The 81,373-nt window shown below is 58.4% G+C and carries 67 protein-coding genes, 1 tRNA gene and 1 pseudogene; 26 read left to right on the forward strand and 43 right to left on the reverse strand.

Annotation, left to right across the window (positions count from 1 at the left end; translation table 11 throughout):
* Positions 1–11 precede the first annotated feature (11 nt).
* The 3 genes from ACM6IR_RS11775 to ACM6IR_RS11785 form a co-directional block, all read right to left on the reverse strand.
* Complete coding sequence (locus ACM6IR_RS11775) at positions 12–1,313, reverse strand: MFS transporter (RefSeq protein ID WP_414907856.1); 1,302 nt, start codon at positions 1,311–1,313, stop codon at positions 12–14.
* Between the two features lie 371 nt (positions 1,314–1,684).
* Positions 1,685–2,392 (reverse strand): PolC-type DNA polymerase III, encoded by a 708-nt coding sequence (locus ACM6IR_RS11780; protein WP_414907857.1) that lies wholly within the window; start codon positions 2,390–2,392, stop codon positions 1,685–1,687.
* Complete coding sequence (locus ACM6IR_RS11785; RefSeq protein ID WP_414907858.1) at positions 2,389–4,329, reverse strand: putative nucleotidyltransferase substrate binding domain-containing protein; 1,941 nt, start codon at positions 4,327–4,329, stop codon at positions 2,389–2,391. The genes ACM6IR_RS11780 and ACM6IR_RS11785 overlap by 4 nt, the downstream gene beginning before the upstream one ends.
* Before the next feature lie 252 nt (positions 4,330–4,581).
* On the opposite strand from ACM6IR_RS11785, the gene ACM6IR_RS11790 reads away from it, so the two are divergent.
* Entirely contained in the window at positions 4,582–5,028 is a 447-nt protein-coding gene (locus tag ACM6IR_RS11790; RefSeq protein ID WP_414907859.1) for a response regulator, read from the forward strand.
* A gap of 192 nt (positions 5,029–5,220) precedes the next feature.
* Here the strand turns inward: ACM6IR_RS11790 and ACM6IR_RS11795 are convergent, their stop codons facing one another.
* Positions 5,221–7,398 (reverse strand): malate synthase G, encoded by a 2,178-nt coding sequence (locus ACM6IR_RS11795; RefSeq protein WP_414907860.1) that lies wholly within the window; start codon positions 7,396–7,398, stop codon positions 5,221–5,223.
* 538 nt (positions 7,399–7,936) lie between these two features.
* Here ACM6IR_RS11795 and ACM6IR_RS11800 point away from each other — a divergent pair.
* Entirely contained in the window at positions 7,937–8,455 is a 519-nt protein-coding gene (locus ACM6IR_RS11800) for a glycine cleavage system protein R (protein WP_046029919.1), read from the forward strand.
* Between the two features lie 215 nt (positions 8,456–8,670).
* Here ACM6IR_RS11800 and rarD read toward each other — a convergent pair whose 3' ends face one another.
* The 5 genes from rarD to ACM6IR_RS11825 form a co-directional block, all read right to left on the reverse strand.
* Complete coding sequence (gene rarD, locus ACM6IR_RS11805) at positions 8,671–9,558, reverse strand: EamA family transporter RarD (RefSeq protein WP_414907861.1); 888 nt, start codon at positions 9,556–9,558, stop codon at positions 8,671–8,673.
* A 201-nt stretch (positions 9,559–9,759) separates the two neighbouring features.
* Positions 9,760–10,734, reverse strand: coding sequence for a serine/threonine protein kinase (locus ACM6IR_RS11810; RefSeq protein WP_414907862.1), 975 nt, complete (start codon positions 10,732–10,734; stop codon positions 9,760–9,762).
* Between the two features lie 189 nt (positions 10,735–10,923).
* Positions 10,924–12,825, reverse strand: a complete 1,902-nt coding sequence (locus ACM6IR_RS11815; RefSeq protein ID WP_414907863.1) for a PhoX family protein — start codon at positions 12,823–12,825, stop codon at positions 10,924–10,926.
* A 137-nt stretch (positions 12,826–12,962) separates the two neighbouring features.
* Positions 12,963–13,727 carry a TOBE domain-containing protein gene (locus ACM6IR_RS11820; RefSeq protein ID WP_414907864.1) on the reverse strand — a complete coding sequence of 255 codons (765 nt, stop codon included), beginning with the start codon at positions 13,725–13,727 and terminating at the stop codon, positions 12,963–12,965.
* A gap of 182 nt (positions 13,728–13,909) precedes the next feature.
* Positions 13,910–14,650, reverse strand: a complete 741-nt coding sequence (locus tag ACM6IR_RS11825; RefSeq protein WP_414907865.1) for a ComF family protein — start codon at positions 14,648–14,650, stop codon at positions 13,910–13,912.
* A gap of 92 nt (positions 14,651–14,742) precedes the next feature.
* Here ACM6IR_RS11825 and bioB point away from each other — a divergent pair, with 92 nt between their 5' ends.
* The 10 genes from bioB to ACM6IR_RS11875 all read left to right on the forward strand — a co-directional run bounded on the left by bioB (position 14,743) and on the right by ACM6IR_RS11875 (position 27,189).
* Positions 14,743–15,798 carry a biotin synthase BioB gene (bioB, locus tag ACM6IR_RS11830; RefSeq protein ID WP_414907866.1) on the forward strand — a complete coding sequence of 352 codons (1,056 nt, stop codon included), beginning with the start codon at positions 14,743–14,745 and terminating at the stop codon, positions 15,796–15,798.
* Positions 15,799–15,966: 168 nt separating this feature from the next.
* Positions 15,967–17,145, forward strand: coding sequence for an 8-amino-7-oxononanoate synthase (gene bioF / locus ACM6IR_RS11835; RefSeq protein ID WP_414907867.1), 1,179 nt, complete (start codon positions 15,967–15,969; stop codon positions 17,143–17,145).
* On the forward strand, positions 17,138–17,869 hold the full coding sequence (locus ACM6IR_RS11840; RefSeq protein WP_414907868.1) for an alpha/beta fold hydrolase: 732 nt from the start codon (positions 17,138–17,140) through the stop codon (positions 17,867–17,869). The genes bioF and ACM6IR_RS11840 overlap by 8 nt, the downstream gene beginning before the upstream one ends.
* A complete protein-coding gene (gene bioC / locus ACM6IR_RS11845; RefSeq protein WP_414907869.1) occupies positions 17,862–18,674 on the forward strand; it encodes a malonyl-ACP O-methyltransferase BioC in 813 nt (270 codons plus the stop codon). The genes ACM6IR_RS11840 and bioC overlap by 8 nt, the downstream gene beginning before the upstream one ends.
* A complete protein-coding gene (gene bioD, locus ACM6IR_RS11850) occupies positions 18,671–19,351 on the forward strand; it encodes a dethiobiotin synthase (protein ID WP_414907870.1) in 681 nt (226 codons plus the stop codon). The genes bioC and bioD overlap by 4 nt, the downstream gene beginning before the upstream one ends.
* 108 nt (positions 19,352–19,459) lie before the next feature.
* The gene (locus ACM6IR_RS11855) at positions 19,460–19,756 is read left to right on the forward strand and encodes a pyrroloquinoline quinone biosynthesis protein PqqE (RefSeq protein ID WP_414907871.1); all 297 of its coding nucleotides are present in this window, start codon (positions 19,460–19,462) and stop codon (positions 19,754–19,756) included.
* A 278-nt stretch (positions 19,757–20,034) separates the two neighbouring features.
* A complete protein-coding gene (locus ACM6IR_RS11860; RefSeq protein WP_414907872.1) occupies positions 20,035–21,840 on the forward strand; it encodes a phenylacyl-CoA dehydrogenase in 1,806 nt (601 codons plus the stop codon).
* A gap of 205 nt (positions 21,841–22,045) precedes the next feature.
* Complete coding sequence (locus tag ACM6IR_RS11865; RefSeq protein WP_414907873.1) at positions 22,046–23,335, forward strand: GGDEF domain-containing protein; 1,290 nt, start codon at positions 22,046–22,048, stop codon at positions 23,333–23,335.
* Positions 23,336–23,425: 90 nt separating this feature from the next.
* Positions 23,426–25,222 (forward strand): acyl-CoA dehydrogenase C-terminal domain-containing protein, encoded by a 1,797-nt coding sequence (locus tag ACM6IR_RS11870; RefSeq protein WP_414907874.1) that lies wholly within the window; start codon positions 23,426–23,428, stop codon positions 25,220–25,222.
* 188 nt (positions 25,223–25,410) lie between these two features.
* Positions 25,411–27,189: an acyl-CoA dehydrogenase C-terminal domain-containing protein gene (locus ACM6IR_RS11875; RefSeq protein ID WP_414907875.1), complete on the forward strand. Its 1,779-nt coding sequence runs from the start codon at positions 25,411–25,413 to the stop codon at positions 27,187–27,189.
* A 250-nt stretch (positions 27,190–27,439) separates the two neighbouring features.
* On the opposite strand, the gene ACM6IR_RS11880 is transcribed toward ACM6IR_RS11875, so the two are convergent.
* Positions 27,440–28,336, reverse strand: a complete 897-nt coding sequence (locus tag ACM6IR_RS11880; protein ID WP_414907876.1) for a LysR family transcriptional regulator — start codon at positions 28,334–28,336, stop codon at positions 27,440–27,442.
* A 169-nt stretch (positions 28,337–28,505) separates the two neighbouring features.
* Here ACM6IR_RS11880 and ACM6IR_RS11885 point away from each other — a divergent pair, with 169 nt between their 5' ends.
* Positions 28,506–29,747 carry an aspartate aminotransferase family protein gene (locus tag ACM6IR_RS11885; protein WP_414907877.1) on the forward strand — a complete coding sequence of 414 codons (1,242 nt, stop codon included), beginning with the start codon at positions 28,506–28,508 and terminating at the stop codon, positions 29,745–29,747.
* A gap of 156 nt (positions 29,748–29,903) precedes the next feature.
* Here ACM6IR_RS11885 and ACM6IR_RS11890 read toward each other — a convergent pair whose 3' ends face one another.
* From ACM6IR_RS11890 to ACM6IR_RS11935, 10 genes are all read right to left on the reverse strand, one after another.
* Positions 29,904–31,730 (reverse strand): S9 family peptidase, encoded by a 1,827-nt coding sequence (locus ACM6IR_RS11890; protein WP_414907878.1) that lies wholly within the window; start codon positions 31,728–31,730, stop codon positions 29,904–29,906.
* Positions 31,696–32,838: a pyrroloquinoline quinone biosynthesis protein PqqE gene (gene pqqE / locus ACM6IR_RS11895; RefSeq protein WP_414907916.1), complete on the reverse strand. Its 1,143-nt coding sequence runs from the start codon at positions 32,836–32,838 to the stop codon at positions 31,696–31,698. Before pqqE ends, ACM6IR_RS11890 begins: the two co-directional genes overlap by 35 nt.
* Positions 32,839–32,842: 4 nt before the next feature.
* On the reverse strand, positions 32,843–33,118 hold the full coding sequence (gene pqqD / locus ACM6IR_RS11900; RefSeq protein WP_414907879.1) for a pyrroloquinoline quinone biosynthesis peptide chaperone PqqD: 276 nt from the start codon (positions 33,116–33,118) through the stop codon (positions 32,843–32,845).
* Positions 33,115–33,867, reverse strand: coding sequence for a pyrroloquinoline-quinone synthase PqqC (gene pqqC, locus ACM6IR_RS11905; RefSeq protein WP_414907880.1), 753 nt, complete (start codon positions 33,865–33,867; stop codon positions 33,115–33,117). The genes pqqD and pqqC overlap by 4 nt, the downstream gene beginning before the upstream one ends.
* Positions 33,868–33,975: 108 nt before the next feature.
* Positions 33,976–34,887 carry a pyrroloquinoline quinone biosynthesis protein PqqB gene (pqqB, locus tag ACM6IR_RS11910; protein WP_414907881.1) on the reverse strand — a complete coding sequence of 304 codons (912 nt, stop codon included), beginning with the start codon at positions 34,885–34,887 and terminating at the stop codon, positions 33,976–33,978.
* Between the two features lie 85 nt (positions 34,888–34,972).
* The gene (gene pqqA, locus ACM6IR_RS11915; RefSeq protein WP_009045898.1) at positions 34,973–35,047 is read right to left on the reverse strand and encodes a pyrroloquinoline quinone precursor peptide PqqA; all 75 of its coding nucleotides are present in this window, start codon (positions 35,045–35,047) and stop codon (positions 34,973–34,975) included.
* Positions 35,048–35,202: 155 nt separating this feature from the next.
* Positions 35,203–37,629, reverse strand: coding sequence for a pyrroloquinoline quinone biosynthesis protein PqqF (pqqF, locus tag ACM6IR_RS11920; protein ID WP_414907882.1), 2,427 nt, complete (start codon positions 37,627–37,629; stop codon positions 35,203–35,205).
* A 48-nt stretch (positions 37,630–37,677) separates the two neighbouring features.
* A complete protein-coding gene (locus tag ACM6IR_RS11925; RefSeq protein WP_414907883.1) occupies positions 37,678–38,472 on the reverse strand; it encodes a carbon-nitrogen hydrolase family protein in 795 nt (264 codons plus the stop codon).
* A gap of 12 nt (positions 38,473–38,484) precedes the next feature.
* The gene (locus ACM6IR_RS11930; RefSeq protein WP_414907884.1) at positions 38,485–40,167 is read right to left on the reverse strand and encodes a flavin monoamine oxidase family protein; all 1,683 of its coding nucleotides are present in this window, start codon (positions 40,165–40,167) and stop codon (positions 38,485–38,487) included.
* Positions 40,168–40,389: 222 nt separating this feature from the next.
* On the reverse strand, positions 40,390–40,851 hold the full coding sequence (locus ACM6IR_RS11935; protein ID WP_093229514.1) for an Lrp/AsnC family transcriptional regulator: 462 nt from the start codon (positions 40,849–40,851) through the stop codon (positions 40,390–40,392).
* A 175-nt stretch (positions 40,852–41,026) separates the two neighbouring features.
* Here ACM6IR_RS11935 and ACM6IR_RS11940 point away from each other — a divergent pair, with 175 nt between their 5' ends.
* Entirely contained in the window at positions 41,027–43,381 is a 2,355-nt protein-coding gene (locus ACM6IR_RS11940) for a glucose/quinate/shikimate family membrane-bound PQQ-dependent dehydrogenase (protein ID WP_414907885.1), read from the forward strand.
* Positions 43,382–43,629: 248 nt separating this feature from the next.
* Here the strand turns inward: ACM6IR_RS11940 and ACM6IR_RS11945 are convergent, their stop codons facing one another.
* The gene (locus ACM6IR_RS11945; protein WP_414907886.1) at positions 43,630–43,938 is read right to left on the reverse strand and encodes a DUF3077 domain-containing protein; all 309 of its coding nucleotides are present in this window, start codon (positions 43,936–43,938) and stop codon (positions 43,630–43,632) included.
* Positions 43,939–44,432: 494 nt separating this feature from the next.
* Between ACM6IR_RS11945 and ACM6IR_RS11950 the strand changes: the two genes are divergently transcribed.
* On the forward strand, positions 44,433–44,798 hold the full coding sequence (locus ACM6IR_RS11950; protein WP_414907887.1) for a type II toxin-antitoxin system RelE/ParE family toxin: 366 nt from the start codon (positions 44,433–44,435) through the stop codon (positions 44,796–44,798).
* The gene (locus tag ACM6IR_RS11955) at positions 44,791–45,096 is read left to right on the forward strand and encodes a helix-turn-helix domain-containing protein (RefSeq protein WP_414907888.1); all 306 of its coding nucleotides are present in this window, start codon (positions 44,791–44,793) and stop codon (positions 45,094–45,096) included. The genes ACM6IR_RS11950 and ACM6IR_RS11955 overlap by 8 nt, the downstream gene beginning before the upstream one ends.
* Before the next feature lie 672 nt (positions 45,097–45,768).
* Here the strand turns inward: ACM6IR_RS11955 and ACM6IR_RS11960 are convergent.
* Entirely contained in the window at positions 45,769–45,924 is a 156-nt protein-coding gene (locus ACM6IR_RS11960) for a DUF3313 family protein (protein ID WP_414907889.1), read from the reverse strand.
* Between the two features lie 73 nt (positions 45,925–45,997).
* A complete protein-coding gene (locus ACM6IR_RS11965; protein ID WP_414907890.1) occupies positions 45,998–47,656 on the reverse strand; it encodes an arylsulfatase in 1,659 nt (552 codons plus the stop codon).
* A gap of 423 nt (positions 47,657–48,079) precedes the next feature.
* Here ACM6IR_RS11965 and ACM6IR_RS11970 point away from each other — a divergent pair, with 423 nt between their 5' ends.
* Both ACM6IR_RS11970 and ACM6IR_RS11975 read left to right on the forward strand, forming a co-directional pair.
* Positions 48,080–48,487, forward strand: coding sequence for a hypothetical protein (locus ACM6IR_RS11970; RefSeq protein WP_414907891.1), 408 nt, complete (start codon positions 48,080–48,082; stop codon positions 48,485–48,487).
* Positions 48,488–48,746: 259 nt separating this feature from the next.
* The gene (locus ACM6IR_RS11975) at positions 48,747–49,124 is read left to right on the forward strand and encodes a c-type cytochrome (RefSeq protein ID WP_414907892.1); all 378 of its coding nucleotides are present in this window, start codon (positions 48,747–48,749) and stop codon (positions 49,122–49,124) included.
* Here ACM6IR_RS11975 and ACM6IR_RS11980 read toward each other — a convergent pair.
* Entirely contained in the window at positions 49,066–49,386 is a 321-nt protein-coding gene (locus tag ACM6IR_RS11980; protein ID WP_414907893.1) for a MerR family DNA-binding transcriptional regulator, read from the reverse strand. The two genes, ACM6IR_RS11975 and ACM6IR_RS11980, sit on opposite strands and share 59 nt — an antisense overlap.
* Positions 49,387–49,661: 275 nt before the next feature.
* On the opposite strand from ACM6IR_RS11980, the gene ACM6IR_RS11985 reads away from it, so the two are divergent.
* Both ACM6IR_RS11985 and ACM6IR_RS11990 read left to right on the forward strand, forming a co-directional pair.
* Positions 49,662–50,333: a tetratricopeptide repeat protein gene (locus ACM6IR_RS11985; RefSeq protein WP_414907894.1), complete on the forward strand. Its 672-nt coding sequence runs from the start codon at positions 49,662–49,664 to the stop codon at positions 50,331–50,333.
* A 527-nt stretch (positions 50,334–50,860) separates the two neighbouring features.
* Complete coding sequence (locus tag ACM6IR_RS11990) at positions 50,861–51,484, forward strand: recombinase family protein (RefSeq protein WP_414907895.1); 624 nt, start codon at positions 50,861–50,863, stop codon at positions 51,482–51,484.
* Positions 51,485–51,751: 267 nt separating this feature from the next.
* On the opposite strand, the gene ACM6IR_RS11995 is transcribed toward ACM6IR_RS11990, so the two are convergent.
* The 7 genes and pseudogenes from ACM6IR_RS11995 to rpsU all read right to left on the reverse strand — a co-directional run bounded on the left by ACM6IR_RS11995 (position 51,752) and on the right by rpsU (position 61,796).
* On the reverse strand, positions 51,752–52,774 hold the full coding sequence (locus ACM6IR_RS11995) for a hypothetical protein (protein WP_414907896.1): 1,023 nt from the start codon (positions 52,772–52,774) through the stop codon (positions 51,752–51,754).
* A 48-nt stretch (positions 52,775–52,822) separates the two neighbouring features.
* Positions 52,823–53,146 (reverse strand): annotated as a pseudogene (locus ACM6IR_RS12000) (site-specific integrase); the annotation flags it as partial.
* A gap of 105 nt (positions 53,147–53,251) precedes the next feature.
* Positions 53,252–53,328, reverse strand: a tRNA-Ile gene (locus tag ACM6IR_RS12005).
* 15 nt (positions 53,329–53,343) lie between these two features.
* The gene (locus ACM6IR_RS12010; protein WP_414907897.1) at positions 53,344–57,090 is read right to left on the reverse strand and encodes a bifunctional diguanylate cyclase/phosphodiesterase; all 3,747 of its coding nucleotides are present in this window, start codon (positions 57,088–57,090) and stop codon (positions 53,344–53,346) included.
* A 123-nt stretch (positions 57,091–57,213) separates the two neighbouring features.
* The gene (gene rpoD, locus ACM6IR_RS12015) at positions 57,214–59,064 is read right to left on the reverse strand and encodes an RNA polymerase sigma factor RpoD (RefSeq protein WP_414907898.1); all 1,851 of its coding nucleotides are present in this window, start codon (positions 59,062–59,064) and stop codon (positions 57,214–57,216) included.
* A 67-nt stretch (positions 59,065–59,131) separates the two neighbouring features.
* Positions 59,132–61,099: a DNA primase gene (dnaG, locus tag ACM6IR_RS12020; protein ID WP_414907899.1), complete on the reverse strand. Its 1,968-nt coding sequence runs from the start codon at positions 61,097–61,099 to the stop codon at positions 59,132–59,134.
* Between the two features lie 481 nt (positions 61,100–61,580).
* Positions 61,581–61,796 carry a 30S ribosomal protein S21 gene (gene rpsU / locus ACM6IR_RS12025; protein ID WP_002551877.1) on the reverse strand — a complete coding sequence of 72 codons (216 nt, stop codon included), beginning with the start codon at positions 61,794–61,796 and terminating at the stop codon, positions 61,581–61,583.
* A gap of 199 nt (positions 61,797–61,995) precedes the next feature.
* Between rpsU and tsaD the strand changes: the two genes are divergently transcribed.
* Positions 61,996–63,021, forward strand: a complete 1,026-nt coding sequence (gene tsaD, locus ACM6IR_RS12030; protein WP_414907900.1) for a tRNA (adenosine(37)-N6)-threonylcarbamoyltransferase complex transferase subunit TsaD — start codon at positions 61,996–61,998, stop codon at positions 63,019–63,021.
* A 22-nt stretch (positions 63,022–63,043) separates the two neighbouring features.
* Here the strand turns inward: tsaD and plsY are convergent, their stop codons facing one another.
* On the reverse strand, positions 63,044–63,613 hold the full coding sequence (gene plsY, locus ACM6IR_RS12035; RefSeq protein WP_414907901.1) for a glycerol-3-phosphate 1-O-acyltransferase PlsY: 570 nt from the start codon (positions 63,611–63,613) through the stop codon (positions 63,044–63,046).
* Positions 63,614–63,687: 74 nt separating this feature from the next.
* Here plsY and folB point away from each other — a divergent pair, with 74 nt between their 5' ends.
* Entirely contained in the window at positions 63,688–64,044 is a 357-nt protein-coding gene (folB, locus tag ACM6IR_RS12040) for a dihydroneopterin aldolase (protein WP_149416525.1), read from the forward strand.
* Entirely contained in the window at positions 64,035–64,553 is a 519-nt protein-coding gene (gene folK / locus ACM6IR_RS12045; RefSeq protein WP_414907902.1) for a 2-amino-4-hydroxy-6-hydroxymethyldihydropteridine diphosphokinase, read from the forward strand. Before folB ends, folK begins: the two co-directional genes overlap by 10 nt.
* 78 nt (positions 64,554–64,631) lie before the next feature.
* On the opposite strand, the gene ACM6IR_RS12050 is transcribed toward folK, so the two are convergent.
* From ACM6IR_RS12050 to ACM6IR_RS12100, 11 genes are all read right to left on the reverse strand, one after another.
* Positions 64,632–65,861, reverse strand: coding sequence for a multifunctional CCA addition/repair protein (locus ACM6IR_RS12050; RefSeq protein WP_414907903.1), 1,230 nt, complete (start codon positions 65,859–65,861; stop codon positions 64,632–64,634).
* Positions 65,862–65,924: 63 nt separating this feature from the next.
* Positions 65,925–67,487: a SpoVR family protein gene (locus ACM6IR_RS12055; RefSeq protein ID WP_414907904.1), complete on the reverse strand. Its 1,563-nt coding sequence runs from the start codon at positions 67,485–67,487 to the stop codon at positions 65,925–65,927.
* Positions 67,484–68,755 (reverse strand): YeaH/YhbH family protein, encoded by a 1,272-nt coding sequence (locus ACM6IR_RS12060; RefSeq protein WP_414907905.1) that lies wholly within the window; start codon positions 68,753–68,755, stop codon positions 67,484–67,486. The genes ACM6IR_RS12055 and ACM6IR_RS12060 overlap by 4 nt, the downstream gene beginning before the upstream one ends.
* Before the next feature lie 144 nt (positions 68,756–68,899).
* A complete protein-coding gene (locus ACM6IR_RS12065; protein ID WP_116265126.1) occupies positions 68,900–70,822 on the reverse strand; it encodes a PrkA family serine protein kinase in 1,923 nt (640 codons plus the stop codon).
* A gap of 296 nt (positions 70,823–71,118) precedes the next feature.
* The gene (gene glpE / locus ACM6IR_RS12070; protein WP_414907906.1) at positions 71,119–71,448 is read right to left on the reverse strand and encodes a thiosulfate sulfurtransferase GlpE; all 330 of its coding nucleotides are present in this window, start codon (positions 71,446–71,448) and stop codon (positions 71,119–71,121) included.
* Positions 71,449–71,481: 33 nt separating this feature from the next.
* On the reverse strand, positions 71,482–72,363 hold the full coding sequence (locus ACM6IR_RS12075; RefSeq protein WP_414907907.1) for a symmetrical bis(5'-nucleosyl)-tetraphosphatase: 882 nt from the start codon (positions 72,361–72,363) through the stop codon (positions 71,482–71,484).
* Positions 72,363–72,743: a Co2+/Mg2+ efflux protein ApaG gene (gene apaG, locus ACM6IR_RS12080; RefSeq protein WP_414907908.1), complete on the reverse strand. Its 381-nt coding sequence runs from the start codon at positions 72,741–72,743 to the stop codon at positions 72,363–72,365. The genes ACM6IR_RS12075 and apaG overlap by 1 nt, the downstream gene beginning before the upstream one ends.
* A gap of 123 nt (positions 72,744–72,866) precedes the next feature.
* Entirely contained in the window at positions 72,867–73,685 is an 819-nt protein-coding gene (rsmA, locus tag ACM6IR_RS12085; RefSeq protein ID WP_414907909.1) for a 16S rRNA (adenine(1518)-N(6)/adenine(1519)-N(6))-dimethyltransferase RsmA, read from the reverse strand.
* Complete coding sequence (gene pdxA, locus ACM6IR_RS12090) at positions 73,682–74,665, reverse strand: 4-hydroxythreonine-4-phosphate dehydrogenase PdxA (protein WP_414907910.1); 984 nt, start codon at positions 74,663–74,665, stop codon at positions 73,682–73,684. Before pdxA ends, rsmA begins: the two co-directional genes overlap by 4 nt.
* Complete coding sequence (surA, locus tag ACM6IR_RS12095; RefSeq protein ID WP_414907911.1) at positions 74,662–75,978, reverse strand: peptidylprolyl isomerase SurA; 1,317 nt, start codon at positions 75,976–75,978, stop codon at positions 74,662–74,664. The genes pdxA and surA overlap by 4 nt, the downstream gene beginning before the upstream one ends.
* Positions 75,959–78,754 (reverse strand): LPS-assembly protein LptD, encoded by a 2,796-nt coding sequence (locus ACM6IR_RS12100; RefSeq protein WP_414907912.1) that lies wholly within the window; start codon positions 78,752–78,754, stop codon positions 75,959–75,961. The genes surA and ACM6IR_RS12100 overlap by 20 nt, the downstream gene beginning before the upstream one ends.
* A gap of 130 nt (positions 78,755–78,884) precedes the next feature.
* Here ACM6IR_RS12100 and ACM6IR_RS12105 point away from each other — a divergent pair, with 130 nt between their 5' ends.
* From ACM6IR_RS12105 to ACM6IR_RS12115, 3 genes are read left to right on the forward strand one after another with little or no spacing between them, the layout of a single operon-like run.
* Positions 78,885–79,904, forward strand: coding sequence for an aminoglycoside phosphotransferase family protein (locus ACM6IR_RS12105; protein ID WP_414907913.1), 1,020 nt, complete (start codon positions 78,885–78,887; stop codon positions 79,902–79,904).
* On the forward strand, positions 79,901–80,572 hold the full coding sequence (murU, locus tag ACM6IR_RS12110; RefSeq protein ID WP_414907914.1) for an N-acetylmuramate alpha-1-phosphate uridylyltransferase MurU: 672 nt from the start codon (positions 79,901–79,903) through the stop codon (positions 80,570–80,572). Before ACM6IR_RS12105 ends, murU begins: the two co-directional genes overlap by 4 nt.
* Position 80,573: 1 nt before the next feature.
* The gene (locus tag ACM6IR_RS12115; RefSeq protein WP_414907915.1) at positions 80,574–81,341 is read left to right on the forward strand and encodes a TerB family tellurite resistance protein; all 768 of its coding nucleotides are present in this window, start codon (positions 80,574–80,576) and stop codon (positions 81,339–81,341) included.
* Positions 81,342–81,373: the final 32 nt, after the last annotated feature.

Raw genomic sequence — 81,373 nt, forward strand, 5'->3', positions numbered from 1 at the left:
GGATCTGTGTTTCAGCTGGCGGGTTGCAGCGTTTGTGATCCGGCTTGTGGGCCTGACGCTGCCTGAGACTTCAGTTCACGGGCAACGGTCCAGACGATGAACGCGGCCACGATGTCGAAAATCGCCAGCACCACGAACAACGGGCTATAACCGATCTGGGTCACCATCACACCGAACACCAAGGTGAAAGCGGCGGCGCCGAGGTAACCGAACATTCCTCCCATGCCCGTGGCGGTGGCCACTTCATTTTTGCCGAACGAGTCAGAGGTGATTGCATACAGCGCGCCGGACAATGTCTGGTGGGCGAAGCCACCGATGCACAACAGCGCGATGGCGGTGTACGGGCTGGCCACCAGGCCAATGCAGGCCGGGCCGATCATGCACGAGGCGCCGAACAGCAAGACCATTTTGCGCGAAGTGAACAACGATACTTTCAGGTGTTTGTGGAACAGTGGGCTCAAATAACCGCCAAGCACACAGCCAAGGTCGGCGGCGAGAAACGGTAGCCAGGCGAACATAGCGATCTCTTTGATGTTCATGTGCCGTTCTGTCATCAGGTACAGCGGAATCCACGCGTTGAATGTCTGCCAGGCGGGTTCGGAGAGCATCCGGGCGCTGGCGATGGCGTAGAAATTACGGCTGCCGATGATCTTTTTCCAGCTGCCTTTCTGGGCCGTTGGGTCTTTGAAGTGGTCTTCCTGGCCGCTGAGGATGTAATCCCGTTCTTCGTCGCTCAGGCGCTTTTGGTTGCGCGGATGCTTGTAGAGGATCACCCACAGGAAACTCCAGACCACGCCCAGGCCACCGACGATCAGGAACGCCAGTTGCCAGCCGCTGTGCAGAATCGCCCAGACCACCAGTGGCGGCGCCAGCAGTGCGCCAATCGAGGAACCGATGTTGAACCAGCCGATGGCGACCGAGCGCTCCTTGGCCGGAAACCATTCGGTAGAGGCTTTGACCGCCGCCGGCAGCCCTGCGGCTTCGGTCAAACCGAGCAGGCCGCGGACAAACGCCAGCCCTTGCCAGCCCGTCGCCAGCGCCGCGAGTGCGCAGGCAATCGACCAGGCGAAGGCGAAAATTGCGAAACCCATTTTCGTGCCAATGGCATCAATGATGTAACCGGCGACCGGTTGCATCAGTGCGTAGCACACCTGCCAGGCAACCACGATGTGCGAGTACTGCTCGGTGGAGATGTTCATTTCGCTCATCAGGGTCGGAGCGGCCACTGACAAGGTATTTCGAGCGAGGTAGTTAACCATCAGGCCAGCCGTCACGAGGCCGACCATCCACCAGCGGATACCTTTGACTTTCATCATTTCACCATGATTGTTTTTGGATTTTTGGTGTAAATCATTTGTTGTAGGTTGTCGTACAACATGCGCCTTTATAGGAGTTCGGAGGTGAAGCTGTCAACAAATATGTCAGGGATTTTGCAGGCTAAGGCGACGGGTGGGGGATGGCGTCATCGTATGACCTCGAGGAATCCCGTGATACTCGTGTAGGAGCGAAGCTTGCTCGCGAACGGAACACCTCGGTCTGACTCAATGACCGCAGCGATCCTTTCGCGAGCAAGCTTCGCTCCTACAGGGAATCAGGCGTTGTCAGTGGCGTTACAGCAGGTCGCGCAGGGCGGCGTCCCGCACGCCATCGCCCAGCCTCGCGGCGCCGTGCAGGAGAGGGGATGTCAAAAGGATGGGGCGTGCTGCCTGCGTTTCCACTGATTCAATCGCTGCTGCAGATTCAACGGGCTATGGATCTGTTGCTGCCGCGCCCGGCTGAACAAAATCAATGCGAGCTCCGCCGTGGCCAGGGCATCGGCACTGGCATTGTGGCGTTCGAACACTTCCAGCTTGAACCAGTCGATCCATTCATCCAGACCGGCTTCACGGATGTTCGCCTGGGGGCAAAGCATCGGCGCGATATCCGCCACATCCAGAAACGGATGCTGCAACTTGTAGCCCAGGTGATCTTTCAACGCGCGCCCGAGCATGTGTTGATCGAACGGCGCATGAAACGCCAGCAGCGGGCTGCTGCCCACAAACTCCATGAATTCGAGCAACGTCAGAGCCGGATCGCTGCCCGCAGCAATCGCGCTCGGGCCCAGGCCATGAATCAGCATGCTGGGGGCGAACTTCATATCGGCACATTGCAGCGTTCGTTCGAATTGCTGACTGAAATCGATGGCGCCGTCTTCAATCACCACTGCGCCGATGGACAGCACCCGATCTCGACTCAGGTTCAGCCCGGTGGTCTCCAGATCGAGCACCACCCAGCGTTGCTCGCGCAGGCTGTATTCGCTCAGCTCCGCAGCCGCCGACAAGCGTTCCAGACGTTGCTGCAGTTCGCCGGGAAGGACCGGGCCTGCCGGGCGCAGCCATGAAAACAGGCTCATAGTTGATACCGCAGGGTCAGGCTGCTTTGCAGGCGTTGCGCCTGGCGCAAGGATTCACGCAGGATCCGTCGGTCAAGGTGATTGAGGCTGTCAGGATCGACCCGGTTGGAGTAGGGCAAATTCTCGCGGGTCTGTAGTTGATGTTGCTGCATGCGGGTTTGCTGGATGAAGTGATACGCCTCTTCATACGCCGCGCCGTCCAGCCGTTCGATGACCTCTTTGGCCACCAATTGGCGAAAGCGCTCCAGCGTGTTGTTGGCTTCGATGCCATGGGCCAATGCCAACAGTCGGGCACCGTCGACAAAAGGGCTAAGGCCCTGGATTTTCAGGTCCAGCGTGGCTTTTTCGCCATTCTTGCGCGCCAGCACGAACTCACGGAAACGCCCCACCGGCGGACGATTACGCAGGGCGTTTTCGGCCATCATTCGCTGGAACAGCCGGTTGTCAGCCACTTGATCGAGAATCCCTCGACGCAGTTGCTCGCAGCCTTGCTCATCACCCCAGACCACCCGCAAGTCGAAATAAATGCTTGAACCCAGCAGGTTCTCCGGCGTTGCTTCGCGGATAAACGCCGCAAAACGCCGCGCCCATTCGGCCCGGGACAAACACAGCTCAGGGTTGCCGGCCATGATGTTGCCCTTGCACAGGGTGAAGCCGCAGAGCGCCAGGCTCTGATTGATCTGCTGGGCGATGGGCAACAGCTTGCCGCGAATTTCCGCGGCATGGGCTGCATCCCGCGCTTCGAACAAAATGCCGTTGTCCTGATCGGTGTGTAGCGTCTGCTCGCGACGTCCTTCACTGCCAAAGCACAGCCAACTGAACGGCACACCGGGGTCGCCTTTCTCGGCTAAAGTGAGTTCGATCACCCGGCAGACGGTATGGTCGTTGAGCAGGGTGATGATGTGCGTGATCTGGGTCGAAGACGCGCCGTGGGCCAGCATGCGTTCCACCAGTTGGCCGATTTCGCCGCGCATCGCCACCAGGTTTTCTACGCGCTGAGCGCTGCGAATCGTCCGCGCCAGGTGCACCAGATCGACCCTTTGCAGGGAAAACAGGTCGCGTTCCGAGACCACGCCACACAGGCGTTGATCCTTGACCAGGCAGACGTGGGCGATATGCCGTTCGGTCATGGCGATGGCCGCATCGAAGGCGCTGTGGTCCGGCGTCAGGTAAAACGGCGCCTGGATCATGTGCCGTTCGATGGCTTCGTTGAAGTCACCGGTGCCGTTGGCGACCACTTGGCGCAAGTCGCGCAGGGTGAAAATCCCCAGCGGCGCTTTGTGTTCATCGACCACCACAATGCTGCCGACCTGCTGCTCGTGCATCAGGGTCACGGCTTCACGCAGGGGCGTGGCCGGGCTGCAGGTCACCGGATGGCGCATGGCCAATTCACCCAGACGGGTATTGAGCGAGTACTGAGTGCCGAGGGTCTCCACGGCTTTTTGCTGGACTTGATGATTGACCTGATCCAGCAAGCTGCTGACACCGCGTAGGGCAAAGTCGCGAAACGCGTTGGACAGTGCGAACAGTTTGATGAAGGCCAGTTTGTTCAGCTGTAGGCAAAAGGTGTCTTCGGCGGCCAGGTGTTCGGTGCGGGTCGCACGCTCCCCCAGCAGCGCGGCGAGGGGGAAACACTCGCCCGTGGTGATTTCGAAGGTGGTTTCGGTCCCGCCTTTGGCTGAGTGGGGTCGTTCACCCACGACTCGGCCTTGTTTGACGATGTAGAAATGCTCAACCGGGCCGTCGGCGGGTTTGATGATGCTCTCGCCGGGGGCATAAAAGCGCAGCTGACATTGCTCGACCAGGTACGCCAGGTGAGCGTGTTCCATTTGATTGAAGGGCGGGAAGCGCTGCAGGAATTGCACAGTGCCCTGGATGTTTTGCAACACCGCGGTTTTTCCTGCCTGGGTGAAGGCGTCCGCTTTACTCATAACCATGACCGCAGTCTTTTATTGATTTGTTGTTGGATGTTTCGGCCATGGTCGGCCCCTACACGTAGCGTGCCCATTGGACGTAAGTCTAGGTAGGGCGTGTAGAGGATGAAATGTCGGAAAAACCTTACGCAACTGTCGGAAAAACTGCTGTGCGCCCCTCTTGGAAAAATATCCGACGAAGTGCACATTGGAGGTCTGCTTAGCAATGTCTCACCATTGTGCTAGGGAATTGAAATTGGAAACGTAGAGATAGCCATGTCCGACCACGATATTTTGAGTGACGCCGAGCGAAAAGCGCTCAGTGCCGTCATGCTGGAACCTGACCTGCCGCCGCAACGGGTGCTGATCGTCGATGACGATAAAGACGCGCGGGAGTTGCTTTCAGAGATTCTTGGCCTGGACGGTATTCACTGCTTGACCGCTGCCAGTGGTGAGACTGCGCTCAAGATGTTGGGCGAGAAGCCATCGATTGGCCTGGTCATTACCGATCTGCGGATGGGCCATATCGATGGTCTGGACTTGATCCGCCAGGTACGTGAGTCGGTCCGGGCGGCGATGCCGATCATCATCGTTTCCGGAGACGCCGACGTGGAAGATGCGATCGCTGCGATGCATTTACACGTGGTCGATTTCCTGCTCAAACCCATTGATTCCGGCAAGCTGTTGGAGCTGGTCAAGCATGAGCTTGGGATGGAGCCTTGACTCGGTTTCGTGTTGTCTGTTCGATCGCCTTCGCGGGCAAGCTCCGCTCCTACAGGATTGTGCATTATTCACGAACGACGTAAATCCTGTAGGAGCGAGGCTTGCCCGCGAAGGCAGCGCCACTTATTTCAAGCGAAAAAAAGGCCCTGATCGAAAGATCAGGGCCTTTTTTTGTCCGGCGTCAGCGATCAGTTACAGGCCATTGGCAGCCTTGAACTCGCGACGACGACGGTGCAGCACCGGCTCGGTGTAGCCGTTTGGCTGCTTCGTGCCTTCGACCACCAGTTCGACCGCCGCCTGGAAGGCGATGTTGCTGTCGAAGTTCGGAGCCAGTGGGCGATACAGCGGGTCGTTGGCGTTTTGACGGTCAACCACCGGCGCCATGCGCTTGAGGCTTTCCATCACTTGCTCTTCAGTGACGATACCGTGACGCAGCCAGTTGGCGATGTGCTGGCTGGAGATACGCAGCGTTGCACGGTCTTCCATCAGGCCGATGTCGTTGATGTCTGGCACTTTCGAACAGCCCACGCCTTGATCGATCCAGCGCACCACGTAGCCAAGAATGCCCTGGGCGTTGTTGTCCAGTTCGTTCTTGATCTGCTCTGCGGTCCAGCTCGGATTGACGGCCAGCGGGATGGTCAGGATGTCGTCCACCGAGGCGCGAGCACGTTTGGCCAGTTCGGCCTGACGGGCGAACACATCGACCTTGTGGTAATGCAACGCGTGCAGCGCAGCAGCGGTCGGCGACGGAACCCAGGCGGTGTTGGCACCGGCCAGTGGGTGAGCGATTTTCTGTTCGAGCATCGCGGCCATCAGGTCGGGCATGGCCCACATGCCTTTACCGATTTGGGCGCGGCCCTGCAGGCCGGTGCTCAAACCGATATCAACGTTCCAGTTCTCGTAGGCGCCGATCCACTTCTCGGCCTTCATGTCCGCCTTGCGCACCATCGGGCCGGCTTCCATGGAGGTGTGGATTTCGTCGCCCGTGCGGTCGAGGAAACCGGTGTTGATGAACACCACGCGCTCGCTGGCAGCCTTGATGCAGGCCTTGAGGTTGACCGTGGTACGGCGCTCCTCGTCCATGATCCCGACTTTCAGGGTGTTGCGCGGCAGGCCGAGCACGTCTTCGATGCGACCGAACAGTTCGTTGGTGAACGCGGCTTCTTCGGGGCCATGCATCTTCGGCTTCACGATGTAGACCGAGCCGGTGCGGCTGTTCTTGCGCGAGTTGTGGCCGTTGAGGCTGTGGATGGCCGCGAGGCAAGTCACCAGGCCGTCGAGAATGCCTTCCGGCACTTCGTTGCCATCTTTGTCGAGGATCGCATCGATGGTCATCAGGTGGCCGACGTTGCGCACGAACAACAACGAACGACCGTGCAGGCTCAGTTCTTTACCATCGACGCCGGTGTAGGTGCGGTCGGCGTTCATGGTGCGGGTAAAGGTCTGACCGCCCTTGGAGACTTCTTCCGACAGGTCGCCCTTCATCAGGCCGAGCCAGTTGCGGTAGATCACCACTTTGTCATCAGCATCGACGGCGGCGACAGAGTCTTCGCAGTCCATGATGGTGGTCAGCGCCGCTTCCATCAGAATGTCTTTGACGCCGGCCGCATCGGTCTGGCCGACCGGGGTGTTGGCATCGACCTGGATTTCGAAATGCAGGCCGTTGTTCTTCAGCAGGATCGCGGTTGGGGCGCTAGCGTCGCCGTGGAAGCCGATCAGCTGCGCATCGTTGCGCAGGCCGGAATTGCTGCCACCTTTAAGGGCGACCACCAGTTTGCCGTCAACGATCTTGTAGCCGGTGGAATCGACATGAGAGCCGGCCGCCAATGGCGCCGCTTCGTCGAGGAAAGCGCGGGCGAAGGCAATCACCTTGTCGCCACGAACCTTGTTGTAGCCTTTGCCTTTTTCCGCGCCGTCAGCCTCGCTGATCGCGTCGGTGCCGTAGAGCGCGTCGTACAGCGAACCCCAGCGGGCGTTCGAAGCATTGAGCGCGAAACGGGCGTTCATTACCGGCACAACAAGTTGTGGACCGGCCATGCGGGCGATTTCGTCATCGACGTTTTGCGTCGTTGCCTGGAAGTCGGCCGCTTCTGGCAGCAGATAGCCGATGTCTTGCAAGAAGGCTTTATAAGCCACGGCGTCGTGCGCCTGGCCGGCACGGGATTGGTGCCAGCCGTCGATACGAGTCTGGAAATCATCGCGTTTGGCGAGTAGGGCTTTGTTCTTCGGCGCCAGGTCATGAATGACCTTGTCGGCACCGGCCCAGAACTTATCGGCGGTGAGGCCGGTACCGGGAATGGCTTCGTTGTTCACGAAGTCGAACAGGACTTTGGCGACCTGCAGGCCACCGACTTGAACGTGTTCAGTCATTGCTTGCCTCACTCTGCTCAGCTATTTCGCTTTTCAGCTCTTCAAATTAACAATGAAGCCTCTGGCTATTTAAACCACAAACCCCTTCCACCGGTACATGCCATTCAGGGCGGCCGGGATGGAACCGATCAACGGCTTTGAGGCCTTGCTGATAGGGCGTTCAGGGCTGCGACTGCGCCTGTGGCAGACATCGATCCAACGTTATGTAGTGCGCGCTGCGGCATACTACATGATGAATTGCGGTTGTGAAAATTAGACTAATTACGTCGATCTGCGACCCCATGACGCATTGCAGTCATGTCGGGGAACGGGATGTTCTCAAAAAAGCATTAGATTGTTCCAGTTAAATATAAAAACTTGTACACGATTTGTTTTTTTCAGTCGGGTCGGTGGTGAGCCATTCGCGGGCAAGCCTCGCTCCTACAACGATTGCGCAAGCCCTGTAGGAGCGAGGCTTGCCCGCGAAGGCGCCAGGCGATTCAACACAGAATCACCCTTTGCCTATACTTCCCTTTCTATAACAAAAGAGGGCTGCGCCATGGACCACCTCGTACTCACTGTATTCGCACCGGACAAGCCTGGGCAGGTCGAGCGCATTGCCCAATGCATTGCCGAGCACGGCGGCAACTGGCTGGAAAGCCGCATGTCGCGCATGGCCGGGCAGTTCGCCGGCATTCTTCGGGTGGGCGTGCCGGCCGAGGCCTACGACGAATTGGTGGATGCCCTGCAGGCGTTGTCCGCCCAAGGCATTCGTGTGCTAATCGCCGAAAGCGGCATCGAACAATCCTGCACCTGGAAGCCGATTGCCATGGAGTTAGTCGGTAATGATCGTCCGGGCATCGTTCGTGACATTACGCGTTTGCTCAGTGAGCAAGGGGTGAACTTGGAACGACTGGTGACTGAAGTGCGGCCGGCGCCGATGAGCAGCGAGCCACTGTTTCACGCCGAAGCGATTCTCGCCGTGCCGCTGACCTTGTCACTCGACGTGCTGCAATCACGACTGGAAACCCTGGCGGACGACTTGATGGTGGAATTGGTGCTGCGTAGCGAACCCTGACAGGGTTATCCAAGTTATACGTGCACCTGCCTGTGGATAACCTGTAGAGACAGCCCGCCAGCCCACGCCGGCCGGGCTTCTTCAAGATCTGATCAAAAAACCATCAGTTTCAACAAGTTGCGCACAAACGCCGGGGATGACGTTGTGGATAACCTTGGGAAGGATGGTTGCAGGCCACGAGGGACGTGGCCTGTAGCGGTTTGTACGATTTTTGATCAGCGACGGCGGCGCAGACTTATCCACGCATCGACGCTGTAAACCGCGAGACCGGCCCAGATAAAGAAAAACGCGACCAAGGTGCTGGACGACAGGTGTTCGCCAAACAACAGCACGGCTTGCAACAGCACCAGCGTTGGCGCCAGGTACTGGAGGAATCCGAGGGTGGTGTAGGGCAAATGCCGTGCGGCGGCGTTGAAGCACACCAGCGGCACCAAAGTGACCGGGCCAGCGGCCACCAGCCACCAGGCTTCGGACGTGCTCCAGAACTCAGGTTGGGCGCTGGCTGCTGTCGGATTGAACAGCAACCAGGCGACCGCAATCGGCACCAACATCCAGGTTTCCACTACCAGGCCTGGCAACGCCTTGACCGGCGCCTGCTTGCGGATTAATCCGTAGAAACCAAAGGTCAACGCCAGTACCAGGGACACCCACGGCAGGTTGCCGACTTGCCACACTTGTTGCGCGACGCCAATCGCCGCCAGGGCAACCGCCAGCCATTGCATGCGCCGCAGTCGTTCGCCGAGGATCAACATGCCTAGCAGCACGTTCACCAGCGGGTTGATGTAGTAACCGAGGCTGGCTTCGACCATGCGCCCGTTGTTGACCGACCAGACGTAGGTCAGCCAGTTGGCGGCGATCAGCGTGCCGCTCAAGGCCAGGATCGCAAGGCGTTTCGGGTTGTCACGCAACTCGCGCCACCAGCCCGGATGCCTCCAGACCATCAGCAGCAAGGTGCCGAACAGCGCGGACCAGAGCACGCGATGGATGATGATCTCCACGGAGGGCACGTTGGCGATGGCTTTGAAGTAAAGCGGGAACAATCCCCAGATGATGTAGGCACTCAGGCCCAGAATGTACCCGCGACGCAGGTTGGCAGCTTGCATGCAGAATCCTTGCTTAGGCAGCTAACAAAGAGGGGGATTGTAAGGAGATTTGTCGGCGAATGTCGCACCTGAATAGGTTGATCAATTGTGAACACTTTGTGGGAGCGAGCCTGCTCGCGAAAGCGGTTTGTCAGTCACTGATGTGCTGAATGTGTTGCCGTCATCGCGAGCAGGCTCGCTCCCACAGGGTTTCACCGTGAGTCAGAAGAGCTTCAGGGGTTCTTCGTTTAGCGCAGCCAATTGCTCACGCAGTGCCAGCACCTGATCCCCCCAATACCGCTCCGTACCGAACCAGGGAAAACTGTGCGGGAACGCCGGGTCGTCCCAGCGGCGGGCAAGCCAGGCGCTGTAGTGCATCAGGCGCAACGCGCGCAGCGGCTCGATCAACGCCAGTTCCCGCGGGTCGAAGTCATGAAATTCGTTGTAGCCGTCCATCAATTCCGACAGCTGACCGAGACATTCCTGACGATCACCCGCGAGCATCATCCAGATGTCCTGCACCGCCGGGCCCATGCGGCAGTCGTCGAGGTCGACGATGTGGAACATCTCGTCGCGGCACATCATGTTGCCGGGGTGGCAATCACCGTGCATGCGGATGTTCCGGTGCGGCGTGGCCTTGTAGACCTCTTCCACACGTTTGAGCAGGTCGCGGGCCACGGACTCGTAGGCTGGCAGCAGACTTTTGGGTACGAAATTGCCCTCCAGCAAGGTTGTCAGCGAATCATGACCAAAATTCTTCACGCCCAGCGCTTCACGGTGTTCGAACGGCTTGGTAGCGCCGACCGCGTGCAGACGACCGAGCAACTGACCCAGGCGATACAGCTGATCGAGATTGCCAGGCTCCGGCGCACGGCCGCCTCGGCGGGGAAACAGGGTGAAACGGAAACCGTTGTGTTCGTGCAGGCTCGCGCCGTTGTGGATCATCGGCGCGACGACGGGTACATCGCATTCGGCGAGTTCGAAGGTGAATTGGTGCTCTTCGAGAATCGCTTCATTGGTCCAGCGCTGGGGGCGGTAGAACTTGGCGATCAGCGGCTCGGAGTCTTCGATGCCGACCTGGTAGACGCGGTTTTCGTAGCTGTTGAGCGCCAGAATGCGGGCATCGCTGAGAAAACCGATGCTTTCAACGGCATCGAGCACGAGGTCTGGGGTGAGGGTTGCAAACGGGTGGGCCATGCTGACTCCTGCGCGCAGCAGGCTGCCGCGTCCGGCCAAGCATGGTAGCGCAGACGGGGAGTGTTTAGGGCCTGGTCTTGAGATGAGTGGTGTCCGGGCAGACGTTTCGCGAGCAGGCTCGCTCCCACACTGGATCTGTGACACAGCGCAAATCCCTGTGGGAGCGAGCTTGCTCGCGAAGAGGGTCGATCAGGCGCCGACGATCCCGCCGTCCGCACGGGAAATCGCCATCACCGAAGACCGCGGTTTGCCATTCGGCAAATGCTCGGGGAACGTTGAACCACCGTTCTCCCCCGGGTGTTGAATCCCGACAAACAAGGTCTTCTGATCCGGCGAAAAACTGATCCCGGTGACTTCGCAGCCAGTCGGCCCGACCATGAAACGGCGGATCTCTCCGGTCACCGGATCGGCGCAGAGCATCTGGTTGTTGCCCATGCCTGCGAAGTCGCCGGCATTGTTCGCATCGCCATCGGTAAGAATCCACAACCGCCCGGCGTTGTCGAAACCCAGGCCATCCGGGCTGTTGAACATGTTCTGCGGGGTGATGTTCGATGAACCGCCCTTCGCTGTGCCGGCATGGACGCCCGGGTTGCCGGCGACCACAAACAGGTCCCAGGCAAAGCTATTCGAGCCGTGATCGTCACGGTCGGTGCGCCAGCGCAGGATCTGCCCGTAGACGTTTTTCTCGCGAGGGTTCGGCCCGCCCACCGGTTGACCGTCCTCTCCGCGTTTGGCGTTGTTGGTCAGCGTGCAATAGACCTGGCCATCCTTGGGGCTGACGACGATCCATTCCGGACGGTCCATGCGCGTGGCTTTCACCACGCTGGCCGCGAGGCGCGCGTGAATCAACACTTCGGCCTGATCGGCAAAACCGCTGCTGGCGTCGATGCCGTTTTTACCGTGGGTCAGTTCGATCCACTCACCTTGGCCTTTCGGATGATCGGCATTGCTGTCGCCCGCGTCGAAGCGCGCCACGTACAAGGTGCCGTGGTCCAGCAGGTCGCGGTTGGCCTTGGGGTTTTTGTGGTCGATCTTGTCGCGGCTGACGAACTTGTAGATGAATTCGCCGCGTTCATCGTCGCCCATGTACACCACGGCGTGACCGTCATGGGTCTCGGTGAGGGCGGCGTTTTCATGTTTGAAACGGCCCAGTGCGGTGCGTTTGACGGGCGTCGAGTGCGGGTCGAACGGATCGATTTCCACGACCCAGCCATGGCGGTTGAGCTCGTTCGGGTTTTTCGCCAGGTCGAAGCGCGGGTCGTGCGGGTGCCAGTTGATCTCCTTGCTGGCCGCCACCGCGCCGTAGCGTTTCTGCGCAGCATCGAATGTGTGCTCGGCGCTGCTGCTGCCGAAGCAGTCGGTGAAGTTCTCTTCGCACGTCAGGTAAGTGCCCCACGGTGTCTTACCGTTGGCGCAGTTCTGGAAGGTGCCGAGGACGTTTTTGCCGTGCGGGTCGGCGCTGGTTTTCAGCAACGCGTGGCCGGCAGCCGGGCCGCTGAGCTTGATCGGTGAATTGCCGTGAATCCGGCGGTTGTAACGCGAGCCCGGGACGAATTGCCACTGACCGTTCTTGCGCTGCACTTCGATCACCGACACGCCCTCACAGGCCAATGCCTTGCGCACTTCCTGGGCCGACTGCGGCATGCCGCCGTGAGGGTAGAGGTAACGGTAATTGGTGTATTCGTTGTTGATCGCCATCAGTGCCCGGTCGTTTTCGCCCGGAAACTCGAACAGGCTCATGCCGTCGTTGTTGTCGCCGAACTGGACTTCCTGGTGTTCGGCGGTGCCGTTGCCACTCGGGTCGAATGCCGGGCCGTTGTTCTGCAGAGGCTCGCCCCAACTGATCAATACCTGGGAGGTGTAACCCGGTGGCAGGCTGATGGCGTCGTTGGTGGCGGCGGGGATGCTGTCAAAGCCCAACAACTTACTGGTGCCTGCGCTGACACTGGCGGCCAGCACGCTGCGACTCAGCAGGTTGCCGCCGAGGAACATCGCTGCACCGCACAGGGCTCCAGCGCTGATGAAGCTTCGGCGGCTGAGGCCGACCATTTTCTCAAGGTCGGTGGATTGGTTGTCTTCTAATAAGCTCACATCAGGCTCCCTGCTGATTTTTGCAGTCACCTTAGTGATGGTCGATGAAGGTTTTGTTGCAGTTGCCGCACTCGATCCCTGTAGCAGCTGCCGAACGCAGCCTTCGGCAGCTGCTACAGGGTTGTTGAACGCCTGAGTTAGAGCGGCGTGCCGAGCAGAACGTTGGAGGGGGAGAACTGCACCAGCACCGCTTTATCCGCGGCAAGACCGAGGGCTCTCAAGTGCAACGGCTCGGCCAGGGCACAGAGCGTCTGGCCATTTGGCAGGCCGATGCGCACTTCACTGGGGCCGTCTTCGGCGTCGAGAATTTCTTCGATGATGCCCTTCAAGCAATTGTTACCGGATGTTGTGGGCTGATCGATGCTCAACAATTCCAGCCAGCCGGCCTTGATCAGTGCAACCACTTCGGTGCCGGTTTCCAGTTCCAGCCGTAGCGTGCTGTCATGGGTGATCTGCGCGTCGATGTTCAAGCTTTCCGCCAACTCAAGGCGGATCAGGTCGTTGCGCCCCTGGGTATCGATGGCCACGACCTTGCCGTGCAACTGATTGCGCGCGCTGGTTCTGAGCATTAGCCGCCCGAGCAGGTTGAGGTCACTCGCGTCTTCAGCCGCGTCCAGCACCTGAGCCTGCAAGACTTGCAGTTTTTGATACAGCCTCAATACACGCTCGCCCTCGCTGGAGAGTTTGGCGCCACCGCCGCCCTTGCCGCCGACACTGCGCTCCACCAGCGGTTTCTGCGCGAGGTTGTTCAGCTCGTCGATGGCGTCCCAGGCCGCTTTGTAACTGAGGCCCGCGCTTTTCGCGGCGCGGGTGATCGAGCCTTGTTCGGCGATGTGTTGCAGCAATGCGATGCGCTGCGGCCGACGGACAATGTGCTGGGACAACAAGGTAGGCAAGGACATGGCGAGACGCTTTGGGCTGTTGCGATGGAGAGGACGTTGGCTGCTGGAAGCCTGGGAGTCAAGTCAGACCCTATCCTTGTGGGAGCGAGCTTGCTCGCGAAGAGGCCATAACATTCAACTTCTACGTTGAATATTAAATCGCTTTCGCGAGCAGGCTCGCTCCCACCCGGAATACCAATAAGTCAGGTCGCATCGCCGGGTTTGGGCGTGCGCGCCAGGCAATACACGTCAACCCTGGCGGCGCCCGCGTCCATCAACAGTCGAGCCAGAGCCTGAGCCGTGGCGCCGGTGGTCAGCACGTCGTCGACCAGCGCCAGATGCCGACCTTTGATCGACGCATCGGCTGCCAGGGCGAAGGCGTTGCGCAGGTTCTTTTTGCGCGCGTCGGCGTTCAGTTCCTGTTGCGCGCTGGTGTCCTGAGTCCTCAGCAGCAACGCTTCATCGCAAGGAATGTCGAGGCCGGTGCTCAGCCATCGGGCCAGCATCGCCGCCTGGTTGAAGCCCCGTTGACGTAGACGCTTGGTGGCCAGCGGCACGGGAATCAGCAGGTCGGGGCGTTCAAGGTCTTCATCGAAGCGATGTTGCAGAAACTGGGCGAGCAGTTCGGCGAGCAGGCGACCCAATGGCCACTTCGCGCTGTGCTTGAAGCGGGTGATCAAACTGTCTATCGGAAAGCTGTAAAACCAGGGCGCGGCGACACGTTCGAAGGCCGGCGGTTGCTTCAGGCATTGACCACAGGTGAGCCCCGGCGCGGGCAGGGGCAGGGCACAGGTCTGGCAGTGGTGGCCTAGCCATGGCAAATCGGTTTCACAGGCCGTGCAAATCGGTAGGTCGCTGTCGGACGGTTCCGAACACAGCAAACAGAATTGATCATTGTTTAACCAGATGTAGACCGGTCCTACGCGTGGTGGTTGACAGTGCATCGCTCTTCCTTAAATATGCCGAACATCCGTGTAGCGCCTGTGGGTATTCCAGTCCCACAGCCGCAAGCCATGCATACAACTAGGAAACGCCCATGAGCGCCAGCACCACTGCAAACCTGCGTCATGACTGGTCTTTGGCCGAAGTCAAAGCACTCTTCGTTCAGCCGTTCAACGACTTGTTGTTCCAGGCGCAAACGGTGCACCGCGCGCATTTCGATGCCAACCGGGTCCAAGTGTCGACACTGCTGTCGATCAAAACCGGCGCTTGCCCGGAAGATTGCAAATATTGCCCACAGTCCGGTCACTACAACACCGGCCTGGAAAAAGAAAAACTGATGGAAGTGCAGAAGGTCCTCGAAGAGGCCGCTCGCGCCAAGGCCATCGGTTCGACCCGTTTCTGCATGGGCGCTGCCTGGAAGCACCCGTCGGCGAAAGACATGCCTTACGTGCTGGAAATGGTCAAAGGCGTGAAAGCCATGGGCCTGGAAACCTGCATGACCCTCGGCCGTCTCGACCAGGACCAGACCGCAGCGCTGGCCCAGGCGGGCCTTGACTACTACAACCACAACCTCGACACCTCGCCGGAGTTCTACGACAGCATCATCACCACCCGCACCTACAGCGAGCGCCTGCAAACCCTGGCTTACGTGCGTGATTCGGGGATGAAAATCTGCTCGGGTGGCATTCTGGGTATGGGTGAATCGCTGGACGACCGAGCCAACCTGCTGATCCAGCTGGCCAACCTGCCAGAGCATCCAGAGTCGGTGCCCATCAACATGCTGGTGAAAGTGGCCGGTACGCCGCTGGAAAACGCCGAGGATATCGACCCGTTCGACTTCATCCGCATGCTCGCGGTCGCCCGCATCCTGATGCCGCAATCCCACGTACGCCTGTCTGCTGGCCGTGAAGCCATGAACGATCAGATGCAAGCACTGGCCTTCTTCGCTGGCGCCAACTCGATTTTCTACGGCGACAAACTGCTGACCACCGCTAACCCGCAGGCCGACAAGGATATGCAACTGTTCGGGCGCTTGGGGATCCTGCCGGAAGCCCGCGAAGAGCACGCCGACGAAGTGCATCAAGCGGCCATCGAACAGGCGCTGATCGAGCAGAAGAGCAGCGAGCAGTTTTATAACGCAGCTGTTTGATTGGCCCACCGATTCCTCTGAAGGAATGCAAAACCCTGTGGGAGCGAGCCTGCTCGCGAAAGCAATTCGACATTCAACATAGAGGTTGAATGTGATGGCCTCTTCGCGAGCAGGCTCGCTCCCACAAGGTACTGCGATTGCTTGTGAATTCTGACACCCGAGGCCTGCATGTCTTTCGATCTCGCCGCACGCCTTGCTGCCCGTCGTGCCGAACATCTCTATCGTCAGCGCCCCCTGCTCGAAAGCCCTCAAGGCCCGGAAGTAGTGGTCGACGGGCAACCGTTGCTGGCGTTCTGTAACAATGACTACCTGGGCCTGGCCAATCACCCGCAAGTGATCGAAGCCTGGCGTGCCGGCGCAGCGCGTTGGGGCGTCGGTGGCGGCGCCTCGCACCTGGTCATCGGCCACAGCAGCCCGCATCACGCGCTGGAAGAAGCCCTGGCCGATCTGACCGGGCGCCCTCGTGCGCTATTGTTCACCACGGGGTACATGGCCAACCTCGGCGCGGTCACGGCGTTGGTCGGGCAGGGCGATACGGTGCTGGAAGACCGGCTCAATCACGCGTCGTTGCTCGATGCCGGTCTGCTGTCCGGTGCACGTTTCAATCGTTACTTGCACAACGACGCCGACAGTCTGGCCAAGCGCCTGGAGAAGGCCACCGGCAATACGCTGGTGGTTACCGACGGGGTGTTCAGCATGGACGGCGACCTCGCCGACCTGCCGGCGCTGGCGCGCGAAGCGAAAGCCAAAGGCGCGTGGCTGATGGTCGATGATGCTCACGGTTTCGGTCCGCTGGGCGCTCATGGCGGCGGAATTGTCGAGCATTTCGGTTTGAGTCAGGAGGATGTGCCGGTCCTGGTCGGTACCCTCGGCAAGGCGTTTGGCACCGCCGGTGCTTTCGTGGCCGGCAGCGAAGAGCTGATTGAAAGCCTGATCCAGTTCGCCCGCCCCTACATTTACACCACCAGCCAGCCGCCGGCGCTGGCCTGCGCGACGCTGAAAAGCCTTGAACTGTTGCGCAGCGAACATTGGCGACGTGAGCATCTGAAAACACTGATTCGCCAGTTCCGCCTTGGCGCCGAGCAGATCGGGCTGGAGTTGATGGACAGCTTCACGCCTATCCAGCCGATCATGATTGGCGATGCCGGACGTGCCGTTCGACTGTCACAGATGCTGCGCGAGCGCGGTCTGATGGTGACGGCGATCCGTCCGCCCACCGTGCCGGCCGGCAGCGCCCGTCTACGTGTGACCTTGACCGCCGCTCACAGCGAAGCGCAGGTGCAGCTATTGTTAAACGCACTGGCCGATTGTTTTGCACAACTGGGACCGGAGCCAAGCCATGCGTGATCGTCTGATTCTGCTACCCGGCTGGGGCCTCGGGATTTCGCCGCTGGAACCCTTGGCGGCAGCGTTGCAAGGGCTGGATGAGCACCTGCGCATCGAAATCGAGCCGTTGCCTGAATTGGCGTCGAGCGATCTTGAAGAATGGCTCGATGAACTCGATTCGACGGTGCCACAGGATGCCTGGCTCGGTGGCTGGTCCCTGGGTGGCATGCTCGCTTCCGAGTTGGCGGCCCGGCGCGGAGATCGTTGCTGCGGCTTGCTGACCCTGGCGAGCAATCCTTCTTTTGTCGCCCATGAACAATGGCCGAGCGCGATGCCCGGTGAGACCTTCGATGCGTTTCTGGCGGGCTGTAAGGCTGATCCGCGCATGACCTTGAAACGCTTCTCGCTGCTCTGCGCTCAAGGTGCCGAAGACCCGCGCGGGCTGTCGCGGCTGTTGCTCGGTGGCGCGCCTCACACGGCGACCGAGGTGTTGATGAGTGGCCTGGAGTTGCTCGCCCAACTGGATACCCGCGAGGCATTGCAAGCATTCCGCGGACCGCAACTGCACTTGTTCGCCGGCCTCGACGGACTGGTTCCGGCCGAAGCGGCGGCGGACCTGCTGACGTTGCTGCCGGATATCGAAATCGGTCTGATTGAACAGGCCAGTCACGCATTTCTTCTGGAAGACCCCCACGGTGTGGCGGGGGCGATTCAGGCCTTTTTGCACGAGTCCGGTGATGACTGATTTATCCTTTCCCAACCTGCCCGGCGGTTTGCCTGACAAACGCCAGGTGGCAGCATCCTTTTCCCGCGCGGCGGTAAGCTACGACAGCGTGGCCGAGCTGCAGCGTGATGTCGGCAGCCAATTGTCGAACCGTTTGCCGGAAGGATTTGTGCCGAGTCGTTGGCTGGACGTGGGCTGTGGCACCGGGTATTTCAGTCGCGCGCTGGGTGAGCGGTTTCCGACCGGTCATGGGGTGGCGCTGGACATTGCCGAAGGCATGCTCAATCACGCTCGTCCATTGGGCGGTGCCACGCATTTCATCGCCGGCGATGCCGAGCGTTTGCCATTGCAGGGCTCGACCTGCGACCTGATTTTCTCCAGCCTCGCCGTGCAGTGGTGCGCGGACTTTGCCTCGGTGCTCAGTGAGGCGCACAGGGTGCTGAAACCGGGCGGCATTTTCGCGTTTGCTAGTCTGTGTGCAGGCACTCTGTTTGAACTGCGTGACAGCTGGCGTCAGGTGGACGGCATGGTGCACGTCAACCGCTTCCGCGAGTTCGACGTTTATCAACAGCTTTGCGCGGCCAGCGGTTTAAACGTCGTCAGCCTGGAGAACCGTCCTCATGTGTTGCATTACCCGGATGTACGCAGCTTGACGCATGAGCTCAAAGCGTTAGGGGCCCATAACCTGAACCCCGGTCGGCCGGGTGGTTTGACCGGCAGGGCACGAATCCTCGGATTGATCGAGGCTTATGAGCAGTTCCGTCAGGCCAAGGGGCTGCCAGCGACTTATCAAGTGGTCTACGCCGTTTTGGAGAAACCCTTATGAGCGCAGCCTATTTCATCACCGGCACTGACACTGATGTCGGCAAAACGACGGTCGCCGCAGGCTTGCTGTATGCCGCGCGGTTGGCGGGCATGAGTACGGCGGCGGGCAAACCGGTCGCTTCTGGCTGCGAGGTGACGCCCAAGGGCTTGCGTAACGCTGATGCGTTGGCGTTGTTGGCAGAATGCTCGCTGCCGCTGACTTATGCACAGGTCAATCCAGTGGCGTTCGAACCTGCCATTGCTCCGCATCTGGCGGCACGGGAGGCGGGCGTGGCATTGACGGTGCAATCACTGTTGGCCCCGATGCTGCAACTTCTGGATCTGAAGGCCGACTTCACCTTGATCGAAGGCGCGGGTGGCTGGCGCGTACCGTTGGCGGATCAGGACAACCTGTCGGACCTGGCGATGGCGCTGGGTCTGCCGGTGATTTTGGTGGTCGGCGTGCGCTTGGGTTGCATCAACCATGCGTTGTTGACCGCCGAAGCGATTGCTCGGGACGGTTTGCAGTTGGCAGGTTGGGTGGCGAACATCATCGATCCAAAGACTTCGCGCCTGGAAGAGAACCTCGCGACTCTTGCCGAGCGAATTCCCGCACCGTGTCTGGGGCGCGTACCGAAACTCAAGCTGCTGACGGCTGAAGCGGTCGCCGAACATCTGCAACTGGATCTGCTGGACTAGGGTTTTAACTATGACGAGGCACTGTGCCATTAGTGTTTTTGTCGGGCCTTTTGCTGGTGTGTCTGGTTCAATGGCCGCTGTTGATCCTTCTTAAGGACGGGTTTTCCCATGGAAATCTCAGGAAACAGCGCTTTTTATGCCGGTCTGAGCACTATTCAAACAGGGCAGAACCGCGTCGATCAAGCCGCTGGCCAGATCGCCAACACTACGGTTGAACGTTCGATGACCAGCCAGTCTTCCGAGGCCCAGGTGGATCGCCTGCGTTCGGTTGATCGCAGCCAGCAGTCGGACCTGGCCAGCAATGTGGTCGAGATGTCCCAGGGCAAATTTCAAGTTGAGGCCGGCGTAAAAGTCGCCAAGGCTTCCGATGAAATACTCGGCACGTTGATAGATACCTTCGCTTGAACCCACGCTGAAACCGCCCCCCCAAAAGCCGCGAATATTCGCGGCATTTTTTTGCCTGAGTCCTTCTCCCGGCTCTAATCTTTCCTGCACCGTTTGTGACTCCGTCAACAACGGTGAGTGGCTGTGGGCGCTGTATTCCCATGACGTGATGACGAACGGCAAAAGATCGGCGCTTGACAAGGTTTAGGCGTAAACGTATGTTTCAAACAACTGTTTGATCGCGCAACAGATCATCGCGATCGTTCATTCCCGGTTTACATCAGCAGAGGTTTATCGCTATGCCTGACTACAAGGCCCCCTTGCGTGATATTCGCTTCGTTCGTGACGAACTGCTCGGCTACGAAGCGCACTATCAGAGCCTTCCGGCTTGCCAGGACGCAACTCCAGACATGGTTGACGCCATTCTCGAAGAAGGCGCCAAGTTTTGTGAGCAGGTGCTGGCTCCGCTGAACCGCGTGGGTGACATCGAAGGGTGCACCTGGAGCGAGTCCGGCGTTAAAACCCCGACTGGTTTCAAAGAGGCCTACAAACAGTTTGTTGAAGGCGGCTGGCCAAGCCTGGCTCACGACGTAGCGCACGGCGGCCAAGGCCTGCCGGAGTCTCTGGGTCTGGCCGTCAGCGAAATGGTTGGCGAAGCCAACTGGTCGTGGGGCATGTACCCCGGCCTGTCCCATGGCGCGATGAACACCATCTCCGAGCACGGCACGCCTGAGCAACAAGAGGCTTACCTGACCAAACTGGTTTCCGGCGAATGGACCGGCACCATGTGCCTGACCGAACCGCACTGCGGCACCGACCTGGGCATGCTGCGCACCAAGGCCGAACCTCAGGCTGATGGCTCCTACAAAGTCTCCGGGACCAAGATCTTCATCTCGGCCGGTGAACACGACATGGCCGACAACATCGTCCACATCGTGTTGGCGCGTCTGCCGGATGCACCGGCGGGCACCAAAGGCATTTCGCTGTTCATCGTTCCGAAGTTCATGCCAAACGCTGACGGTTCGATCGGCGCTCGCAACGCGGTGACCTGTGGTTCCCTGGAACACAAGATGGGCATCCACGGCAACGCCACCTGCGTGATGAACTTCGACGCGGCCACCGGTTTCCTGATCGGCCCGGCGAACAAAGGCCTGAACTGCATGTTCACCTTTATGAATACCGCGCGCCTGGGCACTGCGCTGCAAGGTCTGGCACACGCCGAGATCGGCTTCCAGGGCGGCCTGAAATACGCTCGCGATCGTCTGCAAATGCGTTCCCTGACAGGCCCGAAAGCGCCAGAAAAGGCCGCTGACCCGATCATCGTTCACCCTGACGTACGTCGCATGTTGTTGACCATGAAAGCGTTCGCCGAAGGCAACCGCGCGATGGTTTACTTCACTGCCAAGCAGGTCGATATCGTCAAATATGGCGTGGACGAAGAAGAGAAGAAGAAGGCTGACGCACTGCTGGCGTTCATGACGCCAATCGCCAAAGCGTTCATGACCGAAGTCGGCTTCGAGTCCGCCAACCACGGCGTGCAAATCTACGGTGGCCACGGCTTCATCGCCGAGTGGGGCATGGAGCAGAACGTTCGCGACAGCCGCATTTCGATGCTGTACGAAGGCACCACTGGCATTCAGGCACTCGACTTGCTGGGCCGTAAAGTGCTGATGACTCAAGGCGAAGCGCTGAAAGGCTTCACCAAGATCGTTCATAAGTTCTGCCAGACCAACGAAGGCAACGAAGCGGTCAAAGAGTTCGTCGAGCCTCTGGCTGCGCTGAACAAAGAGTGGGGCGAGCTGACCATGAAGGTCGGTATGGCCGCCATGAAAGACCGCGAAGAAGTTGGCGCGGCCTCGGTGGACTACCTGATGTACTCCGGTTACGCCTGTCTGGCCTACTTCTGGGCTGACATGGCACGCCTGGCGGCCGAGAAACTGGCTGCCGGCACGACCGAAGAGGCGTTCTACACCGCCAAGTTGCAGACAGCGCGCTTCTACTTCCAGCGCATCCTGCCGCGTACTCGCACTCACGTTGTCACCATGCTGTCAGGCGCTAACAACCTGATGGACATGAAAGAAGAGAACTTCGCGCTGGGCTACTAAACCTTAACGTGGTTCTTCAAAAAAACCGCTGCTCCTTCGGGAGTGGCGGTTTTTTTGTGCTTGAACAACAACTAATGAGGCGCCTAAGCACCGGGTTAAAGCGCTTGATAAAAAAACCTAGTAAATCATTCAGAAAATAAGCCAATCGGCCGCTAAAGTGAGGGCACAATGCCATCTATTGCTATGACGGTCGGAGCTCTACCCCTTGCCGCGTTCTTCTGCTGTACGCTTCAGTCATTTTTTGCCCTCATTACTGTTGTTGCTCGCGGGGCTTGCGGCTGCGTACGTGAAAGATCTCAACGTTTTCTTCACCTCGCTGTTCAACGTGCTGCCCACCCTGGTGCTGCTGCTCGGCGGTGCTTACTGCGCGGTTTACCGACGTCAACGTGAACTGTTTCTGATGGTGACGGTGTACATCGCCTACTTCCTGCTGGACACCCAGACCGACTACTACCGCGACAACGGCAAGGTGCGTGACGACGCCGCCGTGGTGTTTCATTTGTGTTGCCTGTTGCTGCCGCTACTGTTCGGCATATTCGCCGCCTGGCAGGAACGTACCCATCTGTTTCAGGACATGGTGGCGCGTTTTGCCGTGTTGCTGGCGATCGGCAGCGTGGCGTTGGGGCTGGAGCAAAGTTACCCACAGGCGCTGTTGATGTGGTTGTCAGAGATCCGTTGGCCCGCCTTGCATGGCGCCTGGATGAGCCTGATTCAGTTGTCCTACCCGGTATTCATTGCCTCGTTCATATTGTTGAGCTGGCAATACTGGCGTAACCCCAGGCCTCTGCACGCTGCGCAATGGGTGGGCCTGCTCGGTTTGTTCTGGATGTTACCGAAAACCTTCATCCTGCCGTTCACGCTAAACATCATGTGCAGCCAAGTGATGCTGATGATCGCCGCCGCCGTTGCCCATGAGGCTTATCAAATGGCCTTCCGCGATGAACTCACTGGCCTGCCTGGGCGCCGCGCCTTGAACGAGCGCATGCAACGGCTGGGGCGCAATTACGTGCTGGCCATGAGCGACGTCGACCACTTCAAGAAATTCAACGACACCCACGGTCACGATGTTGGCGACCAAGTGCTGCGACTGGTTGCCAGCAAGCTGTCGAAAATCGGTGGAGGCGGTAGGGCGTATCGCTACGGCGGAGAGGAATTTGCGCTGGTGTTTGCGGGCAAAACCCTCGAAGAGTGCATGCCGCACCTGGAAGTCATCCGTGAGTCCATCGCCACCTACAACATTCAACTGCGCAATCAGGACAACCGCCCTCAGGATGATCAGCAGGGGCGCCAGCGTCGCACCGGTTCAGGCGCCTCAAGCGTGTCGGTGACCGTCAGCATCGGTGTTGCCGAGCGCGTGGAACAGCGTACCCCCGAAAAAGTGCTCAAGTCCGCGGACGAGGCGCTCTATAGCGCGAAGGGCGCCGGGCGAAACTGCGTGGTGGCCTTCGGTCAGGCCCGTCGTGGCGCGGTGCGTATGGATGCCGCCGCGGGTTGAGTGATGATGGCGCATTCAGCGTCTGGACTGTGATTGTGGGGCACGGTCGGCGGCAGTAGGTTTGAGCAATCTGCTGCCGGAGAAATGACCATGCCCGAATACAAAGCCCCCCTGCGCGACATGCGCTTTCTGATCGACCATGTCTTCGATTTTCACAGCAACTACGCCACGCTGGGCGCCACTGACGCCAGTCCGGACATGGTCAATGCGATCCTCGAAGAGGGCGCGAAGTTCTGTGAGAACGTTCTCGCGCCGTTGAATCGCAGCGGCGACGAAGAAGGCTGCCATTTCGACAATGGCGTGGTCACGACGCCGACAGGTTTCAAGCAGGCATTCGCACACTACGTTGAAGGTGGCTGGCACGGTCTGGCGGCCGATCCGGCTTACGGCGGCCAGGGTTTGCCGAGTTCACTGGGGGTGGTCATCAGCGAGATGGTCGGTTCCAGCAACATCTCTTGGGGCATGTACCCCGGACTGACCCACGGTGCGATGTCGGCGATCCATGCCCACGGCACCGAGGCGCAAAAGCAGACTTACCTGAGCAAACTCACCGCCGGCCAATGGACCGGCACCATGTGCCTGACCGAGGCCCATTGCGGCACTGACCTGGGCATTATCAAGACTCGCGCCGTACCTGCGGCCGATGGCAGTTACGCAATCAGTGGCAGCAAGATTTTCATCTCGGCCGGCGAGCACGACATGAGCGACAACATCATTCACCTGGTGCTGGCGAAATTGCCCGACGCTCAGGCCGGCACCAAGGGTATTTCGTTGTTCATCGTTCCCAAATTCCTGCCTGATGCGAAGGGTGAAGCGGGCGAGCGTAATGGCGTTTCCTGTGGCGCCATCGAACACAAAATGGGCATCAAGGCATCGGCCACCTGTGTGCTGAACTTTGACGACGCCAAGGGTTTCTTGATCGGTGAGCCGAACAAGGGCCTGAACTGCATGTTCACCATGATGAACCACGCGCGGCTAGGCACCGGCATGCAGGGGTTGTGTCTGGGGGAGGCGAGTTTTCAGGGCGCGATCAAGTACGCCAATGACCGGCTGCAGATGCGTTCACTGACCGGCCCGAAAGCGCCGGAGAAAGTCGCCGATCCGATCATCGTCCACCCTGACGTGCGCCGGATGTTGTTGACCATGAAGGCCTTCAATGAAGGCAACCGCGCACTCACCTATTTCACTGCACAACTGTTGGACGTAGCACATCTGAGTGCGGATGAATCGGCGCGTCAGGCCGCTGAAGACCTGCTGGCGTTCCTGACACCGATTTGCAAAGCCTTCATGACCGACACGGGGCTGGAAGTGACCAACCACGGCATGCAAGTGTTCGGTGGTCACGGGTTCATTCGTGAATGGGGCATGGAGCAGTTGGTTCGCGACTGCCGGATCGCCCCGATCTACGAAGGCACCAACGGGGTTCAGGCACTGGATCTGCTGGGGCGAAAGGTGCTCGGCAGCCAGGGCAAACTGCTGCGCGGCTTTACCAAAATTGTCCACAGGTTCTGCGCGGCGAATGCCGGGCACCCGCAACTCGCCAGCTATGTGGTGCAACTCAATAGCCTGAATCAGCAGTGGGGCGAATTGACCACCCAGGTCGGCATGGCAGCGATGAAAAATCCGGACGAAGTCGGCGCTGCGTCTGTGGATTACCTGATGTACAGCGGTTACATCATCCTCGGCTATCTGTGGTTGCGCATGGCGCTGGTGGCTCAGGCGCAGCTCGATTCCGGAAGCGGTGATGCTGATTACTGCCGAGGCAAACTGGCGACCTGTGAGTTTTACTTCAAGCGCCTGTTGCCGCGCACCACCGCTCATCGGGCGGCTGCCCGGGCGGGAAGCGATTGCCTGATGAAGCTTCCAGCGGAGTTGTTTGCGCTTTAGTCTTTTAAAACCAGTCACAAGGAAGCCCGCCGGATTGCGGGCTTTTTTATGACTCAATAGTCAGTGACTAAAGTTAACAAAGTGGTCATGAGTTGACCCTATGTGTCGTAAAAGTTGTTGAGGTACACTCCGGAGCAACGAAAGCACCCTTCCTACGAATCACCTGTTTAGATCTTACGAGGTTTGCCATGGCTGACTACAAAGCGCCCCTGCGCGATATGCGCTTCGTCCTCAATGAAGTTTTCGAGGTCGCCAAACTCTGGGCCGAGCTGCCTGCGCTGGCCGAGACCGTCGATGCGGAAACCGTTGAAGCCATTCTCGAGGAAGCTGGCAAGGTCACCAGCAAAAGCATCGCGCCCCTGAGCCGTGCGGCTGATGAAGAAGGTTGCCATTGGGCGGACGGTGTTGTCACCACGCCAGCAGGTTTTCCACAGGCTTATCAGACGTACTCCGAAGGCGGTTGGGTCGGTGTCGGTGGCGATCCGACCTATGGCGGCATGGGCATGCCCAAGGCTGTTTCGGCCCAGGTCGAAGAAATGGTCAACTCCGCCAGCCTGTCGTTCGGTCTGTACCCGATGTTGACCGCTGGCGCTTGCCTGTCGATCAATGCCCACGCCAGCGAGGAGCTGAAGGCAGCGTACCTGCCGAACATGTACGCCGGTGTCTGGGCCGGCTCCATGTGCCTGACCGAGCCACATGCCGGTACGGACCTGGGGATCATTCGCACCAAGGCCGAACCTCAGGCCGATGGTTCTTACAAAGTCAGCGGCACCAAGATCTTCATCACCGGTGGCGAACACGACCTGACCGAGAACATCATCCACCTGGTACTGGCCAAATTGCCGGACGCTCCGGCGGGGCCCAAAGGCATTTCGCTGTTCCTGGTGCCGAAGTTCATGGTCAATGCCGATGGCAGCCTGGGCGCACGTAACCCGGCAAGCTGCGGTTCGATCGAACACAAGATGGGCATCCAGGCGTCCGCGACCTGCGTGATGAACTTCGACGAAGCCGTGGGTTATCTGGTCGGCGAGCCGAACAAAGGTTTGGCCGCGATGTTCACCATGATGAACTACGAGCGTCTGGGTGTCGGTATTCAAGGCCTGGCCAGTGGCGAGCGCTCGTACCAGAACGCCGTTGAATACGCCCGTGATCGTCTGCAAAGCCGTTCGCCGACCGGCGCGCAGAACAAAGACAAAGTGGCTGATCCGATCATCGTCCACCCGGACGTGCGTCGCATGCTGCTGACCATGAAAGCCTCGAACGAAGGCGGCCGTGCCTTCTCGACGTACGTGGCCATGCAACTCGACACGGCCAAATTCAGTGAAGACGCCACGATCCGCAAACGCGCGGAAGATCTGGTGGCCTTGCTGACCCCGGTGGCCAAGGCGTTCCTGACCGACCTGGGCCTGGAAACCACTATTCACGGCCAACAGGTTTTCGGCGGCCACGGCTACATCCGTGAGTGGGGCCAGGAGCAACTGGTTCGCGACGTGCGCATCACCCAGATCTACGAAGGCACCAACGGCATTCAGGCGCTGGACCTGGTAGGACGCAAGATCGTCGGCACGGGCGGGGCGTTCTATAACCTGTTTGCTGACGAGATTCGTCATTTCACTGCGACCGCCAGCGCGGACCTGGCCGAGTTCACCAAGCCGCTGAACGAGTCCGTGACCACGCTCGACGAATTGACCGCGTGGTTGCTGGACCGGGCGAAAAACAATCCGAACGAAATCGGTGCGGCCTCGGTCGAGTACCTGCAAACCTTCGGTTATGTGGCTTACGCCTACATGTGGGCTTTGATGGCTAAAGCGGCCTTGGGCAAAGAAGCACAGGACGATTTTTACGCGAGCAAGTTGGGCACGGCGCGGTTCTATTTCGCACGCCTGCTGCCGCGCATTCACTCGTTGAGCGCGTCGGTGAAGGCCGGTAGCGAATCGCTGTTCCTGCTGGACGCTGCACAGTTCTGACAATGTAACGTCATGTAAGCATTCTCTTACACAACGTACTGCTGTTCTCCCATAGAAGCAGATTGGATCCACCGCTAATCTACTGCTCATGGACGTCGCGCAGGAAGCGCAAAGCAACAACACGGACACGTAGGATTCTGCCAGGACGGCGGAGTGAAATGGATGTCAGGGAAACAGTCTGCAAAGCCCCGCTTCGGCGGGGTTTTCTTTTGCCTGCAGAAAAGTGGCCCGGCTCAGCCCATCAAGGGTTTCAAGCCTCTTCCGGTCCGTTTATCACTTCTTCCAACAGCGTGCGCAATAAGGCCAGCGAGGCTTGTTGTCGCTGCACATCGCGACACACCAACCCGACTTTGAGCGGTACCCGTGGTTCCGTCAGCGGTTTCCACAGCAGTTCGTGGGTGTCGAGAGTCTTTTGCGAGCGTCCGGGCAGCACCGTGGCAAGTCGAGTGTGGGGCAGACTGTCGAGAATCCCCGCCATGTTGTTCAGCTCCGCCTGAACGTGTGGACGTCTGCCAAGATTGGCCAGTTGAGCCTGCCAGATCTGCCGCACCTGAAACTCCTCACCCAGCAGCAACATCGGCAGCTCGGCGGCCTGGCTCATAGAGACTTTCTTGAATTCGCGTAACGGATGGTCTGCCGGGATGACCAGCGTCAGTTCATCTTCGTACAGCATCACGCCGTGCAACCCCGGCTGCCGCGGCGGCAGATAGCTGATGCCGATGTCGAGCGAGCCATTGAGCAAGCGCCGTTCGATTTCCAGCCCCGACAATTCGTAGATTTGCACCACCAGATGTGGCTGCGCCTTGCGCACCCGTTCGAGCATCTGCGGCACCAGGCTGCTGTGGACGGTCTGCAATACACCGATGGCTAACGTGCGCAGCGCCTGTCCCTTGAAGTTGCCAAGGGCTTCCCGTGCCCGTTGCAGGCCGTCGAGCAATGGCAGGGCATGGTTGTACAACGTGTGGGCCGCCAGTGTTGGCAGCAGGCGTTTGCTGCTGCGCTCGAACAGACTGACATCGAGGTTCTGTTCAAGGTGACGAATCTGTTGCGACAGCGCCGGTTGAGAGATCGAAAGTCGCTCGGCAGCCCGGCCGACGTGGCCTTCTTCGTAGACCGCGACGAAATAACGCAGTTGCTTGAAATCCATAAGTATTACTTATCGAAAATGCTGAGAAATCGAAATGGCTGAACGCCTTGCCTGAGCCTAGTCTAACCGCATTCACAAGGCTTACAGGGCCACAGAGCGCTATGAATACCGTTTACGTCGGTGGTGTTTACATAGGTAAGGCAAAAAACCTCGGACGAGGTGTTTTCAATTGAATCTGTTCAGTTTGCGCCGCAATCCACCGAGCCTTGATGATCTGTTCGTGGACCACACTCAGCTGTCCAGGGGCGACAACCTTTGCAGCGAGTGTCTGATGCCCAGTGTCGAGCGGCCGAAACACATTTTTGTACGAGGCCAAGGCTCCTGGTTGTGGGACAGTGACGATCGCGCTTATCTGGATTTCTCCCAGGGTGGTGGGGCTAATAGCCTTGGACACAGCCCCTCGGTACTGGTCAACGCCATCACGGCGCAGGCGCAGTCGCTGATCAATCCCGGTTTCGGCGTGCATAACCGCGGAATGCTCAACCTCGCCGACCGTCTGTGCGCAAGCACCGGCAGTGACCAGGCGTACCTGCTCAACAGCGGCAGTGAGGCCTGTGAGGCGGCGATCAAGCTGGCGCGTAAATGGGGTCAACGACATCGTGGCGGCGCTTCGCGGATTATCGTTGCCAGCAAGGGCTGTCATGGTCGTGGTCCGGGAATGATTTCGACGCCGGACTTCCACCACGTGCCGTTCAATGACCTTCGCGCATTGCATGCGGCCGTCGACGCTCAGACCGTCGCGATCATGCTCGAACCCATCCAGAGCGAAGCGGGTGTGATCCCCGCCACCGACCATTACCTCAAGGGCGTCGAACGCCTGTGTCGTGAGCTGGGCATCCTGCTGATCTTCGACGAAGTGCAAACCGGCATGGGCCGTTGTGGCACGTTGCTCGTCGAACAGTCCTACGGCGTTCGGGCAGACATTATTGCCCTCGGCAAAGGGCTCGGCGGGGGCGTGCCATTGGCCGCGTTGCTGGCGCGAGGCAAGGCCTGCTGTTTCGACGTCGGCGAAATGATGGGCACCCATCATGGCAATGCACTGATGACGGCGGCGGGACTTGCCGTGTTCGACAGCGTCCAGGACAAGAGTTTTCTCGACCATGTGAAGGACACCGGTCAGCACCTGCGCGAAGGCCTGGAGCGTTTGTCCCATCGATACGGTCACGGCGAATTACGCGGGCAGGGGCTGCTCTGGGGACTGACACTGTCTGACGATTCGGCTGACGCCGTCGTCAACTCGGCATTATACGAAGGCTTGCTGCTCAACACCCCGCAACCCGATTGCCTGCGCTTTACGCCAGCCCTCACCGTCAGCAAAGCCAACATCGACGAAATGCTCCTGCGCCTGGCCCGTGCCTTCTCCCGCGTACGCACCGCGCAACTGCAATGCCGTAAAGGGATTGCAGTCTGATCGGACCTTACCTACACACATTCCCGAACCGTCTCGCGGTATAACGCGTCGCCCCATGCCTGATTCTTTCGACGTGGGGCGTTTTTTTGTCGGCCGAATGTGTGAGCGAGCCTGCTCGCGAATGAGGCGCCGCCATTTCTGCACTGACCGCCGACTTTAATCCGCCAACTCCATCACCCGCCGATAAAACAACCACTCCTGCTCCAGCGCATGGGCCTGATTGCCAGCCTTGCGAAAGCCATGACGTTCGTCCGCGTAGTAATGCGCTTCAACCAGCAAGCCGTTATCTTCCAGCGCCGTGACCATGTCCCGCGTCTGTTGCGGCACAACCACCGCATCCAGTTCCCCCTGAAAGAAAATCACCGGCACCTTGATATTGCTCGCATGCAATAACGGCGTTCGCGCGGCGTAGCGTTCGGCATCCTGCACCGGATCGCCAATCAGCCAATCCAGGTAATCGCCTTCAAATTTGTGGGTCGCCCGGCCGAGTGCGACGGGGTCGCTGACGCCATAAAGACTGGCGCCAGCGCGGAAGACGTTGTGGAAGGCCAGCGCGCAAAGGGTGGTGTAGCCCCCGGCGCTGCCGCCGCGAATAAACGCTTTGTCGCCGTCGATCAATCCGCGTTCGGCGAGATGGGCGACGACCGAGCAGGCGTCTTCCACATCCACCTCGCCCCAACTCAAATGCAGCGCCTGGCGATAGGCCCGGCCATAGCCGCTGCTGCCACGGTAGTTGAGATCAGCGACGGCGAAGCCGCGTTGTGCCCAGTACTGGATGCGCGGATCGAGCATCGGGTAGCACGCTGATGTCGGACCACCGTGGATAAACACCACCAGTGGCGGTTTCGCGTTGCCGTTCATCGCCGGATAGAAGAACCCGTGAGCCTCGCCTGATCCGCTTGGGTAACGCAGGGTTTGCGCAACGCTGATCTGCTCGGCAGGTAACGGTGCAACCCCGCCGGCCAGTACCTTGACCTGTCGGGTATCGCGGTCAATGGCAATGACCGCCGCCGAACTGATCGGCGATGAGGCGATGCAGTAAATGAATTGCTCATCCAGTGCGAGATGGCGGAAGCGGCTGTAAGCACCGGTGAAATCTTCACCGATGTCACCGCAAAGGCCCAGTCGGCCAAACCCGCCTTCGGTCCAGCTTGCCAGATAGCTGCTTTCGCTCAGTGGTAACCAAGTGCTGCCACCCAGCTGCCAAGGCGCCGGTCCATGGTCCGCTTCGGCACTTGGCAAAGGGCTCAAGCCTTCTGAAGATTCCACCCAGGGCTGCCAGAAACCGCCGCGATCCGTCAGACAATACAGACGGCCGCGACCATCAAATCGCGGCTGTTGCAACGATTCCTGGAGACCGTTGCCGGCGACACAACGCGGTGCAGCAAAACCGCCATTGCTCTGGCGCTCGGCAACCATAAGGCGGGTCGCTGTCCATGGCTGATCCGGGCGGCTCCATTCGATCCACGCCAAGCGTTGCGCGTCCGGACTCAACGTCGGCGCGGCATAGAAGTCGGCGCCTTCGGCCAGCAGATGACGCCTGCCATCAGCCAGATCAATCGCTACCAAACGATGCCGATCACGGTTCTCTTCAACTGCGAGTACCTGACCATTGGCGAACTGCAGATCGCCGTAGCGGCAAACGCCTGAAGTCAGCACCTCAGGCGTCTCGCCCTTGAGCGATTGTCGATACAGTTGCTGGTCCGCCTCGTTGACGAACACTGTCCCGTCATCGGTCAGGCAAAACGCTCCGCCGCCATATTCGTACACCCGACTGCGCACACTGAAGCCCGCCGGTGTCAGGCAATGCGCCTGGCCATCACGCCAATGCCAGATACGGCAGGCAGCATCCTCGGGACGGTATTCGTTCCAGAACAGGCCATGGCGGCCCACCTGCAATTCGGCAAAGTCGATACCGGCGGCGACAGCCCGGATAGCGCTGAAGGGTTCAGCTTTTAGCGATGAGTCGTGAGTTTCGTTCATTGCGAAAGGCCAATTGTTCGATGGTCTGGGTCGCGTGCTCGGCTTCTTCGCGGGCCTTGAGGATCACGCCGTGATGTTCTGATTTGCTGCACACCGGGTCGGCGTTGCTCGCGTCCCCCGTGAGCATGAACGCCTGGCACCGACAGCCGCCGAAGTCTTTTTCTTTCTCATCGCAGGAGCGGCACGGCTCGGGCATCCAGTCGTAGCCGCGAAAGCGATTGAAGCCGAACGAGTCGTACCAGATGTGCTGCATGCTGTGGTCGCACACGTTGGGAAATTGCACCGGCAGCTGTCGGGCGCCATGGCAAGGCAAGGCAGTTCCGTCCGGCGTGACTGTCAGAAAAATACTCCCCCAGCCATTCATGCAGGCTTTCGGGCGTTCTTCGTAATAGTCCGGCGTGACGAAGATCAGCTTGCACGGATGCCCTTCGGCTTCCAGTTTGGCGCGGTATTGATTGGTGATGCGTTCGGCCCGGACCAGTTGCTCCCTGGTCGGCAACAGACCGACGCGATTGAGCTGCGCCCACCCGTAAAACTGGCAGGTGGCGAGTTCGACGAAGTCCGCCTCAAGGGCGATGCACAGTTCGATAATGCGGTCGATCTTGTCGATGTTGTGCCGATGGGTCACGAAGTTCAGCACCATCGGATAGCCGTGGGCTTTCACCGCACGAGCCATTTCGAGCTTCTGGGCAAAGGCCTTTTTTGAGCCGGCCAGCAGGTTGTTCACTTGCTCGTCGCTGGCCTGAAAACTGATCTGGATATGATCCAGGCCGGCCTTTTTGAAGTCGCTGATTTTCTGCTCGGTCAAGCCGATTCCGGAGGTGATCAGGTTGGTATAGAAACCCAGCTTGCGCGCCTCGGTGATCAGTTCAGCGAGGTCTTGGCGCACCAGCGGTTCACCACCGGAGAAACCCAACTGCGCCGCGCCCATCTCCCGAGCTTCGCGGAACACCTTGATCCACTGCTCGGTGCTCAGCTCTTTGCCTTGCTCGGCAAAGTCCAGCGGATTGGAGCAGTACGGGCATTGCAGCGGGCAGCGATAGGTCAGCTCGGCCAGCAGCCACAAGGGCAGGCCGATGTCCGGTTTGGGCGGTAACGTGTCTGACACGCAATCAGGCAAGTTCGATCCAGTGCTGAGCACGGGCGACCTCCATGAATTGCTCGATGTCCTCACCGAGCTCCGGTACGTTGGGGAACTGCGCGTCCAGTTCGGCCACGATCGCGGAGACGGTGCGTTGGCCGTCGATCAAACCGCCAATCAGCGCGGCACTTTCGTTCAGTTTGATCATGCCTTCCGGGTACAGCAGCACGTGGCCTTTCTGCGCCGGTTCGTACTGGAAACGGTAGCCAGGGCGCCAGGTCGGGGTCTTGCTGCGATCGAAACTCATAAGGTGATTCCTTTGTGCCAGACCCGCTGTTCGGTCACGCTGTGATACGGCGGGCGGTTTAGTTCGTAGGCCATGCTCATGGCGTCGAGCATGCTCCAAAGAATGTCCAGTTTGAACTGGAGAATTTCCAGCATGCGCTCCTGGCCTTCCCGCGTGGTGTAGTGCTGCAAGGTGATCGCCAGACCATGTTCCACGTCGCGTCGCGCCTGACCCAGACGTGTGCGGAAATACGCATAGCCGGTCGGATCGATCCACGGGTAATGCTGCGGCCAGCTGTCCAGTCGCGATTGGTGGATTTGTGGTGCAAACAGTTCGGTCAGCGAGCTGCTGGCGGCTTCCTGCCAACGGGCCCGGCGGGCGAAGTTGACGTAGGCATCCACGGCGAAACGCACACCGGGCAGCACCAGTTCCTGCGAGCGCAGCTGATCCGGGTCGAGGCCGACGGCCTGGCCCAGACGCAGCCAGGCTTCGATACCACCGTCTTCGCCGGGGGCTCCGTCGTGGTCCAGCAGACGCTGAATCCACTCGCGACGAACCTCCCGGTCCGGACAGTTGGCGAGAATGGCGGCGTCCTTCAGGGGAATGTTCACCTGATAGTAGAAGCGGTTGGCGACCCAACCCTGGATCTGTTCGCGGGTCGCCCGGCCTTCATACATCGCCACGTGGTAGGGGTGATGGATGTGGTAGTAGGCACCCTTCGCTCGCAGGGCGGCTTCGAATTCGGCAGGGGTCATTGCGGTGTCAGTCATTTCGGTTCTCCGGGAACAACCGGTGGATTCTGTGGTGCCTGGTCGGACGTCTTCGCGGGCAAGCCTCGCTCCTACAGGAGCGAGGCTTGCCCGCGCAGGGGCCATCCGCTAAAGCACAATACTCATGCCGTCATAAGCCACTTCAACATCCCGCCGAACCAGCTCGGCGCGCTCTGGCGAATCCTCATCGAGAATCGGGTTGGTGTTATTGATATGGATAAGCACTTTGCGCGGCAGAGGCAGTTGTTCCAGCACCTCCAGCATGCCGCCGGGGCCGTTTTGCGCCAGGTGGCCCATTTCCCGGCCAGTGCGGGTGCCGACACCACGGCGTTGCATTTCGTCGTCATCCCACATCGTTCCGTCGACCAACAGGCAATCGCTGCTGGCCATGATGTCCAGCAGTGGCGCGTCGACCTTGCCCAGGCCGGGTGCATAAAACAGTTTGCCACCGGTGTTCAGGTCTTCGACGATCAGGCCGATGTTGTCGCCCGGGTGCGGGTCGAAGCGGTGCGGCGAGTAGGGCGGTGCGGCGCTGCGCAGCGGCAGCGGGGTGAAGCGCAGGTTCGGGCAGGCGGGGATGGTGAAGCTGCAGTCGAGCTCGATGCGGTTCCAGGTCAACCCGCCGTTCCAGTGGGTCAGCATGGTGAACAGCGGGAAGCCGGTGCTCAGGTCTTCATGGACCATGTCGGTGCACCAGACCTGATGCGGGCAACCTTCACGCAGGCTGAGCAGGCCGGTGGTGTGGTCGATCTGGCTGTCCATCAGGATGATCGCGCTGATGCCGGTATCGCGCAGGGCGCGGCCCGGTTGCATCGGGGTAAAGCTCTGGAGCTGAGCGCGGATATCCGGGGAGGCATTGCACAGCACCCAGTTCACGCCGTCATCGGAAATCGCGATGGACGACTGGGTCCGCGCCTTGGCCCGCAGGGTCCCGCTGCGAAAACCTGCGCAGTTCACACAGTTGCAGTTCCACTGGGGGAAACCACCGCCGGCGGCGGAACCTAGAATCTGGACAAACATGGGTGCTCCATCATTTCAACGCTGAAAATAAAAACGCCTCGGCAAACCGAGGCGCTGAACCAAGCTCTCTACCTGACGGCAGAACTTAGCGGCTTGCGAAGTACATGGTGACTTCAAAGCCGATACGCAGGTCGGTGTAAGCAGGTTTGGACCAGGACATGGGAGCGCTCCTTCGGGTGACGGGACAGGGGATATCTATACGTATAGTCCATCTCCAGTCGGAGATGTTCAGATAGTTAGGTGGCTATGTTACTCAAAAACACAGCGTGCTTGCCCGTGAAACTTTGAGAAAGCTCATTGCAGCGTTGGTAATGATCATTTTGCCACTTGCCAGGACGTGTCCGGGCAAGGTCCGCTGGCCAGGCAGCGCCAGCCGCCCTCGGCATGATTCAGCCGGCGGGCCGCGGCCACGAGTGCCGGGCGATCGATGAGTCGAATCGCCTGGGGTATTTGCGACAAATAATCCGACGAGTGGCCGGCCAGTTTGCCCTGCCAGAGCAGCTCCGCGGCCTGTGCATCAGGCAGCGCCGCGCTATCGAATTGATTGGCGAGTGCCTGGCGCTGGCCGTTGAAAGTCACGTCATCGATGCTGTCGATCATCCCTTCCAGGCCGCGCAGGAAATGTTCGATGTGTTCCAGCAAGTCTGAAGGGGCGACGCCAGGTGATTGCACACCAAACACAATCCCGGTCTGGCCATGGATCTGGCGCAGGCCGCTGAACACGGCATAGCCCAGTTGCATCTCCACTCGCAGGCGCTGGTAGAACGGCGTCTGACACAGATGAGCGAGTAAACGCCAGGCGGCTTCATCGGCCATATCCAGGCTAGCGGTCGGACAGAAGAGCAGCAATGCATGTTCGCTGGAACCCACGTCGAGTTGGGTCCAGAGGCGTTGCGAGTTGATCGAGAGGGCGGGCAACGCTTGATTGCCCGCAGTGCCGGGCATGCGGCTCAACGCAAAAGCCATCGCCGCTTGAGTCTGTGCCGACAGCCCGGTCGCCAGACCCTCCCAGCGTGCACTCGACCATAGCTGCTGCAAATCATCAGCGACTGCCGTGGGCGCCAGACAATAATCGGGCAGGGCCTTCAGCAGTTGTTTAATGGGCAACAGCGCAGTGCTTTTCGGTGCTTCTGATGAGAAACCTGCATCAGCTTTTGTCAGTTCTTTCAGTACATGTTCGAGGACTGTCGGCATCGGCTCCTGCAGCCCGGTCATTTTGAGCAGCCACTCATTGCCCGATGAACTGAAGGAAAAATCCACGCCTGCCTGATGCGCCTCTTCACGCAATGGTTGCAGGCGGTTTTCCAGGTTCGACTGCAGGCGGGGGTGAGGTTTGGATTCGAGTCGCCAACGCAGGTAAATCGCACCGTCAGCCGTGTTATCCGACAAGGCCTGACTGAACTGCATCGAGGAGTTTTCGCGACGGCTGCGCGAGCGATCCTGGGCAAACGTGCGCAGACCCCGGTGTTTGCTGGTTTGGCCGCGAATCAACCCGGCGTTGGGCGCGGGTGTTTCGGTACGTAAAAACGGATTGGGTGTCGGCAATTGCCATTCGCTGCTGAAGTTATCCACAGCGCCGATTTTCTTCAGGATGTCCTTGAGTGCGACAACGCCCGTTTCGGATAGCCCGGCTTCAATCTGCTCCATGTCTTGTTGGGCCCGTTGCAACGCAGCGCTGACTTGCCGTTGGCGCTGGAGCACGGCGGCGTATTCTTCGCGCAGGTTTTCCCAATCTTGATGTGAGGCAAAAAAACCCAGCCAATCCAGAAGCCGTTCTCGGATCACCTTCGCGGGTTGAGTCGTTGCGAATTCGATGTGCAGCAAGGCTTGCCCGGCGAACTGATACAGAGGCACGGCTTTGAGGCTGTCAGCCAATCCATCCTCGTGCAGTTTCGCCAGCAGTCCGCCAGGCTTTGCGGCGTTCAACCAATGACACAGAAACGCTAATGCTTCTGTCGACGACTCAGGCAGCGCTTCGAACGCAAACAGGAGATCAAGTTGCCGCTCGCTCGCCTGTTGATAACTGTTTTCAGAAGACGCCATCAGCCGCGTAGGCGCTTGTTGCGGGATCTCTTGCCCAATAGGAATAGCAGCGCCAAAGCGCTGAGCCATCGCCCTCAACTCATCGAGACTTTGCGGGCCGACGAGGCTCAAGGACATCTGGCCGGTCCGATAAAACCGCTGATGAAACGCGTTCAACGCTTGCTGAAATTCAGATCGCAGCACCGGCAGGCTGTCGCGGTTGCCGGCATGAAACCCGCGCAAGGGGTGAACAGGCGAAAGCCCATCGAACAACGCCAACTGCTGTTGCGCCGTCGCGTCTTGCGACCAGGCAATAAACTCAGCGTGCAGCACTTCCCGCTCCCGCTGCTGATCGTCCAGGTTCATGCGCGGATGAGCGAGCATGTCTGACAAACGCTCCAGCCCGCCGCTAAAGGCGTGAGGTGGCAGTTCGAAAAAGAAGTCGGTGGTGCGTTCGCGGGTCCGTGCGTTCACCTGCCCGCCATGACCCTGGACGTAGGCCATCAGCGCGTTGTCGGCAGGAAAGCGTTCTGTACCCAGGAACAACAGATGCTCAAGAAAATGCGCCAGGCCGGGCCACGCCGATGGCACATCGTGACTGCCAGCGTAAACCCGTAAGGCGGCAGCGCAACGCTTCAACTCGGGAGCATGACGCAGCGTCACCCGCAGGCCGTTGGCCAGGGTTTCAGTGCAGGGGCGAGGGTGATTCAGCGCAGGCATGAGCACTTCCAGTACAGAGAAGCGCTAATGCTAGCGGATAACGGTGTCTCAGCGCTTGTTCAGCTCGCTGTAAAGCTCGGGGCGGCGGTCGAGAAAGTAGCGATTGGCGGCGCGGGAATCGATCATCAACTGGCGATCGAGTTCGCCAACAACCAATGCTTCATCAAGGCCCGCCTGGGCGATGCGGTTGCCATCCGGCGCAGCGATGCTGCTCTGGCCGCAGTAGTGGATTTCGCCTTCGTGCCCACAGTAGTTGGCATACGCCACGTAGCACTGGTTTTCGAACGCCCGGGCACGGACGGTAACGTCGGCGATGAAGTCGTAGGGAATCATGTTTGCCGTCGGCACCAGGATCAGCTCGGCGCCAGCCAAAGCCAGGCGCCGGGCGTTTTCCGGGAATTCCAGGTCGTAACAGATCAGGAATCCAAGCGTCCAGCCATTGAGCTCTACCAGAGGAAAGTCATCCCCACCTGCGCTGAACATCGAGTGATCGAGGTCGCCGAACAGGTGAGTCTTGCGGTAGTTGCACAGGCGCTCGCCGTTGGCGTCGATCAACTGCACGGCGTTGTAGATTTGCCCGTCCTCGGTGCGCTCGGGGTAGCCATATAAAATGGCGATTCCGGTGGTCTTGGCGATGCGCGCGATCTGCTGCGCCGATTCACCGTCGTGCACCTCCGCCAGCACGCTGACGGCATCGACGCCAATGTTGTAGCCGGTCAGAAACATCTCCGGCAACACCAGCAAATCTGCGCCCTTGGCCTCCAGCGCCAGTTGATGCAGGCGCTGCAGGTTGCCAGCGACATCCAGAGGCAGCGGTGGACATTGGTAAAGGGCTACGCGCATTTCGGATTCCTCTTACTCGGGCAGGGCGATCGGACCGATCTCGTTGAACACATCACCTGGACCCGGGTTCTCGGCGTGAGTTTCACCGCCGAAGTGTTTCATGATGCCCCACACCGCGTTCAGCGAAGTCTGTACCGCGCCTTCAACCCAGGCTGGCGTCCACGAAACGTCGTCGCCGGCGATGAAAATCCCGCGCTGTTCGGCCGGCATGTCGTCCTGCATGAAGTGTGCGTACATGCGCTGGTTGTAACGGTAATGGCCGGGCAGGGCGCCTTTGAAAGCACCGAGGAAATGCGGGTCGGCTTCCCAGGACACGGTGATCGGATCGCCGATGATTCGTGCGGCAATGTCGACTTTCGGGTAGATCTTTTTCAGCGCATCCAGCGCCAGCTTCACGCGCTTTTCAACCGGGTGCGGGAGCATTTTCAGCGCATCGCTCATCCACGAGTACGACAGGCAAATCACGCCGGGCTTGTCGTCGCCGTTGTCGAACAGATAAGTGCCACGGGTCAGGCGATCGGTGAGGGTCATGCTCATCAGGTCGCGGCCGGTTTCCGGATCCTTGTCCTTCCAGAATGGCCGGTCGACCATCACGAAGGTTTTCGACGATTGCATGTAGCGAGTGCGGTCCAGGGCCATCCACATCTTTTGCGAGAACAGGGTTTCGTCGCACTCGATCTGGGTGGTCAACAGCCAGCTCTGGCAGGTGGTCAGTACCGCCGCGTATTCGCGGGTGTCGCCGTAGTTGTCGGTGACCGCAAAGCGGCCATTGGCTGCGTGGGCTATTTTCTTCACACCGGAGCGCGGAGCGCCCCTGTGCAGTGAACTGAGGCTAGTGCCTTCGGGCCAATGTACGCAGCGTTCCGGAACATGACGCCAGATGCCCTGCGGTACTTGTTCCACGCCCCCCACAACCAGGTGTTGATGGTCATCGCAGTTGGTCATGACCACGCGGAAGATTTCCAGCATCGAGTTCGGAAAGTCCGAGTCCCAGCCGCCGGTGCCGAAACCGACCTGGCCGAACACTTCGCGGTGATGGAACGAGAGCTTGGCGAAGGCTTCGGAGGTGGCAACGAAGTCGTAGAACGTGCGGTCGTCCCACAGCGGAACCAGGGTGTTCCACAACGACTTGAGGCGTGGCACGTCGCGGTCGCGGATCGCTTGCTGGATGTCGGAGAATTGCGAGCCCGCTTCCAGTGCATCCGCCCACGCGTCGGCCACTTCCTGGAACAGGGCAGGAAGATCCGCCAGTTTCTGTGCGTAATGGGTTTTGCCTTCCAGATCGATGACGGTGCTGCCGGACGCAGGCGTCAGCGGGTTCGGGAAAGGTTTGGTTTCGAGGCCGAGCTTGTCGACGTAGTGATAAAACGCGGTGGACGATACCGGGAACCGCATCCCGCCGAGCTCGGCGATGATGCCATCGGCACCATTGAATGCCTGGGAGCGCAGACGGCCACCCATTTTCGAGGCTTCGTAGACGACGGGTTTGAGGCCCAGCTTCATCAATTCGTAGGCGGCCACCAAGCCGGCGATACCGGCACCGACGATCGCTACTTCGGCGCCGTGACTGTGCGCAGGAATACTGCCGAGGCCAGCCGGGTGTTCGATCCAGTCGTCGAAGGCGAAAGGAAAATCCGGGCCGAAAATGGTGACTGGTTTTTTACCGTCTGCAGGATGGCGATTGTTCTTGTTCATGACTGACCTTGCTGGCGACCGGACGCGGGATACGCGTCTGAGTATAGGAAATGATGGCAGCCATTCTAGAGAGCGTAGAACACGTTAATAAGACGCAATGTGTCGTCGTTTTGCTAGTTTTTTGATCGATGTGACGATATGTAACTGCACACTGACCAATGTGGGAGCGAGCTTGCTCGAGATGACGTCAGTTCAGGCACCCACAAAACCAGGGCTGGAAACTCAAACCGGCTGACCCCGATCGATTTTGCTGCTGAGGATGATTGAGGTCGTGGTCTTCTCCACCCCATCCACACTGCCGATCTGATCCAGCAACTGATCCAGCTGCTCTGGCGAATCGGTACGCAACCACGCCACATAATCAAATTCACCACTGACGGCACACAACTGCTGGACTTGCGCCATCGCACTGAGGCGCCGCAGCACTTCCTTGCCGGAGCGAGGTTGCACGGTGATTCCGACGTACGCCTGTAAGCCGCCATCCACCACCCGCTGACCCAAACGCACGCCATAACCGGTGATCACCTTGGCTTTTTCCAGCCGCGCCAGCCGCGAAGTGACGGTCGTGCGGGCGATGCCCAGTTGTCGGGCGAGCATGGCCACGCTTTCGCGAGCGTTGATCTGCAGGGCAGCGATCAATTGGCGGTCGATTTCGTCAAGAACGGGCGGGCGAGTGTCAGACAAAGGTTGTCTCCGGTAGCACAGATCAGTGGCTCAACATGTTACAGGCACATCCCGTATAGGGGATGTTTGATCTAGTCTCAGTACTGTTCATGCCAATTTCATCTCCGACAAATTGCCATAAGTAACTAGGCAGTACACTATTCCGCGCTTGTCACAAATGGGGAAAACGTCCGACATGAATAATTATGGGGCTTCTGGCGGCGGCAAAGTGTGGCTGTTGGGGCTTGGCGTCCTGATTGCCTTGATCGGACTTGGTCTGGCCTATGGCGGTGGTTACCTCGTTTCGTTGGGAGGCAGCTGGTATTTCCTGCTGATGGGCCTGGCGATGCTGGTGTCGGGGCTGATGATCGCCCGCCGTAAACCGCAAGGTGCATTGCTGTATGGCGTAGCGCTGATCCTGACCGCGATCTGGGCGGTGTGGGACGCCGGGTTCGAATACTGGCCGCTGGTTTCGCGCGTGCTGACCTTTGCCGTGATCGGCCTGGTTATTGCCCTGACCTACCCGACCCTGGTGCGCGCTTCGGGCGCGACGGGGGGCCGTGGTGCTTATGGCCTCGCCGGCATTTTGGGCGTCGGCGTTGTCGCCACGCTGGCCTACATGTTTGTGCCAACCCCTGTGGTCAAGGCCAGCAGTGAACCGGCCGTTACGCCGGTCGCACCGGGCACCGAACAGAAGGACTGGGCTCATTGGGGCAACACCACCGCCGGTAACCGCTTCGCCGCGCTGGAGCAGATCAACAAAGGCAATATCGGCGCGTTGCAAGTCGCGTGGACCTTCCGCACGGGCGACATCGCGCAAAGCAACGGTGCTGGCGCTGAAGACCAGAACACACCGCTGCAAATCGGCGACACGGTCTACACCTGCACGGCCTACGGCAAAGTCTTCGCCCTGGACGCGGACACCGGCGCTCAGCGCTGGAAGTTCGACCCGCAAGGCTCCGCGCCAAACTGGCAACGCTGCCGAGGCCTGGGTTATTCCGAAGCCCCTACGTTCCTGGGCTACAAGACGACAGCCTGTAAGAAGCGCCTGTTTCTACCGACGGGCGATGCGCGTCTGATCTCGATCAATGCTGAAACCGGCAAACCGTGCGAAGAGTTTGGCACCAAAGGCACCGTCGACCTGAAAACCGACATGGGCGAAGTCAAACCGGGTTACTACCAACAGACGTCGACCCCTCTGGTCGCAGGTAACGTCGTGATCGTCGGCGGTCGTGTGGCCGATAATTATTCCACCGGCGAACCACCGGGTGTCGTCCGCGCCTATGACGTGCGTAGCGGGGAGCTGGTATGGGCGTGGGATCCAGGCAACCCGAACACCTCCAAACGTCCGCCGGCCGGTCAGACCTATACCCGAGGTACACCGAATGTGTGGTCGGCCATGTCCTACGACGCCAAACTGGGTCTGGTGTACCTGCCAACCGGCAATGCCACCCCGGACTTCTTCGGCGGCCAGCGCACGGCATTCGATGACAAGTGGAACTCGTCCATTGTCGCCATTGATGTGAAGACCGGACAGGTGCGCTGGCACTTCCAGGCCACCCACCACGACCTGTGGGACTTCGACCTGCCGGCGCAGCCGCTGCTGTACGACGTGCCGGACGACAAGGGCGGCCTGCAACCGGCCTTGGTACAAGTGACTAAACAGGGTGAGATCTTCCTGCTCAACCGTGAAACCGGCGTGCCGATCGCGCGCGTCGAAGAGCGTCCAGTGCCGCAGGGCAATGTGCCCGGCGAACGTTACTCGCCGACCCAGCCATTCTCGGTAGACATGCCGTCAATCGGCAACAAGACCCTGACCGAATCCGACATGTGGGGCGCCACGCCGTTCGACCAGTTGATGTGCCGGATCGAGTTCAAAGGCATGCGCCACGAAGGCGTCTACACCCCGCCAGGGCTTGATCGTGCGTTGCAGTTCCCGGGATCGTTGGGAGGCATGAACTGGGGCAGCGTCTCGGTGGACCCGAACACGAACTACATGTTCGTCAATGACATGCGCCTGGGCCTGGCCAACTACATGATCCCGCGTGACAAGATCGCCGCCGGGGCCAGTGGCATCGAAATGGGCGTTGTTCCGCAGGAAGGCACGCCGTTTGGCGCGATGCGCGAGCGCTTCCTCTCGACGGTCGGCATTCCGTGTCAAAAGCCACCGTTCGGCACCCTGTCCGCCATCGACCTGAAGACCCACCAATTGATGTGGCAAGTCCCGGTCGGCACGGTGCAGGACACCGGTCCGTTGGGTATTCGCATGCACTTGCCGATCCCGATCGGCATGCCGACCCTCGGCGCCTCGCTGGTTACCCAATCCGGTCTGTTGTTTTTCGCCGGTACACAGGATTTCTACCTGCGTGCGTTTGATACGGGCAACGGTAATGAGATCTGGAAAGCTCGGTTGCCGGTAGGCAGTCAGTCCGGGCCGATGACCTATGTGTCGCCGAAAACCGGCAAGCAGTACATCCTGCTGACGGTGGGGGGCGCACGACAGTCGCCGGATCGTGGGGACTACGTGATTGCGTATGCGTTGCCTAAGTAAAGACTGATTGCAGGTACGAAAAAACCGCTCAATTGCGTAATGCCGATCAGTTTAGCCGTAATGCGATCTGTAGCAGCTGGCGAAGCCTGCGTTCGGCGGCGAGCCGTCGTGAAATCAGCCGACGCGGTGCATCAGAAACACCTCGTGCACAGGTTTTACGACGGCTTCGCCGCCGAACGCAGGCTTCGCCAGCTGCTACAGGAAGCGTGTTGCGCCTGAGATTTCTTGACTGCCTGTTGGAGGTTCCGTTACTCGGCAGTTTCCTTGCCCGTCCGAACAGGGCGCCGTGTCAGCACCTTCACCACATCATCAACCACGGCCTTACTCATTGATGTCAGATAGTGAGCAGCCCAGGCGTGGCGGTCGGAGTCTTTTGAGTAGGCTGCATCCTCAGCAAGCGACTTGGCGAGAAACAGTAGATCGGATGCCTGTGCCAATGCATCGGCAATGGGAACGCCGCGACAGACGTGAAATAGCGGCTGATCCGAGCGGTACATGAAGGGCGTGAAGCCAACGGTTTTCAGTTCTGAAATTGCGGACGGATTCGTTTTGGTCATGGTTTTACTCCTGGGTTCGAGGAGCCGCCACATTCGTTTCCAAGCAAATGGGTGACGGCTGTACGCAGGTTGGAAAACCGGGAACCTAGGAACCGGCACACCCTAAGGTGTCCCACGCACAGCCGCCATAACACGGGATTCGCAGTCGATAAAAACGTCTGCAGTCGTGAATGTGTGCTGTTGCGCTAAGGTTCAACGGGTTTCCAAGCCCGATCGCTGAATGGTCAGCGACGTCCGGAGAGTATCCCGTCGAAGAAAAGCGCAACAAGGCATCAAAGTGCCCAAACGCGAGATTCGGAGTTTGCCTACAAGGTCTGCGGGCGTCATCCGATATTGCGACACCTTAAGTAAACACAACTAAACGCAAGGTGCCGAACATCCAGATCCGGCCAGAAACCACCGTTAACAATTTCATTGGCCGCCAAGGTGGTCGCACTGCCGCTAAAGCCTAGAGTTATTCCCTTGAGATCATATTCCTTGGGTGGCATATTGTTATGGGCTGGGAGATTGAGTACACCGATGAATTTGAAGGCTGGTGGGAGGGGTTGGATGCAAAGGCGCAAGCTTCGGTGTCAGCCAGTGTTGATCTGCTGGGGTTATTCGGGCCGGGTCTGCGTTACCCGCATAGCAGCGACATTAAAGGCTCACGACTGGGCAATCTCCGAGAGTTGCGGGTCCAGCATGCGGGTCGGCCCTATCGTGTGCTCTATGCGTTTGATCCACGCCGATGCGCGTTACTTTTAATCGGAGGGGACAAAGCCGGTCAAAACCGTTGGTATGACGAGCATGTCCCACTGGCGGATAAATTGTATGACGACCATTTAGAAACATTGCGTAAAGAGGGCCGCAACGATGGCTAAAAAATTCGCTGAACTTCAAGCCCGCATGACGCCGGAGTCTCGTGCTAACGCAGAGCGGTTGTACCAGCAGCATCTGAAAGAAATGCCCCTGCACGAGCTGCGCAAGGCCAAAGAGCTGAGCCAGGAAGCGCTGGCCAAGACGTTGCATGTCAATCAGGCAGCGATCTCCAGAATGGAGCGGCGCACAGACATGTACATCAGCACGTTACGAAACTACATCCGCGCCATGGGCGGCGAGCTGGAAATTATCGCGACCTTTCCTGAAGGTCAGATCAGGATCGAGAATTTCGCCAACTGATTGATGTTTCGGCAGGCATTAGTCGCGATTGAGTTATTTCAAAAGACACGAAAAAGCCGCGCACTGCGCGGCTTTCTTGTTTGGTGGGCCCACACGGACTTGAACCGTGGACCAAAGGATTATGAGTCGCCGACTGATGCACCGAGGTCAAGAAAGTCTAGGCTAGGTATGGGAAGGGTGCAATAGCGTTAACCAGTTGATTACACATAGGTTTGGCTAGTTTTTGCTAGGTGGGTAAAGCTGGGCACTGTACCGCTGCTGTACCTTCGCCGGCGCCATTCGCTTCCGCCAATTGGGTCCACTCCCTCCCAATTTTCTTAATCGCAACGCTGAATTTGTTGCGCTGCATCCAAGGGGGACGGGCGCCTCGTCCCTGACTTAGCTGCGAAATTGCACTGCACTTGACCACCCGTTTGCATTCGGTCTGACCACCGATTGCATTGGATTTGACCAGCACGCTTCGAAGCCGTGACCGACAGAGAACGACCCTTTGCAGTCCTTTAGATGAAGCTAAGTAAAATTATTCTTACTGGGTTTCCAGAAAGCGCGCAGGTCAGCAGTTGCGTTGAAAACACCGACCAGATGCGCTGTGTAATGCCTATAACTTGCTATTTCAGGAGTGCTTCAGGTCACGCATTGTATCTCTGATCGCGGCGTTGAAATCGTTGGCTGTCATTTTTCAGGGTTGTACCGAAGACCTTGCACGACTTTCGCTAAGGATTTACCGGAGGCCACATCAACAAACTCAGCCTCAACGTACAGTTCAGTATCTTGATCGCGGTTACCCGTGAGGGCTTCGGTGGCACTTACCACCGCCACTATCGGCACCGATTCATACGTTAGAAACGTCAGTCGCCAATTGACGGCCCCCTGAAAGGGCCGTCGCTCATTGTCGTCTTAATTAATTACCGGCTGGCATCGGTAGGCTGATCCCCTCTTTCTGCAGGACTTCACGCACCGACTGGAATTTCTGGTACTTGGACAACTCGATCGGCCCGTCATAGCCCATGCTTTGCAGCTTGCGTGGCGGGTATTTGATGTAGGTCTGCATCAGCTTGTTGATCGCTTGGCTGATCGGCACCATGGTCCAGGTGCGCTCGGTGACGTTACTCATGAAGATGTCGTAGCGCTCCTGGGGATCTTGCAGCAAGTCAAAGACTTGCGGTACGACCGCCACGTACTTCGACTCCCCTTTCCAGCCCAGGTTGGTGTCCACCGCCAGGCCGCCGGTCGGCACACCATTGTCGCCACGCAGGTTAAACACGGCTTTGTAATTGCTTACACGGACGGCCCCCGGCGACAGCTCGTTTTCGGTGAAGTAGAACCACTCTTTACGTGGATCGGGGCCAGTGCCTGTTATCACCGGGGTCATGTCGTAGCTGTCGAAAACAATCGGCTGACCTTCGCGATCCTTCTCCGGCAACTTGATACCGGCCACCGAGGCGAAGGTCGCCATCAAATCGAGCCCGCCGAGAATGTCGTGGTTCTTGGCGTTCGGCTTGATTTTTCCAGGCCAGGTCATGATTGCAGGGACCCGGTTACCGCCCTCGCGCACCGTGCCCTTGGTGCCTCGGAAAGGCGTATAGCCGGCATCCGGGTAAACGTCCTGCCAGGCGCCGTTGTCGGTGGTGTAAACCACCAGCGTGTTCTTATCCAGGCCCAGCGCCTTGAGCTTGTCCATGATATGGCCGATGCGCGTATCCAGTTCGACCACCGAGTCGGCGTACTTGGACTTGGAGATCGACTTGTGAACGAACTCCGGTGCCGGCAGGTTCGGTTGGTGAACTTTCATGAAGTTGACGTTGATGAAGAACGGCTTGTCGGATTTGGCGGCGGTGTCGAGGAATTCCAGCGCGGCTTTCTCGACATAACCGTCAAAGTAGGGAATCCCGACTACACCGGGTTTGCCATCGATGACCGGAGTATCAACATACTGGCCGTTGATCTTGAACTCTTCGACGGCCTTTTCTCCCGCCTTGCCCGAGAGTGCGCCCTTGGTCACCTTGGCAAACATCGCCCGGGTTTCCGGGTCCATGTCAGGGAACCATGTCGGGTCGGCGTAGGTGTAGGCGTTGAGGTGATAGAGGCCGACGTACTTCATTACGTCATAGCCCTGGGCATTGGGCAGCGCATAATCCGCTTCACCCAAGTGCCACTTGCCGGTGAAGTAGGTCTCGTAACCGCCGGTCTTGAGCACCGAGGCCAGCGTCCACTCAGCGGCGGGCAAACCACCGCCCTGACCCTGGAAGGCCACGGTGGTCATGCCGCTGCGGTTGGGGATGCGCCCGGTCTGCATGGCCGCCCGGCCCGGGGTGCAGCTTGGCTGGGCATAAAAGGAATAAAAGGTCGTACCTGCTTCTGCCAATTCGTCGATGCTCGGGGTCGGCATGCCTCGTCCAATACCGCCGCCGTAGGGGCCGAGGTCTCCGTAGCCGGTATCGTCGGACACGATGAACAGGATATTGGGCTTTTCTGTTTGTGCCGCCTGGGCCAGGCCGTTGAGCGCTATCAGTAATGAACAGGCAACGAATAGTCTGGAGCGATGTAGAAGTCTTTTCATACAGGCATTCCCTTATCAAGTGTCGATCCTTGTTACTGCTACTCAAACATTAAGCACGCAGCGACCAGGATCTTGGTGAGTGATCCCTCAAACAATGCCCAATGGATAGATCAAAGGGGTCAACTAACCCAGCGATAGAACTCCCATTACTACTCAAGGCACCCGCAATAGCCTAGTACGGTTATTTTCGTTGCGCGCGTTGCTGATGAGGAAATTTCAGCGTCATTGGTCGATAACTGGAAAAGAGCAGAGCCTTTCGTAAACCCTGGAGGATTCGAGGTATAGACAATTTTAAATGACTGCTGTTGGCCGTTTTTTGCCTGTCACGAAGGACGGCAACCGACCCATTGCTGCCGGTGGCGACAGGCAGCAATCGAATACCGTGACTATTCTTTCGGTTATACAGCCAACAGGAATTGGTCAATGACCCCTCTCACAAAACGTAGAGTTTTACTCACAACAATGGCGTTGTTTGTAATGGTTCCGCCGACAGCATTTGCTGCATTATTCGGTGTTATGGGGCTGATGGCTTCAATCGCGATTATGTCAGAAGGCGACTTCTCGGGTTGGCTGACACTCCCAACGGTAGTGTTCGGTTGGCTAGGGGTTTATTCGGGGTGGCGCATCTACTTTGGACTACTGTGGTCGCGACCTAGATTCAGAAGCAAGGCCAGGTTGATGGTCGGTTTGTTGTGCGGAATGCTTGCAGCTGCGGTCATGATTTACGGTGTTCAACCGCTTAGTGTCAGTATCCCTTTATTTGCGCCCAGCATCATCGCTGCAGCTATTCTGGCCGTGCTGATGTGGCACAGTCCTGCTGAAAACCAATGATTAAAAGCGTCAACCTCACGTGCCATACACTGAGGGTTGAGCCGTCCATTGTGACATACCAAATGTCCGCTACTGGCCGATTTCTGCCCATCGTGACAGGAAGAAATCGGCCAAGAATGGTCACCGGGATGCGCCGGGAAAACGTGTTGGTTTAATGGGCATCAGGAATGACTGTGTGTGCCGACGCGATGGCTGATATCTTTCCCACGCTGCAAATCGCGTCCAATCGACGCCGATCCCATCAAGGAAGATAAAAACAATGAAAATATTATTCATCGCTTCGCTAGGAATTTTATCGCTGACTCAAACATCACTATCCTTCGCGGATAATGCTAATGGAAAAAATCTCTATCTACAGCGATGCAGCATGTGCCACGGAATGGATCTCAAAGCAACAGGACCGCTGGCTAATAAAAGCAATCCGCCTACACCTGATCTAACAACGTCCGCTTTCAAAAAACGATTAACTGATTATCCGGGCGTGATTGTATCTTCGATAATACTTCGCCCAAATGGCGACTTAATTCCAAGAACCTTGCTTGAGAATGGAGTAAAGCTATCGCCGCACTCATGGAGCGTTAAGGATTTGCGCGATTTAAATCAATACATGGGTGGTGTGATTTCACAAAACCGATGACCTTTGAAGTGCCTGGTCCTGTGCTGTCACCTTCGATTGACATGACGCCAGCGCTTGACTCTGTCCCTTGGGGCAACCCGTAACTGCCATGGCGCTGAGGGCTCAGCAGGCCCGGTTGCTCATACAAACGAATGGCTTTTGGAGTGCACCCCGACAACCTGGCAAGTTCACCTATGTACAAATGACGCTCCTCCCTGATCCAGCGCTGGCCCGCTGTTTGCTGACTGTGACCGGATGTCGTCCTGGTGCACACGGTGTTCATGCAGAGTCGCTCAGCGGCACCGCGACAGGCAGAAAGCGGCCAAAAGCAGCCGGTCGCAACTTGCAGAATTGCGGGGGCGAAGGCTTGGCATTGGGCTGTAGCGAGAGGTGGCCGGTAAGACCGGAGAAGCTTCGCGAAAGAGATGTGAGGGCAGTAATATCGAGGGATAGACCACGATTAAACCGTAACAGCCTAAACCGTGGTCTGCCTCTGGTTGTCATTAGAAGTGTTAAACATAGATCAGCGGTCTTCACCAACGAACCAGAGACTTTCACATGATAGCGATGAATCGAATAATTCACCCCACCACTGCCCTAGCGCTCGTGACGATCTTCAGCTTCCTGAGCGGACCGGCGCAAGCCGGCTTAGAGGAAGGCGTTACGGCCTATCAAGCCGGTGACTTGCCGTTGGCATTTAAGGAATTTAGCACCGTTGCGGACACAGGCAACGCCGATGGCCAGTTCAATGTGGCTCTAATGTACGAGCAGGGCATCGGGGTCGCCAAGGACGAAACACAAGCAATTAGTTGGTATGAAAAATCTGCGCAGCAAGGCAACTCCAACGCGCAATACAATCTCGGTGTGCTGTATGAAAACGGTCATGGCACTGCAGTGGACTTTGCGCAGGCCAATCAGTGGTATCGCAAGGCAGCAGCACAAGGCGATGCGCTCGCCGTCGGTAATCTGGGCATGCTCTATATGCGAGGCGATGGCGTGAAGGTGGACAAAAATCTCGGCCTAGCTCTGCTTATACAGTCGGCAACCATGGACAACTCGCCCGCAAACAAAGCCAAAAGTAACATTGCAGCGACCAAGGGTTTAACCACCAACATGATCACAACAGCACAGACACTTTCGGATGAGCTAGGCCACGCCAAAAATCTGCTGATACCGCTGGATCAATACTTGAAGACCACGACGAATACCGCTGGCGGCGAATCGCAATAGACTGAAACGCGTCCTTCGGAATACAGGGGGCGCAGGTAGCAAATTACCGCCCGCCAATAAGGGGCAGACCACGGTTTTGCGAAATTTCGATTTAACCGTGAATCGCCCCTAATTTTGTAGTCACTACCTAATCTCATTACGAACGTACCACCGGCCGCTTTTGGCCGATTCTGTTGAAAAAGTCGGTCATGGCTTTCGCAGCTGAAAAGTACGCGTCCGAGATTGAAATCTTTACTTTCGGTCGAGTCTTCCAGACGCAGATTTCACGCAGCAGCGTGCAAAAAAGGCGTTTTCACCAGTCAATGATCAGGCAGTTTGGGATGACTGACTTTTTCAACAGAATCGGCCGTTTTCTGCCTGTCACGAATGACCAGCTTGGGTCGCAAGCCCTAGATGTCAGCTAACTCAAATGGGTATGCCTATCCAGATACGGGTAGATTTTGCCTTTTTCAGCCTTTTCGCTTGATAAGTAACACCCAAAGTGAAACAGTATTAGGAGAACACCCTAACTGATACAGGCAGCCATCATGTTCATCCGCGCATACCTCCGAGCATCGACCGAAGAGCAGGACGCCGGCCGCGCCCGGAAATCGCTCGAGCAGTTCGCAAGCGATCACAACAAGGTCATTGCCAGTGTGTACCTGGAGAATGCCAGCGGCGCGACCGCAGACCGGCCTGAGCTGCTGCGCCTACTCAAGGATGCGCGCAAGGGTGACGTGTTGCTGGTGGAGTCGATAGACCGCCTCTCACGCCTTCCTGTGGAGGACTGGCAGAAGCTCAAGGCTGCGATTGATTCCAAGGGGCTGCGAATAGTCGCGCTCGACCTGCCAACGAGCCACCAGGGGATGCATGACACCAGGGGCGACGAGTTCACCGGGCGGATGTTGGGAGCGATCAATTCGATGCTGGTGGAAATGATGGCCGCTATTGCCCGCAAGGATTACGAGCAGCGGCGCGAGCGCCAGGCCCAGGGTATCGAGAAGGCCAAGGCCGCCGGAAAGTACCAGGGGCGCCCACTTGACGCTGATCTACACAAGCGCGTGTCTGAACTACTTGCTGCGGGGCTTGGTATTCGAGCCACGGCGAGGCACGCGAACTGTTCAACAACCACCGTATTGAGAATCCGCGACCTCCATTCATCACAGGCCTAGTCACGCAGAAATCCGCATACAAAAAAGGCCAGCATCTCTGCTGGCCTCTTGCTTGGTGTTTCCCAATGCAGCTATCAAGCAACCTCGATAATTCCATTACGGAAGGTCGCAGAGCTTTCCTTGACGGACGTACTGGCTTTAACAGGCGGGCAGGAGTCCTGCAGAGAGGGAATGGCCCCACTACGATCAGAGCACGCGAAAGAACGCTGACGATTATCGCGCTCATCTTGCGTCTTCGAGCCGATCTGTCCGGATGAATCGCGGTAGTTATAAGTCATGAGAGTAACCCGTGTGACTGTGTATCAATTTTGGCTCATTGAGCATGGCAAATTTCTCGCCCCTCTTGAGCACCCCGATGTGAGTCCTTCCACCTACGGTCGCTACACCACTTGCGAAGCGTTGCATTCCTGACTGCAGATTGACCAAAAGCTCCGCTAAATCGACCGCATACTGAGCAGGCAGATTTCCAAAGTCAATACTCACAACACTCTCTCCCCATGGTAGCTCAATCGGGAAATCAGGCATCGCAAAAGAGAAGCCGTCAGGTATTTGGACATCTGCAGCTCGTAATTGATCCGTAAAAGCCTGAGCAACGGCCTGTGTTCGAGTGGCCATTAATTGACCAACGGTCAAATTAACTTGGCCAACCAGCCGCCCATCTACTCCAACGAGCAAACGCTCAACGAAATCAGATTGCCCAGCAAAACAGGTTCCGGAGCGACTTTTCCAAGTGAATTGCTCTTCAAGCACGGACGATCTCACGGACAGCTTGAACACCTTGCTAGTAGCATCATCCGCGCCATAGCCGCCGACGATAAACTGAACATCTGGAAAATAGGGTCGCAACTCCTCCGGTGCGGTCGCGTACTCCACTTCGGTCTCCCACTCCTGGCGCACGTGGGCCAAGAAAGCCTCCGCCACCGCCTGGGCCGTGCGGAAGACAGTGCCTTCACCGTTGTTCTTCTTTTTGAAACGATTAGCGATGCCCGCGATAGTGACTCCGCACAATGTGGCCATTCCTGCAGTAACTGCTGCTACAGAGGTGTCCTCGTCCTCGTAGAGGCAGAACATCTTCTGCGCCCCTCCAAACACATTAGTAACGTAAGGACGCAATTCTGCAGCCGATATCACCTTATGCCCCGTCGCATCGACAAGCTCATTTCCGTCAGCATCACGAGCAAATCCCCCGCCGTTCCTAAACGGCAAAATAGCTTGCTCGACCTGGCTAGAAAGACTGTCACAGCCGAGCACGATGGCATCGTAAGTGGCGATAGCAATATTTATCGTCAACCTAAGGCACTCCCTAACCGAGCTGAGCATTTCTCAGCAACTCGAGTGTAGTGTTTCAGCTGAGAGCGCGGCCAGGGAGTATTTTCCAAGGTGCTCAATTAGTTTCTTGGCTTTGGAGGTTTCGCCACGCTGAGTAGTAGGTTTTTTGGTGGGAGTGACATCGCTCAGATAACGCTTCAGGGCAGATTCGAGCGTCATTCGTTCTGAACCACTGCGCTGGATGTAAACACCCCTGACCATTTCGTCTTCGGTGCGCCTTGACCAGTCTTCAGCGTCGCGTTTTGTGCGGAAAGTCTTAGAAACAGTCGGCCAGCCATTTTTACGAATGACCGCTTTCCATGTGCTTGAGGGGGTTTTTACGAGGGTTGCCATACGTTCTCCGAGGGAAGATCGGTACGGACTGTACCGAAACTGTACCTCGGGAACATCTGATTGGGGCGTCAAAACCTGCAGCTGAGCTGCAGGCCTTGATTCATATGGTGGGCCCACACGGACTTGAACCGTGGACCAAAGGATTATGAGTCCTCTGCTCTAACCAACTGAGCTATAGGCCCTCAGTAGGCCGCGGATTATAGCGATGGTTTTCCGGCAGTGCTATCCGAAAAGTCTGAAACAGCTATACGAAGAAACGTCGCGGCGAATTCTTCCGGTGGCAAGGGCAGGCTGACGATGTAGCCCTGGATCTGCTCGCACCCTTCTAGGGCCAGGAATTGCTGCTGTGCCTGGGTCTCGACGCCCTCGGCAATCACGGTAAATTGCATACTGCGGCCCAAGGCGATAATGGCGCGGACGATCGCCGCATCATGGGGATCATCCGGCAGGCCGCGGACGAAAGACTGGTCGATCTTGAGGATGTCCAGCGGCAGGCGTTTGAGGTAACTCAGGGATGAGTAGCCGGTGCCGAAATCGTCGATCGCCAGTTGCACGCCCAGGTGTTTGAGTTGATGCAGCACCGCCAGCGCTTCTTCGGCTTGGCTCATGATGAAGTTTTCGGTGATTTCCAGTTGCAGGAAGCCGGGCTTGAGGCGGTTGTCTTTAAGTAACTGTTCGATCCGCACCAGCAGGTTCGGCTGGCGTAACTGAGCGCCCGCGAGGTTGACCGACAGTGGGCCGAAGCATTCGTAGAGCTGATTCCATTCAAACATCTGCCGGCAGGCGGTCTCGAGGACCCAGTCGCCGATTTGCAGAATCATGCCGTTTTCTTCTGCCAGCGGAATGAAGTGTTCCGGCGGCACGTCGCCAAAGGTCGGGTGGCACCAGCGAATAAGCGCTTCGGCGCCAACCAGGCGATTGTCGTCGAGGCTGATTTTTGGTTGGTAGTGCAGGTGCAACTCATTGCGCTCGATGGCGCGTCGCAGTTCGTGCTCCAGCGCCACACGCTCGCTGGCCTGTGCGGTGAGGTCGCGGGTGTAGCTTTCGACCCGGTTCCGGCCCTTGGCCTTGGAGCGATACATCGCCGCGTCGGCGTTCTTTACCAGTGTGGCGACATCAACCCCATCCTTGGGATAGAGACTGGTGCCGATGCTGGCGCTGATGAAAAACTCGTGCTCGCCGGCCTGGAACGGCGCGCCGAAGCAATTGAGCAACTTAGCCGCGATATTATCGGCATCGCTGGCCTGTTGCAGGCCGGGCAGCAGGATGATGAACTCGTCGCCGCCCAGGCGCGCCACGGTATCGATGTCGCGCAGTTGCTCCTTGAGGCGCATGGCTATGCCCTTGAGCAGCAAGTCGCCGACCGGGTGACCGAGACTGTCGTTGATGTGCTTGAAACGGTCCAGATCGAGGAACAACACTGCGCCCTGGCCACCGTTTTCCTGATGGTTATTGAGTGCGGTCAGCAATCGACTCTCGAACAGCGTGCGGTTTGGCAGGCCGGTCAGCGGATCGTGGTGGGCCTGATAATCGAGTTTCGCCTGGGCGTGCTTGAGGCTGGAAATGTCCGCGAACACGGCGACAAAGTGGGTGATGAACTTGTCGCGGTTGCGCACCGCACTGATGGTCAGCCAGCTTGGATAGAGTTCGCCATTCTTGCGCCGGTTGGAAATTTCGCCCTGCCAATGGCCTTCGTCGGTCAGTTGATGCCACATGGCCGCGTAGAACGCGCTGTCATGCAGGCCCGAAGCGAGCAAGCGAGGGGTGTGGCCCAGTGCTTCGCTCTCGCTGTAGCCGGTGATTTCGGTAAACGCGCGGTTCACTGCGCTGATGTGCTGTTGGGTGTCGGTAATCAAGACGCCCTCGGCCGTGCTCTCGAACACCGTGGCGGCTTGCTGCAACTTCTCCTGCATCAGGTGTCGCTCGGTGATGTCGCGGGCGATGGTTAGCATGCAGTCTTCATCGCCGATCGGCAGCGGACGGCTGGACACTTCGCAGAGGCGAATCTGCCCGTCGCTGCGGCGTATATGGCAGCTGAAGTCGCGGACAAAGCCGTCCCGGTGCAGCAGGTCGAGCATCTGTTTGCGTTCGTTGAGGTTGACCCAAATCCCCAGGTCCAGCGCCGAGCGGTCGACAGACATGGCGCTGTTGAAGCCCGTGATGCGACTGAAGCCCTCGTTGACCTCCAGCAGCAGACCGTCGCTCTGCCGTGACAGCAACAAGCCGTCTGGAGAGGCATGGAAAGCCTTGGCGAATTTCTCTTCGGAGGTTTGCAGTTGTTGCTGGATTTCCTTGAGCTGGCTGATGTCTCGTACCACCACCACCAGCGCCGGCGTGGTATCGAGATCGAATGGTTCAGCGGAGATGAGGCCGGTAAACACCTGCCCGTTACTGCGCCGAAAGGGCATCTCCAGGTTGCGGATGCTGCCGGCCTGCAATCGCTGCAACAATCCCGGCCCTACGCCAGGTATGCCCCAGATGTTCAGGTCGGTGGCGGTCTGGCCGATGACCTCTTCGGCTTTGAGTCCAATCTGTTCTTCAAACGCGTTATTGACCTCCAGCAGACAGCCGTCGGAAAGTCGTGCAATCACCAGAATGTCCGGGCATTGCTGGAATACCGACGCGAACTTTTGTTCTGACTGGCGCAGCGCTTCTTCGGTGCGCTTGGCGTCGCTGATATCGATCATCAGCCCGCGCATCACCGGTTCATGCCCGTGTTCGATCATGCTGACGATGTCGCGGACCCAAATGCAGCGCCCATCGGCCGTGATGACTCGGTAATCGAGGCTGTGATCGCGTCCGGCCAAAACTTCGTGGTCGCAGAAGGTCTGGGCGCGGGTCAGGTCGGCGGGGTGAATGATGTTGCGCCAGAAGCCCGGAATCAGCCAATGAGACAGCGGGTATCCGAGCAAATCCTCGGCATGGGGTGATACATAGCTGTAGGTGAAATCGTTGATTCGCGCTTCCCAGGCGATAGCCGACAGGCTCTCCACCAGCCCGCGATAATGATATTCGCTGCTGCGCAGTTCCTGTTCCAGGTCCACCCTGCGGGCGATTTCAGAACTCAATCGACGGTTGATGCGGATGACCACCGCCAGCACGGTGATCAGCAGCAACATACCCGGCAGCCCGTAAACCAGCAGATCGGACCAGAATGTTTGATGATCGAGTACGTTGCCGACCCAATGCTCCTGGATGGCGCTGATTTCACTCGGGGTCATGTCGGCGAGGACCTTGTCGAGGATACCGACCAGTATCTTGTTGCTCTTCGGTACGCCCATGGCCAGTTGATAGCGATAGGGTGTTTCGCCGCTGACATAGAGCCCGTCCAGTTTGAGCTGGCGCAAGCTCCAGACGCTGGAGGCGAGATCGCCAACCACTGCGTCCACTTCATCGGTTGCCAATGCTTGCAACGCTGAACTGACGTTGGGCATTGCCACCAGGTTGAGGTCGGGATGGTGGGTGCGTAACAGTTCGTGGGGCGCGTAGTTTTCCACCACGGCGATTTTCAGGCCATACAGGTCTTCGATTTTACGCGGCTGGGGGCCACCGACATGGGCAAGAATGACAATCGGAAAGTCCAGGTAGGGGCGGGTGAATGATAAATATGACTGGCGCTCAGGGGTCGACATGATGCCCGGCAGCAGGTCTATCTTCGCTTTTTTGGCTTGCTCCAGGACGACTGTCCAGTTGACCGGCTCGATGGGTGTGAGTTTGATGGCCAGGCGCCGACGGATCAGGTCGATATAGTCCGCTGCAAGGCCCTGGTAGCGCCCCTGATCGTCGCGAAACTCAAAGGGGGGCCATGACGCATCGACACCCAGGCGCAAGTCAGGGTGGGCTGTCAGCCAGCTACGTTCATCGTCGGTCAGAGTCAACGCGCCAGCCGTTGCGGTCCAGGTCATCAGCGACAGCAAAAAAAGCACGGTCGGCAGTCTGGGCATAACGGTCTCGTTATGGCTCGGGGGGAATGTTTCGAGTGTAGACGGGCAATTCGGCGGGGGGGAAGTGCGAGGGATTTAATCTGCATAAAGCAAAACCCCCGGCCTGGGCCGGGGGTTTTGTTATTACTCGTCGAGGAAGGAGCGCAAGTGCTCGCTTCTCGTCGGGTGGCGCAGCTTGCGCAGCGCCTTGGCTTCGATCTGACGAATCCGTTCACGGGTCACGTCGAACTGTTTACCAACCTCCTCAAGGGTATGGTCGGTATTCATGTCGATACCGAAGCGCATGCGCAGAACCTTGGCTTCACGGGCAGTAAGGCCGGACAGAACTTCGCGAGTCGCTTCTTTAAGGCTCTCAACAGTGGCGACATCGATTGGCGACTGCATGGTCGAGTCTTCGATGAAGTCACCCAAATGGGAGTCTTCGTCATCACCGATCGGGGTTTCCATGGAGATCGGCTCTTTAGCGATCTTCAATACCTTGCGGATCTTGTCCTCAGGCATTTCCATGCGTTCGCCCAGCTCTTCCGGGGTCGGTTCGCGACCCATTTCCTGCAACATCTGGCGGGAAATACGGTTGAGCTTGTTGATCGTCTCGATCATGTGCACCGGAATACGGATGGTGCGGGCCTGGTCGGCGATCGAGCGAGTGATCGCCTGACGGATCCACCAGGTGGCATAAGTCGAGAATTTGTAGCCGCGGCGGTATTCGAACTTGTCTACCGCTTTCATCAAGCCAATGTTGCCTTCCTGGATCAGATCGAGGAATTGCAGGCCACGGTTGGTGTACTTCTTGGCGATGGAGATCACCAGACGCAAGTTCGCTTCAACCATCTCTTTCTTCGCGCGGCGGGCCTTGGCCTCACCGATCGACATGCGACGGTTGATGTCCTTGATCTCGGCAATCGTCAAACCGGTTTCGGTTTGCAGCGCGGTCAGCTTCTGCTGGCAACGAATGATGTCCGGCTGCAGGCGACCAATGGCTTCAGCGTATTTGCCTTTGCCTTTGGCCAGTGCATCGGTCCAGCTTTCGTCGACTTCGTTGCCCGGGAACTGGCGCAGGAAGTCGGCACGCGGCATGCGGGCATCACGAACGCAGAGCTGCATGATTGCGCGCTCTTGCTGACGCAAACGATCCAGGGCACTGCGAACACGCTCGACCAGGCCTTCGAATTGCTTCGGCACCAGTTTGATCGGCATGAACAGCTCTGCCAGGGCCAACAGCTCGGCGATAGCCAGCTTGTTGCCACGACCGTGCTTTTTCAGCGCCTTGCGGGTGATTTCCATCTGATCGGAGACAGCGCCAAAACGCTGTGCTGCGATGATCGGATCCGGACCGCTTTCGGCTTCTTCTTCGTCGTCAGTCGACGCTTCGGCGTCATCGTCGTCGGTGTCGTCATCCGCTTTCACGGCTTTCGGATCGACAGGCGGTGGCACTTCGGCAGCAGGCGGCGCAATGCCGTCGTCCGGGTCGATATAACCGCTCAGGACGTCGGACAGGCGGCCACCTTCGGTGGTGACGCGAGTGTATTCGGAGAGAATATGATCAACCGTGCCAGGGAAGTGCGCGATTGCGCCCATCACTTCACGGATGCCCTCTTCAATACGTTTGGCGATTTCGATTTCGCCTTCACGTGTGAGGAGCTCTACCGTACCCATTTCACGCATATACATGCGCACTGGGTCGGTGGTGCGACCAATGTCGGTCTCGACCGCTGCCAACGCTGCTGCTGCCTCTTCGGCCGCGGCTTCGTCAGTATCGGCGTCGGCCAGCATAAGGGAATCCTTATCTGGCGCAACCTCGAATACGTTGATCCCCATGTCATTGATCATGCGGATGATGTCTTCCACCTGTTCCGGATCTGAAATATCCTCCGGCAGGTGGTCGTTGACCTCCGCGTAAGTCAGGTAACCCTGCTCACGACCAAGTGTGATCAACTCTTTGATACGAGACTGCTGTTGCGCTTTTCCGGACATAACACCCTATCCACTGAAGGTCTTGGCGGGCAAAAAACAAGCCGAGGATTATACCTGAGCTATGACCTCACGCGCCAGTTGAGGTCGGGCTTGTTGCGGAAACATTGCGACTTAAAAGGTCGCGCAGTTGATTTTTCTCTTCGGCACTCAGTTCACTTTGACGTGCTTTTCTAAGAAGTTGTTCCAGGTTTCGCTCGCGTTGGCGGGCTGACAAGCTAGTAATGGTGTCGAAAAACTGTTGTTCAAGGTTATCTCCATCAATCAGCCATTCCTTTTCCGCCAGCGCCTTGAGCAAGCGTCCTTGCTCTGTACCGTGCCAGCGTGCAATCAACTGAAATGAGTTTAGCTTGGGATTCTTCTGTACGGCTTCGAGCAATGCCACCAGCAGCTGAGTGTTGGTATGGTCCTCCGCGGCGAAGTGCCCGGCATCCTCGACTTTCTCGGCCAGTTGCGGGTGATGCAGCAACGTGCGCAAGGCGGCCAGGGTCGGCGGCTCTACAGCGGCCGGCACACGTGGCGCGCGGGGTTGATCGCGATCACCGCCGCGCTTGCCGTTCTTGTCCCAGGGTTTCTTGTCCCATTTTTTACCGCCAGCGCCAGGCTTTTTCGGCATCCAGTCCTGCTGCGGCACATACATTTCTTGTGCTTGCGGCTGATGGTAGTCGCTGTAATCCGGCATGGCGTCGTAATCAATGCCTGGATCGTAAGCCGGAGGGGCTTCCTGGGGTGCGCTTTGCACCAGTTGGCTGACGGCTTCACCACTGAGGCCGGTGATTTCGGTCAGGCGCTGACGCATCAGGATGCGCAGGTTTGCGCCGGGAACCTTGTCGATCAACGGCGCGGCGAGGGTGGCCATGTGGGCCTTGCCTTCGAGCGAGCGCGGGTCCGATTCCTCGGTCAGTTGCTGAAAAAAATAATCGGCCAGCGGCTGCGCGTGCTGGTTGATTCGCGCGCGGAAAGCATCGGTGCCTTCGGAGCGGACCAGCGTATCCGGGTCTTCGCCCTCAGGCAGGAACAGGAAGCGTGCCCGTCGCCCGTCTTGCAGGCAGGGAAGGGTGGCTTCCAGCGCCCGCCATGCGGCGTTACGACCGGCCTGGTCGCCGTCAAAACAGAACAGCACGTTGGGTACGACGCGAAACAGTCGCTTCAAGTGCTCTTCGCTGGTGGCTGTGCCTAGCGTGGCGACAGCGTTTCGCAGGCCTTGCTGGGCGAGCGCGATGACGTCCATGTAGCCTTCGACGACGATGATTTCGTCGAGGTTGCGGTTATTCTTGCGTGCTTCATAAAGACCGTAGAGTTCCTGGCCCTTATGGAATACCGGGGTTTCCGGTGAGTTCAGGTATTTTGGCTTATCGTCGCCCAGTACCCGGCCGCCGAAAGCAATGATGCGCCCGCGACTGTCACGGATCGGGAACATTACGCGGTCGCGAAAGCGGTCATAGCGTTTGCCGGTTTCGGCGTTCTCGATGAGCAGGCCGGCATCGACCATGGCTTTTTGTTGCAGGGTGTCGCTGCTCAAGTGCTTGAACAGATTGTCCCAGCCGGGTGGGGCGAAGCCGAGGCCGAAGTCTCGGGCGATTTCGCCTGTCAGTCCACGACCTTTCAAGTAATCCACCGCGGCTTTGCGCGATGGGTGACTTTTAAGTGCCTGACGGTAAAAGTCGGCGGCGGCGGTGAGCAACGGGTACAGGGGCGAATCGGTCGGCTGCCGCGGTTTGTGCGGTCGGCCGCTTTCTTCGCGGGGGATTTCCATGCCGGCGGCTTTGGCCAGTTCTTCGACGGCCTGGATGAAGTCCAGGTTGTCGTGGTCCATCATGAAGCCGAGGGCGTTACCGCCAGCGCCGCAACCGAAGCAGTAATAGAACTGCTTGTCGGGGCTGACGCTGAAAGAGGGGGTCTTTTCTTTGTGGAACGGGCAGCAGGCGGTGTAGTTCTTGCCGGCTTTTTTCATTTGCAGGCGCGAGCTGACCACATCGACGATGTCGGTGCGGTTCAGAAGGTCGTCAATGAAGCTCTGGGGAATTAGCCCGGCCATGGCGTTCTCGTCATCTGCGCTGAAATGGACCCGAAACGAAAGGCGGCCAAGCGCGGGTCGTTGTTTGAGGCACGCAAAATGTGCGGCTCGACCAGTGTCGTCTGCGTTATCGCTGTCGGGAAGTGTATCTGCCGAAAATCCACTGACGTTAATCACAATCAGAATTCGACGATTTGAAAGTGTTTCGCTGAATCCGCTACGGCCAGTCGATGGCTCCGGATAGCTCAAAAGCGGGCACGCAAGAAGGTGCCTTGGGCTGATCGTCGTGAGAGGAATCAGTGGGTGTGCTCGTCAGTAGCCTTGGAAGGCTCGTCAGAAAAGACGTGCACCGCTGGCAAAAGAGCCAGGTCTGACGCTGTGAAGCAGATTTGTCTCGGTCGCGTCTGCGGCTTTGACGATGAAGCATCAAGCGTATTCCGCAAATGCCATTAGCCCGGCTGAGGGCCGGGCTTGGCAGAAGCTTGCTACGAACGTCTGTGTATCAGTACAGACGAACGGCGCGGCGCTGTTCGCGCTGAACTTTCTTTGCGTGACGCTTAACAGCGGCTGCTGCTTTGCGCTTACGCTCAGAAGTCGGCTTCTCGTAGAATTCGCGGCTACGAACTTCAGCCAGTACACCGGCTTTTTCGCAGGAGCGCTTGAAACGACGCAGAGCTACGTCGAAGGGTTCGTTCTCTTTTACTTTGACGGCTGGCATCCAGAGCTACCTTCATTCATTACCGGGGTCAACATCCTCGTGGCAAAAGAGCACTTGAAGACGTCGGTTTTTAAGGGTTGCGGATGTTAACCCCTCATCGCTCGGAATGCAAAGCCTCTGATCGAAAACCGCTGGTCGGGGCATCACGTGGCGACTATTATGCGCGCCTTCGAATTCAGCCTAAACAAGGCGCAAACCCATGCTAGTACTGGGATTAGAAACCTCCTGCGATGAAACTGGTGTCGCACTTTACGACAGCGAGCGCGGCCTGCTGGCCGACGCGCTGTTCAGCCAGATCGACCTGCACCGCGCCTATGGCGGTGTGGTGCCGGAGCTGGCCTCGCGCGATCATGTAAAGCGCATGCTGCCCTTGATTCGCCAGGTGTTGGCCGAGGCTGACTGTGTGCCAACCGAAATCGACGCCATCGCCTACACGGCGGGTCCTGGCCTGGTCGGAGCCCTGCTTGTGGGCGCTTCCTGCGCTCAGGCACTGGCCTTTGCCTGGGGCATTCCGGCCCTGGGTGTCCACCACATGGAGGGTCACTTGCTGGCGCCGATGCTGGAGTCGCAACCACCAGGGTTTCCGTTCGTCGCTTTGTTGGTGTCGGGTGGTCATACGCAGCTGGTTCAGGTCGACGGGATCGGTCAATACACGCTCTTGGGCGAGACCCTCGACGATGCCGCCGGTGAAGCGTTCGACAAGACTGCGAAAATGATGGGCCTCAATTACCCGGGGGGGCCGGAAATCGCTCGCCTGGCGGAGCAGGGTGTTGCGGGGCGTTTCCTCTTCCCGCGTCCGATGTGCGACCGTCCAGGGCTGGCTTTCAGCTTCAGTGGCTTGAAAACCTCCGCCCTGAACACCTGGCAGCAGTGTGTCAGCGCCGGGGACGACAGCGATCAAGCCCGTTGCGACATCTCGCTGGCGTTCCAGCAGGCCGTGGTGGAGACTTTGACCATCAAGTGCAAGCGTGCCCTGAAACAGGCCGGTATGAAGCGTCTGGTGATCGCTGGGGGCGTTAGCGCCAACAAGGCCCTGCGCACTTCCCTGGAGAAAATGCTCGGCGACATGAAAGGCGATGTGTTTTACGCCCGTCCGGAGTTTTGCACCGATAACGGTGCGATGATTGCTTTTGCCGGCTGCCAGCGCTTACAGGCCGGTCAACACGAAAGCCTGGCGATCAGTGTTCAGGCGCGTTGGCCGATGGAGCAGTTGTCGGGGTTGTGATGAGCGGCGCTCGCGTCGGTATTTAAAAATGCCGTTCGCGCCCGGCAAACAGGTCGCGTAGATTGCCGCGATGACGCCAGACGATCAGACCCGTGAGCGCGCTCATGGGCAGCAGTGCCGCCGGTGCCTGCCAGGCCAGCAACGGTAGGGTCAGCGGTGTGGCGATCAATGCGGCCAGTGAGCTGGTGCGGGTCAGGTAAAACGTCAGTAGCCAGGCACAGACCGCGAGCAAGGCAGCGGGTGGATAGAGGCCCAGCAGCATGCCGGCAGCGGTGGCAACACCCTTGCCGCCGCGAAAGCGGAAGTACAGCGGGAACAGGTGGCCGATGACGGCGCAGATGCCGATCCAGGCCTGTTCTTGAAGCGAAAGCTCTGCCAGGCCTGCTATCAGCACTGGCAGCAGGCCTTTGCAGAGATCGCCGAGCAAAGTCAGGACGGCAAGTTTTTTGCCGGCCAGGCGCAACATGTTGGTGGCGCCGGCATTGCCCGAGCCACCCATTCGCGGATCGGGGTTACCGGTCAGGCGGCTGAGCAAAATGGCGAAGGACAGAGAGCCGAGCAGGTAGGCGAGGGTCGCCAATAACCAAAACATGCTAACTATTCCGGGCGAGGACGCCCTGATTCTAACGGCGCATTGCGCCCTTGTCGTGCAGTGGAGAAAAGTGCTTGGACAGAGTGTTTATCGAGGGCCTGGAAGTCGACACCGTGATTGGTGCCTACGACTGGGAGCGAGGCATCCGACAGTGCTTGCGACTGGATCTGAGCTTCGCTTGGGACAATCGTCCGGCAGCGGCGGGCGATGACCTGACCCTGGCGCTCGATTACGCCAGCGTATCGTCGCGTATCCAGGCCTTTGCCGAGCAGGCACAGTTTCAGCTGGTCGAGACCTTTGCCGAGCGTCTGGTCGAGGTGCTGATGAGCGAATTCCAGATCACCTGGGTGCGCCTCAAACTGACCAAGCCAGGTGCAGTTCCGGCTGCCACGGGTGGCGTGGGCGTGGAGATCGAGCGCGGATGTCGCTGACTCAGGTGTACCTCGGGCTCGGTAGTAATATCGAGCGTGAAACCCATTTGCAGGCCGGCCTGGAAGCCTTGTCGGGTTTTTTGGCGGATATACGCTGCTCCGCAGTGTTCGAAAGCCAGCCAGTAGGGATCAAGAGCGGACCGTTCTTCAATTTTGTGGTGTCGGGTTTTACCGATCTGCCACTGATGGAGCTGGACCGGCGACTGAAATTCATCGAAGCGGACAATGGTCGTTATGCGCCGGACCGCAAGGGATTGCCGCTGGATATAGACGTTTTGTTGTTCGGCGATCTGGTGGGTAACTTCGATGGCCTGATTTTGCCGCGCGCAGAGATCCTGAAAAATGCCTTTGTGCTGTGGCCGCTGTCGCTGATTGCGCCGGATCGTGTGCATCCAGGCGTAGGCAAGAGCTTTGCGGCATTGTGGGCCGAAGCGCAGATTGATCAGGTGTTGGCGCCGGTGGCGTTTGAGTGGCGTGGGCGGCCGTTAACCCCTTCGCATTTGTTGTGACCTGACTGACGTCTTCGCGAGCAGGCTCGCTCCCACATGGTTGGCGCCGCCCCCTGTGGGAGCCTGCTCGCAAAGCTTTTAAACAGATGCCGCCTCTTTGTAAGCTTTCAGCGCTTTAAGTCGTTCGAGCTTGATTGCCTCGCCCAGCTCTGGACCTTTAAATCCCTTCTCCAGCAATGGCTGAACCGCAACACTGCGCGCCGCAGTCGCAGCCCCGCGCAAATAATCCGCCTGTGGATAACTTCTCTGCTCCAGCCCTTTGCGCCCTCGAGCATCCATCTCGCAGGCGGCAATGAACTCCTCGAACCGCTGCGGGCGGCGGTAAACATCAAAACTCTGCAATAACTCAAGCAGCGTCGACGGCTTCAGCTCCAGGGCGCGATGGCCATGCGTGTGATATTGGCCCACCAGCAATGCCAGTTCCTGACAATCCTTCGGCGCCTTGAAGCGTTCGTTGACTGCTTTGATCAGCTTCAGCCCTTTGTGTTCATGGGCAATATGGCGTGGCCATTCTTCCTCTGGCGTAAGTCCTTTGCCCAGATCATGCAGTAGGGATGCCCAGCGCACAGTCAGCGGTTGTTTGTGCAGCGCTGCTTGCTCCAGCACGCTCAGGGTATGCGCGCCAGTGTCGATCTCCGGGTGATGGGCTTCTGGCTGCGGAACGCCAAACAGCGCGTCGACTTCCGGCATCAGCACTTTGAGTGCGCCGCAATCGCGCAGCACTTCGATAAACACCTGAGGCTGGTCTTCCAGCAGTGCGCGGGAAATTTCTTTCCAGCTTCGTTCCGCGGTCAAGGCTTGGAGTTCGCCTGACTCGCTGAGCTGGCGCATGAGCTCAAGCGTTTCCGGGGCTACGGTAAAGCCCAGCCCGGCATAACGTGCGGCAAAGCGTGCAACACGCAAAACCCTGAGCGGATCTTCGGCGAAAGCAGGGGAAACGTGACGAAGCAGCCGCGCTTCGAGATCGCGTTGGCCATGGTAAGGGTCGGTCAGGTTTTGTTGATCGTCTTCGGCCATGGCATTGATTGTCAGGTCGCGGCGGATCAGGTCTTCTTCAAGGGTGACTTCAGGGGAGGCGTGAAAAGTGAAGCCGCCATAACCGCGGCCGCTTTTGCGTTCGGTCCGGGCGAGGGCGTATTCCTCACCGCTTTTTGGGTGCAGGAACACAGGGAAGTCTGTGCCCACCGGACGAAAGCCTTTGGCGAGCATTTCTTCGGCAGTGGCGCCCACCACAACCCAGTCGATATCGGTGACAGGTTTGCCCAGCAGGCGATCGCGTACGGCCCCGCCGACTTTATAAATCTGCATAAAAAACCTCCGTTAGCTCGACAGAATAACCTTTGCGTCGAACTTCCGGAGGCGGAAACAAAATCAAAGGTGGATGACAGCAAGGTCCAGCCGACCGTAATCACCTTCGCTGTGTTCACCTCTCGGTGGTACGTGGTGGGTTTTCATCACCTGGTCGCCTTGCAGGGTTTCCAGGTGGATGTCGAAGCCCCAAAGGCGGTGCAGGTGTTTGAGCACTTCCTCGGTGGACTCTCCCAAGGGTTTACGGTCATGTTGCTGGTGCCGCAAGGTCAGTGAGCGGTCGCCGCGCCGGTCGATGCTGTAAATCTGCACGTTGGGTTCACGATTGCCCAGGTTGTACTGCGCCGCCAGAGTTTCCCGAATGGTGCGATAGCCATCTTCGTCGTGAATCGCCGGCACAAGCAGATCGTCCTTTTGGTCGTCATCGAGAATGCTGAACAACTTCAGGTCGCGGATCACCTTCGGAGACAAGTACTGCAGGATAAAACTCTCATCCTTGAAGCTGCTCATGGCGAACTTGATAGTCGACAGCCAGTCGGTGCCGGCAATCTCTGGAAACCAGCGATAGTCCTCCTCGGTCGGGTTTTCACACATGCGCCGGATGTCCCGGTACATGGCAAAGCCCAGCGTGTAGGGGTTGATCCCGTTGTAGTACGGGCTGTCAAAGCCAGGCTGATAGACCACACTGGTATGAGACGTCAGAAACTCCATCATGAAGCCGTCGGTGACCAGGCCTTCGTCGTACAAGTCGTTCATCAGGGTGTAGTGCCAGAACGTGGCCCATCCCTCGTTCATCACCTGGGTCTGACGTTGTGGATAAAAGTATTGGGCGATCTTACGCACGATCCGCACGATTTCCCGCTGCCATGGCTCCAGCAGTGGCGCGTGTTTTTCGATGAAATAGAGAATATTTTCCTGAGGTTCGGCGGGGAAGCGCGCATTGTCCTTGTCGCTGTATTTGTCAGCACCCTTGGGAATGGTCCGCCACAGATCGTTGATCTGTTTCTGCAAATGCTCCTCTCGGTCCTTCTGCCGACGACGTTCCTCTTCCGCCGAAATCGGATACGGGCGTTTGTAGCGGTCAACACCGTAATTCATCAATGCGTGGCAGGAATCGAGCAGGTCTTCCACCGCGTCGATACCGTGGCGCTCTTCGCACTGCATGATGTACTGCTTGGCGAACACCAGGTAGTCGATGATCGAGCTGGCATCGGTCCAGGTGCGGAACAGGTAGTTACCTTTGAAGAAGCTGTTATGGCCATAGCACGCGTGCGCCACCACCAAGGCCTGCATGCAGATGGTGTTTTCCTCCATCAGATAGGCGATGCACGGGTCTGAATTGATCACAATCTCGTAGGCCAGCCCCATCTGGCCTCGGCTGTAGGATTTCTCGGTGCTAAGGAAGTGTTTGCCATAGGACCAATGGTGATAACCCAGTGGCATGCCGACGGAGGCATAGGCATCCATCATCTGTTCGGCGGTGATCACCTCAATCTGGTTTGGATAAGTGTCGAGCGCGTAGCCCGCCGCAATACGACTGATTTCGCGGTCGTAGGCCTGGATCAGCTCGAACGTCCATTCGGAGCCGGTAGAAATGGGTTGGCGCTTCTGCTCTTTGGCGGTCATGTCACTAACCTGCGCTGGAAGAGTTCACGGAAGACCGGATAAATATCCCCGGCCGAGACCAGTTGTTGCTGGGCAAAAGTGTCGGAAAAGGCTTCGGCGATGCGTTCGTACTCAAACCACAGGGCCTGATGTTCGCGCGGGGTTATCTCAACATAAGTGTAGTACTGCACGAACGGCATGATCTGGTTGATCAGGATGTCGCGGCAGATCGGTGAGTCGTCGTTCCAGTTGTCGCCGTCGGAGGCCTGGGCGGCGTAGATGTTCCACTCATTGCTCGGATAGCGCTCTGCCATGATTTCCTGCATCAGTTTCAAGGCGCTGGAAACAATGGTGCCACCGGTTTCGCGAGAGTAGAAAAATTCCTCCTCATCGACTTCCCGGGCACTGGTGTGGTGGCGGATGAACACGACGTCGATCTTTTCGTAGTTACGCTTGAGGAACAGGTACAGCAAGATGAAAAAGCGCTTGGCGATGTCCTTGGTCGCCTGGGTCATCGAGCCGGAGACGTCCATCAGGCAGAACATCACTGCCTTCGAACTGGGGTTGGGTTGCTTGATGAGCAGGTTGTACTTGAGGTCGAACGTATCGAGGAACGGCACGCGATGAATACGCGCACTGAGTTTTTCGATTTCGGCTTCGATTTTCTGAATATCGCCGAAGTTATCCGGTTCATCGCGCTTAAGTCGCAACAGTTCGTCTTTTGCTTCGCGCAATTTTGCCCGGCTGCTGCCGGACAGGGCGATTCGTCGAGCGTGGGCCGAGCGCAAGGTACGGATGATGTTGATCCGCGACGGATTGCCCTCGTTGCTGATCCCGGCTCGGACGGTCTTGAAGGTGTCGGTACCCGCCAGGTTGCGCTTGACCAGGTTCGGTAGCTCAAGGTCTTCGAACATGAACTCCAGAAACTCTTCCTGGGTGATCTGGAAGACGAATTCGTCCATCCCCTCGCCCGAGTTACCGGCCTTGCCGGGGCCTCTGCCGCCGCCACCTCCCGGCGGACGTGCAATGTGCTCGCCGCTGGTGAATTCCTTGTTGCCCGGGTGCACGACAGTCTGCTTGCCACCGCGCCCGTGGTGAAGCACCGGCTCGTCGATGTCGCGGCCGGGGATACTGATCTGTTCGCCGTGCTCCATATCGGTAATGGAGCGGCGGCTGACGGCCTCTTCGACGGCCTTTTTGATGTGATCACGGTAGCGCCGCAGAAAACGCTGACGGTTCACCGTGCTCTTGTTCTTGCCATTGAGACGTCGGTCGATCACATAGCTCATAGGCCCTCCGGGGAGCTTCGAGTCATAAGCTTCAAGCTGCAAGACAGAAGCTTCAGAAACAAGCGGCGTGCGACATATGGCCACAATTACTACGCAAACCACGCGCTTGTGACGGTAACGTGTCGTTTGCCGCTTGCAGCTCCCTTATTGGGATTTTCTGACTCGCAGGTACCACTCGGACAGCAGTCGTACCTGTTTGTCGGTGTAACCGCGTTCGACCATTCGTGTGACGAAGTCGTTGTGTTTTTGCTGGTCCTCTTTGCTGGCCTTGGCGTTGAAGCTGATGACCGGCAGGAGATCCTCGGTGTTGGAGAACATTTTCTTCTCGATAACCACCCGCAGTTTTTCGTAGCTGAGCCAGGTCGGGTTTTTGCCGTTGTTGTTGGCCCTGGCACGTAGAACGAAGTTGACGATCTCGTTGCGGAAATCTTTCGGATTGCTGATGCCCGCCGGTTTTTCGATTTTTTCCAGCTCTTCGTTCAGCGCTACTCGGTTGAGGATTTCGCCGGTTTCCGGGTCGCGGTATTCCTGGTCCTGGATCCAGAAGTCGGCGTACAGCACGTAGCGATCGAAGATGTTCTGGCCGTACTCGCTGTACGACTCGAGGTAGGCGGTCTGGATCTCCTTGCCGATGAATTCGATATAACGCGGCGCCAGGTATTCCTTGAGGAAGCGCAGGTAGCGTTCGCGGGTTTCGGCCTGGAATTGTTCCTGTTCGATCTGTTGTTCCAGCACGTAGAGCAAATGCACCGGGTTGGCGGCGATTTCGTGCGGGTCGAAGTTGAAGACTTTCGACAGAATCTTGAACGCGAAGCGGGTAGACAGGCCGTTCATGCCTTCGTCGACGCCAGCGTTGTCGCGGTATTCCTGGATCGACTTGGCCTTCGGATCGGTGTCCTTGAGGTTTTCGCCGTCATACACGCGCATCTTGGAGTAGATGTTGGAGTTTTCCGGTTCCTTGAGGCGCGAGAGCACGGTGAATTGGGCGAGCATTTTCAGGGTGTCAGGCGCGCAGTGGGCCTTGGCCAGCGAGCTGTTGAACAAGAGCTTGTCGTAGATCTTCACTTCGTCGCTGACTCGCAGGCAGTACGGTACTTTGACGATATAGATCCGGTCGATGAAGGCTTCGTTGTTCTTGTTGTTGCGGAAGGTGTGCCATTCCGATTCGTTGGAGTGAGCGAGCAGGATCCCGGTGAACGGAATCGCCCCCAGGCCTTCAGTACTGTTGTAGTTGCCTTCCTGGGTGGCGGTCAGCAATGGGTGCAGCACCTTGATCGGTGCCTTGAACATTTCGACGAATTCCATCAAGCCCTGGTTGGACCGGCACAGGGCACCCGAGTAACTGTAAGCGTCGGCGTCGTTCTGTGGGAATTCTTCCAGTTTGCGGATATCGACCTTGCCCACCAGCGCCGAGATGTCCTGGTTGTTTTCATCTCCCGGCTCGGTTTTGGCCACGGCGATCTGGTTAAGGATCGACGGATAGAGTTTCACCACGCGGAACTGGCTGATGTCACCACCGAATTCGGCCAGGCGTTTGGTGGCCCATGGCGACATGATGGTGTTGAGGTAGCGCCGGGGAATGCCGAAGTCTTCCTCAAGGATCGCGCCATCTTCAGTGGCGTTGAACAGACCCAGGGGGGATTCGAAAACCGGCGAGCCCTTGATCGCGTAGAAGGGCACTTTTTCAATCAGCTGTTTCAGCTTCTCGGCCAGGGACGATTTACCGCCACCGACGGGGCCGAGCAGATAAAGGATTTGTTTTTTCTCTTCCAGGCCCTGTGCGGCATGGCGGAAATACGACACGATCTGGTCGATGCATTCTTCCATCCCGTGGAAGTCTTCAAAGGCCGGATAGCGGCGGATCACCTTGTTGGAAAAGATTCGCGACAGTCTCGAGTTGGTCGAGGTGTCGAGCAGCTCCGGCTCCCCGATGGCCAGCAATAGCCGCTCAGCGGCGGAGGCATAGGCGCTACGATCCTGTTTGCACAGCTCAAGATACTCTTGCAACGAGAGTTCTTCCTGGCGTGTGGACTCGAAGCGTTGTTGGAAGTGGCTAAAGATACTCATGACGTCACCTCGCTCGATACGTGGAGCCGACGCCGGATCATTCAGTCGATGCTGGCAGCAACCGAACAGGCGGTCGCTGTTTACCCCCCAGAACTCTTTCGGAGCTGACTACTCCAAAAGCTACTCCCGATGATCCGTGCGCCGGTGTACCGGCTCTCCCCTGTTTTGGATGGCCTGCGCTTAAGGATAGTTCGGAATCAGGGAGGTAAAGGCGAGATACGTAATTAGTTGTGGCAGACCGTTCGTCTGCCTGCGCGCAAGCCCACGGGGGCTGGGGCTTGCACGTTACAAAAAAATTATTCGGAACTGCCTTGCGCGGTTTCCGAAGGATAAGTCGTACGCCACAGCTCAAAACCACCGTCCATGCTGTAGACGTCGGAGAAGCCCTGGCTGATCAGGTAGGCGGCAGCACCCTGGCTGGAGTTGCCGTGATAGCAAACCACCACGGTCGGTGCATCAAGGTCTGCGCCCTGGATGAAAGCGTGCAGGGAGTGGTTGTCCAGATGCTTCGAGCCACTGATGTGCAGCGCAGCGAAGGTCGCCGGGTCGCGGACGTCGACGACAACAGCGCCTTGTTCACGCAGGGCCTGGGCCTGTTCTGGGGGGATACGTTTGAATTCGCTCATGGCGGGCTCCTGTGGCTCGGCTGAATGCGCAGTCTAGCGCCGGGCGTCGGCTGACGTTTGTTCGGTAATAGAGGGTGCGACTGGCGGTAGCGTTCGACCGTGATCATCGCATTTGCACTGCAGGCGGACACCGGTGTCGACGTTCATCAGGGTCATCGCGCCTCCCCAGACACAACCGGTATCGAGGGCAAAAAATCCTGGCTCGTCGCACCGGCCCTCAAGGGCAGCCCAATGGCCGAAGATGATTTTCAGACCCTTGGTCTTGCGTTCCTTGTACTTGAACCATGGCGCATAACCCAGTGGCGCGGTGTCGATGCCTTCCTTGCCCTTGAGGTCGAGTTTGCCTTCGCTGGTGCAGAAACGCATCCGGGTGAAATAGTTGGTGATCACTCGCAAGCGCTCGACGCCCGTAAGGTCATTGTTCCATTTCGTGGGCTCGTTGCCGTACATGCCATCGAGGTAGGGGGTGATACGGTTATCGTCACGCAGGGCTTCTTCGACTTCGGCGGCGCATTTCAATGCCTTGCGCAGCGACCACTGCGGCGGTATGCCCGCATGCACAAGGGCGATGTTTCGTTGTTCATCGTAATGCATGAGGTTTTGCTGGCGCAGCCAATCCAGCAGTTCCGGGCGATCCGGTGCGTCGAGAATCTCGCGCAGGGTGTCGGCTTTCTTCAGGCGTTCAATGTTATGCCCGACGGCCAATAAGTGCAGGTCATGGTTGCCGAGCACGCACACCAGGGAGTCGCGAATGCTATAGAGGAAGCGCAAGGTTTCCAGCGACTGCGGGCCTCGGTTGACCAGATCGCCCACCAGCCACAGCTTGTCGCGGGCAGGGTCAAAGGCGACTTGCTTGAGCAGGCATTGCAGAGCTTCAAGGCAACCCTGCAAATCACCGATGGCATACGTCGCCATCAGTGCAGGGCTCCGGGCACCGCCAGGCGGAATGGCTCGATGATGGCGTCGAAGTGCGTACCGTCGTCGGCAAGCATTTGATACGTGCCTTGCATGGTACCGACTTTGGAGGTCATTACGGTGCCGCTGCTGTAAGTGTGGCTCTCACCCACTGGAATCAACGGCTGCTGGCCAACGACGCCGGCACCGCGAACTTCCTCGACATGGCCGTCACCATCGGTGATCACCCAGTGCCGCGACAACAGCTTGGCCGGTAACTCGCCATTGTTGTGCACGGTAATGGTGTAGGCGAAGGCAAAGCGGTCGTGCTCGGGTTGCGATTGTTCTGCCAGATAGCGGGTGACGACGCTGACGTCGACCTGATAACGAGGATCGGACATGCAAGAGGCCTTAAAAACGTAGCGGGACGCGGGGCGTAGCTGATAGGACTCAGTCTAGGCCAAGTATCGGGTAGTAAACCAGACATGAGGGCTGGTGTCCTACCCGATAACACTTGCGGTCTGTCAGATATCCGCAGGCTTGTGTAGGACCTGTTCGCTGAGCTTGTCGGCCAGGCGCACGAAGGCTGCCAGATCTAGTTGCTCGGGACGCAAGCTGCCATCGACGCCGGCCGCTGTGATCTCGTCATTGCTCAGCAGCAGCTTGAGGGTGTTGCGCAGGGTCTTGCGGCGCTGGTTGAAGGCTTCGCGTACGACGCGCTCCAGCACTTTGTGATCTTTGGCTGGATGCGGCAGTACCGCGTGTGGCACCAGGCGCACGATGGCGGAATCGACTTTCGGCGGCGGATTGAACGCGCCCGGGCCAACGTTGAACAGGTGCTCAACCCGGCAGTGGTACTGAACCATGATCGACAGGCGACCCCAGTCACCACCGCCAGGACCCGCCGCCATTCGCTCGACCACTTCCTTTTGCAGCATGAAGTGCATGTCGCGAATCAGGCTGGCGTTATGCAGCAGGTGAAAAATCAGTGGCGTAGAGATGTTGTATGGCAGGTTGCCAACGACGCGAAGGCTGCCAGGCGCGGCATTCAGGCTTTTGAAGTCGAACTTCAGTGCATCGCCCTGGTGCAGGTTGAAGTTGCTCTTGCCGGCGAACTGCTGATTGAGGATCGGGATCAGGTCTTTATCCAGTTCCACCACGTCGAGCTGGGCACCGCTGTTAAGCAGGCCTTGGGTCAACGCGCCCTGGCCCGGACCGATTTCCAGCAGGCGGTCTTCGGGTTTGGCATGGATGGAACGCAGGATGCGGTCGATAACACCGGCATCATGGAGGAAGTTCTGGCCGAAACGCTTGCGCGCCCGGTGTTGGTAATGCTCGGTCATAAACGGGTCTCGGCCATCTGGTAGGCGGTTTCCAGGGCGACTTGCAGGCTGCCGGTGTCGATATTGCCGCTGCCGGCCAGGTCCAGGGCAGTGCCGTGGTCGACCGATGTGCGGATGATCGGCAAGCCCAGGGTGACGTTGACGGCTGCGCCGAAGCCTTTGTACTTCAGCACGGGCAAGCCCTGGTCGTGGTACATCGCCAGCACCGCGTCGCAGTGCTCCAGATATTTGGGGGTGAACAGAGTGTCGGCGGGCAGGGGACCGCGAAGGTCCATGCCCTCGCCACGCAGACGCTCTAAGGTAGGTTCGATGATGTCGATTTCTTCATGGCCCAGGTGACCACCTTCACCGGCATGGGGGTTGAGCCCACAGACCAGGATGCGTGGCTGGGCGATGCCGAATTTTTGTTGCAGGTCGCTGTGCAAAATTCGCGTGACCCGTTCCAGTCGCTCCGGCGTGATCGCATCGGCAATCTCGCGAAGGGGCAGGTGTGTGGTGACCAGCGCCACGCGCAGTCCGCGTGTGGCGAGCATCATCACCACTTGCGCGGTATGGGTCAGGTCGGCGAGAAATTCCGTGTGCCCGGAAAAGGCGATACCAGACTCGTTGATGACACCCTTGTGCACCGGGGCGGTAATCATGCCGGCGAAATGCCCGTCCAGGCAGCCTTGGCCCGCACGCGTCAGGGTTTCCAGAACGAAAGCCGCATTGGCTTTGTCCAGCTGCCCGGCGATGACCGGCGCATTGAGCGGTGTATCCCAGACATACAGGCTGTTGGCGGGCGCGGGAATATCTGGCCAGGCGTCCGGTGTTACCGGTAGCAAGTCGACAGCCACGCCCAGTTGCGCGGCCCGCTCAAGGAGCAGGTCGCGGCTGGTAATGGCAATCAGGGGGTGTGGCTGGGCTTGCGAGGCGAGCAGCAGGCACAGGTCAGGACCTATGCCGGCCGGTTCGCCGGGTGTCAGCGCAAAACGTTTCACTGTGCTGCCTGGCTTGCACCAGGGAGTTTGATCTCTACGTACGCTTCGTCACGGATCTGACGCAGCCAGGTTTGCAGCTCTTCGTCGTATTTGCGGTTACGCAGTACGGTCATCGCTTGCTGTTCACGGGCCTGGGTGGTGCTGTCAGTGGCGCGACGGCCAAGGACTTCCAGGACGTGCCAGCCATATTGGGTCTTGAACGGCTTGGACAGCTGGCCTTGTGGAGTCTTGGCCATCACTTCGCGGAATTCAGGAACCAGTACGTTCGGGTCGATCCAGTTCAGGTCGCCACCGTTGAGGGCGGAGCCCGGGTCTTCCGAGTAGCTTTTCGCCAGATCGCCGAAATCTTCACCCGCTTCGATACGGGTGTAGAGCGATTGGGCCAGGGCCTTGGTTTTTTCTTCGTCGCGAATCGGGCTCGGTTTGACCAGGATGTGACGCACATGCACTTCGTCACGCATCTGAGTCTCGCCGCCACGTTTCTCGAGGATCTTCAGGATAATGAAGCCGCCTGGAGTACGCATTGGCTGAGTGACGTCGCCGACAGCCATGGTGCTCAGCATGCGGTCGAATGGAGGTGGCAACTGAGCGGCTTTACGCCAGCCCATTTCGCCGCCTTCCAGTGCGGTTTCGCTGGCGGACTTGGCGATGGCCAACTGACCGAAGTCGGCGCCTTGCTTGAGCTGCTGGTAAACAGCATCTGCTTGTTTGGCGGCATTCTGAATTGTGTCGGAGTTGGCGCTTTCCGGCGTAGGAATCAGGATGTTGGCCAGGCGGAACTCTTCGGAGAGCTGCATTTTGCCAAGATCGGAAGCGAGAAAGTTTTTCACTTCCTGCTCGGAGACCTGAATGCGCTCGGCCACACGACGCTGACGCACACGGCTGATGATCATCTCGCGACGAATCTGGTCACGGGCGCCATCGTAAGACAGACCGTCGTGAGTCAGCGCGGCGCGGAATTGATCCACTGTCATGTTATTGCGCTGGGCAATGGTGCCGACAGCCTGGTTGAGTTCTTCATCGGTAATGCGGATGCCCGAGCGTTCGCCGATCTGCAGTTGCAGGTTTTCGACGATCAGACGCTCAAGCACCTGCTGATCCAGCACACTGGTCGGCGGCGCGAGAGCGCCGCGTTTGGCGATGGTTTGCTGAACTTCATGGACACGTTGGTCCAGTTGGCTCTGCATGACCACGTCGTTGTCGACAATGGCCACCACTTTATCGATGGACTCTACCGCGGCATTGGCAGCGGTACCCAGGAGCAGCGCGCCCAGCATCAGCGGGCGCAGACAATCAGAAAGCTTGGTTTTCACGTTCACGATAACCTTGGATGCCTTTGTCGAGGAAGCTCTCTACTTTGGCGCCGGTGAGGCCGCCGAGTCCCTTCAGTACAATTTGGAGGAATATGCCGTGGTCGCCTTTTTCGTTTTGCGGAGCTTCCTGACTGAATTCGTCATAAGAAACCCAGTAACGGTTGATCAGGCGCATTTTCCAGCAGCAGTTGTCGTACTCGAAACCACCGAAGGCTTCCAGTGTGCGGTTTTGGTTGTAGTCGTACTGCCAGCGGCTGATGGCGTTCCATTGCGGCACGATCGGCCACATCACCGAGAAGTCGTGCTGTTCGATTTTGTAGTAGTCCTTTACGAAGCCTGGCTGGCCAGGGGTTCCGTAGTCGCCGCCAATTTGCCATTTACCGGTACTTTGGTCGTAACGGACCTGGTCATTACGATAGCGATAGCCGGCGTTGATGATCTTGTTCGGATTGTCTTCCGGCTGGTAGTGGAACATTGCACTGCCCGACCGAGGGCTGCGGCTGTCCGGGTCCCAGTTGTAGTCGGCCGTGGTGCGCCAATCGTGGTTCCAGCGATATTCGTATTCCAACGCATAAGGCGAAACGCCGGCGTGCGCAGAATCAAGGGTTTTGGCATCAATACCCGGCAACTGGACTTCGCGATTCTTGAAGTACATGGCCTGGCCGACGGCGATGCGTTGGCGTTCGAAACCGTCGTCTTCGATCCAGCGGTTGTTCACGCCCAGCGACAGCTTGTTCTCGTCCCCGACGCGATCAGAGCCGGAGAAGCGGTTGTCGCGAAACAACGACGCGTAGCTGAAGGAGTATTCACTGGTGTCGAACACTGGAATGTCTTGCTGGTCCTTTTGAGGGACATAGAGGTAGTACAGGCGCGGCTCAAGGGTTTGACGATAGTCTTTGCCGAACCATTGGGTGTTGCGATCGAAATACAGGCCGCTGTCGATGCTTGCGATCGGCACGCCACGGCTCTGGCTGCTGCCAAAGGTGCCGTTGAGCTGGTCCTGTTGCGCATTCTGGGCGGCAATCTGGCTTTTGCCAATGCTGTCCAGATCCAGTTGGTACTGCGTGTACTGGTACTTGAGTTTTGGTGTCAGGAAACCATACGTCCAGTTCATCGGCAGGCTCATGGACGGAGCAAGGTTGAGGCGGTCGCCGGTGGCGCGCGCCAGGCCTTGAACGTTGGTGTCCAGTTGCGGAGAGACATTGCCGTTTGCGTCGGTGAAGTTACCGTTTTGCAGACTCCGATCAAACCGCACGACTTCTGTTTCGTAGTCGAGATTCAGCCCGTCCGGGTGAGTCGGCAATTGACCGTTGAAAGTGATCTGCGGCAGGCGGTCATATGGCGTGATGGCGGAAACGGTCGCCAGCTGATAAGCCTGAGCGTTCACGCGAGCGGTGTAGCTGTCGCCACGGTAGGTGACGGAGCCCTGCTGATTCACGTAGTCGGCGCTTTTCACGCCAATTTGATCGGTCTGCAGATCCTGGAAGTAGTACGGGTCGCTGATCTTTGTGTAGTCGACTTGCGTGAAAACTCGAGAATCAAGGCCGCCCTTGTGCTGCCAGTTGTACATGTAGCGGTTTTTTTCGTAGTCGGTCTGCTTGCTGCGATCGGTATCTTCGTCGTTGAGGTACGCGGCGCCGAACTGACCTTCGCTGGAAGGGGTCAGGTAGCGGAACTCGCCTTCCATCAACAGGCCGTGCTTGCTCATGTAGCGTGGGTACAACGTGGCATCGTAGTTCGGGGCCAGGTTGAAGTAATACGGTGTAACCAGCAAGAAGCCGGTATCGCTGCCGGCACCGATGGTCGGGGGCAGGAAACCCGACTGGCGACGGTCGTCGATCGGGAAGTAGATGTATGGCGTGTAAAGGACCGGGATGTCCTGGACCCGCAACGTCACGTTGGTCGCGGTACCGAAACCGGTAGCCGGGTTCAAGGTGATGTTGTTGCCCTTGAGCTGCCAGGCGTTGCTGTTCGGCTCGCACGTGGTGTACGTACCATCCTTGAGGCGGATGATCGCGTTTTCGGCGCGCTTGGCGTACAGCGCGTTACCGCGAATACGGGATTTGTGCATCACGTATTCGGCGTTGTCGACTTTGGCTTCACCGGTGTCGAGTTGCACGTCGGCATGGTCGCCCACGAGCAGTGCGCCGTTGTCGCGTATACGGACGTTGCCGCTTAGTTCGCCACGGCTCTCGGCCTGATACAGGCTTGCTTCGTCGGCTTCGACTTGCATGCTGCCCTGACGCATAACCACGTCACCGGCCAGCGTACCGACCTGGTTTTCCGTGTCATAGCGGGAGGCCTTGGCACCAATAAAGGTCGGAGCGTCACTTTTATTCGTCGTGTCATTCATGCCAGGACGAATCGGTTCGATATAGGAACCAGAGCAGTAAGGTCCGGTTTCGGCCAATTGCGCTGCCGTGAGATTCTCGCGTGGAACCCAGTCCAGGTGACTGTAGTCTGCGCTACGCGACTTCAGGCCGCGGCCTTTGGCCTCGGTAACGAGCACAGGCTTGGCGCCGGTGTCTTCACTGGAACCGCTTTCGGCTGTAGTTTCACCAGTGGGGCTGACTGCGCTGCCTTCATGGGCAGGACGCGGTGGCAGTACCGCCGCCGGCGTTTTTGGGGCACAGTCCCAGGCACCCGAAGCAGAGGCTGAACAGTCGAACTGTTCAGCGGCAACCACGAATGAGCTGGCAAGAGGTTGCAGGGCCAGCAGACTGCCGGTTACCAACAACGGAAATTTTTTACGAAACGCGGGGGATTTCAATGCCATCTTATTAGTCCGGGCTTCCTGCGTGCCATCTGCCCGCGGTGTAGGCCGCACGCCTCTCGATGGTCTGAAAAAGATGCTGGATAATAAAGCATGACCCGCTTGACGGCTAGCGCCGTCGGAGACCCTTGCAATGCCTGACCAAGATGTACGTTTGCAACACCTGAAAGTTTGGCTCGATGAGCAGTTGGCAATCCTCTATGCAGAGCAGGGCTGGGGTTCCGTCCCCCCGGCCACGTTGACGGCGGCCAGTAGCGATGCGAGTTTTCGACGCTATTTCCGTTGGGAAGGCGAGGGCAAAAGCTTTGTCGTGATGGACGCGCCCCCGCCCCAGGAAAACTGCAAACCGTTCGTGGATATCGCCTTTTTGCTGGCGAAATCCGGAATTAATGTGCCGAAAATCTATGCCGAAGACCTTGAGCGTGGCTTTCTTTTGCTCAATGACTTGGGCAACAAGACTTACCTGGACGTGATCGATCGCGAAAATGCCGACGATTTGTTCAAGGATGCTTTGCAAGCGCTGCTGGCTTTTCAGCAATTGCCGATGGTTGCCCCGCTGCCAAGTTATGACGTGGCGTTGCTGCGTCGCGAGCTGGAATTGTTTCCGCAATGGTACGTGAAGCGTGAGCTGGGCATCGAGTTCGACGCCGCCCAGCAAATGCTCTGGCAGCAGGTCACCGACGTGCTGATCGACAGTGCCCTGGCTCAGCCAAAAGTACTGGTGCATCGCGATTACATGCCGCGCAACCTGATGCTCAGCGAGCCGAACCCCGGCGTGCTGGATTTTCAGGATGCGGTCTATGGCCCCGTGACCTACGACGTGACTTGCCTGTTCAAGGACGCTTTCCTCAGCTGGCCGGAAGAACGAGTGTTCGGCTGGCTGGAAGACTATTGGCAGCAAGCGGGCGAGCTAGGTATTCCGGTGCAGTCCGACTTCGAGGATTTCCTGCGCGCCAGCGACTTGATGGGCGTGCAGCGCCACCTGAAAGTGATCGGCATCTTCGCTCGCATCTGTCATCGTGACGGCAAGCCGCGCTACCTGGCCGACGTACCGCGGTTCTTTGCTTATATAGAAGCCGTGGTCGCCCGTCGTCCCGAGTTGGCAGAGCTGGATGTGTTACTGCTGAGTTTGCGCGCTGGAGTGAATGCATGAAGGCAATGATTCTGGCGGCGGGGAAAGGCGAGCGCATGCGCCCGTTGACCCTGACGACACCAAAACCGCTGGTTCGCGCAGGCGGTGTGCCGCTGATCGAGTATCACCTGCGCGCGCTGGCCGCTTGCGGCTTTACCGAGATCGTGATCAACCATGCCTGGCTCGGCCAGCAAATCGAAGACTATCTGGGCGATGGTTCGCGCTATGGCGTGAGCATTCAGTACTCGCCGGAAGGTGAGCCGCTGGAAACCGGCGGCGGCATTTTCCGTGCGTTGCCTTTGTTGGGTGACAACGCCTTCCTGGTGATCAACGGTGATATCTGGACCGACTACGATTTCAGCGTATTGCACCAGCCGATCGCCGGGCTGGCTCACCTGGTGTTGGCGGACAACCCGGCTCACCACCCGACTGGCGACTTCAGTCTCGTCGACGGGCAGGTCCATGACGGTCAGCCGGACAACTCCAGCCTGACCTACAGCGGTATCGCAGTCCTTCATCCGCGTCTGTTTGAAGGGTGCGCTGCCGGGGCGTTCAAGCTGGCGCCCCTGTTGCGCAAAGCGATGGCGCAGGGGCAAGTGACGGGCGAGCACCTGAACGGGCATTGGGTGGATGTCGGCACTCACGAGCGTCTCGCTGAAGTTGAAACTCTGATAGAAGCGAGTCGCTGACATGCTGTGGCCAGGGACTCTGATTGGAGCCGGAGCAGGCTTTGCAATAGCCAGCATTCCGGGGGCCATGCTCGGCGCATTACTGGGGCACGCGCTGGATCGGCATCTGCGCCTGCAGAGCTGGGGGCATTTGCTTGAAAAGCTCGGCGGTCCCCCGGTGCTACGCAACGATGAACTGTTGTTCGTGTTGCTGGGGCGGCTAGCCAAGTGCGATGGACGGGTGGTGGATGGCCATATTCAGCAGGCCCGTCAGGAAATGCACTCGCTGGATATGAATGAACATGCGCAGCGCCGGGCGATTGCTGCGTTCAATCGCGGCAAGTCGGGAAAAGACCGGCTGCGCGGTTATCTGCGGCGTTTGAGTGCTCAGCCTTTTGCAGCTGAAGGCGTTTTGCGCGCTTGCTGGCGAATGGTGTGGGCGGATGGTCGTGCGGGGACCAATGAGCTTGAACTGATCGCGCAATGGGGAAAATGGCTGGGTTGGACGCGACAGCAAGTGCAAGCACTGGCGACGGACTACGAACCGCAGAAGCGCTCCCTGGTTAATAACGCGCCGACCTATCAGGATGCCTTGCGGCTTTTGGGCGTGTCAGCCACCACTGAGCCGGCGCAGATCAAGCGTGCCTATCGGCGCCTGCTGAGTCGTCATCACCCGGATAAAATTGCCGGCAGCGGTGCGACGGCATTGCAGGTTCGCGAGGCTACCGACAAGACGCGCGAACTGCATAACGCCTATAAGCTGATTCGTGATCGACGGAATTTTCGGTAGCAGCAATGATTAGTGTTGCCAGTGATGCCGCC

Source organism: Pseudomonas sp. IT-P253, assembly GCF_949768125.1.
Taxonomy (GTDB): Bacteria; Pseudomonadota; Gammaproteobacteria; order Pseudomonadales; family Pseudomonadaceae; genus Aquipseudomonas.

What these genes read in the sequence shown, in the direction of transcription:
- ACM6IR_RS11775 (WP_414907856.1), bottom strand. Translation starts at nt 1,313, where the DNA reads ATGAAAGTCAAAGGTATCCGCTGGTGGATGGTCGGCCTCGTGACGGCT.
- ACM6IR_RS11780 (WP_414907857.1), bottom strand. Translation starts at nt 2,392, where the DNA reads ATGAGCCTGTTTTCATGGCTGCGCCCGGCAGGCCCGGTCCTTCCCGGC.
- ACM6IR_RS11785 (WP_414907858.1), bottom strand. Translation starts at nt 4,329, where the DNA reads ATGGTTATGAGTAAAGCGGACGCCTTCACCCAGGCAGGAAAAACCGCG.
- ACM6IR_RS11790 (WP_414907859.1), top strand. Translation starts at nt 4,582, where the DNA reads ATGTCCGACCACGATATTTTGAGTGACGCCGAGCGAAAAGCGCTCAGT.
- ACM6IR_RS11795 (WP_414907860.1), bottom strand. Translation starts at nt 7,398, where the DNA reads ATGACTGAACACGTTCAAGTCGGTGGCCTGCAGGTCGCCAAAGTCCTG.
- ACM6IR_RS11800 (WP_046029919.1), top strand. Translation starts at nt 7,937, where the DNA reads ATGGACCACCTCGTACTCACTGTATTCGCACCGGACAAGCCTGGGCAG.
- rarD (WP_414907861.1), bottom strand. Translation starts at nt 9,558, where the DNA reads ATGCAAGCTGCCAACCTGCGTCGCGGGTACATTCTGGGCCTGAGTGCC.
- ACM6IR_RS11810 (WP_414907862.1), bottom strand. Translation starts at nt 10,734, where the DNA reads ATGGCCCACCCGTTTGCAACCCTCACCCCAGACCTCGTGCTCGATGCC.
- ACM6IR_RS11820 (WP_414907864.1), bottom strand. Translation starts at nt 13,727, where the DNA reads ATGTCCTTGCCTACCTTGTTGTCCCAGCACATTGTCCGTCGGCCGCAG.
- ACM6IR_RS11825 (WP_414907865.1), bottom strand. Translation starts at nt 14,650, where the DNA reads ATGCACTGTCAACCACCACGCGTAGGACCGGTCTACATCTGGTTAAAC.
- bioB (WP_414907866.1), top strand. Translation starts at nt 14,743, where the DNA reads ATGAGCGCCAGCACCACTGCAAACCTGCGTCATGACTGGTCTTTGGCC.
- bioF (WP_414907867.1), top strand. Translation starts at nt 15,967, where the DNA reads ATGTCTTTCGATCTCGCCGCACGCCTTGCTGCCCGTCGTGCCGAACAT.
- ACM6IR_RS11840 (WP_414907868.1), top strand. Translation starts at nt 17,138, where the DNA reads ATGCGTGATCGTCTGATTCTGCTACCCGGCTGGGGCCTCGGGATTTCG.
- bioC (WP_414907869.1), top strand. Translation starts at nt 17,862, where the DNA reads ATGACTGATTTATCCTTTCCCAACCTGCCCGGCGGTTTGCCTGACAAA.
- bioD (WP_414907870.1), top strand. Translation starts at nt 18,671, where the DNA reads ATGAGCGCAGCCTATTTCATCACCGGCACTGACACTGATGTCGGCAAA.
- ACM6IR_RS11855 (WP_414907871.1), top strand. Translation starts at nt 19,460, where the DNA reads ATGGAAATCTCAGGAAACAGCGCTTTTTATGCCGGTCTGAGCACTATT.
- ACM6IR_RS11860 (WP_414907872.1), top strand. Translation starts at nt 20,035, where the DNA reads ATGCCTGACTACAAGGCCCCCTTGCGTGATATTCGCTTCGTTCGTGAC.
- ACM6IR_RS11870 (WP_414907874.1), top strand. Translation starts at nt 23,426, where the DNA reads ATGCCCGAATACAAAGCCCCCCTGCGCGACATGCGCTTTCTGATCGAC.
- ACM6IR_RS11875 (WP_414907875.1), top strand. Translation starts at nt 25,411, where the DNA reads ATGGCTGACTACAAAGCGCCCCTGCGCGATATGCGCTTCGTCCTCAAT.
- ACM6IR_RS11880 (WP_414907876.1), bottom strand. Translation starts at nt 28,336, where the DNA reads ATGGATTTCAAGCAACTGCGTTATTTCGTCGCGGTCTACGAAGAAGGC.
- ACM6IR_RS11890 (WP_414907878.1), bottom strand. Translation starts at nt 31,730, where the DNA reads ATGAACGAAACTCACGACTCATCGCTAAAAGCTGAACCCTTCAGCGCT.
- pqqD (WP_414907879.1), bottom strand. Translation starts at nt 33,118, where the DNA reads ATGAGTTTCGATCGCAGCAAGACCCCGACCTGGCGCCCTGGCTACCGT.
- pqqC (WP_414907880.1), bottom strand. Translation starts at nt 33,867, where the DNA reads ATGACTGACACCGCAATGACCCCTGCCGAATTCGAAGCCGCCCTGCGA.
- pqqB (WP_414907881.1), bottom strand. Translation starts at nt 34,887, where the DNA reads ATGTTTGTCCAGATTCTAGGTTCCGCCGCCGGCGGTGGTTTCCCCCAG.
- pqqF (WP_414907882.1), bottom strand. Translation starts at nt 37,629, where the DNA reads ATGCCTGCGCTGAATCACCCTCGCCCCTGCACTGAAACCCTGGCCAAC.
- ACM6IR_RS11925 (WP_414907883.1), bottom strand. Translation starts at nt 38,472, where the DNA reads ATGCGCGTAGCCCTTTACCAATGTCCACCGCTGCCTCTGGATGTCGCT.
- ACM6IR_RS11930 (WP_414907884.1), bottom strand. Translation starts at nt 40,167, where the DNA reads ATGAACAAGAACAATCGCCATCCTGCAGACGGTAAAAAACCAGTCACC.
- ACM6IR_RS11940 (WP_414907885.1), top strand. Translation starts at nt 41,027, where the DNA reads ATGAATAATTATGGGGCTTCTGGCGGCGGCAAAGTGTGGCTGTTGGGG.
- ACM6IR_RS11945 (WP_414907886.1), bottom strand. Translation starts at nt 43,938, where the DNA reads ATGACCAAAACGAATCCGTCCGCAATTTCAGAACTGAAAACCGTTGGC.
- ACM6IR_RS11950 (WP_414907887.1), top strand. Translation starts at nt 44,433, where the DNA reads ATGGGCTGGGAGATTGAGTACACCGATGAATTTGAAGGCTGGTGGGAG.
- ACM6IR_RS11955 (WP_414907888.1), top strand. Translation starts at nt 44,791, where the DNA reads ATGGCTAAAAAATTCGCTGAACTTCAAGCCCGCATGACGCCGGAGTCT.
- ACM6IR_RS11965 (WP_414907890.1), bottom strand. Translation starts at nt 47,656, where the DNA reads ATGAAAAGACTTCTACATCGCTCCAGACTATTCGTTGCCTGTTCATTA.
- ACM6IR_RS11970 (WP_414907891.1), top strand. Translation starts at nt 48,080, where the DNA reads ATGACCCCTCTCACAAAACGTAGAGTTTTACTCACAACAATGGCGTTG.
- ACM6IR_RS11975 (WP_414907892.1), top strand. Translation starts at nt 48,747, where the DNA reads ATGAAAATATTATTCATCGCTTCGCTAGGAATTTTATCGCTGACTCAA.
- ACM6IR_RS11980 (WP_414907893.1), bottom strand. Translation starts at nt 49,386, where the DNA reads ATGAACACCGTGTGCACCAGGACGACATCCGGTCACAGTCAGCAAACA.
- ACM6IR_RS11985 (WP_414907894.1), top strand. Translation starts at nt 49,662, where the DNA reads ATGATAGCGATGAATCGAATAATTCACCCCACCACTGCCCTAGCGCTC.
- ACM6IR_RS11990 (WP_414907895.1), top strand. Translation starts at nt 50,861, where the DNA reads ATGTTCATCCGCGCATACCTCCGAGCATCGACCGAAGAGCAGGACGCC.
- ACM6IR_RS12010 (WP_414907897.1), bottom strand. Translation starts at nt 57,090, where the DNA reads ATGCCCAGACTGCCGACCGTGCTTTTTTTGCTGTCGCTGATGACCTGG.
- rpoD (WP_414907898.1), bottom strand. Translation starts at nt 59,064, where the DNA reads ATGTCCGGAAAAGCGCAACAGCAGTCTCGTATCAAAGAGTTGATCACA.
- dnaG (WP_414907899.1), bottom strand. Translation starts at nt 61,099, where the DNA reads ATGGCCGGGCTAATTCCCCAGAGCTTCATTGACGACCTTCTGAACCGC.
- rpsU (WP_002551877.1), bottom strand. Translation starts at nt 61,796, where the DNA reads ATGCCAGCCGTCAAAGTAAAAGAGAACGAACCCTTCGACGTAGCTCTG.
- tsaD (WP_414907900.1), top strand. Translation starts at nt 61,996, where the DNA reads ATGCTAGTACTGGGATTAGAAACCTCCTGCGATGAAACTGGTGTCGCA.
- plsY (WP_414907901.1), bottom strand. Translation starts at nt 63,613, where the DNA reads ATGTTTTGGTTATTGGCGACCCTCGCCTACCTGCTCGGCTCTCTGTCC.
- folK (WP_414907902.1), top strand. Translation starts at nt 64,035, where the DNA reads ATGTCGCTGACTCAGGTGTACCTCGGGCTCGGTAGTAATATCGAGCGT.
- ACM6IR_RS12050 (WP_414907903.1), bottom strand. Translation starts at nt 65,861, where the DNA reads ATGCAGATTTATAAAGTCGGCGGGGCCGTACGCGATCGCCTGCTGGGC.
- ACM6IR_RS12055 (WP_414907904.1), bottom strand. Translation starts at nt 67,487, where the DNA reads ATGACCGCCAAAGAGCAGAAGCGCCAACCCATTTCTACCGGCTCCGAA.
- ACM6IR_RS12060 (WP_414907905.1), bottom strand. Translation starts at nt 68,755, where the DNA reads ATGAGCTATGTGATCGACCGACGTCTCAATGGCAAGAACAAGAGCACG.
- ACM6IR_RS12065 (WP_116265126.1), bottom strand. Translation starts at nt 70,822, where the DNA reads ATGAGTATCTTTAGCCACTTCCAACAACGCTTCGAGTCCACACGCCAG.
- glpE (WP_414907906.1), bottom strand. Translation starts at nt 71,448, where the DNA reads ATGAGCGAATTCAAACGTATCCCCCCAGAACAGGCCCAGGCCCTGCGT.
- ACM6IR_RS12075 (WP_414907907.1), bottom strand. Translation starts at nt 72,363, where the DNA reads ATGGCGACGTATGCCATCGGTGATTTGCAGGGTTGCCTTGAAGCTCTG.
- apaG (WP_414907908.1), bottom strand. Translation starts at nt 72,743, where the DNA reads ATGTCCGATCCTCGTTATCAGGTCGACGTCAGCGTCGTCACCCGCTAT.
- rsmA (WP_414907909.1), bottom strand. Translation starts at nt 73,685, where the DNA reads ATGACCGAGCATTACCAACACCGGGCGCGCAAGCGTTTCGGCCAGAAC.
- ACM6IR_RS12100 (WP_414907912.1), bottom strand. Translation starts at nt 78,754, where the DNA reads ATGGCATTGAAATCCCCCGCGTTTCGTAAAAAATTTCCGTTGTTGGTA.
- ACM6IR_RS12105 (WP_414907913.1), top strand. Translation starts at nt 78,885, where the DNA reads ATGCCTGACCAAGATGTACGTTTGCAACACCTGAAAGTTTGGCTCGAT.
- murU (WP_414907914.1), top strand. Translation starts at nt 79,901, where the DNA reads ATGAAGGCAATGATTCTGGCGGCGGGGAAAGGCGAGCGCATGCGCCCG.
- ACM6IR_RS12115 (WP_414907915.1), top strand. Translation starts at nt 80,574, where the DNA reads ATGCTGTGGCCAGGGACTCTGATTGGAGCCGGAGCAGGCTTTGCAATA.